The sequence below is a fragment of the Streptomyces megasporus genome, assembly GCF_000718985.1.
Taxonomy (GTDB): Bacteria; Actinomycetota; Actinomycetes; order Streptomycetales; family Streptomycetaceae; genus Streptomyces; species Streptomyces megasporus.
The window spans coordinates 115,344-226,726 of the sequence record NZ_JODL01000012.1 but is presented as its reverse complement, the minus strand read 5'-3'; the positions used below and the strand labels follow the sequence as shown (position 1 = coordinate 226,726).

Below are 111,383 nucleotides of genomic sequence, written 5' to 3'. Positions count from 1 at the left end.
CGGCATACGAGATGTAGAGAGGTCTCGTGGGCTCGGAGATGTGTATAAGAGACAGACCCCCACAACCCCCACACCTGGACCGACCCCCTCGGCCTCGCACCCTGCGGGCCACAGTACGACTACATGAATGATCCAGGACCGGATAACTGGATTCCATCCGGACACTCCGTGACTCACGGAGAGACGGGCACGTTGATCGGGGAAGACGGCGCCAGCGTGAGAAACTTCCAAAATGTTCTCAACCGCGGGGAGCACGATGTGGTGGCTCATGGTTCCCGTGACGGTTTCCTCGCGCTGCCCGGAGGACCTGTGAACGGTGGTCAACTAGTCGATGCCGTCCTGAACAACCCTCATTACGACGGCGGGCCTCTTAGGCTTATGGTGTGCCATTCTGGAAGCTCTGGAATAGCTCAGCAGGTCGCCAATGAGCTCGGCGTAACAGTCCGGGCTCCGACAAATATGGTGGGAACGAACCCTGTCCTGGGCCGAGGACAGGATCCCATGATCGCCGACGGCGGATATTGGCGAATCTTCCTTCCAATAATACAGTGAGGTGCATTGTGCAATTTATTGGGTTCTTCAGGGAGATGTCTTACGGGGAGAAGCGAGCAGGGCATGAATCGCTTCTTGAAGCGGCGCAGATTCGGGGTGACTACGACACGAAGGGCATGACTGACTACCTTGTCTCGGGACACCCGATTCTTGACCTCATGGAAATCACCTTCGACCTGATCGGGAAGAAGTTCCAGTCACCCGGAGGGTCTTCTGTAATGACAGATGGCGAGTACGTATGGCGCGCCGACTTGGTAGAATACGTTCGACACTACCGCGTAAACCTTCCGGAAAATTTCGTTCAATGGGTAGAGGGTAACTCCTACGAGGTCCCTGATGTTACGCGACAGCGTCTTATTGATATATCCACCTCGGTGAGCGAATTTTTGGGATTTGGCATCGATCCCGGGGCCGCGCCGCGATGACCTTGAGAAATGGCTGCTGAGCCTTTCCAGCCTCATTCCAAGCTGATCGAATGGACAGCGAAGGCGGCTTGAGCGAGGGCGGTGACGCGGGTGGTGGAGCGTCGCAGTCTGCTTAGAAAACACCAGGTCATGGGGGTCGAGGACAGGTTCGATGAGGGCGCAGTTCTCACCTGGGACCGGTTGACAGCCTGCCAGCGGGCGGGAAAGTCCTCCCCCTCGGCCTCGGAAGAAGGATGCGGATGGTGGGCGGTGCCTTGGTGAGCCTTGTCAGATCAGCGCTTGATGCCTGGCATGGCGAGGGCGTCGAGGGCACCGTGCTCACAAGCTGCGCGGACATCCTGGATGGCCCGGACGGAGCGGGTGAGGCCCACAGCAGACGTCCGCCCCCGGGTCGGCAGGGATCTGCACGTTCATGCCTTGCTCCCGCGCTTGGGCACCACACCCATACTCACAGCCCGATTGGAAAGGCTCGCCCGCGCCGATGTTCCCAGCCTCCGGCTAGGGGACGCCCCAACCGATGGGCATCAGGGTGCCGCCCAACAAGACGAACGCTTCCCTCGACGCCCCAGGAACTGTTTGCGCGAGTGTTGGGTTCAAGTCGGCCAAGACGGCGACGGCTTCGATGATGTAGCGGTAGACGGCCGTCGTTTTGATGCCGAGCCCAGCCGCGAGCTGGGCGTAGGGCTACCCGTTGGGCAGGCGGGTCAGCGCGAGAAGGGCCTGACAGCCGACGGTCAGACGCCGCCACCGGTCAACAACGGCTCGGCAGTGCTCTCCCAGGCGAGCAGCGAGGAAGCGCAGAGTGGAGCCGGATACGTCCGGCCCGGAAGGATGGACAAGCACGGGAAGTCTCCGATGGATACGGTTCTCCTGATCAAAACCCCATCCACCAGGGACTTCCTCGCCTGTCACCCCAACCTCTCTGCCAGAGAGCCAGGTGATTGGAAGGGTCCGTGTCGACTCCGACAGGTTCGACGAGCTGATCAGGGAGCGTTTCGGCACCCCGATCCCGACAGCGCGAAGGCGCGGACGATGATCCGTGCCATGGGAACGGGGAAGATCCGGGGCAGGCGAGGCCGGTTTACAAAGCCCGAGGAAGACACTGGAAGCCCAACTGGGTATGGAGGTCAACTTGTCCGTCGTTCGCGTGGAGGACTCATTCGACAATCTTCCCTTCATCCGGGTTCCGTGAGCGCCATGAGCAGGTACTCGTACTGCAGAATCCTGGTCAAGGGGTTGAGGGCCGAAGACGTGCATCCCCTTGTGAGGGGCCTGTTCGAAGGCACCTTCGAGATGCACACGATGACCGTGGACGGTCTCGATGTGGAGGTCCGCCGGAACCCTGATCTCCAGGAGAGTGCGGAGTTCCCGGATGACTTCGTCCTGTGGCCCGTGCAGGTCGAGATCGAGCCGGTCACGCCTCGTGGGGAGGATTCGATGGTGGAAACGGTCACACGCATCCTCGAGGCTCTGTGGGAAGCGAAGGCGCAAGCTGTGGCAGCATGCGACTTCGAGGATGAATTGCCCTGGGATGGCGGTGTCCGACGGCTCGGGACCGCCGGGCCGACGTGGCCCTCGGCTTGAGGAAATCGGCGGACCCGCTGGACTTGGCGCACACCTACAGGTTCCAGGTGCGCACGGTGCCCGGCCGACCGGGGCAGGTCGGGCGGTTGCCTTTCGAGTACATGCCGTCCAGGTACGCAGCGTGACGTATGTACGAGGCCCGGTGAGACACCCGTCCGTACGTGGACGGGCCTTTTCTGATTCCGCGGTTCGCGCATGGCTCGGCAGGGATCAGAGCCCGGTGAACTCGGGTGCCCAGGCGAGTCGGATACCGAGACTCTCGGCAAGCACGGCCCATCGGGCGTCGATGGGCCGTTTCTCCAGCATCAGCACCGGATGTACGCGGCGGTCGGGATGCGCGGTCCGGATCTGGTGGGTGTAGTCGAGGACTTGGCCGATGCCCAGACGGATCTGCTGGTCCTCGCTCGCACCGCTCAGGCTCTTGACCTCGGCGATGAAGACCTCTGCGCCGCGCGACCAACCGGCGTCGAATCTCGGCGCGTTCCGGGCATACGTGCGCACGTCGATCCCCCTGCCACCCAGGTGCGCGATGAGCGCGCCCACCGTCGACTCGTGTGCCGCCGTGGCCTTGTCGAGGTGGCCGAGGTCCATGGTCAGGGCCTTGGGCGCGTGCCGGCCGATCCGCCGCACCCGGAGGGCCCCGCCGAGGATGTCGCCCCCGGTCTCGGGAGGCGCCACGGGGCGAACACGCCCTTGGCCGGTCCGCCGCAGTTCCAGGCAGGGGGCGGAGCGGCGGCGGAGGAGGTTCGAGAACCCGTCCCCGTCCACCACGCAGACGTGCCGTCCCCGGCTGCGCTCCTCCTCGGCGTCCACGAGGGTACTGCTGTAGGCCCGGCTGGGGTCGGTCACGACCTTGCCGGCGAGATCGCCGTACACCACGAGGGTCACGCCGCCGGAGAAGTCGGCTCTGTAGGTCGCGCCGAGACGTTCGGCCTTCTCGGCGCAACGCTTCCTGACCATCCACTTGCCGTCGACAAGAGCACGGCCCGTGAAGCAGATCGTTCGCCCCTTGAGGCTGTGGACCTTTCCGTCGCACCGACGGCCTGCCACGGTCACTCCTTCCGCTCAGGTCGGTTCCCGTCCGGGGACAGCCAGCCGATGTGGCGCAGGACGGGCACGATCCGGAAGTGGACGAAGGCGATCACCGGCGTCTCGTCGTCCTCAGCGGAGAAGAACAGGGCGTGCTGGAAAGCGACTTCGTCCTGTGGAGCGTTCAGGTCGACGTCGCGCGGGCCCGATCGGACGAACGCGGGACCCAGCGTGACTCCCTTGCGCGCGGTCAACTCCCGCAGGTGGCGCAGTCCCATCCAGCCCGCGAGGCCCGCCGTCGTGAGGGACTTCTTGATCCGTGGCCTCCCCCGCGCATCGACGTACGTGGGGTACAGCATGATGCGCAGTTCCGAACTCGGGAACCTCGCTATCCCGGAGCGCAGCCGGTTGTGCAGGTTGGAGAGGGGCGCGGGCATCTCGGGGACGACGGTGGGCTGGTAGAGCGTCAGGTCCCGCTCGCCGTTCTCCCAGCGGTTGTCGTGGATGGTCAGCGGAGGGTGTCCGGGAACCTTCAGCTTCCATTCCACGGGGTGGGTGGCGGAGGCTTCGCCCGAACAGGTCGTACCTTCCTTCCTCTTGCCCGCCTCCTTGCTCCGCTTCAGCTTGAGATCGTTTAACAGGCGCACGAGTGGCGCTCCTCTCCGAAGGACATGGCTCGCATTTCAGGCTTCATGTGCCGGTTCCATGGCCGCCGTGCGGGCAAACCCGCCCGGTGCCTCGCGGATCTCGTCCACGTCCGTGCCCTGTCAGGCCCCCTCGTCCACCGGCTCGTCCACCGGCACGGGGCCCGGGTGTGCGGAGATCCTGGGCATCGTCTCGTTGGGAGACCGGCGCAGAAGCTTGATGTTCCGGCCCTCCACCGCGGATGCCGAGGTCGCTCGCCGAGCGTTCCCGGGAGTTGGTCGTCGCTGGTGAGGGACGCTCCGACGTCCCACGCCGAGTTCGGTGCGTGCAAGTAGGGGTGGAGGCCGCGCAGGGCCGCGGCCGGGTGCGTCGCGTTGGCCTTGCCCGCGAGCGCGAGGGCGTCACGGCCGGTGCGCTTGCGTCCCGTTTCCATCGTGGCGAACGCGGTGCGGGCACACCGTGTGTGACGGTCAGGCCACCCCGATCCCGGCCTTGGCGTCCGCGTGGAAGGCCCTTGTGTCGTACGAGTCGGCCGCCCGGGACCCCCACGGGCACCGACAGGACGACGACCTGGTGCGGTAAACCCTGTATGCGAGCAACGACACCGGCCAGGTTCCAAGGAACACAAGGGCCTCTCCGTGGCAGGCGGCAGCGACCGAGGCCGAAGGGCGGGACCGCACAAGTGGAATATGTCGTGGTGAGTTGGGACGAGGAGGGTCGGGGGTTCTGGACGGATCCTCGTGACCATGTGCGCCGACTCGATACTTTGAAAGCGGATCTCCCCCCAGGGGCGAGGGAGTTCGCGAGCGATCCCTCGCACCACGACTTCCACGGCGAGCGCTGCGTGAAGGACCTGAGGCTCTCGAAGATGGAGCTGCCGGGGGCGGACTTCGGGGATTTGCGGATCGTTTTCTCCCCGAACCCTTGGAAGCACGCCACGGGGCTGGTGATCGAGTACTCGGGCGTGCGCCGTCTCGACATCTCCGAGGGCGGTTATCCGTGGGACCAGGACGAGGGGTACGGCACCGTGCTGCTCGACGAGATCCTGCCCTCCCGGACCGGCTGCTCCCACGAGATCGCGCTGAGCGTCTCCACGGTCAGGATCGAGTGCGCCGACCTCGTCGCGAGATGGGTCGAGCCCAAGGGGTGAGTCGGTGGTCTTTGATCCCGACCATCAGGGAACGCGAAAGCCCTCGGAGGGTGGTCTCACAATCCGAGAGGGTCCGTCGCTCCGTGTCCCACCGGTCGCCAGGCATGGCGGTCGGAGCCGTCGGACATGGGTCGGGTCGGAAGATCGGAGCCGGATCGTGCGACGGCCGTTCCGGTCCGGTCCGCGCCCGTTCCGGAGACGTCGACCGCCCCGTGCGTCCCTCCCCCGCCCCGGCACGCGAGGGGGCGGGAGGGACGCACGGGGTGCGGCGGGCCGGTGGTCAGGCCAGGCTGGCCACCAGCTCCGCCACCGACTTGCGGCGGCCCGTGTAGAACGGGACCTCCTCCCGCACGTGGAGGCGGGCCTTGGAAGCGCGCAGGTGACGCATGAGGTCGACGATGCGGTGCAGCTCGTCGGCCTCGAAGGCCAGCAGCCACTCGTAGTCGCCCAGCGCGAAGGAGGCCACGGTGTTGGCGCGCACGTCCGGGTAGCCGCGCGCCATCTGGCCGTGCTCGGCGAGCATGCCCCGGCGCTCCTCGTCGGGCAGGACGTACCACTCGTAGGAGCGCACGAACGGGTAGACGCACACGTAGGCGCGCGGCTCCTCGTCGGCCAGGAAGGCCGGGATGTGCGAGCGGTTGAACTCGGCGGGGCGGTGCAGCGCCATGTTGGACCACACCGGCTCCATGGCGCGGCCCAGCTTGGTGCGCCGGAAGAGGTTGTAGGCCTCCTGGAGGGCGTCGGCGGTCTCCGCGTGCCACCAGATCATCAGGTCGGCGTCGGCGCGGAGCCCGGAGACGTCGTAGGTGCCGCGCACGGTGACGTCCTTGGCGGCGAGCTGGTCGAACAGCTCCTGGACTTCGTCGGCGTGGCCGGCGCGGTCCTCGGGAAGCGCCTCGCGCAGGCGGAAGACCGACCAGAGGGTGTAGCGGATGACCTCGTTGAGGTCCTTGGCCTTCTTGCCCGCGTTGGGCGTCTTGCGGGGTTCAGCAGTCATACGGCCATTCTCACGCGCTCGGCCCGGCGCCGGGCGACCGGGTCCGGGTCCCGGAGGCCCGCAGCACCGTCTCGGCGGCGGCGCGTCCGCTCGCGACGCAGGCCGGGATGCCCACCCCGTCGTAGGCGGCCCCGCAGACCGCCAGGCCCGGGTGGACGGCGAGGTCGCGGCGGACGCGGGCCACCCGGTCCAGGTGGCCCACCGGGTACTGCGGCAGTCCGTTCTCCCACCGGGTGACCACGCGCGCCACCGGCCGCGCGGTGAGTCCGATCGCGGCCTTCAGGTCGCGCAGGGACAGCTCCACCAGATCGGCGTCGTCGCGTCGGAGCACCTCCTCCTCCCCGTACCGGCCCAGGGAGGTGCGCAGGACGAACAGGTCGGGGTCCTGGGCGGAGACCCAGGACCACTTGTTGGACGAGAAGGTGGACGCCTTGATGGCGTGCCCGTCCACGGGCGGGACGAGGAAGCCGCTGCCCTCCGGGGTCCGTGTGAGGTTCCGGCGGCGGAAGGCGAGGGTGACCAGGGCCATGGAGGCGTACTCGACGGCGTCCAGCTCGGCCGCGGCGGCCGGGACCTCGGTCTCCAGCAGCCGCGCGGCGACCGGCGCGGGCACGGCCAGCACCACCCCGTCCGCGTCCAGCGTCCGTCCGCCGGCGGTCACCGTCCACCCGCCCTGCTTGACGCGGCGCAGCCCGGTCGCGGAGACGCCGGTGAGGATCTCCGCCCCGGCCGCCCGGCAGGCGTCGGCGACGGCCCCGGGCAGCCGCCCGACACCGCCCTCGATGCCCATGAACACGGGCCCCTCCTGCCGCTGCGCCGCGGTCCGCTCCTGGATGGCGCGGACCCCGGCCAGCAGGGAGCGCTCCCGTCGGGCCGCCTCGTAGAGCTTGGGGACGGCGGCGCGCATCGAGATCCGGTAGGCGTCCCCCGCGTACACCCCGCCCAGCAGCGGTTCCACGAGCCGGTCCACGATCTCCCGGCCGAGCCGCGCGGCGACGTACTCGCCGACGGCGACGTCCTGCCCGACCCCGGTGCGCGGCAGTTCGGCGTCCTCGGCGGCGCGGGCGACGCCCTCGGGGGAGATCACCCCGCCCAGGGACGCCGGGTCGGCGGGCACGCCCATGACGTGGCCGGTGGGCATCGGGCGCAGCTCGCCGCGGGTCCACACCGACGCGGTCGCCGTCGCGGGCGGCTGGAGGGCGTCGCCGAGGCCGACCGCGCGGGCCAGGTCGACCGCCTCGGGGCGGCGGGCGAGCATCGACTCGGCGCCCAGGTCCACGTCGAGGTCCGCGATCCGGCCGGTACGCAGTTTGCCGCCGAGCCGGTCGGTGGATTCCAGGACGGTCACGCGCGCGCCGCCCCTGAGCAGGTGGTGGGCGGCGGCGAGCCCGGAGATGCCGCCGCCGATGACGATGACGTGCATGTCTCCACTCTCGCAGACCTCCCCCCGCCCGGCAGCGGTGGCCCGGCCGAGTCCGGACCGTGACCGCTTCGCGACCGGAACCCGGCAACCGGTTCACCGGGCCGTCCGTCCAACTGCCGACATTCGTAAACGTGTTGGGGGGCTCGATGTTCACACGCACCACACCGGCCGGTTCCTCCGGCCGACTCCGCCGACCGCGTCCGAGGCCGCTGGCCGCCGCCGTGCTGGCCGTCGCCGTGCTGGTCACCGGCTGCGGGGCGACGGGGGGCGGCAGCGAGGAGACGGCGAGTCTGTCCGATCAGGCGGTTCCCGAGCCGGCGCGGAAGGGTGCCGGGAGCGTCGAGGAGGGCGGCGGGCGCCAGGAGGCCGCCGCCGCCGACCGCGAGCCGGGCCGCACCGGCGAGGACCGGCCCGATCTCACCACCGGCCACATCGTCCGCACGGCGTCGCTGACCGTGACGGCGAAGGACGTGCCGGACGCGCTGGCGAAGGCCCGCGCCGCGGTGGAGTCCGCCGGCGGCTACGTCGCCGACGAGTCCACCGACCGGGACTCCGAGGGCCGTGAGCGCTCCCGGGTGAGGCTGCGGGTCCCGCCGCGGGAGTACGAGGACGTGCTCGACGAGTTGGCCGGGCTCGGGAAGCTGGTGGAGCGGAAGGTCTCGGCGAAGGACGTCACCGACGAGGTCGTGGACGTGGAGAGCCGCATCGAGACGCAGAGGGCCAGTGTGGCGCGGGTCCGGAAGCTGATGGACCAGGCGACCAGGCTGTCCGACGTGGTGACCCTGGAGTCCGAGCTGAGCACCCGGCAGGCCGACCTGGAGGCCCTCCAGGCGCGGCTGAAGTCCCTCGAGGAGCGCACCGGGATGGCGACGGTGACGCTGTCGCTCCACGAGCCGGACGGGGAGCCGGTCCGGGAGGGAGACGACGAGCCCTCCTTCGGTGACGCCCTGGCGGCCGGCTGGGACGCCTTCACCACGGCGCTCCGCTGGATCGTCGTCGTCATCGGCGCGGTGCTGCCCTTCGCCGGGGCCGCTCTGCTGGTGGCGCTGGTGTGGCGGCTGGTCCGCCGCCGGCTGCCGGGGGGACCGCGGCGGTCGTCGCGCGCCGTCCCCCCGGTTTTGCCGGTGACGGTTCCGCCACCGGTCGCCGCCGGGGCGTCCGCGCCCAAGGGCGCGGAGCCGGGTGACGGCGGCGGGACCGGCGGGTCGGCGGAGAGGGGCGACTAACGCGCGGTCTGCTCGTGCACGAACTCCACGAGGCGGGTGAGCGCGTCGGGGTCGGTGTCGGGCAGGACGCCGTGGCCGAGGTTGAAGATGTGGCCCGGGAGGTCCCGGGCCGCGTCCAGCACGCGCCGCGCCTGGGCCTCCACGGCCGGGCGCGGCGCGAAGAGCACCGCCGGGTCGAGGTTGCCCTGGACGGCCTTGTCCGGTCCGATGCGGCGGGCGGCCTCGTCCAGCGGCACCCGCCAGTCGGCGCCGACGACGTCCGCGCCCGCCTCGGACATCAGCCCCAGCAGTTCGCCGGTGCCCACGCCGAAGTGGATGCGGGGGACACCGTAGTCGGCGACCGCGTCGAAGACCTTGGTGGAGGCGGGCAGCACCGAGCGGCGGTAGTCGTCGGCGGCCAGGGCGCCGGCCCAGGAGTCGAAGAGCTGGACGGCGGAGGCGCCCGCCTCGATCTGCACCTTCAGGAAGGCGGTGGTGATCTCCGCGAGGCGGTCCAGCAGCTCGGTCCAGAGGTCCGGGGCGCCGTACATCATCGCCTTGGTGTGCTCGTGGTTGCGGGACGGTCCGCCCTCCACGAGGTAGCTGGCGAGGGTGAAGGGGGCTCCGGCGAAGCCGATCAGCGGGGTGGCGCCCAGTTCGTCGGTGAGCGTGCCCACGGCCTCGGTCACGTACGCCACGTCGTCCGGTTCCAGCGGACGCAGCCGCTTCAGGTCCTCGCGGGTGCGGAAGGGTCGGTCGACGACGGGGCCCACGCCCGGCTTGATGTCCAGGTCGATGCCGATGGCCTTGAGGGGGACCACGATGTCGCTGAAGTAGATCGCCGCGTCCACCTTGTGGCGGCGGACGGGCTGGAGGGTGATCTCGGTGACGAGATCGGGGCGCATGCAGGAGTCGAGCATCCCGATGCCCTCGCGCACCCTGCGGTACTCCGGCAGGGAGCGTCCGGCCTGCCGCATGAACCACACCGGGGTGTGCGGCACCGGCTCGCGGCGGCACGCCCGCAGGAAGGCGGAGTCGGCGACGGCGGCGCCGGGCCGGGCGGCCTCCGGGGTGTCGGAGGGGGAGGTCGGGACAGGAGTACGGTCGTCGGCGGTCACAATCAGAAGTCTCGCACGTGTCCCTCCCCGCCCGAGGCCCCCGTCCCGCCTACGCTGCCGCCCATGACAGCGGCGCGAGCACACCTGACGGACGGCGTGGGAGGTCCCGGCGGTGGGGAGGAGGCCCCGCGCCCCTTCCGGCAGGCCGTGGCGGCCCTGGAGGCGGTGCGGCCGCGGCCGGAGGTCCGGCTCGATCCGCTGCCGGCGCCCCGGCGGCTGGCGCCGTTCGCGTACGCCCTGGAGGCGTCGGTGGAGTCGGACGGCGAGGAGGTGGCCGACGGGCGGTTCGTGCTGCTGCACGACCCGGACGGCCAGGAGGCCTGGCGGGGCACGTTCCGGGTGGTGACCCTGGCCCGCGCCGAGCTGGAGCCGGAGATGGCTGCGGACCCGCTGCTGTCCGAGGTGACCTGGTCGTGGCTGACGGGCGCCCTCCAGGCTCGGGGGGTGGCGTACGCCGAGGCGGGTGGCACGGTGACGCGGGTGAGCTCGCACTCCTTCGGGGAGTTGGCCGGGCGCGCGCCGCGGGCGGAGCTCGAGATCCGTGCCTCGTGGACCCCGCGGGAGGGGGCGGCGGGCGCGGCGGCCGGGCACCTGGCCGCCTGGTGCGACCTGCTGTGCCAGTGCGCGGGGCTGCCGCCGGAGGGCGGGGAGGGCGGGTCGGTCGTACCACTGCCGCAGCGCCGTGGCCCGAAGCCACTCTGATGGTTCCCCGGATCGAGTTGGTGTCCGATTTGCCGGAATTATCACTCACTCATTCGTGATCATTCCCTAAAGCCGGACGCCGGAGCTGCCGAAGCTCTCTGTGACCCCATCACAGGGCTCATCCCGACTCCCCCCAAGTCGGCTTCCGTCCGCTCTCCACTCCCCAGGAGGCCCGGTGTCCGTTCTTCTTGAGCACCCCACAAGCCTGGTCGCCTACCGCCCGAACAAGCCGACGGCCATGGTCGTCGTCGCCGACCCCCGCGTCCGTTCCACCGTCACCCGCCACCTGTGGGCGCTCGGGGTCCGGGACGTGATCGAGGCGTCATCGATCGCGGAGGCCCGTCCCCGAGTCGCCAACCCACGTGACATCTGCGTGGCCGAGGTCCACCTGCCCGACGGCTCCGGCCTGACCCTGCTCTCCGAGACCCGCGCGGCGGGCTGGCCCAACGGCCTCGCCCTGTCCGCCGCCGACGACATCGGCGCCGTGCGCAACGCTCTCGCGGGCGGCGTCAAGGGCTACGTCGTCACCGGCACCCGCGGCGCCCCCGGCCACCCCGGCCACCACGGGCGTCCCGGCGCCACCCCCATCGGCGCCACCGCCGCCGCCCGCATGCACCGCCGCCCGCCGGGCGCTCCCGGCCAGCCCAGTGGCTACCGCGAGCTGTCCGGCCGGGAGATCGAGGTGCTGCGGCTGGTGGCGGAGGGCCAGTCGAACAAGGCGATCGGCGTCTCGATGGGCCTGTCCGCCCTGACCGTCAAGAGCCACCTCGCCCGGATCGCGCGCAAGCTGGGCACCGGCGACCGCGCGGGCATGGTCGCGGTCGCCCTGCGCACCGGCATCATCCACTGACCGTCCACCGACCGCTCGCCGGCCGTCCGCCCAGCGGGGCAGGCGGTCCCGGCGCCCTCGGTCCGGGCCGTACCGGCCCGGACCTCCCAGCCCCCGTCCCCTCACACATCCCCTCACGACGCGGCCGGACCCATCGGGTCCGGCCGCGCGGTGCCCGTCGACGTGACGTTCCGTCGGCGGGCACTGCGCATTGCGTGCACACCGATACCCTTGTGGCGTGACCGACGCCCAAGAGACCTCCATAAGCAACACGGCTCAGCCTCCCTCGCCGGAGACGGGCCCGGCGCCGGTCCCCCTGCTGGAACCACGCGAGGGCATCCCGCCCGTGACCGCCACGCCCGAGGCCCTCGCCGAGGTCGTGGACGCCTTCGCCACGGGTCGCGGCCCCATCGCGGTCGACGCCGAGCGGGCGTCCGGATACCGCTACGGGCAGCGCGCCTACCTCGTCCAGTTGCGCCGCGAGGGCGCGGGGACCGCCCTGATCGACCCGGTCGGCTGCCCGAACCTGACCGTCCTCGGCGAGGCGATCGAGGACGCCGAGTGGGTGCTGCACGCCGCCACCCAGGACCTCCCCTGCCTCCGTGAGACGGGCATGCGGCCGAAGCGGCTGTTCGACACCGAGCTGGCCGGCAGGCTCGCGGGCTTCGCCCGGGTGGGCCTCGGCGCGATGGTCGAGAACGTCCTGGGCTACTCGCTGGAGAAGGGCCACTCCGCGGTGGACTGGTCCACCCGTCCGCTGCCCGAGCCCTGGCTGCGGTACGCGGCGCTGGACGTGGAGCTGCTGATCGACCTGCGCGACGCCTTGGAGGAGGAGCTGGAGCGCCAGGGCAAGCTGGGCTGGGCCCACCAGGAGTTCGCCGCCATCGTCGCGGCCCCGCCGCCCGCGCCCCGCAAGGACCCCTGGCGCCGTACGTCGGGCATGCACAAGGTCCGCAGGCGGCGTCAGCTCGCGGTGGTGCGGGAGCTGTGGACGGCCCGCGACCGGGTGGCCCGGCGGCGCGACGTCTCGCCGGGCAAGGTGCTCACCGACGCCGCCATCGTGGAGGCGGCGCTGGCCATGCCCGCCACCGTGCAGGCGCTGGCCGCGCTGCCGGGGTACGGGCACCGGATGGGACGCAGGCAGCTCGAACAGTGGTACGCGGCGATCCAGCACGCCCGCGCCCTGCCGGAGAGCGAGCTGCCGCCGCCCGCCCTGGCCCCGAGCGGCCCTCCGCCGCCCCGTGCCTGGGCCGACAAGGACCCGGTCGCCGCCGCCCGGCTCACCGCGGCGCGCGCCGCGGTGACCGCGCGTGCGGAGGAGCTGAACCTTCCCCAGGAGAACCTGCTCGCCCCCGACACGGTGCGGCGGCTGTGCTGGGAGCCGCCGGGCGAGGTCTCCGAGCCCGCCGTCGCGGACGCGCTGCGCGCGCACGGTGCGCGGGAGTGGCAGATCGAGCAGACGGTGGCGCCGCTGACGGTCGCCCTGTCGGTGGACACGCCGGTGGACACGCCGGTCGAGTAGCCGTCTCGCCTCGCCGCCTCGACCCCGGCTCCCCCGACTCCCCCGGCGCCGCGGCAGGGTCCGGAGCACGGAAGGAGCGGTTCCCCGTGACGCGACCGTGACGTGGCGTTTCCCCGGACCCGGCTTCCGCCCGTGAGGCGATGACACGTAGAGTGATCGTCCACCGACAACCCAGGGGGATGCAGGATGTCCTATCCGAACCAGCCGTACCCGCCGCACCAGCAGCAGCCGAACCCCTCCAACGTGCTCAGCATCGTCGGAATCGTGCTCGGCTGCGTGGCGTTCCTGTTCTGCCCGCCGCTCTTCGGCATCGCGGGCATCATCTGCGGCGCGATCGCGAAGTCCAAGGGCGAGCGGCTCGCCACGGCCGCTCTCGGAGTCTCCATCGCGGGCCTGGTCGGTGGGATGATCCTCGGTTTCGTCCTGTTCCAGGGCATGTCCGGCATCTGACGGAGGCGCGCCGCCTTCCGGACTCTCTCCGCCCCCGGGTGGGGGGCCTCGTGTGACATGTGCCCCTCCCCCGGGGGCTCCCCTTGCGCTCCATCAGTTACCGGCCGGTAGCATTGATGGTGGGAAGGACGCCGTGTTCGGCGACCGCTGCTTCCCCGGGGGACGCACCCCCGGACCCCTGGCCGCATCTGGAGGAGAGCCAACGTGCCTCGTACCGCTAGGGACGTCGTCTTCGTCGACGGCGTTCGCACCCCGTTCGGCAAGGCGGGCCCGAAGGGCATCTACCACGAGACCCGCGCCGACGACCTGGTCGTCAAGTGCATCCGTGAGCTGCTTCGCCGCAACCCGAGCCTGCCCCCGGAGCGCATCGACGAGGTCGCCATCGCCGCGACGACCCAGATCGGCGACCAGGGCCTCACTCTCGGCCGCACCGCGGGCATCCTGGCCGGACTGCCGAACACGGTGCCCGGCTACTCCATCGACCGCATGTGCGCCGGCGCCATGACCGCCGTGACCACCACCTCCGGATCGATCGCCTTCGGCGCGTACGACGTCGTCGTCGCGGGCGGTGTCGAGCACATGGGCCGTCACCCGATGGGCGAGGGCGTGGACCCCAACCCGCGCTTCGTCTCCGAGAAGCTGGTCGACCAGTCCGCCCTGTTCATGGGCATGACGGCGGAGAACATCCACGACCGCTTCCCGCGGCTGACCAAGGAGCGCGCCGACGAGTACGCGGTGCGCAGCCAGGAGAAGGCCGCCAAGGCGTACGCCGACGGCAAGATCCAGGCCGACCTGGTGCCGGTCGCCGTCCGCCGCACCACCGAAGAGGGCGGGGAGACCGGCTGGGGCCTGGCCACGGCCGACGAGCCGATGCGCCCGGGCACCACCCTGGAGCAGCTCGCCGGGCTGAAGACCCCCTTCCGCACCCACGGTCGGGTCACCGCCGGCAACGCCGCGGGCCTCAACGACGGTGCCACCGCCTCCCTGCTCGCCGCCGAGGACGTGGCGCGGGAGCTGGAGCTGCCGGTCAAGATGCGCCTGGTCTCCTACGCCTTCGCCGGTGTGGAGCCGGAGGTCATGGGCATCGGCCCGATCCCCTCCACCGAGAAGGCACTGGCCAAGGCCGGCCTGTCGATCGGCGACATCGGCCTGTTCGAGATCAACGAGGCGTTCGCCGTCCAGGTGCTGTCCTTCCTGGACCACTACGGCATCGCCGACGACGACCCGCGCGTCAACCAGTACGGCGGCGCCATCGCGTTCGGCCACCCGCTGGCCTCGTCGGGCGTCCGCCTGATGACGCAGCTCGCGCGGCAGTTCGAGGAGCAGCCGCACGTCCGCTACGGCCTGACCACCATGTGCGTCGGTTTCGGCATGGGCGGCACCGTGATCTGGGAGAACCCCCACTGGGAGGGCAAGTGAGCACCACCGCTGAACTTCTGAAGGGCGCCGCCGAGCTCTTCCCCGACGAGGTCGTCACCAGCGCGCACGTACGCCACCTCGACCTCCCCCAGGGCGCCGGCCGGTTCGCGCTGATCACCCTGGACAACGGGTTCGACCACACCAAGCCCACCACTCTCGGCCCGCAGTCGCTGGTCAACCTGGACAAGGCGATCGACCAGGTCGAGGCCGAGGCCGCCAAGGGCGAGATCGTCGGCGTCGGCGTCACCGGCAAGCCGTTCGTCTTCGCCGTCGGCGCCGACCTCAAGGGCGTGGAGGTCATCAAGCGCCGCGAGGAGGCGCTGGCCATCGGCAAGGGCGGCCACGACATCTTCAAGCGGCTGTCGTCCCTGGCCGTGCCGACCTTCGCGTACTACAACGGCGCGGCGATGGGCGGCGGCGTCGAGATCGGTCTGCACTGCACCTACCGCACCGTCTCGCGGGCCATCCCCGCCTTCTCCCTGCCCGAGGTCTTCCTCGGCCTGGTCCCCGGCTGGGGCGGCTGCACCCTGCTGCCGAACCTGATCGGCGCCGACCGCGCGATCTCGGTGATCATCGAGAACTCCCTCAACCAGAACAAGCAGCTCAAGGGCGCGCAGGTCCACGAACTGGGCATCGCCGACGCCCTCTTCGACGGCGCCGACTTCCTGGAGCAGTCCCTGATCTGGACCGCCTCGGTGCTCCGCGGCGAGATCGAGATCGACCGTCCGGACGTCGACCGCGGCGAGGCCTGGGACCAGGCCGTCGCCCGCGGACGCGGCATCGCCGACTCCAAGGTGCACGGGGCGGCCCCGGCCGCGTACCGCGCGCTGGACATCATCGCGGCGGCCAAGAACGGCGACCTGCGTCAGGGCTTCGCGGCCGAGGACGAGGCGCTGGCCGACCTGATCATGAGCGACGAGCTGCGCAGCGGCCTGTACGCCTTCAACCTGGTGAACAAGCGCGCCAAGCGGCCCGTCGGCGCCCCCGACAAGTCGCTGGCCCGCCCGGTCACCAAGGTCGGCGTCGTCGGCGCGGGCCTGATGGCCTCGCAACTGGCGCTGCTGTTCGTCCGCCGTCTGGAGGTGCCGGTCGTCCTGACCGACATCGACCAGGAGCGGATCGACAAGGGCGTCGCCTACGTCCACGAGGAGATCGACAAGCTCCTGCTCAAGGGCCGGGTCAACCAGGACAAGGCCAACCGTCTCAAGGCCCTGGTCACCGGCGCGCTGGACAAGGCCGAGGCCTTCTCGGACGCCGACTTCGTGATCGAGGCCGTCTTCGAGGAGATGGGCGTCAAGCAGCAGGTGTTCGCCGAGGTCGAGGCGGTCGTGCCCGAGCACGCCATCCTCGCCACCAACACCTCCTCGCTGTCGGTCACCGAGATGGCGAGCAAGCTCAAGCACCCCGAGCGGGTCGTGGGCTTCCACTTCTTCAACCCGGTCGCCATCCTGCCGCTGCTGGAGATCGTCCGCGCCGAGCAGACCGACGACGCCTCGCTGGCGACGGCCTTCGCGGTCGCCAAGTCGCTGAAGAAGACGGCCGTTCTGGTCAAGGACGCCCCGGCGTTCGTCGTCAACCGCATCCTCACCCGCTTCCTGGGCGAGGTGCTGCGCTCCATCGACGAGGGCACCCCCGTCGACGTCGCCGACCGCGCGCTGGCCCCGCTCGGCCTGCCCATGTCGCCGATCGTGCTGCTGGAGCTGGTCGGCCCGGCGGTCGCCCACCACGTGGCGGGCACCCTCAACGCCGCGTTCCCCGACCGCTTCGGCGTCTCGGAGAACCTCGGCCGCATCGTCGAGGCGGGCAAGCGCACCCTGTACGTGTACGACTCCGGCAAGCCGGAGCTGGACCCGGAGGTCGCCGCCCTCTTCGAGACCGGCGACACCGTCCTGACGGAGGAGCAGGTCCGCGAGCGCGCCCTGAACGCGATCGCCGAGGAGATCCGCCTGATGCTCGACGAGGGCGTGGTGGCCGAGGCGCAGGACGTCGACCTGTGCCTGATCACCGGTGCCGGCTGGCCCTTCCACCTGGGCGGCATCACGCCGTACCTGGACCGCGAGGGCGTCTCCGAGCGCGTCACCGGCAAGCGGTTCCTCCAGCCGGGCGTCGCGAGCGTCCCGCGCTGACCGCACCCCGCTTCCGAGGGCGCCCGCCCGCACACGGGTGTGCGGGCGGGCGCCCTCGCACCGTGCGGGCATGACACCCTGGGGCCATGCGTGAGCGCACTCTCCTGGTCGTGGACGCCGCCAACGTCGTCGGCTCGGTGCCCGACGGGTGGTGGCGGGACCGGCACGGCGCGGCCGAACGGCTGCGGGACCGGCTCGCGGCCCGCGCGGAGCGCGGGGACGGGGGCGGCGGGGAGGAGATCGTCCTGGTGGTGGAGGGCGCGGCGCGCGCGGTGACCTCCGTGCCCGGCGTACGGGTGGTGGCCGCCCCGGGCGACGGGGACGACAGGATCGTGGAGCTGGTGGCGGCCGAGGGGCCGGGGCGGCGCTGCGTGGTGGTCACCGCCGACCGGGAGCTGCGCGCGCGGGTGACGGAGCTGGGCGCCGAGGTGGTCGGGCCCCGCTCCGTCCGCTGAGCCCGCCCCGGCCCCTCACCCCTCGGGTCGCAGGACGTACACCACCGCGCCGTCCACCCGCTCCGCCTGCTCGTAGTGCGCCGCGAGGACGGAGCGCAGGACCGGCATCCGGGACGGGCCGTAGGGCTTGCCGCGCGAGTCGTCGATGATCACCTTCGGCGGGTCCCCGGTCAGTTCGGCGTGGAAGATCCGCTCGCTCCCCTCGACGCCGTACCGCGGGCCCACGCGCGTCCCGTCCCGTCCGCCGCTGTAGTTGGTGAGCAGCCCGGCGGTGAGGTAGCGGCTGGCCGGGGCGCGGTCGGCGAACCAGTAGCCCTCCGGGTGCATGCCCCAGATCAGCACCTTCTCGTCCGGCGCGGCGTGTTCCCGCGCGGCGGCGGCCACCCGCCGGGCGTGCTCCAGCTCGCTGTCGTCCGCCACGGCCGTCCAGCCCAGGAACACCGAGCACGACAGCGCGCAGCACAGCGCCGAGGTGCGCAGCCGGTTGGCGGGCAGCAGGCGCAGGGCGCCGGTGGCCAGCAGGACCAGCGGCGGCAGGAGCTGGAGGTAGTAGTGCCCGAAGAAGTGGAAGCCGACGAGCACGGCGATCGCGGACGCCGCCGACCAGACCCACACATCGGCCGTCAGGACGCGGCGCCGCTCCGGCGGCCGGCTCCGCAACACCGTCACCAGCGGCACCAGCAGTCCGACGCACCCCGCGGCGACGACGGCGGTGTTGCCCAGGGCCCGGCCGAGCACGTGCAGCTCGGAACCGGTGAGGGAGGCGTACGAACCGGAGCCGGTGACCGTCCAGAACAGGAAGCCCCTCCAGCCCGTGGCCAGCGCCACCGCCACGACGGGCGCCGCGACGCCGGCGGCGAGCCGGGCGGACGCCGCCCGCCGCTCCCGGCCGCGCGGCACCGAACGCCGCAGCAGGTACGCCACGGGCAGCAGCACGGCGCCACCCGTCTGCTTCACCAGGAAGGCCCCGGCGACCGCGAGCCCGGCCGCCCCCCAACGGCGGCGGTCGGCGCACCACACGGCGGCGGCCGTGAACGGCAGCGTGAAGATCTCGAAATTGGCCGCCTGGGCGTCCTCGGGGGCGAGGCAGACCGACACCGGCACGTAGAGCAGCCCGGCCGTCCAGCCGGCCCGTTCGCCCCAGCGGCGGCGGGCGATGGAGGCCAACAGGGCGGCCGTCGCCGCCACCGCCACCACGGCGGCGGCCCTCAGCGGCCACAGCGACTCGTCGCCGAAGACGGCGAACGCCCCCTGGTACAGCCAGGGCAGCAGCGGCGGCTTGCGGTCCACGACGGTGTCGTAGAGCACGCCGCCGTCCGCGAGCATCCGTGCCTGGGTGGCGAGGAAGCCCTCGTCGGGGTTCCACACCGGGCGCAGGAAGGACGGGACGCGGGTGAGCGCGGCCAGCGCCAGGAGCACCGGCAGCAGGACCGGCCAGAACGGCCGCGGACGCTCGGCGGACCGGCCCGGCAGCGGAGGACGGGCGCCGACTCCGTTCGGGTGACGGAAGCGGGACTTCGGCCCCCGGACGGCCGTCCGCGCCGGCTCCCGCCCCGTGGCGCGCGGCGGCTCGGCGGCTGTGGACATGGGCGCGACCTGTCCGTCGGTCCGCCCGGCCCCGGCGGGGCCGGGCGGACCGACGGTGTCAGTCGAGGCCGGCCTCCGCGGTGCGCCCGGCACCGCTCGCACCGGCGTAGCGGCCGTCGAGTTTGGCGACGAGCCCGGTGACCTGACGGGCGATGTCCGGGGCCGTCAGGCCGATCTCGGCGAGCACCTCGTTCCGGGAGGCGTGGTCCAGGAACCTCGGCGGGATGCCGAAGTCGCGCAGCGGCACGTCCACGCCCGCGTCGCGCAGTGCCTGCGCGATCGCCGAACCGACGCCGCCCACGCGGATGTTGTCCTCCACGGTGACGACGACGCGGTGCCGGTCGGCCAGCGACGGCAGCGCCTCGTCGACCGGCTTGACCCAGCGCGGGTCCACCACGGTGGTGGAGATGCCCTGCTTGTCGAGGAGGTCGGCGACCTCCAGGCACATCGGGGCCAGCGCGCCGACGGAGACCAGCAGCACGTCGGGCCGCTCGCCGTCCTCCAGTGCCGGCTCGCGGAGCACGTCCATGCCGCCGACCGTGCCGACCGCCGCCACCGCCGGCCCGACCGCGCCCTTGGAGAAGCGGACGACGGTCGGGGCGTCGTCGACGTCGACCGCCTCGCGGAGTTGGGCGCGCAGTTGGTCGGCGTCGCGCGGCGCGGCGATCCGCAGGCCGGGGACGACCTGGAGGATCGACATGTCCCACATGCCGTTGTGGGAGGCGCCGTCGGTGCCGGTGACGCCGGCCCGGTCCAGGACGAAGGTCACCCCGCACTTGTGCAGGGCGACGTCCATCAGCACCTGGTCGAAGGCCCGGTTGAGGAAGGTGGCGTAGACGGCGAAGACCGGGTGGAGCCCGCCGGTGGCGAGCCCGGCCGCCGAGACGGCGCCGTGCTGCTCGGCGATGCCCACGTCGTAGACGCGGTCGGGGAAGGTGTCGGCGAACTTCTGCAAACCCACCGGCTGGAGCATCGCGGCGGTGATGGCGACGATGTCGGGGCGCTCGTGGCCGAGCTTGACCATCTCCTCCCCGAAGACCGAGGTCCAGTCCAGGCCGGCGGCCGACACCGGCAGGCCCGTGTCGGGGTGGATGACGCCGACGGCGTGGAAGCGGTCGGCCTCGTCCTGGACGGCCGGCTGGTAGCCGCGCCCCTTCTCCGTCAGGCAGTGGACGATCACCGGGCCGTTGAAGCGCTTGGCGCGGGCCAGGGCGGACTCCAGGGCCGCTATGTCGTGACCGTCGATGGGGCCGACGTACTTCAGCCCCAGGTCCTCGAACATGCCCTGCGGGGCGATGACGTCCTTGATGCCCTTCTTGGCGCCGTGCAGGGTCTCGTACAGCGGCCTGCCGACGACCGGGGTGCGGTTGAGGATGTCCTTGCTGCGGGCGAGGAAGCGCTCGTAGCCGTCGGTGGTGCGCAACGTGGCCAGGTGGTTGGCCAGACCGCCGATGGTGGGGGCGTAGGAGCGCTCGTTGTCGTTGACCACGATCACCAGGGGGCGGTCCTTGGCCGCGGCGATGTTGTTCAGCGCCTCCCAGGCCATGCCCCCGGTCAGGGCGCCGTCGCCGATGACCGCGACGACGTGGTCCTTCACTCCCCTCACCTGATTGGCCTTGGCCAGGCCGTCGGCCCAGCCCAGCACCGTCGAGGCGTGGCTGTTCTCGATGACGTCGTGCTCGGACTCGGCCCGCGAGGGGTAGCCGGAGAGGCCCCCTTTGGCGCGGAGCCCGGAGAAGTCCTGCCGCCCGGTGAGCAGCTTGTGCACGTAGCTCTGGTGTCCGGTGTCGAAGAGGACCTTGTCCCGAGGCGAGTCGAAGACCCTGTGCAGGGCGATGGTCAGCTCGACCACGCCCAGGTTGGGCCCCAGGTGGCCGCCTGTCTTCGAGACCGCGTCCACGAGGAAGGTCCGGATCTCCCGAGCGAGCTGATCGAGCTGTTCGGGGGCGAGCCGGTCGAGATCTCGCGGTCCCGTGATGCGGGTCAGCAGAGCCACCCGTGCCTCCTTGCTGGTCGAGCCGTACGGGCCTGTGCCGATCCGATGAGTCTAATGTTCCCCTCGCGGCGGCGTACGGCGGCCGGCGCGTTCCCCGCCCCGCGCGGCCCCCGGCGGCTCCCACACGTCCGGTGCCGGGCTCCCCGCGGGGGGAACCCGGCACCGGACGGGACGGTGAGGGCGCGAGGCCGGTGCGTCAGCCGCGGCCCGCGGACCGTTGGGTGCGGCGGGAGACCGAGTCGATGACGACCGCGGCCAGCAGCACGGCACCCGTGATCATGTACTGGACCGCGGCGGCGATGCCCAGCAGGGCCATGCCGTTGGCGATCGAGCCGATGACCAGCATGCCGAGCAGGGCGGACCACACGTTGCCGCGGCCACCGAAGAGGCTGGTGCCGCCGATGACCGCCGCGGCGATGGCCTCCATCAGCAGGTTGCCGGTGCCGGCGCCCTGGTTGGCGGCCAGGATGCGGGAGGCGATCATCAGTCCGCCGAAGGCGGCCATGGTGCCCGCGATGGAGAACACCGAGATGCGGACGAGTTCGACGTTGATGCCGGCTCGGCGCGCCGCCTCGGTGTTGCCGCCCAGCGCGAAGACCTTGCGGCCGTAGGAGGTGCGCCGCAGCAGGAAGTCCAGCGCCACCAGCACGACCAGGAAGATCAGCAGCGCCAGCGGCATGCCCTTGTACTGGTTGAGCATGTGGGCGGCGCCGAAGGCGAGCACGGCCAGCAGCGCGGTGCGGACCACGATCTCGCTCACCGGGCGGGAGGGGATGCCCCCCGCCGCCCGGCGCCGGGCGCCGAGGAACTGGACGACGAAGAAGACGCCCACCGCGACCGCCGCGGTGCCGTAGGCGACGGCGATCTCGGCGAAGTAGTGGTTGGAGAGGGTGCCGACCAGGCTGTCGTCCCGCAGGTTGATGGTGCCGGTGGTGCCGAGCACCTTCAGCATCAGGCCGTTCCAGGCGAGCAGGCCGGCGAGGGTGACGACGAAGGCGGGGACGCCGATCTTCGCGAAGAAGAAACCGTGGAGGGCTCCGACCACCGCGCCGGTGAGCAGGGCCGCGAGGACCGCCACCCACTCGGTCACGCCGTTGTTGACGGCGAGCACGGCGAAGATGGCCGAGGCCAGACCGCTGACCGAGCCGACCGACAGGTCGATCTCGCCGAGCAGCAGCACGAAGACGATGCCGACGGATATCAGTCCGGTGCCGACGATGTAGACCGACAGGTTGGACAGGTTCTCCGCCGAGAGGAAGGCCGAGTCCATCGACTGGAAGATGGCCCAGATGATGATCAGGCCGACGACGACCGGGACGGAGCCCAGCTCGCCGGAGCGCATCTTCCGCTTGAAGTCGGTCCAGTAGCCGGTGAGGCCCTCCTCGCGCACCAGCAGCCGCGGGTCGACGGCGACGGTGGCGCCCTTGGCCGGGGCGGCGTCGGCCGGGGCCTTTGGGGTCTTGGAAAGGTTGGTCTCGGTCACGACTGGCTCCCCGCGGTACGCGCCTTGCGGCGGGTCACGGCGTTGTCCGTGGCGCCGGTGATGGCGGAGATGATCTCTTCCTGCGATGTGCTCCCGACGTCGAAGACGCCGTTGTTGCGGCCGAGTCGGAGCACCGCCACCTTGTCGGCGACCGCCTTGACGTCCGCCATGTTGTGGCTGATGAGGATGACGGCGAGGCCGCGCTCGCGCAGCCGTTCAACCAGATCGAGCACCTGGGCGGTCTGCTCGACGCCGAGGGCGGCGGTGGGCTCGTCGAGGATGACGAGCTTGGGCTCGCCCAGCATCGAGCGGGCGATCGCGACGGTCTGCCGCTGACCGCCGGAGAGCGAGGCGATGGGGATGCGGACGCTGGGGATGCGGATCGACAGGGTGTCGAGCAGCTCCCGGGCGCGGCGCTCCATCTCGATCTCGTCGAGCACGCCGGCGCGCATGATCTCGCGACCGAGGAACAGGTTGCCGACGACATCGAGGTTGTCGCACAGGGCGAGGTCCTGGTACACGGTCGCGATGCCCAACTCCTGGGCGTCGTGCGGCCGGTTGACCTCGACGGACCTGCCCTGCCACTCGAAGACGCCCTCGTCCGCCGGGCTGACGCCGGCGATCGTCTTGACGAGGGTGGACTTTCCGGCGCCGTTGTCGCCCACGAGGGCGACGACCTCGCCGGCGTGGACCTCCAGGTCGACATCGGTGAGCGCCTGAACGGCACCGAAGCGCTTGGAGATTCCGCGCAACGCCAGTACAGGCGTAGCGGACACGTGAACCAACTCCTAGAAGAGCACGAGGGGGTGACCGGCCGGTGCCCGCGCCTCCGGCGGGGTGGGAGGGGGCGCGGGCACCGGCGGGGCCGGGGGGACGGACCGGACCGCTTACTTCAGGCCGGCCTTCTCACACGCCTTCTCGTACTCGGGCGTGCAGATCTCCTCCACCGTGTAGAGACCGTCCTTGACGACGGTGTCCTTGAGGTTGTCCACGGTCACCGCGATCGGCTCGATCAGGGTCGCGGGAACGTCCTTGGCGGTGGCGCTGTCGACGGTGGTCTCCGTCTTGGGGTCCTCGCCGCGGGCGAGGGCCACGGCCATCTCGGCGGCGGCGTGGGCCTCGGGCTTGAACGGCTTGTAGACCGTCATGAACTGCTCACCGGAGACGATGCGCTGAACACCCGCCAGCTCGGCGTCCTGACCGGTGACCGGCGGCAGCGGGTCGACGCCGGCGCTCTTGAGCGCGGTGATGATGCCGCCCGCCATGCCGTCGTTGGCGGAGTAGACGCCGACGATGTTCTTCTTGCCCAGAGAGGCGATGGCGCCGCTCATGTTCTTGTTGGCCTCTTCGGGCTTCCAGCCGGTGGTGTCGTAGGACTTGCCCACCTTGACGTTGCCGTCGAGGACGGACTTGGCGCCCTTCTTGAACTGGGCGGCGTTGGGGTCGGTCGGCGACCCGTTCATCATGACGATCTGGCCGTCCTTGGCCTTGTCGCCGAGCTTCTCCAGCAGGGCCTCGCCCTGGACCTGGCCGACCTTCTCGTTGTCGAAGGAGGTGTAGGCGGAGATCGGCCCCTCGGCGAGACGGTCGTAGGCGACGACGGGGATGCCCGCGTCGGCGGCCTTCTTGACCGAACCCGCGATGGACTTGGCGTCCACCGCGTCCAGGATGATCGCGTCGACCTTCTTGGTGACCATCGAGTTCATCTGCTGCTGCTGGGTCGACGCGTCTTCCTTGGCGTTGACGTAGCTGACCTTGCAGTCGGGGCACAGCTCCTTGATCTTCGCTTCGATCAGGGGCTTGTCGAAGTTCTCGTAGCGGGCCGTCTGGTCCTCCGGCAGCAGCAGGCCGATGGTCAGCGGGCCGTCCTTCTTCTTCTCGCCGCCGCCCGAGCCGTTGCCGTCTCCGGCCTCCTTCGCGCTGCCACAGGCGGCGAGCGAGACGGCCATGGCGGTCGCGGCCATGGCCACAGCGGCACGGCGCAGTTGCGTGTTCATCCAAGAACCTCCCTGACGAGGCCGCGTCACTGCGGCCGAGGTGGCAGGAAGTCAACTCGGAGTGACCACTGCCGTCAAGAAGTAAATACTTAACGAGAATGCAACGATGCCTTGCGTGAACAAAGTGAACGCAGAGTGGCAGTGAGAGCGCTCTCGGGCCCATTCTGGCGGCTTCCATGCCCAGTCCGACGCCTGTTTCTTCGGACAGGCGTCTCGGATAGGCGTCGGCCGTTCACCGTCACCGTCCCCGCGGGGACGGTGACGGTGAACGGCCGACGAGGCGGAGGGAACCCGGGGAGAGGACTCAGGCCCCCGCGGACGCGGCGACCGCGGGTACGGTGCCCACACCGTTCAGCGAGCCGTCCAACAGCGTCGAATCGCCCATCTCGCTCAGCACCAGCGCCAGCGCGCCCAGCACCTCCGCGCGTCCGCCGAGGGCCCCGGGGACCGCCGTCAACTGCCTGGCCGCGCTGGGGATGGCGTATCGGGAGACGGAGTCGCGGATCGGGTCGAGCACCAGCTCGCCGGCCTCGGCGAGATCGCCGCCGAGCACCACCCTGCTGGGGTTGAGCAGGTTGCAGAGGTTGGCGACGCCGCTGCCCACGTGCCGCCCGATGTCGGCGACCACCCGACGGCAGCCCGGGTCGCCCGCGCGGGCGAGCCGCACCATCTCGGTCATGGTCAGCTCGGGACCGTGGCTGGGGCGCAGCAGGGGCAGGACGTAGGGGGCCGCGGTGAACGTCTCCAGGCAGCCCCGGTTGCCGCAGCGGCACACCGGGCCGGACTCGTCCAGGGTGATGTGGCCGATCTCCCCCGCCGTGCCACCGGGACCGCGGTAGATCTGCCCGTTGATCACCAGCCCCGCGCCCACACCGCTGGCGACCTTGATGTACGCCAGGTCCCGCGCGCCGCGTCCGCTGCCCCACACCAGCTCTCCGAGGGCGCCGAGGTTGGCGTCGTTGTCGACGTGGACCTGGACGCCGAGCCGCGCGGCCATCTCCTCGCGCGGGTTGGCCCCGGCCCAGCCCGGCAGGATGGCGGTCGAGCCCAGCGCCCCGGTCTCGACGTCGATCGGGCCGGGGACGCCCAGGCCCATCCCGATGACCTTCTCGCGGCCGAAGCCGGTCGAGGCGATCAGCCGCTCGACGAGCTGTTCGGCCCGGTCGAAGCCCTGGGAGGCGGAGACGTCCACGTCGAACGGCTCGGCCTCCTCGGCCAGCACCTGGTGGGCCAGGTTGCCGACGGCCACCCGCAGGTGCGAGTGACCGAAGTCGACGCCGACGACGATCCCGGCGTCGCCGGAGAGCGAGACGCTGCGGGCCCGGCGACCGCCGGCGGAGGTCGGGGTGACCTCGACCGTGCCGTTGTCCCTCAGCTCTCGGACGATGTTGGAGACCGTGGCGGCCGACAGTCCGGTGGTCCGGGCGATCTCCGCCTGGGTGAGCGAGCCCGCCATGCGCACGGCCCGTACCACCCGTTCCAGATTGGCCCGGTGCAGCGAGGACTGCGACCCCGGAGTCTCCACGACTCATCCACTCCCGCCTCGACGGGAGGCTCGACCACCCACCCGTCGGTCGCACCGCGCCAACGGGGTGCGACTTGTCTCCAACACGTGAACTCTAAGAACAGCCCGAAGCGTTATCTCCCGTCAAGACCTTGAGCGGGGTGAACACTGGGAAACCGATCATTCCACGGAGAGTCACCGCCTGGACGGCGCGAGGCGGCCACCGGGCGTCCGGTGGCCGCCTCGCGCGGGCGAAGTGCGGATGAACGGAGCGAAGGAGCCGTAAAACCCGAGGGCGGAACGATTCCCCGCCCGGTGCCGCCGGCATACGGAGACCCCGATGCCCTCGGGGTGCCGAGGACATCGGGGCTCCCGAGTCTCTCGGGGTCCCCGGGGTGAGTCTCCGGGGTGGGCCTCCGGGGTCCGGGGTGCCTGTGGTCTTCGGGTCTCCGTGGCTCCTCGGGGCGTTACTTCAACGCCCCGGCCGTCAGACCGGCCTGCACCTGTCGCTGGAAGACGACGTAGACGACCAGGATGGGCAGCACGGCCAGCGTGAGCCCCGCGAACAGACCGCCCCAGTTGCCGCGGTAGCCCGTCTGGGCGGCGAGGTTGGCCAGGCCCTGGGTGAGGACGTAGCGGTCGGCGTCCCCGACGTGCACCACCTGGGGGATCAGGTACTGGTTCCACTGCCCCAGGAAGTTGAAGATCCCCACGCTTATCAGGCCGGGCTTGGCCATCGGCAGCATGACCTGGAAGAAGATCCGGCTCTGCGAGGCGCCGTCGATCTCCGCCGCCTCCGTGATCGACGTGGGCAGGGTGCGGAAGAAGGCCGACATGAAGAAGACGGTGAACGGCAGCGAGTAGGCGATGTAGACCAGGATCAGGCCGTGGTAGGTGTCCAGCAGCGCGAAGTTCTCCATCACGAAGAACAGCGGCACCAGGGCGACGATGATCGGGAACGCCATCCCGCCGACGAACAGGAAGTAGACCACCCGGTTGCCGGGGAAGTCGTAGCGGGCCAGGACGTAGGCCACCATCGAGCCCAGCAGCATGGTGCCGATCACCGAGCCGCCCACCACGATCGCCGAGTTGATCGTGTACTGGCCGATGTTCGCCTCGTTCCAGGCGAAGGACCAGTTCTCCCAGTGCAGCCTCGTCGGCAGCGACCAGGGGTCCTCCAGGATGGCGCCGGAGGACTTGAAGGAGTTCATCACCGCCCACAGCAGGGGCCCGAGGGCCATCACGGCCCACAGGACCAGGAAGGCGTGCGAGAAGACGTTGAGGGTGCGGCCCCCGCCGTCTCCCCCGGCACGCCCGCCGTTCCCGCCGGGCGTGCCGGGAGCGGCCGGGCCGGTCGTGCCCTTGGTGAGGGCCGCGGCGGTCTTCTCGGGGTCTCCCGGGCGGAGGGAGGGAGACGGTTCGGCAGTGGTCATGGCTGGTTCTCCCGCTGGCCTGTCAGAACTCGATCCGGTCCTTGCTCCGCCCGAACGCCATCGCCGCCACGGAGAAGATCATGGTGACGATCAGCAGGGCCACGGCGACGGCGGTCGCGTAGCCCGCCTGGCCGTCCATGAACGCCTTGTTGTAGAGGTAGAGCGGCGCGACGATGGTCGAGTAGTCGGGACCACCCGGGCCCACCGTGAGGATGTGCACCACGGCGAAGGCGTCGAGCGCCATGATCCCCATGTACACCCAGCCGGTCTGCACGGTGTCGCGCATCAGCGGCAGCGTGACGCGGAAGAACGTGGTCACCCGGTTGGCGCCGTCCAGCAGTGCCGCCTCGTAGATCTCCTTGGGGATCGAGCCCATGGCGGCGGAGAAGAGCACCACGTAGAAGCCGACGTTCGCCCACACCATCACGATCACGACGCACCAGAAGGCCATCTGCGGGTCGCCCAGCCAGGTCTCGCTGAGCCACTCCCGCTGCCAGTCCTCCAGTCCGAGGGCCGTGAAGATGCCGTTGAGCAGGCCGCCCGCCGGGTTGAAGATGTACTTCCACAGCACCACGACGATCGCGATCGACAGGGCCTGCGGGAAGAAGTAGACGATCTTGTAGAAGTGCGAGCCGCGGACCCCGGAGACCGCCTCGCCCTTCCTGTGCCGGCCGCCGACGTTGAGCATGAAGGCGAAGAACAGGCCCAGGCCCAGGGTGATGACCGGCAGGACCAACAGCAGCAGGACGTTGTGCCACAGCGCCTTGTGGAAGATGTCGTCTTCCATCAGGCGCTCGAAGTTGTCCAGGCCGACGAAGGCGAAGTCGCTGCTGAGGCCCGTCCAGTCGGTCAGCGAGTAGTAGAACGTCTGGAAGAAGGGCGACACGACCAGGACGCCGTAGAGCACCAGCGGCACCACGAGGAATCCCGCGATGAACCGGTACTTCAGGTAGGTCCGGTAGTGCGGGGAGGCACGGAACCCGTCCCTCTTGTCTCCGTTCCCCGTCGGTGGTGCCGGCTCCTTGGTGGCCTCGGCCACCGTACGGCTGTCACTGGCCATGCCGCCTACGTCCCATCTCCGTGTCCCCGGTTGTCCCGGTGTGGCTCTCCGACCGACTCTCGGGCGGCCCTCAGGCGTGCTTGTACTTCTTGACGGAGTCGTCCTTCGCCGTCTTGTCCGCGTACTCCTGACACTTCTTCATGGCCTCGGCCGGCTTCACCCGGCCGGCCATCAGTTCGGCGAGGACCGAGCCGATCTGCTCCTTGTGGAGGGTCTGGTACCAGTCGAAGATCCTCGGGTTGAGGACGTTCTCGCCGGCGTCCTTGAGCACCTGACTGGACGAGGCGAGGCCCGGGGACATGTCCATGCCGTCGGTGGCGTCGGCCACGCAGGTGAGGGACTTCACCAGCCTGGCGAAGTTCCGCGCGGACTCCTTGCTCAGCAGGATGCGGAGCAGTTCCATGCCGCCGGCGGGGTTCTTGGCCTGCGCGGGCACGATGAACGGCTCGCCCGCCTGCGCCCACAGGGTGCCGAAGGGCATCTTGTCGGATTCGTCCAGCCCGGTGACCGCGCCGCAGGCCATGTCGAAGTCCGCGGGCGTGGTGTCGGCGGCCTCGTTCTCCACCCAGGAGCCGTTGGGGATGAAGATGCACTTGCCCTTGGTCCACTGGGTCTGGGACTGGATGTGGTCCAGACCGGGGGTGCCCCGCAGGATGTAACCCTTGGCGGACAGCTCGTAGTAGGCCTCGAAGGCGCTCTTGACCGCGTCCTGCTTCCAGGCGTTCGGCTCCAGGTTGTCGATGTTCTTCAGGACGTCCGGGCCACCGATCTTCCCGATGAACGGGTAGAGGGTGAAGGGGATGTAGTACGGGTGCTGGCCGGCGTAGGTCCAGCCCGCGATGCCCTTCTTCTTGGCCTTGGCGCACAGGGCGAGCATCTCGTCCCAGGTCTTGGGGTACTCCCAGTCGTTGTCCTGAAGGAGCTTCTTGGAGTACCACTGGCCGTAGACGGTGTAGGCGTAGTTCAGGCGCCAGACCTTCTCGTCGCCGTACTGGCCCATCTCGATGGTGCCCGGCAGGAGGGTGTCGCGGACCTTGGTGTTCGGGTCGTCGATGGAGGGCGCGTCCAGCAGGGGGCTCAACTCGGCGAGCTGGTCCTTGGCGATCAGGGTGGCCGCGTCCATCTGCTCGGCGCCGGAGTTGTCGATGAGGTCCGGCGGGGTGCCGCCGACCATCCTGGGCTGGAGCACCGACCGGATCTTCTGGGTGGCGGTCAGCTTGACCTTGCCGTAGCTCTCCTCGTAGATCTTCGCGGCGTCCTTGCCGTACTGGGTGCCGAAGCCGCCGTCGAAGATGACGAAGTCCAGGGGGGCGTCCTTGTTGACGCCCAGGGGGTTGTCCTTGGTCTTCTCGCCCTTGGCGACCTTGTCGTCGCCGCCGCCGTCGCCACCAGCGGCGCAGGCGGAGAGCAGGCTCATGGCGGGGACGGCGACCAGGCCCGCCGCGCCGGCCCTCTTGATCAGATCACGACGGTTGACATCGGTGGGTCCCATGCTCAAGTCCTCGCCTTCTCCAGGACTCAGGCGGTGTGCCGGGGTCTCCGGGCACCGCTGGTGAGTTGAAGCTGAGTTGTACGGGATGTGCGCCGGGTCCGTGTAGAGCCGTACGGGACCTCCCCGATGCCCACTCACCCCCGGATCCGCAGCCATCTGATATGACCGCTTGGACGCCGACAGGTATAGTCCACTCCCCTTCCCAGGGGCAAGATCGGTGCATGTTCGGGCGTCAGTCTTTCCCGAGTTGAGACCTGCGGGAAACGCGACGGAGCCGCACCTCCCACCAAGGGAGGTACGGCTCCGTCCCACCGGTCGGACGCGGCCTCACCGGCCGCGTCCGACCTCTCGATTCACTTGCGGAGCAGCGAGCGCAGCACGTACTGCATGATGCCGCCGTTGCGGTAGTAGTCCGCCTCGCCGGGGGTGTCGATCCGGACGGTGGCGTCGAACTCCACGCCGGTGTCGGTGGTCACCTTCACCGTCTCCGGGATGCCGCCCTCGTTGAGCGCGGTGATGCCGCTGATGGAGAAGGCCTCCTCACCCGTCAGGCCGAGGGAGTCCGCCGACTGGCCCTCCGGGAACTGCAGCGGCAGCACGCCCATGCCGATCAGGTTCGAGCGGTGGATGCGCTCGTAGCTCTCGGCGATGACGGCCTTGACGCCCAGCAGCGCGGTGCCCTTGGCCGCCCAGTCGCGCGAGGAGCCGGAACCGTACTCCTTGCCCGCCAGGACGACCAGCGGGATACCGGCGGCCTGGTAGTTCCGGGAGGCGTCGTAGATGAAGGAGACCGGCCCGCCCTCCTGGGTGAAGTCGCGGGTGTAGCCGCCCTCGGTGCCCGGCGCGATCTGGTTGCGCAGGCGGATGTTGGCGAAGGTGCCGCGGATCATGACCTCGTGGTTGCCGCGACGCGAGCCGTAGCTGTTGAAGTCACGACGCTCGACGCCGTGCTCGGTGAGGTACCGGCCCGCCGGGGTGTCGGCCTTGATGGCGCCGGCCGGGGAGATGTGGTCGGTGGTGACCGAGTCGCCCAGCTTGGCCAGCACCCGGGCGCCGGAGATGTCCTCGACCGGCTCCGGGTCCATGCCCATGCCCTCGAAGTACGGGGGCTTGCGGACGTAGGTGGACTCCGGGTCCCACTCGAAGGTGTCGCCGGTGGGCACCGACAGCGCCTGCCACTGGGCGTCTCCGGCGAAGACGTCGGAGTAGCTGCTGCCGAACATCTCCTGGCCGATGGTGGAGGCGACGACCTCCTCGATCTCCGACTCGGCCGGCCAGATGTCCCGCAGGTAGACCGGGTTGCCCTCGGAGTCGGTGGCCAGCGGCTCGGTGGTGATGTCGATGTCCATCGAACCGGCGATGGCGTAGGCCACGACCAGCGGCGGGGACGCCAGGTAGTTCATCTTGACGTCGGGGTTGATGCGGCCCTCGAAGTTGCGGTTGCCCGAGAGCACGGAGACCACCGCGAGGTCGTTGTCGTTGACCGCCTGGGAGACCTCCTCCGGCAGCGGGCCGGAGTTGCCGATGCAGGTGGTGCAGCCGTAACCGACCAGGTTGAAGCCCAGCTTGTCCAGGTACGGGGTGAGGCCGGCGCGGTCGTAGTAGTCCATGACGACCTTGGAGCCGGGGGCCAGGGTGGTCTTCACCCACGGCTTGCGGGTCAGGCCCCGCTCGACGGCCTTCTTGGCCAGCAGCGCGGCACCCACCATCACGTAGGGGTTGGAGGTGTTGGTGCAGGAGGTGATGGCCGCGATGGCCACCGCGCCGTGGTCGAGCTCGTAGGTCGAGCCGTCGGCGGCGGTCACCCTGACGGGCTTGCTCGGGCGTCCGTCGGCCGAGGACGCGGCGGAGTGGTGCGGGGCGCCGGCGCCGTTGTCGTCGTGGCCGTAGGCGGGGGCGTCACTGGCCGGGAACGACAGGGCGCTGGCCTGGTCCACCGGGGAGCCGGCCCCGACCGGCAGCTCCTGCTGCGGCACGCCCGGCTTGCGGTCGTCGCCGCCGGTCACGCCGGCCTTGATGTAGTTCGGCAGGTCGGCGCGGAACTGCTGCTTGGCCTCGGACAGGGCGATGCGGTCCTGCGGGCGCTTGGGGCCGGCGATCGAGGGGACGACCGTGGAGAGGTCCAGCTCCAGGTGCTCGGAGAAGTCCGGCTCGGCGGCCGGGTCCAGCCACAGGCCCTGCTCCTTGGCGTACGCCTCGACCAGGGCGAGCTGCTGCTCGGTGCGGCCGGTGAGCTTCAGGTAGTTGATGGTCTCGGCATCGATCGGGAAGATCGCGGCGGTCGAGCCGAACTCCGGCGACATGTTGCCGATGGTGGCGCGGTTGGCCAGCGGCACCGCGGAGACACCCTCGCCGTAGAACTCCACGAACTTGCCGACGACCCCGTGCTCGCGCAGCATCTCGGTGATGGTCAGCACCAGGTCGGTGGCGGTGGTGCCGGTGGGCAGCTCGCCGGTCAGCTTGAAGCCGACCACCCGCGGGATGAGCATCGACACGGGCTGGCCCAGCATCGCGGCCTCGGCCTCGATGCCGCCGACGCCCCAGCCGAGGACGCCCAGGCCGTTGACCATGGTGGTGTGGGAGTCGGTGCCCACCAGGGTGTCGGGGTAGGCCTTGCCGTCACGGACCATGACCACGCGGGCCAGGTGCTCGATGTTCACCTGGTGGACGATGCCGGTGCCGGGCGGGACGACCTTGAACTCGTCGAAGGCGGTCTGGCCCCAGCGCAGGAACTGGTAGCGCTCCTTGTTGCGGCCGTACTCCAGCTCCACGTTGCGCTTGAACGCGTCCGGGGCACCGAAGACGTCGGCGATCACCGAGTGGTCGATGACCAGCTCGGCGGGCGCCAGCGGGTTGATGCGGGACGGGTCGCCGCCCAGCTCCTTCACGGCCTCGCGCATGGTGGCCAGGTCCACCACGCAGGGCACGCCGGTGAAGTCCTGCATGATCACGCGGGCCGGCGTGAACTGGATCTCCTGGCTGGGCTGCGCGCCGGCGTCCCAGTTGCCCAGCGCGCGGATGTGGTCGGCGGTGATGTTCGCGCCGTCCTCGGTCCGGAGCAGGTTCTCCAGCAGCACCTTCAGGCTGTAGGGCAGGCGGGCGGAGCCCTCGACCTTGTCCAGCCTGAAGATCTCGTACGACTCGTCGCCCACCTGCAGCGTGCTGCGGGCGTCGAAGCTGTTCGCCGACACGACAGTCTCCTTCAGTACATGAGTTCGCGCGTACCACCGCGATCCTGCCGCCCCGGACCCCGGCCTCTTCGCTGAGGTTCACCTAACTTGGGTGTGCCTCGGCGGCGACGTCGGCGGACGCGGCGGCGGTGCGTCTCTCGGCAGATATCTCGATGTCGAGATAACTCTAGTACATCGCCGCTCCACGGTCATGCTCCGCCCCCGACTTCGGGTACCCGCGCTCCGCGCCCCAACCGGCCTTCCGACCCCGGGCCCGGAGGAACCCGAAGGAACCCGGATGAACCCGAAGGGCGCGGCCCCGACGACAAGGGGCGGAGCGAGCCGCGAGAGAGTGGTGACAGGCGGCGAGAGAGGCGACAGACGGCGAGAGAGCAGTGACGGGCGGCCCGGCATGGCCGGAAAGCGACCCTCGCCTCGCGCGTACGCGACAAAGGGGTGAAAATAAGAGGAAATGAGGGACACGCCCCACGCCCCGGATGTTGACATCTCACATCTGAGATAACATCACCCCCATGACCGACGACTACCTCGTGCGCATCGGCAAGCTCATCCGTGACGCCCGTCAACATCGGGGCTGGACCCAGAGCCAATTGGCGGACGCTCTGGCCACCAGCCAGAGCGCGGTCAACCGCATCGAACGCGGCAACCAAAACATCAGCCTTGAGATGATCGCCCGTATCGGTGAAGCCCTGGACAGTGAGATCGTCTCACTCGGCTACTCCGGTCCGATGCACCTGCGGGTCGTCGGAGGGCGGCAACTGTCGGGCGCGATCGACGTCAAGACCAGCAAGAACGCCTGCGTCGCCCTGCTCTGCGCCTCCCTGCTGAATTCCGGCCGCACCCTGCTGCGCCGGGTCGCCCGCATCGAAGAGGTCTACCGCATCCTGGAGGTGCTGAACTCCATCGGAGTGCGCACCCGCTGGATCAACGACGGCTCCGACCTGGAGATCGTGCCGCCCGCCGAGCTGGACCTGGACGCCATCGACGCCGAGGCCGCCCGCCGCACCCGCAGCATCATCATGTTCCTCGGCCCGCTGCTCCACCGGATGGACCACTTCCGCATCCCCTACGCGGGCGGCTGCGACCTGGGCACCCGCACCGTGCAGCCGCACATGAGCGCGCTGCGGCACTTCGGCCTGGAGGTCACCGCCACCGAGGGCATGTACCACTCCGTGGTGGACCGCTCCGTCCGACCCACCCGGCCCATCGTGCTGACCGAACGCGGGGACACCGTCACCGAGAACGCCCTGCTGGCCGCCGCCCGACACGACGGCACCACCGTCATCCGCAACGCCTCGCCCAACTACATGGTCCAGGACCTGTGCTTCTTCCTGGAGCAGCTCGGCGTCCGGATCGAGGGCGTGGGCACCACGACCCTGACCGTGCACGGTGTCCCCCACATCGACCGGGACGTGGACTACTCCCCCTCCGAGGACCCGGTCGAGGCGATGAGCCTGCTGGCCGCCGCGGTCGTCACCGAGTCGGAGCTGACGATCCGCCGGGTGCCGATCGAGTTCCTGGAGATCGAGCTGGCCGTCCTGGAGGAGATGGGCCTGGACCACGACCGCGGCCCGGAGTACCCCGCCGACAACGGCCGCACCCGACTGGCCGACCTCACCGTGCGCCCCTCCAAACTGGAGGCGCCGATCGACAAGATCCACCCGATGCCGTTCCCGGGCATCAACATCGACAACGTGCCCTTCTTCGCGGCCATCGCCGCCAGCGCCCAGGGCAAGACGCTGATCCACGACTGGGTCTACGACAACCGCGCCATCTACCTGACCGACCTCAACCGTCTCGGTGGACGCCTCCAACTCCTGGACCCCCACCGCGTGCTGGTCGAGGGCCCCACCCGCTGGCGCGCCGCCGAGATGATGTGCCCGCCCGCGCTGCGCCCGGCCGTCGTCGTCCTGCTGGCGATGATGGCCGCCGAGGGCACCTCCGTGCTGCGCAACGTCTACGTCATCAACCGCGGCTACGAGGACCTGGCCGAACGCCTCAACTCGGTCGGCGCCCAGATCGAGACGTTCCGCGACATCTGACGCGCGGTCAACCAGTGGTGAACCGCGCCGCCGTCCTCCCGCCCGTCCCCCGCGCGTTTCGCCGGGGGACGGGCGGGGCGACCCTCGGTCAGCCGAGCTTCTTCGCCTGGGCGTCGATGACGGCGGTCGGGAGGTCGAAGTCCTCGCCGCTGCCGGCGGAGGCGAGGTTGTAGGAGGAGAAGACGGCCAGCGTGCCGCCCTGCCGCACCACGGCCAGCTTGAACGGCACCGGATCGCCCTCGTGCTCGGCCGTCAGCGTCCAGGCGTGGGCCTCCTCGCCGCCGGTGACCTTCTCCGCCTTGACGCCGGTCACCTTCTGCTCATCGCCCTTGATGCCCCCGTTGAACCCACCGGAGCAGGCGTCGGCGGCGGCACGCAGGTCTGCCACGGCCTTCTCCGCGCCGTCGCCCTCGTAAGAGGAGAGGCTGACGGCCGTCGCCGTCAGATCGAAGGCGCCCTTGATCGCCTCCTCGAAGTTCTCGAAGTCCTCGTCGGTGAGCTCGCCGTCGTTCTGCGAGCCGTCCTCCTCCGGCTTCTCCGGCTCCTGGACGACCTTGCGCAGGACGGTCGCCGCCGGGTCGCCGGGCGCCACGCCCAACTGCGCGTGCACGAGGGGCTCGCACTCCTTCTTGTCGACGGAGACGTCCTTCGCGGAGACGGTGTCCTCCGGGCCGGCCTTCTCGACCGTGTGCCCCTCGACGTCCCCGTCGGCGAGCGCGAGCTTCTCCAGCTCGGCGGAGGTCATCGCCTTGGCCGCGGGCTCGGCGGAGGCCGACTTCTCGGCCTTGGCCTTGTCCTCGTCCTTGCCGCCGGACTCCGATCCGCCGCAGGCGGTGGCCAGCAGGGCCAGGCAGGCCGCGGACGCGGCGAGGGCGGTACGACGTGCTGCGGTGGATCGCATGGCGTGTTCTCTCTGTTCCAGTGGCGGGCCCAACACCCCTCATGGAGGGGGAACTTCGGTGCTCGGCCCGCCACGCGTCCTCGTGGTCCGCCAACTGTAGGAGCGCGTCCCGTCCCTGCGATCGCGGAATGCGCGTCAGGCTTTGATCGTGACCATGGTGTGATCACTCCGGAGCTGTTCGGTGAAGCACTCCGACCGTCCGTCGGCGCCGACCGGGAGCCCCCGGCGGCCAGACCCCGCGTCCGGGTCGTTTCGGCGAATGTTTCGGTGAACACCGAAACGCTCTCGCCGCATGATGGACGCCATGGACCTCCCCGCCCCCGCCCGCCCCACGCGACGCCCCGAGCACGCGGGTTCGCGGCTCGCCCAACTGGCCGGACTGCTCGCCGACGAGACCCGTGCGCGGTTCTGCCTGGCCCTGCTGGACGGGCGGGCCTGGACGGCGGGCGAACTGGCCCGACTGGCGGGCGTCGCCCCCGCCACGGCCAGTGGGCACCTGGACAAGCTGGTGGGCGGGGGCCTGCTGACCGAGGAACGGCAGGGCAGGCACCGCTACGTGCGACTGGCCGATTCCGCGTCCGCGCAGTTGGTCGAGGAGTTGGCCGCGCACGCCGGTCCGCCGCCCGCCCCGCGCTCCCTGCGGGGGTCGTCCGCGAACACGGCGATGGCACGGGCCCGCACCTGCTACGACCATCTGGCCGGACGGCTGGGAGTGGTGATCACCGACGCCCTGCTGGAGCGGGGGCTGCTCCAGCAGGACACCGGGTTCGCGGTGACCGAGGACGGGCTGCGCTGGTTCGACGCGCTCGGCGTCGACCTCACGGCCCGACCGCGCGGTCGCCGGCCACCGGCCCGCGCCTGCCTGGACTGGACCGAACGCCGTCCGCACCTGGCCGGGGTGGCCGGGGCCGCGCTGTGCCGCCACGCCCTGGACGCCGGCTGGTGCGAACGAATCGGCAGCCGACGGGCGTTGCGCGTCACCGACACCGGTCGGCGCGCGCTGCTCGACCTGCTGGGCATCACGGACGCCGACCTCACCGGCGAATCCGTGGAGGCACCGGCATGACCCCGACACGGCCGCCACGGGGGACGGAACCCGGCCGGCCCCCGGACGCACGGGCGAACGGGTCCGCGCCCGACCGTTTCCTTCACGCCATCCCCGGACCCGTACGGCGTCTTCGTCGCACACCGCACGCCACCACGAGATTTCCGGTCGCCCTCCACGGAATTACCGCTCACCCTCACGCGAGCGTCGGATGGCGTCGGAGCATGTCAGCGCAAATCACCGATGCGCAGGCGAGAATTTCCGCACGTGCACCGGAATGACCGATTCGCCTCTCCTCCGGGATGGATTCCGTCACTAGTTTTCCTGTGCCAGACCGGATTCCTGTCCATCGGAAGGGACCATGATGAGGCGTTTCCGCCGCTCCACCGCCGCCGCGGCAGTCGTCACGGCTCTGATCACCGGAGCCACCACCCTGTCGATGTCCACCGCCTCCGCGGCTCCCGCCGGGAAGGCCGCCGCCCCCGCGGAGAAGGTCGGGGCCCTCGCCTACTACTGCGGCTACCACGGCGCCGTCACCCCGCCCACCATCTCCCAGGGCAGCACGGGCAACGCCGTGCGCGAGGCCCAGTGTCTGCTGAGGTTCTGGGGCTTCAGCGTGGGCTCCAGCGGCATCGACGGCGTCTTCGGCTCGGCCACCAGGGCGGCCGTCGTCGACTTCCAGCGCACCTGCCGGATCACCGCCGACGGCGTCGTCGGCCCGGTGACCTGGAACCGGCTGCGCAACGGCTGCTGATCCTTCACGCCCGGCGAGCGGTGCGGCCCCGGAGGCTCCGGGGCCGCACCCGTGCGCTCCCGGTCGGAGCCGAGGAGAACGGGACGTGCCCCGGCCGCACGGCCTCCTCTGATCACCGCGCCCTCCCGTCCGTGAACGGGAGTCTTTCCACGCGGGTGAAACGCTGGTGATCACGTTCCGGCGTTCCTTCTCTTCCGGTGAATTGGAAAGGACAGCCTCCCCGGATCCCACCTTTTCGTTTCGAAAAGCCGACCGATTTTCGGTTTCGCGTCACAGAAAACCGGACGGCAATGCTTCTTTCGCCGCTTTCTCGCCGCCGTTCTCCGGAATTTTAAATTCCGTCCCGAGCGGATTGGAAAGGCCCCCCTCGGCGGTCCGGGCACCGAGCGACCGACCGAACCGGCCGAACCGGGTCAGGCCCCCGCGAGGGTGGCGACCATGACCGCCTTGATGGTGTGCATGCGGTTCTCGGCCTCGTCGAAGACGACCGAGTGCTCCGACTCGAACACCTCGTCCGTCACCTCCAGCGACTCCAGCCCGTACCGCCGGTGGATCTCCCGGCCGACGGCCGTGCCCAGGTCGTGGAAGGCGGGCAGGCAGTGCAGGAACCGCACGTCCGGGTTGCCGGTCGCACGCAGGACGTCCATCGTGACGGCGTACGGGCGCAGCAGCTCGATGCGCTCCTCCCACACCTCCTCGGGCTCGCCCATCGACACCCACACGTCGGTGGCGACGAAGTCCGCGCCGGGGACGCCCTCCTCCACCTTCTCGGTGAGGGTGACGCGGGCGCCGGTGCGCTCGGCCAGGGAACGGGCCTGGGCGATCACGCCCTCCTCGGGCCACAGGCTCCTGGGCGCGGCGATGCGGACGTCCATGCCGAGCAGGGCGCCGGTGACGAGGTAGGAGTTGCCCATGTTGTTGCGGGCGTCACCCAGGTAGGCGTAGGCGATCTCGGTGAGGGGCCTGTCGCTGTGCTCGGTCATGGTGAGCACGTCGGCGAGCATCTGGGTGGGGTGCCACTCGTCGGTGAGCCCGTTGTAGACGGGGACGCCCGCGTGGGCGGCCAGTTCCTCGACGACCTCCTGGCCGCTGCCCCGGTACTCGATGGCGTCGTACATCCGCCCCAGCACCCGGGCGGTGTCCTTCACCGACTCCTTGTGGCCGATCTGGGAGCCGGACGGGTCGAGGTAGGTGGTGTGGGCGCCCTGGTGGGCGGCGGCGACCTCGAAGGCGCAGCGGGTGCGGGTGGAGGTCTTCTCGAAGATCAGCGCGATGTTCCTCCCGCGCAGCCGCTGCTCCTCGGCGCCCGCCCTGCGGGCCGCCTTCAGCTCGGCGGCCAGATCGACCAGCCGGCGGAACTCCTCGGGGGTGAAGTCCAGCTCCTTGAGGAAGTGGCGGCCCGTGAGATCGATCGCCATGGGGGCTCCTAGAGGACGGTCGGGTACGGCGAGAGAAACGGAAGTCTATACGAAAACTCGCATCACTATGCAGGCGGGGTGTCGCGCCCCCGCCGACGCCCCGTACCGTCCCCGCCGTGCCGCCCCGCCACACCGACCTACACCGCGTCGCGCTCGATCGGGCAGCTCATACAGCGCGGCCCGCCCCTGCCCCGCCCCAGCTCGCTGCCGGGGACGGTGATGACCTCGATCCCGTGCCTGCGCAGGTGGGTGTTGGTGGTGACGTTGCGCTCGTAGGCGATGACGACGCCCGGCTCGACGGCCAGCACGTTGCAGCCGTCGTCCCACTGCTCCCGCTCGGCGGCGTGCACGTCCTGGGTGGCGGTGAGGACGCGGATGCCGTCCAGGCCGAGCGCGGCGGCGATGGCGCGGTGCATGTGCTCGGGCGGGTGGTCGGTGACCTTCAGCTCCGCCTCCGACGCGCCCGGCTCGATGGTGTAGGAGCGCAGCATGCCCAGTCCCGCGTACTGGGTGAAGGTGTCGCCGTCGACCATGGTCATCACCGTGTCCAGGTGCATGAGGGCACGGCGCTTGGGCATGTCCAGCGCCACGATCGTCCGGGCCGAGCCCGCCGAGAACAGGCCGCGGGCGAGCGTCTCCACCGCCTGCGGGGTGGTGCGTTCGCTCATCCCGATCAGCACCGCGCCGTTGCCGATCACCAGCACGTCCCCGCCCTCGATGGTGGAGGGGTGAATGCTCTGCCCCTCGGACCAGAAGCGGAAGCCGTGCTCGGGGGAGGTGAAGAGGGGGTGGTGACGGTAGATGGCCTCGAAGTGGACGGTCTCGCGCCGGCGGGCGGGCCAGCGCATGGCGTTGACGGCCACCCCGTCGTAGATCCAGGCGGAGGTGTCGCGGGTGAACAGGTGGTTGGGCAGCGGCGTGACCAGGAAGTCGTCCAGGTCCATCACGTGGAAGTGGACGGAGACCGGCTCCGGGTACCGCTCCAGGTACTCCCGCTTGGTCATGCCGCCCACCAGCGCCTCGGCCAGCTCGCTCCCGGGCATCTCGTCGAAGACGGCGCGCAGGTGGTCGGCGGCCAGCGGCCCGTACTCCTTCTCGTGGAAGGTCCGGTCCAGGACGAACGCGCGGGCGGCGGGGATCTCCAGGGACTCCGCCAGCAGGTCGCCGAAGAAGTGGACCTCCACGCCGCGGTCGCGCAGCACGTCGGCGAAGCCGTCGTGCTCCTGGCGCGCCCGCCGCACCCACAGCACGTCGTCGAAGAGCAGGTCGTCCCGGTTGGACGGGGTGAGCCGTTTCAGCTCCAGGTCGGGGCGGTGCAGGATGACTCGGCGCAGCCGCCCGGTCTCGGAATCGACGTGGAATCCCATGTCAGCATCCTCACCACGTCGCCGCTGGATACACCCTCGCCCGCCGTCGGGGGCGCCGGGCCGTGCCCGGCGTCCCCGACGCCCTTGCCGTCCGCGGTGTCACAGCCGGGGGTCGACCGGTTCCGACTCCAGCGCCAGGACGGCGAAGACGGCCTCGTGGACACGCCACAGCGGCTCCCCGTCGGCCAGCCGGTCCAGCGCCTCCAGGCCGAGCGCGTACTCGCGCAGGGCGAGCGAGCGCTTGTGACCCAGGTGGCGCACCCGCAGCCGCCGCAGGTTCTCCTCGCGCGTGTACTCCGGACCGTAGACGATCCGCAGGTACTCGCGGCCCCGGCACTTCACACCCGGCTGGACCAGCCGTCCGTCCGCGCCGCGCACCAGCGCGTCCAGCGGCTTGACGACCATGCCCTCGCCCCCGGCCTCCGTCATCTCCAGCCACCAGTCGGTGCCGGCCGCGACGGACGCCTCGTCGCCGGTGTCCACGATCAGACGCCCGGTGCGTCGCAGCAGGCCGGTGGGGTCGGCCTCGACCAGCCGGTCCAGCCAGGCGAGCTGGGTGTCGTGGGGGACGGTGGCCAGACTCCGGCCGCGCACCGCCAGGATCTGGAACGGCGCGAGCTCGACGCCGTCGAGCCCGTCCACGGGCCGGCAGTACCGGCCGTACGCCTCGACGAACGCCGCCGCGTCCGCCGCGCGCTCCCGCTGCCGCGCCGGCAGCCCGCCCATCTCCACGCCTCGGGCCGCCGCCGCCTCCAGTGCGGCCAGCGCGCCGGGGAAGACGGCCCCGGCGGCGGCGCCGACCGCGGCGTACTGCCTGCGCAGCAGGCCGGTCGACTTCAGCGACCAGGGCAGCAGCTCGGCGTCGAGCAGCAGCCAGTCGGTGTCCAGCTCCTTCCACAGTCCGCTCGCGTCCGCGGCGGCGCGGACGCGGGCGAGGAGCTGCTCGGTGACGGCCCGCTCGGCGAAGAACGGCCGCCCGGTGCGGGTGTGGAGCGCGCCCGTCTCCCCGTTCGCGGCGCCGAACCGCTCGGTGGCCGCGCCGGCGTCGCGACAGACCAGGGCGACGGCGCGGGAGCCCATGTGCTTCTCCTGGCAGATCACCTTCTCCACCCCGGCCGCGCGGTACTCGGCGAACGCCTCGGCCGGGTGTTCGAGGTACCCGTCGAGCCGCGAGGTGGCGCAGGGCGCCATCGTCGGCGGCAGGTAGGGCAGCAGCCTGGGGTCGATCGCGAAGCGGCTCATCACCTCCAGCGCGGCGGCGGCGTTCTCCTCGCGCACGGCGACGCGGCCCGCGTGGCGGGTCTCCACCACCCGGCGGCCGTGCACGTCGGCCAGGGCGAGCGGGCGTCCCTCGTGACCCCCCGGCGCGTCGGTGGCCGGCGGCCTCGCCGGCTCGTACCAGACCCGCTCGGCGGGGACGTCGACCAGTTCGCGCTCGGGCCAGCGCAGGGCGGTCAGGGCGCCGCCGAAGACGCAGCCGGTGTCCAGGCAGATGGTGTTGTTCAGCCAGGTCGCGCGCGGGGTGGGGGTGTGGCCGTAGACCACGGCCGCCCGGCCCCGGTAGTCCTCCGCCCACGGGTAACGCACCGGCAGGCCGAACTCGTCGGTCTCGCCCGTGGTGTCGCCGTACAGCGCGTGCGAGCGGACCCGGCCGGAGGTGCGGCCGTGGTACTTCTCGGGCAGCCCGGCGTGGCAGACGACCAGCGCGCCGCCGTCGAGCACGTAGTGGCTGACGAGGGAGTCGACGAACGCGGCCACCCGCGCGGGGAACTCCGGGTCGGCGGCGGACTCCTTCTCCACCTGCTCGATGGTCTCGGCCAGTCCGTGGGTGCGCTGGACGGCGCGCCCCTTGAGGTACCGGCCGAGCTTGTTCTCGTGGTTGCCGGGGACGCACAGGGCGTGCCCGGCGGCGACCATGCCCATCACCAGCCGCAGCACTCCGGGGCTGTCCGGTCCGCGGTCGACGAGGTCCCCGACGAAGACGGCGGTGCGGCCGTCCGGGTGAGCGGCGTCCACCGCGCGACCGGCCGCGTCGCGCTCGACGGTGTAGCCGAGCCTTTCCAGCAAGGTCTCCAGTTCGGCGCGGCAGCCGTGGACGTCGCCGACGATGTCGAACGGGCCGGTCAGGTGGCGCAGGTCGTTGTAGCGCCGCTCCAGCTCGATCCGGGCGGCCTCCACCTCCTCGACCCCGCGCAGGACGTGCACCTTGCGGAACCCCTCGCGTTCCAGGGAGCGCAGGGAGCGGCGCATCTCGCGCCGCTGGCGCGGGATGACGTGCGCGGGCATGTCCGCGCGGTCGGGGCGGGCGGCGTTGCGCTCGGCGCAGACGCGCTCGGGCACGTCGAGGACGATCGCCACGGGCAGCACGTCGTGTTCGCGGGCCAGCCTCACCAAGTGGCGGCGGGCCTCGGTCTGGACGTTGGTGGCGTCGACGACGGTCAGGCGTCCGGCGGCCAGCCGCTTGCCGACGATGTGGTGCAGGAGATCGAAGGCGTCGGGGGTGGCGCTCTGGTCGTTCTCGTCGTCGGCGACCAGGCCCCGGCAGAAGTCGGAGGAGACGACCTGGGTGGGCTTGAAGTGGCGGCGGGCGAAGGTGGACTTGCCCGCTCCGGTGGTGCCGATCAGCACGACGAGGGACAGGTCGGGCACGGCGAGCGCCTTGGCGGGGGCCGGGGCGGCGGTCGTCACGCGGCCACCTCCTTCACGGTGGGTTCCGGAGTGTCGCCCGGGGTGCCGTCCGGGGTGCGGGCGAGGGTGAACAGGGCGAGTTGGGTGGGCGGACCGACCTCGGGGTCGTCGTCCCCGACGGGCCGGAACTCCACGGCGTAGCCGTACCGTTCGGCGACCCCGTGCGCCCAGGCGCGGAACTCCTCGCGCGTCCACTCGAAGCGGTGGTCGTGGTGGCGGACGTGGCCCGCGGGCAGGCTCTCCCAGCGCACGTTGTACTCGGCGTTGGGCGTGGTGACGACCACCGTCCTCGGCCGGGCCGCGCCGAAGACCGCGTACTCGGCCGCCGGCAGCCGCGGCGGGTCGATGTGCTCGATCACCTCGCCGAGCACCGCCGCGTCGTAGCCGGACAGCCGGGGGTCGGTGTACGTCAGGGAGCCCTGGACGAGGGTGACGCGGGCCGCCTGCCGCTCGGACATCCGCTCCGGGCGGAGCCTCCGGCCGGCCGCGTGCAGCGCCCGCATCGAGACGTCCACGCCCACCACCTCGGTGAACCGTGCCTCCTTGAGCATCGCCTGGACCAACTGCCCCTGCCCGCAGCCCAGGTCGAGCACGCGGGCGGCGCCCGCCTCGCGCAGCGCGGCGAGGATCGCCTCCCGGCGCAAGGCCGCCGGCGGAGTGGGACGCTCCTCGGTGTCGGCGTCCTCGTCGACGGCGTTGTCCAACTCCTCGACCGCGGTGTCGTCCGCCTCGGCGAGCCGGGCGAGTTCCAGGCGTTCCAGGGCGTCGCGGGTGAGGCGGTGACGGCGTGCCAGGTAGCGGGTGGTGATCAGCGTCTGCTCGGGGTGGTGCTCCAGCCAGCCCTCGCCGGCGCGCAGCAGCTTGTCCACCTCGTCGGGGGCGACCCAGTAGTGCTTGGCGTCGTCCAGCACCGGCAGCAGGACGTACAGGTGGCGCAGCGCGTCGGCCAATCGCGCCTCGCCGTCGAGGACCAGGCGCACGTAACGGGAGTCGCCCCAGTCGGGGAAGCGGACGTCCAGCGGCACCGGCTCGGCCTCCACCGTCCAGCCCAGCGGTTCGAAGAGCCGCCGCACCAGGTCGGCGCCGCCGCGGGCGGGCAGCGCGGGCACCTCGATCCGCAACGGCAGCGTCCGCTCGACCAGTTCGGGGCGGGCCCGGCACCGGCCCTTGAGGGCGCTGGAGAACACGGCGCCCAGGGCCACGGCGAGCAGCGAGGAGGCCGCGTAGGGGCGGTCGTTGACGTACTGGGCCAACGCGGAGTGGGGTGCTCCGCCGCGGCCCTTGCCCCGGCCGCGACGGACCAGCGCGACGGGGTCGATCTCCAGCAGCAGCGCCACGGTGCAGCGGTCCTGCCCCGCCTCGGGGTAGAAGACGTGCGCGGTGCCGTGGGAGGTGGAGAACTCCTGGGCCTTCTCGGGGTGCTTGTGCAGCAGGTGCCCGAGGTCGGTGGCGGGCCGCCCGGCGTCGCCGGTGGTGGTCAGCGTCAGGAACACCTGCACGAGTATGTCCCGGTGGGGGCGGTGTGCCCACCGGTTTTACGTCGCCTCCGCCGCCAGCGCCCTCGCCAGTTCGGTGATCTCTCCGGGGCCGACCCGGCAGCAGCCGCCGATCAGGCGGGCGCCGCCGCGCAGCCACCGTCGGGCGTCGGCCGGTTCGAAGAGCGTCTCCCCCTCCCAGGTGCCGCGTCGGGTGTTCCACTTCTCGCCGCTGTTGGGGTAGACGACCACGGGCCTGCCGGTGGTCCGGGCCGCCAGGGTGACGGCCTCGTCGGCGTCGCGCGGGTCGCAGCAGTTGACGCCGACCGCGATCACCTGGTCGTTTCCGGCGGCGACGGCGAAGGCGTCGCGCAGCGGCTGCCCGGCGCGGGTGCGGCCGGCGGCGACGGTGTACGACAGCCACACCGGCACCCCGCAGCCGGCCGCCGCCCGCAGCAGCGCCTCGGCCTCGTCGACGTCCGGCACCGTCTCCAGCGCCAGGACGTCCGGTTCGGCCGCCGCCAGGGCCTCGATCCGGGGACGGTGGAAGCGCTCCAGTTCGGAGACGCTCAGCCCGTACCGGCCGCGGTACTCGCTGCCGTCGGCGAGCACCGCTCCGTAGGGGCCGACCGAGGCGGCCACCCACACCGGCTCCTCCGGCACGCCGGCCGCCGCCGCGCGGGCCAGGCGCACGCTGCGGCGCAGCAGGGCGTCGGTCTCCGCTCGGCTCAGTCCGCGCCGGGCGAAGCCGGGGTGGGATGCCTGGTAGCTGCCGGTGATGAGCACCCGTGCCCCCGCCCGCAGGTAGGCGGTGTGGGCCGCCTCGATCCGCGCGGGATCGTCGACGAGCAGCCGTGCCGACCAGAGTTCGTCGGACAGGTCGCAGCCCTGCGCCTGGAGTTGGTTGGACAGGCCGCCGTCGAGGACGAGCGGGCCGCGCGCGAGGGCGTCGGCGAGCGGGGGCGGGTGCGGGGTGCCCATGCCGGCCTCGTGGTGTCCTAGGAGAGTCGGCTCTGCACCTGGGAGGAGATCAGCTCCAGGTGGTCGAGGTCGTCCAGGTCCAGGATCTGCAGGTAGATCCGGGAGGAGCCGATCTCGGCGTAGCGGCCGATCTTGTCGACGACCTCGGCCGGGGAGCCGGCCAAGCCGTTCTCCTTCAGTTCCTCCACCTCACGTCCGATGGCCGCGGCGCGACGGGCCACCTCGGCGTCGTTCCGGCCGACGCAGACGACCAGGGCGTTGGAGTAGATCAGGTCGTCGGCGGAGCGTCCGTTGGCCTCGGCGGCCTCCCGCACCCGGCCGAACTGCCGCTCGCTGTCCTCGAGGGAGGCGAAGGGGATGTTGAACTCGTCGGCGAAGCGCGCGGCCAGGGCCGGGGTGCGCTTGGCGCCGTGGCCGCCGATGAGCACCGGCACCTTCTCCTGGACGGGCTTGGGCAGCGCGGGGGAGTCGGTCAGCCGGTAGTGGGCGCCCTCGTAGTCGAACGTCTTGCCGGGCTCGGTTCCCCACAGCCCGGTGATGATCTCCAACTGCTCCTCCAGGCGCGCGAACTTCTCCTTGGGGAAGGGGATGCCGTACGCCGTGTGCTCGGCCTCGAACCAGCCCGCGCCCAGGCCCAGCTCGACGCGCCCGCCGGACATGGCGTCCACCTGCGCCACCTGGATGGCCAGGATGCCGGGCAGTCGGAAGGTGGCCGAGGTCATCAGGGTGCCGAGCCGGATGCGGCTGGTCTCACGGGCCAGCCCGGCCAGCGTCGTCCAGGCGTCGGTGGGTCCGGGCATCGGGTCGCCGTCGCCCATCCGCAGGTAGTGGTCGGAGCGGAAGAAGGCGTCGAAGCCGAGGTCCTCGGTGGCCTTGGCGACCTTGAGCAGGGTGTCGTAGGAGGCGCCCTGCTGGGGTTCGGTGAAGATTCGCAGATCCATGGTCTCTATCCTGCACCGTCGCCTCCGTTCTCCCCGCATCGCGGGCCGGCCGCGGGGCCGGACCGGCCCCCGCGCCCGGGGGCGCGCGGCCCCGGTGCGCGGGGGCCGGGGGCGGACGGCGGCCTGTCGGCGAGCCGTCTGAGGATCTCCGCCACCCGGTCACCGCACTCGTCGGCGGCGTCGATGCCCTCGACGCACCGCCAGTAGAGCGCCTCGTCCTCCGCCTCGATCGCCGCTCGCACCAGCGCTCCCCCGGCCTCGTCCAGCAGCCCGCCGAGGTCGTGGAGGGCGGCGAGCAGGTCGCCGACCTCCGTCATGCGGTCGGCGCGCGCCCCCTCGGCCCGCTGCTCCGGGCCGCGCAGCGAACCGCGGGCGCGGCCGCTCGCCTCGCGCAGGCCCCCGGCCTGGGCCCGCACCTCCGGCGGGCCGCTCGCGGCCAGGTGGATTCCTACCGCCTCCGCGAGGGCCTGCGCCTGCCACGCCTCGGTAACGATGTCAGGGGCTTCCGTACTGTGCGCGAGCGCCTGTCGCGTGTCCTCAATGAGTGGTACCGCATCCATCCACCTTTTCCCTCCGTGACCGTCAACTACCCAGAGTGATACCCATGTCTCCGTCTGGCTAGAGGTTTCGGGAAAACTGTGGAGAAAATCGACACGGTGGAGAACTTCCTCACTCCATAGAGTGACGATTGGTCCGTCCCCGCCCCTCGGTGGGACCGTCCGTCTCACCGGTCCCTCCACCCGTCCCCGGCACCGGGAAACGTCGCTCGTTGCGGTCGATCTTCGCGGCCAGCGCCGCCTGCGCGTTGATCCCCAACACCTCGCAGAACTGCAGCAGGTAGGCGAGGACGTCGGCGACCTCGTCCTCCACCCGGGCCGCCGCGGCCGGGTCGGCCATCACCCGCGCCGACTCCTCCGGCGTCGACCACTGGAAGATCTCGACCAGTTCCGATGCCTCCACGCTCAGCGCCATCGCCAGGTTCTTCGGGGTGTGGTACGGCTCCCAGTGCCGTGCCGCGGCGAACTCGGCCAACCTGCGCTGGAGTTCTCCCATCCGCCCCTCGGGCCGTCCGTCCCGGCGCGCGCCGTCGTCCCCTGTCTCGCTCATGCGCCCAGGTCTACCAGGCACGCCCCGGGTGCCCGCGCGGCGTCGGCAGCGTCGTGCACCGTCCCCAGCAGCCGGATGTGGCCGCGTTCGCACATCCGCGCCGCCAGCCCCACCAACTCCCGCCGCTGCCGCCCGTCCAGGGCGCGGTCGAGGCCGTCGGCCAGCACCGTCAGCGCCTGGTGCGCCTCGGGCACCTCCCGCACCTGGTCGACCTGGAGCACTCCGGGGCCGGTCAGCAGCACCAGCGCGAGCGCCAGGTAGCGCAGTTCTCCGTCCCCGAGCCGGTCCACCGGGGTGGGCTCCAGTCCGTCGCCGCGCTCGACCAGCGCGGCGACCAGGTCCGTGCGCCTCCCCTCGGCCCGGAGTTCGGTGACCAGTTCGGCGACCGGCCCGGCCAGCCCCGCGCGCACCGCCTCCACCAGCACCCCGTACCGGGTGCGGCACTCCCCGCGGGTGCGGCGCAGCACCGCCGCGAGGTTGTCGCAGCCGCCCCGCAGCAGGCCGTCCACGGCGGCCACCGGTTCGCGCATGGTCTCCGGACGCGGGTCGCAGGCGAAGGACGACCGCAGCGCCACGACGACCTGTTCGGCCGCCGCCAGCACCCGCCGCTGCTCCTCGGTGGCGCCCGCCACCCGCAGGGGCAGCAGCGCCGTCCCCAGCCGGTCGTCCGGCAGCGCGGCCCGCGCCATTCGATCCGTGCCCGCGGTGTGCCACTGTGCCTGGACCACGCGCCGCGCCGGGTCGCGCAGCGCCGTGGACAGCAGCGTCCGGCCGTCCGCTCCGGTCAGCCGCTCGCCCGCGACGCGCAGGTCGGGCTCGGTCTGGACGGCGAGGTCGAGCCGGACGGGTCCGGCGGGCCCGTCCACCGTGCATCCGAGCCGGAAGCCTCGCCTGCCCTGCTCGTCCCGGGGCGCGCCGCGCGGCACGTATGCCGACGGCCCGCCGCGCGTCCCGCCGAAGACCTCGCCCAGGCTCTCGCCGCCGCCGAGTCTGGCCAGCGCCTCGTACGCCTCCAGCACCGTGGACTTCCCGCTGCCGCTGCCTCCGGTGACCAGCGTCAACGGCCCCAGGGGGACGCGGAGTCCGCGGTGTCGGCGGAAGGCGGACAACCGCAATTCGGTGACGGCGGGCCGCTGCCCGGCCCCGTTCTCGACCATGGCCGGACCGTACCGGCGGCCCGGGAGCCGAATCGTTACGGCTGTCCGACGTTCCTACGATCAGGGGACGGTTCCCCCGGACTTCCGATCACGGTCCCCGTCCCGGTCGCCTGGAGGGGGGGTGTGGGGCAGCGACCGGGACGGGGGGCGGCGGGACGGCGACCGCCACGTCCCCCACGATGGCGGCGATGACGCTGCGCCACAAGCGGTCACACACCGCCACCGCCCCGCTGTACGGATTCGGGGTTTCGGTGTACGTGTTCGTGTGACCGCTCCGGTCCGGCCGTGCCGGCGCGTTGGGGTTCCGCGCTCCGGAAAGCGCGGGCCCCGCCCTTCCCCCTTGTGCGGCATTCCGTCAACGGAGATCGTTGTCCTGCACCTGACATGCAGATCGGGTTCTCCGGTCCCGCCAGGGACCTCGGAGCCCGGTTCCCGACGGACATCCGGAACGGAGAAGCACGGTGAAACGGAGAAGCACGGCGAACAGGACGAGAGCGGTCCTGCGCAGGATCGCCGCGGTGGCGAGCGCGACACTGGCGGTCGTGGGCGTCTCACTGGCCGGAGCGGCCCCGGCCTCGGCCTCGAGCCACTACTACGAACTCCCGTACCCGGCCGGCGAGGCCTACCAGGTCACCCAGGGCCCGGAGGGCACGTACTCGCACTACGGTCCGTACAACGAGTACGCCTGGGACTTCGGGCTCCCGGCGAACTACGAGGTCTCCGCCGCACAGGGAGGCACGGTCCTCGTCTCGGACTGGTCCCCGTACTGGCAGAACGGCATCGAGGTGATCATCCGGCACTCGAACGGTCAGTGCACCCACTACGCGCACCTCAACCGGGCGATCTACAACACCGGTGACTGGGTCCCACAGGGCCGGGTCATCGGCTGGTCCGGCAGCACGGGGGCGTCCACCGCACCCCACCTGCACTTCCAGGTGATCGACTGCAACACCCGCGTGGGCATCCCCGCCACGCTCCAGGGCTGGACGCCCCCCACCGGCTCCTGGCCGGTGAGCGTCAACCACTACGCCTGACCTCCGGCGCGTTCCCGCCGCATCGGCGCGACGCACCGACGGGGTGCCGCCGCACCCCGTTCCCGCCCACGGGCGAGAGCTTCCTCGTCCGCGCCGTGACCCATCCGGTCGGCGAGGTGGGCATCCGACAGTTCCCGGACATCGGCACCGGCCTGCCGACCTCCGACACCATCCTGCGCGACGCGGTCCGGCCCCTGCGCCGCGACCGTCCCGCCCGCGCAGCCCCGAGCGGATCGCCGGGTTCTTCGACGGCCTGGAACTGCTCGAACCCGGCCCGGTTCCCAGCACGCCGTGGCGGCCCCGTTCACGACGAGAGCCCTGCCGCACGGGCGTTCGCGCGGCAGGGCTCGGTCGTCAAGACCACCGGTCAGGCCGTGGCGGGTGCCGGGCCGACCAGTTGCTCCAGGACGTCCTCCATGGTGACGAAGCCGAGCAGTGCGTCCTCGTCGCCGGTGACGGCGGCCAGGTGGGTGCCGGCGGCGCGCATGGTGGTGAGGACGTCGTCCATCGGGGTGTCGGCCCGGACCCGGACGACCCTGCGCAGCGCCTCGGGCGGGAACGGCTTGTCCCGGTGGACGACGCCGAGGGCGTCCTTGACGTGCAGGTAGCCCAGCACCGTCCCGCCCGGCCCGGTGACCGGCAGCCGGGAGTAGCCGGCCGTGGTGGCGGTGCGTTCCAACTCGTCGGGGGTGACCGTGTGGCCGACGGTGTGCATCCGGTGCAGGGGCACCAGGACCTCGCCCACCGGTCGGCGGCCCAGCTCCAGGGCGTCGCGCAGCCGCTGGTGGCCGCCGGGCTCGATCAGTCCGGCCCGGCCCGCGTCCTCGGCCATGCGGGCGAGTTCCTCGTCGGTGAAGACGGAGGTGACCTCGTCCTTGGGCTCCACCCGCAGCAGGCGCAGCAGGGCGTTGGCGAAGGCGTTGATGCCGAAGATCGCCGGCCGCAGGGCCCGGGTGAGGGTCACCAGCGGCGGCCCCAGCAGCAGCGCCGTGCGGGCCGGGGCGGCCAGCGCGATGTTCTTCGGCACCATCTCGCCGACGAGCATGTGCAGGTAGGTCGCCAGGGCCAGCGCGATGACGAAGGCGATGGGGTGCACCAGCGCGTCGGGGACGCCGATCGCCGCGAAGGGCGGCTCCAGCAGGTGCGCGATCGCCGGTTCGGCCACCGCGCCCAGGACCAGCGAGGAGACGGTGATGCCGAGCTGGGCGGTGGCCATCAGGGCGGAGAGGTGCTCCAGGCCCCACAGCACCGTGCGGGCGCGTTTGACGCCCTTCTCGGCGTGCGGCTCGATCTGGCTGCGGCGCACGGAGATCATCGCGAACTCGGCGCCCACGAAGAAGGCGTTGGTGAACAGCGTCAGAACGCCGATGATCAGTTGGACCCAGGTCATCGGGCGCCTTCCTCCACCAGTTCACGGCTCGGAGCGGGGGCGGTGATCCGCACCCGGTCCGCGCGGTGGTGGTCGACGTCCAGGACGCGCAGCTCCCAGCCGTCGACCTCGACGGCGTCGCCGGGGGCGGGGATGCGTTCCAGCAGGGTGGCGACCAGTCCGGCGGCGGTCTCGTAGGGGCCGTCGGGGGCGGTCAGGCCGATTCCCGCCAGCTCGTCCAGACGGACGCCGCCGTCGGCCTCCCAGCACTCCCGGCCGTCGGAGGTCGGGCCCACGGGGCTCAGCGCGGGTTCCTCCTGGGGGTCGTGTTCGTCGCGGACCTCGCCGACGACCTCCTCGACGATGTCCTCGACGGAGGCGACACCGGCGGTGCCGCCGTACTCGTCGACGACGACCGCTATGGTGCGGCGGCTGCGCAGCCGCTCCAGCAGGCGGTCGACGGGCAGCGTCTCGGGCACCAGCAGCGGTTCGGTGAGCAGCTCGGTGACGGGGGTCCGGGAGCGGGCGGCGGCCTCCAGGGCGAGGACGTCGCGGATGTGGACGGTGCCGATCACCTCGTCCAGGGTGTCCCGGTAGACGGGGAAGACGGACAGTCCGGTGGCCAGCGTCAGGTTGGCGGCGTCGGCGGCGGTGGCGTGCGCCTCCAGCGCCTTGACGTCCACGCGCGGGGTCATCACGTTCTCGGCGGTCAGCTCGCTCAGGTGGAGGGTGCGCACGAACAGTTCGGCGGAGTCCTCCTCGATCACGCCCTCCCTGGCCGAGCGCCTGGCCAGGGAGACCAGCTCGTCCGGGGTGCGGGCCGAGGCGAGTTCCTCGGCGGGCTCCAGGCCGAGGCGGCGCACCAGGTGGTTGGCGGTGGTGTTCAGGTGGCGGATCAGGGGCCGGAAGGCGGCGGTGAAACCGCGCTGGGGCCCGGCGACGACCTTGGCCACCGTCAGGGGGCTGGAGATCGCCCAGTTCTTGGGCACCAGCTCGCCGAGCACCATCAGCACCACCGTGGAGACGGTGACGCCCAGCACGGTGGCGATCGGGGAGACCGCTCCGGCGGGCAGCCCGGCGGCCAGGAGCGGCCCGCGCAGCAGCGCGGCCAGGGAGGGCTCGGCGAGCATGCCGATCACCAGGGAGGTCACCGTGATGCCCAGTTGGGCGCCGGAGAGCTGGAAGGTCAGTTGCCTGACGGCCTTCAGCGCGCTGTCGGCTCCGCGCTCCCCGTCACGCGCGGCCCGCTCCAGTTCTCCCCTCTCGACCGTGGTCAGGGAGAACTCCGCCGCGACGAAGATCGCGCATCCCAGGACGAGCGCGAGGGCGACCAGGAGGAGCAGGACTTCGATCACCGTGCCACCTCCGCTCGCTCACCGGTTCCGGAGCGGCCGCGGGTGGCACGGCTGGTACTAGGGGGTTCGCCCATGGCGGGTGTGTTTGCCCTTTCTCGACTGATGGTCGGGATGTCCGAAGAGTACCGGCACCCCCAGCCATAGTAAAGGCCGAGCAAAACACCATCGGGAGCCGATTCGGCACGCTCTGTCACCGCCGCTTTTCGGTCTTCTCCCGGGCACGGAAGCACCGGCGGACGGTGGCCGTGGACCCGTCCTGGTCACCGGGGGTGGGTGGCCGAGCCCGCCCGGCGTGCGGCCGGGTGGAGGTGGGGCTCGGGTGACCAGGACGGGAGCAGGTGGGTCCGCCGCGCGCGCGGCGGCGGCGAGACGTCGATCACCGGGGCGACGACGCCGACGGGCCAGGCCCGCAGCGCGTAACTCCCGGTGTGGTCGGAGACGGTGAGGTGAAACGGCAACCCCTCGGCGAGCCGATCGGACGCGGCCCGCTGCCGCTCCTCGTCCTCGCACCACCGCCGCAACTCCGTCGGCGCGTCGGACAGCCCCTCCGGCACGCGGCCGAGCGTGCCGGCCGGTGCCCAACGCACCCCCGGGTCGGGATCGAGCCCGTCGGCGACACGGCGGGCCTGTTCCCGCAGCCAGCGCAGCGCGAGGCGGCGGTTGGGTGCCGTGAGGCGCCCGAGCGACACGGCGACCGTGGTGCCGTTCACCGGCCCCTCCGCGACGACCTCGGCCCGGTAGGAACGGGCCGTGTCCCTCTTCTCGCCCCCCGGGTCCCTCCACTCCGGGCGGGCCGTCCTCCGCACCGGGGTGAGCGCGGCGGGAGGTCCCGCCTCCCACGAGAGGCGGTGTCGCACGGGGCCCGTGAGACGGATGGTGCGGGCGGTGAGGCGGAGGTCGTTCGTCACGTCCCCCACGGTGACATCGGTAGCGCAGCGTGACAAGCGGTGACGCACCGCGAACATCTGTTGTACGAGTGGCGCGTCACCCCGCACCCTCCGGTACGCGACCGTACGCGGCGGGGGTCCCGCCGCGCGGCGGGACCCCCGGACGCCCACGGAAGCCGGGCGACCCGGACGGCGACTCGGCCGTCACCCTCGGTCACCCGCTCAGCTCCGGCTTGCCGAACAGCACGGCGTACCCGGAGGGCAGTTGGCTGAGGATCTGGTTGAACTCGCCGCCGGAGATCGCCTCGCTCATGGGGGCCAGCACGGCGCTGGCGTCCCACTCGGCCGTCCTGGGTCGGGCGCCGGTCCGCTCGCCCACCCGGCGGCAGAACTCCTCCACGCCGAACGTCTCGGGCTGGTCGACCCGGTTCTCCTGGAGGACGTCGCTCAGGTGGCCCGGCAGTTGCGCGGCCAGGTCCTCGACCTCTCCCGGGGTGATCCTGGACGCGAACACCGACAGCACCGCGTCGGTGATCTCCTCCGCCTCCTTCTGACTCTTGTACTCCCCGAGGTCACGGACTCGGGCGAGGAACTCGTCGTACCTCATCGGTGGCCTTCCTTCCCAACCGAGGGGTGTCACTCGGGCGGCTTCCGGGTCCCCCGTATCCCCGCCGTGAATCACCCGCCCGGTCCGCGTCCGGCCGGCGGTGGCCGCGGAGGCGCCGGCGGTCGTGGCGGTGGGCACGGTCGTCGGCGCGCCGGTCGCCGGGAGTGAACGCCCGTGCCCTCGCGCGTCGGTCCTCGTTGGCCCCCTGCGAGGAGGCCCCGGCGGCCGGGCGCGGGGCCGCGGAACCCGAGGAGCCGCGAGCATGGTCGACACCACGCCGGTGCGGGGGGCGGACCTGCCGCCCGGTCCCCGACTGCCGTACGCCGTCCAGGGGTTGCGCATGTTGTACGCGCCCGAGGCGTTCGCCGGGGCCTGTCGGCGGCGCTACGGGGAGACCTACACCCTGGGGGTGCCGCGGCGGCCGGTCACCGTGTGGAGTTCGGACCCGGCCCTGGCCCGGCTGGTGACCAGGCTGCCGGACGAGGTCTCCACGGCGACCGAGTGGAACGCGGCGGCGGACTTCCTGTGGGGTCCGCGCTCGCCCTTCGTCATCGAGGGCGAGGAGCACCGGCGGACCCGCCGGCTGGTGATGCCGGTGCTGCGCGGCCCTCGCGTGCTCGCCCGCCGCGCGGAGATCGACGAGGCCGTGCGGCGGACGGTGGCGGGCTGGAGCCGGGAGCGCCCCGTCCGGCTGTTGGAGGAGATGCGGGCCCTGGTGCTGGAGTTGATCGTGGACTCCGTCTTCGGCGCCGGTTCCGGCACCGGCTCCGGCGCCGACCCGCTCGCGTCGCGGGTCGCCCGTCTCACCGAGACACTGCGCAGGATCACCCTCGGCTCGCTGCTGCTGCCGTGGACCCGGCACGTCCCCGGCAGCGCGTACGGGCGGGTGCTGCGCGCCCGGCGCGAGCTGGCCGACTGTCTGCACGCCGCGTCCCTGGCCCGGGCCGAGGAGGGCGGCGGGCCGGGTCTGTTGGGCGATCTGACGCGGGCCCGCGCGGACGGACGGCTCGCCGAGGACGCCCTCACCGACCAGTTGATCGCCTTCCTGCTGGGCGGCTACGCGACCACCGCGACGGCGCTCGCCTCCACCTTCGACCTGCTGCTGCACCATCCCGCGGCGCTGGAGCGGGCCGAGCGCGAGGCCGTCTCCGGCGGGGAGGGCGGGGCCGGGAGGGGGCCGTGGCTGGAGGCCGTCGTCCTGGAGAGCCTGCGGCTGAGCCCGCCCGCGTGGGTCTTCGGGCGGGCGCTGCGCCGGCCGGTGGAGTTCGACCGGTGGCGGCTGCCGGCCGGGGCGTGGGTGGCCTTCGACGTGCTCGCGATGCACCGCCGGGCGGACGCCCTCGCCGGCCTGGGCGCCGATCCGGGCGCCTTCCGTCCCGAGCGGCACCTGGCGCGGTCGTCGGACGGCAGGCGGCGCACCGGCGCGGTGCCGTCCTGGCACGTCTTCGGCGGCGGCGCGCGGGTGTGCCCGGGGGCGTCCTTCGCGCCCTTCGTGGTGCGGACCGTGCTCGCCTCGGTGTTGGCGCGGGTGCGGCTGCGGCCGGTGCGGGACCGGCCGGGGACCCTGGTGCGCGAGTCGACGCTGCTGGTGGTGCGGGACGGGGTGCCCGTCACCGTGTCGGACCGCTGAGCGCCTCCCGCACCGGCCGGGCGTGCGCGGCCAGTTCCCGACCGAAGGCGTCGGCCAGCGACCGGACCCGGCCGGGAAGGGTGTGGCCGACCACGCTCAGGGTGTACGTGCCCGCGCAGTCCGTCAGCGCGAAGCCGACCGTTCCCGGCGCCTGCACGGGCGGCAGGGGGATCACCCGCTCCAGCGGTCTGCCGCCCAACGCCCAGGAGCCGCGCGGCCACCGGAAGGCCATGCAGGCCACGGGGGCCTGCCCGGGAGCCCCGGCCCGCGCGGCGAGCAGGCGCAGCGCCCAGGGGCCCAGCCGCGCGGCGGCGTCGACGACGCGCGCGGTCGGGTCCGCGCCCCGCAGCGGGCCGTGGTCGGCCAGCAGCCCCCGGCAGGCCGCCAGGCGCTCGGCCGGATCGCCGGAGTCCACCGGGAGCGGCACCCGCACCACCGAGACGACGTTGCCGAGCGTCCCCTCGTCCTCCGGGGCGCGCAGGTCCACGGGGAACACCCCGTACAGCGGGCGGGGGGCTCCGGGCCACCTCTCCGGCGCGCCGTGGACGGCGCGCAGCGCGCCCGTGGCCGCCGCCAGGAGCACCTCGTTGAGGGTCGCCCCCAGCCCCGGCAGGGCCCGGCGGGCGGCCCGCACCGCGTCCGCGTCCACCTCCGTCCAGGCCAACTCCGGCCGGGGCGGCGCCCCTTCGGGCAGAGGGAGCGCCCGGCCGGAGCCCAGCGGGACGCGGGGTCGGGCGGACGGCCGCGCGTGGTCCGGGTGGGCGGCCCGGAGGGCGCGCACGGCCCGCACGCCTCCGCCGGTCCTGCCGCCGCGCCCGAGGCCGCCGTCGAGGAGCCGGCTCAGCAGAAGTTCCAGGGAGCGTCCGTCCAAAAGGGCGTGATGGGCCGTCAGCACCAGGGCGAACCGTCCCTCCCCAGCCCGCCGTACCAGGCGCAGCCGCCAGGGCGGCAGCCCGTCGGGCAGGGGGTGGGCGACGAGTCGGTCGAGCAGGTCGGCGAACTCCGCCTCTCCGCTTGTGTGTTCACCGGCGTCGCCGGTGGGGACGACCTGACGGCCGGGGTCGAAGCGCTCCAGCGGCAGCCAGCGATGCGGGCGCGGCCAGGCGGACTCCTTCGGCCGTGCCAGCACCCGGCACAGTCGGGGCAGGCCGCCCCACCGCTCGACGACCCGGTCGCGCACCTCGTCCACGCGCGGCGGTTCGCCGACGAACAGCGCCGCCGCCCCGATGGTCTCGGGAACTCCGCGCATGGCGCACAGCAGTTCGTCGACGGGCGACAGCGCGATTCCGTCCCTCATGTCCTCCACCCGCTTCCTCGCACGCTCACACAGACCATTCGGAATTTCTCCCGAAAAGCACACGAGTCGCGCGTTCCAGACATTCTCCGATTTCTGTGTGAGTATTCTGCCGATCCGGTCGACGAGAAGAGAGAACCCATGGCCCCTCCGGTCCTGGCCGGCACCGCGCTCGACCCGGTACGCCGCTGGCTGCTCACCACCGACCAGCGTGGTCTCGCGGACGTCTACGACGAACTGCGCGCCGCCGGGCCGCTGGTGCCCACCGCCTGGGGCTCCCTGCTCGTCACGGGCCGGCGGGACTGCGCCCGGGTGCTCACCGACCGGACCTGGCTGACGATCGGCGCCCGGTGGCGCGACCGGAACTGCCCCGGCTGGCGGCGCAGTCCGAGCACCGTCGCGCTGTGCCGCAGCGCCCTGCAGACGGACCCGCCGCTCCACGCCCACAAGCGGCACCTGCTGACACGGGTGGTCGCCCCACGGCTCCTGCCCCACCTGGACACGGTGGTGGCACGGCAGGTCGACGCTCATCTGCGCGCCCTGGACGACCGGTTGAGGCGCGAGGGGACGGTCGACGTGGTGGAGGCGGTGTGCCGGCCGTTGCCCACCGCCGTCCTGACCGAGCTGCTGGACCTGCCGCCCGTCGACCTCGACTGGCTCCGCACCGCCGCCCACGACTACTCCCGCACGGCGGAACTGGTGCGCACACCCACCCTGGTGCGTCGGGCGGACGCCGCGGCGGTGGCCCTCACCGACCGGCTGGGCGCGCTGATCGACCGCCGGCGGCGAGAGTCCCCGCTCCCGCGCTGGTGCGAACCGGCCCCGCAGGACGCGTTGGACGTCCTCCTCACCCTGTTCGGCGCGGGCGTGGTGACCACCTCCGCCCTGCTGGGCAGCGTCTGCCTGGCGCTGGTGGAGAACCCCGCGACGGCCGCGCGGATCGACGGCGACCCCCGTCTCGCCGACCGGTTCGTCGACGAGGTGCTGCGCTGGGACCCGCCCGCCCGCGTGGTGACCCGCGTCGCCGCCGCCCCCGCCGAACTGGCCGGAACCGTCCTGCCCGCGGGCCGGGTGGTGCACGTGCTCCTCGGCGCGGCGCACCGCGACCCGGAGGCGTTCGACGACCCCCACGCGTTCGACCCGTGGCGTCCGTCCGAGCGGACGCTCGCCTTCGGCGCGGGGGCGCACTACTGCGTGGGCGCGGCCGTGGGCCGGGCCCAGGCCGTGGCGCTGGCGCGCGGCCTCGCCCGGCGCCTTCGGGGCCTGCGGCTCGCCGCCCCGCCCCGGAGGCGGACCGGCCCGAACTTCGCCGACCTCGACCACCTGCCCGTCACCGCCGGGCTCGCCGCGGCTCGCACCGCACGCCCGCCACGCGCCCGCACGGAACGGCACGGAACGTGAACGTCCCGCGGGCCCACGCCCGCGCGCACCGGAACACCACACGCAGAGAACCGACGACACCTCTCCCGGGGGACACCATGGCGGACGTCTTCGACACGAAACGGTCGGCGGTCCAGCGCGCGCTGGCCGACCACCCGGCCCGGCCCTACTACCGCCCGCTCTCGGCCCGGGGCGCGGAGGTGGAGATCGACGGCCGCACGGTGGTCATGGCCGGTTGCAACGACTACCTGGGTCTGTCGACCGACCCCCGGGTGACGGAGGCCGCCGCCCGGGCCCTGCGCCGCTTCGGCGCCTCCTGCTCGGGCTCGCGCGTGCTCAACGGCACGCTCACCCTCCACGAGGAACTGGAGGGACGGCTGGCCGCGTTCGTCGGCGGCGAGGCGGCCCTGGTGACCACCACCGGCTTCCAGGCCAACCTCGCGCTCGCGGCCCTCCTCGACGAGGGCGACATCGTCTTCGCCGACATGTCCAACCACGCCTCGCTGGTGGACGCCGTCCGGCTGAGCGCCGCGCACCACCGCCGGTACCGCCACTCCGACCTCGCCCACCTCGACCGGCTGCTGGCCGCCTCCGACCCGGTGGCCGGCCGGGTGATCGTCACCGACGGCTTGTTCTCCATGGAGGGCGACCTGTGCCGGCTCCCCGGGATCGTGGCGCTGGCCCGGCGCCACGGCGCCCGCCTGGTGGTGGACGGCGCCCACGACATCGGACTGCTGGGGCCCGAAGGACGCGGCGTGGTCGAGCACTTCGGGCTGACGGGCGAGGTCGACCTGGTCACCGGGACGCTGTCGAAGTGCTTCGGCTCGGTCGGCGGGATGCTCGTCGGCCCCGCCTCCGTCGTCGAACACCTGCGGTACAACGCCCGTTCGGTGCTCTTCTCGGCCGCGATGCCACCGGCCTCGGCCGCCGCCGCCCTGGCCGCGCTCGACATCGTCGAGCGCGAACCCGACCACCGGCGGCGGGTGTTCGGCCACGCCCGACGGCTGCTGGAGGGCCTGCGGGAGCTGGGGTACGACACCGGGGCCTCCACCACCCCGATCGTCCCCGTCCACATGGGCGACACGGCCAGGTGCCTGCGCGCCTGGCAGGAGCTGTTGGACGCGGGGGTGTTCACCAACGCCGTGGTGGAACCGGCCGTGGCCAGGAACCGGGCGCTGATCCGGGTGACCCCCCAGGCCGTCCACACCGACGCGCACATCACCCGCGTCCTGGACGCCTTCGCCGAGGTGGCGCGCCGGCTGGGCCCCGTCCCCGCCGACCCGACCGCCCCGGGGCCCCGCCGACCGGTGGGGGTGCCGGCATGACCCTCGCCGCGACCACCGCGGCCGCCACCGGGAGCACCACCACCGGACGCACAGCCGCCGGGACCACCGGCGGTGTCACCGTCCGCCCGGTGCGGGGCCGCGCGGACACCACCGCCTTCGTCACCCTGCCCCGCGCCCTGTACCGCGGCGACCCGCACTGGGTGGCGCCGCTGGAACGGGACCAGCGGGCCCTGCTCGACCGGCGGCGCAACCCCTTCTTCGACGTCGGCGCGGCCGAGTTCTTCCTGGCCCGCCGGGGACGGCGGGTGGTGGGGCGGATCGCCACCGCCGTGGACTGCCGCCTCCAGGCCCGCCACGACGCGCACTGCGGCCTGTTCGGGCTCTTCGAGTGCGCCGACGATCCCGACGCGGCCGGCGCGCTGTTCGACACGGCCGCCGCCTGGCTGCGCGAACGCGGCCTGCGCACGATGCTCGGCCCGATGGGCTTCTCCACCAACGACGAGTGCGGGGTGCTGGTGGAGGGCTTCGACGGCCCGCCCAGCGTGATGATGCCGTACAACCCCGCCCACTACCCCGCTCTCTACGCCGCCTGCGGCCTCGTCAAGGCCAAGGACCTGCTGTCCTGGCGGGTCCCGATGCCGCCCGACGGCGAACCGCCCACGATCATCGCCCGCGCCGCCCAGTGGGCCACCGGCTCCCCGGACGTGCGGGTGCGCCCCATGGACCCGGCCCGCGCGGACGCCGACCTGGCCGCCGTGCGGGACGTCTACACCGACGCCTGGGCCGGGAACTACGCCTCCGTCCCCATGACCGACCGCGAGTTCGCCCACACCCTGCGCAGGCTGCGTCCGTTGATCCGGCCCGAACTGCTGTGGTTCGCCGAGGTGCGCGGCGAACCCGTCGCCTTCACCCTCTGGCTGCCCGACGCCAACCAGGCGCTGCGCGCCGCCCGCGGCCGGCTCACCACCCTCGGCGTGCCCGTCGGCCTGCTCCGGATCGCCCGCGCCGCCCGGCGCGTCGACCGGACCCGTGCGATCATCACCGGCATCAAGGAGGCCCACCGCTCGCGCGGACTGGGCGCGGCGCTGATCACCGAGGCCCAGCGGGCCGCGTTCCGTCTCGGCTACACCGAGAGCGAGCTGTCCTGGCTGCTGGAGGACAACCGGGACGCCAACCGCTACGCCGAGGCCTTCGGCGGCGTCCTCTTCCGCCGCCACCGCCTCTACCGGCGCGACCTCCACCCTCGATCCGACCCCCGATCCGATCCCCGGCCCGTGACCGTGACCCCCTCGCCCATGGCCGCCGCCGTGCCGGAGGCCCGCCGGTGAGGTACCTCGTCACCGGCGCGACCGGGTTCGTCGGCCGCCGGCTGGTCCGCCGGCTGCTGCTGGACGGGCACACCGTCACCGCGCTGGTCCGCGACCCCGCACGGGCCGAACTGCCGCCCTCCGTAACTGTGTTGACGGCCGACCTGGCCGACGGTCGCGGTCTGCTCCGGGCCGTCGCCGAGGCCGGCGCCGACCGCGTGATCCACCTGGCCGGCACCGTCAAGGCCACCCGCCCGGCCGGCTACGCCCCGGTCAACGCCGACGGCACCCGCCGGCTGTGCGAGGCCCTGGCCGGCCTGCCCGCCCCGCCGCGCCTGGTGTACTGCTCCTCCCTGGCCGCCGCCGGACCGTCCCGCCCCGGCCGGCCGCGCCGCGAGACGGACCCGCCGGAGCCGGTGTCGGCGTACGGACGCGGCAAACTCGCCGGCGAGCTGGCCCTGCGCGCGGTGGCCGACCGGGTGCCGGGGACGGTGCTCCGCCCGCCGATCGTCCACGGGCCCGGCGACACCGAGTTCCTGCCCGCCCTGCTGGCCATGGTCCGCCGCGGTGTGCTGCCCGTCTGCGGGACCGGTCCGCGCCTGTACTCGCTGATCCACGTCGACGACCTGTGCCGCGCCCTGGTCGCCGCGGCCGAACGCGGCGCCACCGTCGAGCACCGGGCGTCCGCGCGCGGCGTCTACCACGTCGGCGACGGCGTCGAACACCACTACCAGGACCTGGCGGCGGACGTGGCGGCCCTGGTCGGCCGCCGTCCGCCCCGGACCGTCCCGGTGCCCCGCACGGTGGCGATGGCCACGGCCTGGGGGGCGGAACTGGCGGCGCGGGCCCGGGGCAGGCCGTCGATGTTCGCCCGGGACAAGATCCGCGAGGCGCGGTTCCCGGCCTGGACGTGCGGCCACGACCGGGCCGCCCGCGATCTCGGTTTCGTCCCCGAGACCGTCTGGCCCGCCGGCCTCGCCGACGCCCTCCGCCCCACCGCGCCGCCCGTCCCACCGCCCGTCCCACCGTCCGCTCCGACGGCCGTGTGACCCGCGCCGCCGTGTGATCCCGCACGGCCCACGCCGGGCCGCCTCAGACGGCCCGGAAGACCACCGAGACGTTGTGGCCGCCGAACCCGAAGGAGTTGCTGACCGCGGCGGCGATCCGCTGCTCCCGCGCCGTCTTGGTCACCAGGTCGATGTCGAACCGCGCGGCGGGCGCGTCGACGTTGGCCGTCGGCGGGACGATCGACCGTTCGACGCCGAGCACCGTCAACACCGCCTCCACCGCGCCCGCCGCGCCCAGCGAGTGCCCCAAAGCACCCTTGGCCGACGTCACGCTCGGACCGTGTCCGAACACCCTGCCGATCATGCTCGCCTCGGCCGCGTCGCCCAACGGGGTGGAGGTGGCATGGGCGTTGACGTGGTCGACATCCCTCGCCTCCAGCCCCGCGTCCGCCAGCGCGGCGAGCACCGCCCGCTCGGCGACCGCCCCCTCGGGGTGCGGCGCGGTGGGGTGCAGCGCGTCGGTGCTCGCACCGCACCCGGCCAGCAGGGCCCGGGGACGCACGCCCCGCGCCCGCGCGTGTTCCGCCCGCTCCAGCACCAGGACGGCCGCGGCCTCGGCCATCACGAACCCGTCACTGTCCTCGGCGAACGGACGCGAGGCCGTCTCCGGTTCGTCCCTCCGCCGCGACAGCGCCCCGGCCTGGTGGAACCCGGCCACCACCAGCGGCGTGATCGCGGCCTCCGTGCCGCCCGCCAGGACGATGTCGCACACCCCGGCCAGCAGCCAGTCGCGGGCGATGGCCAGCGCGCTGGCCCCCGAGGCGCAGGCGGTGGAGGCGGACAGGCTCGGCCCCCGGGCGGCGAGGGCGAGCGCCACCTCCCCGGCCGCCATGTTCGGCAGCAGCATCGGGATGACCGCCGACGACACCGCCTCGGCCCCCTCCCGCCGCATCCGAGCGAACTCCGTCTCCCAGGTGCCCGCGCCGCCCAGACCACAGCCGAGGACCACCCCGACGCGCGGCGCGTCCCACTCCCGCGGGTCCAGCCCCGCGTCCCGCACCGCCTCGTCGGCCGCCGTCAACGCCAACTGCGTGAAGCGGTCCTGACGCCACAACTGCCGGCGGCGCGCACGGTCGGCGACGGTGAACTCGGGGACACGGCAACTGAAGTCGACGGCCAACCCCGCCAACTCCCCGTCACGGCACGCCATGGAGTCACCGGCGCGGACGCGGCGCCAGGTCTCCTCGACCCCCACCCCGGCCGGGGTGATCGCCCCCAGACCCGTCACCGCGACATCCGGGCGGCTCACCGCGGCGCCACCGCGGCGTCGGCCGCCCACGCCGCCTCGATCGCGGTGGCGATCTCACCCAGCGTCGTGTCCAGGGTGACCTGCTCCTCACCGAACGGAACACCGGTCCGGTCCCGCAGCGTGAGGGCGAACTCGACCCGCCCGAGCGAGTCCAGGTCCACGTCCTCCAACGTGGCCTCCGGTGCCAACTCGTCCTCGGTGAACTGGAACTTGCCCACCAGAATGTCCACAACGACGCCGTACGCCCTGCCCATCGGGTCTCCTCGCGCGATCGAATCCGACCGGCCACGGCCGGTCCCTGCCGCCCCCATCCTTGTGTCTCGGCCACGGGAGGAAGGGAACCACCGACGCCATTTCACCCATTTGAAGCAGAGTTCGCGAAAGAGACGCCGGTGGACGCCGGTGGGAACGAAGAGCGCGGTGCCCCTGGCGAGGACGGCTCGGGGACGGCTCGGGGACGGCTCGGTCGCCACGGGAGCGTCGGCGACCGAGCGAGTCGGGGAGAATCGGGGCGCGGGGAAATCGCATGGGCGGGAGGGGCCTTGCTGACGCTCAGAGGGGTGAGCCGCGTCTTCGGCGAACGCCGTGCGCTGCGATCGGTGGATCTGGAGGTGGCCGCCGGCGAACGCGTCGCGCTGCTGGGCCCCAACGGCTCGGGGAAGTCGACCCTGCTGCGGATCGCCTGCGGCCGGGACCGGCCCACCGCCGGCACGGTCGAGTTCCACGGCGCACCGATGACCGAGGACGACCCTCGGGTGCGCGCCCGGGTGGCGGTCGTCGGCGACGCCCTGAGCTGCTATCCCGACCTGACCGTCCGTCAACACCTCGAACTGGTCGCGGTCGCGCACGCCGTGCCCGATCCGGCCGGCCGGATCGACCGGCTCCTGCGCGACCACCGGCTCTCCGACCACGCCGACACCCTGCCCTCCGGGCTCTCCTCCGGCCAGCTCCAACAGATGCTGCTGGCCGCCGCGTTGCTGCGCCCGCGCGACCTGCTCGTCCTCGACGAACCGGAGCAACGGCTCGACCCCTCGGCGCGCCGCCGCCTCGCCGAACTGCTGCGCGCCGAGGGCGAGACGGGAACGGCGGTGTTGTTCGCCACCCACGACCACGCGCTGGCCCGCGCCGCGGCGCACCGCGTGCTCGTCCTGGCCGACGGCTCCCCGATCGCGGACGGCCCCCCGCACGAGGTGACGACGCACGAGGCGACGGCGGAGACCGGCGGGTGAGCCGCACGGCGCCGACCCCCGACACGTCCACGCCCCCGCGCCCGACGGACACCCCGGACCGGACCGCCGATACCCTGGCCTGGCTACGGGCCCGACGCGGCACCGGCCGCGCCCGCCGCTTCGCCTACGCCGCGTACGTGACGCTGGTCCTGCTGGTCGGCTGGTACGGCCTGTTCGCCGCCGGACTCCTCTACGAGCTCCGCCATGCGACGCCCCTCGCGAAGCAGGCCGAAGCGATCGCCCGGACCCTGCCCTCCGCCGCGGTCACCGTCGCCCTGGCGGGCCTGGCCCTCACCGCGTGGGACGCCCTGTGGCGCGGTCCGGTGACACCGCCGCGCCCCGACGTCGACTGGCTCACCGCGCTGCCGGTGCGACGCGGACCGGTCCTGCTGCCCTGGTTCGCGCTCTCCGCCGGGATCTGGACGCTCGCCGCGCTGCTGGTGGGCTTCGCCGGAGTGCTGCTGCTCGCGGCGGCCGGGCTCGGCGGGATCGGCCGGCCGGCCCTCGCCGTCCTGCCGCCGGCGGCCTGCCTGGCCCTCCTCGCCGTGACCGGCGCGGCCCTCGTCCAACGCTCCCCGACGGTCGCCGACCGACTCCGCCGCCTCTCCCCGCTCCTGGCCGGCGCGGTGCTGCTGAGCGCCGCGCAGACGGTGGCCGCCGCGTACGGGCACCGCCTGCCGGCGGTGGAGACGGCGGTGCTGTGGTCCGGCCCGTGGGGCTGGGCCGTCCAGCCCGTCCTCGCCGCGACCGGCCGGCCCCTGCCGCTGTGGCCGGTGGCCGCGGCCCTCCTCGCCGTCTGCACGGCCGTCGCCCTCGCGTCCTGCGGGAGGATCGTGGCGGACGTGCCCGCCGCCGTCCTGCGCTCCCGGGCCCGGACGGTCGGCGGGGTGCTGGCCGCGCTCTGGGCGGTCGACCCGCGCTCGATCCGGCTGTCGATGGCGGCCGGACCGGAGGGCCGACGCCGGGGACGCCTCGGACGGTGGGCCGCCCGACTGCGCCCACCGCGCTCGCCGGGCCCGTTGGTCGCCTGGCGCGACACGGTCGCCCTGCTGATGGCGCCCGGACGCCCCGCCCTGTCGGTGCTGCTGCTCCTCCTGGCGGGCGCGGTGCTGCGGGCCGGCGGCGGGGCTGTGTCCCTCGCGTCTCTCGCGTCCCTCGCGTCTTTCGCGTCCCTCGCGCCCGTCGTGGCCGCCGCGCTCGGCTACGTCGCCGCCGCCGTGCTGCTGGAACCCGCCCGACTGGACGCCGACGATCCCCGGCGCACGGCGTGGTCGCCCCGCCCCTACGCGCGCGTCGCCCTGGACCACGCGCTCGTGCCGACGATCCTCCTCACCACCGTCGGCTGCCTGCTCACCGTGCCGTTCGCCCCCGCCACGGGCCCGCTGCTCGCCCTGGCGGCGGGCCCGGTGCTGGTCGCCACCGGCCTGGTGAGCGCGTACCGCGCCCCGGTGCCCGCCTGGCTGATGTTCAGCGGTCCCGCCCTCGCCGGCGCCGGCCCGCTGCTGAGCGTCCTGTGGCACGCCTCCGGCCCGACCACCGGCGTCCTGGGACTCGCCCTGCTGCTCGGCGCGCCGTACGGGTGGGCGGTGCGCGTCGCCGCCTGCTGGCTGCTGGCCCTGTCGATGCTGTGGTGGGCATGGGCTCGCGCCCGCGCCCACGTACGGTGACACGGCGGGGAACCTCACCGGGCCGTGTCAACACCCCGTCGTTTCCGGGCCGTTCGAGCACGGAATGCTCCCCTCCCGCGCTACCGTGCTGCGATGAGCGACAACGGCGACCCCGACGACGCGGCGCTGCTCGCGTGCCTCGACACCTCTCCCGAACGGTCCGACGCCTGGGAGCGACTGTCGGCCGTGGCCGACGAGTTCGCCGCGCGTCCCCACGACGAGGACGACGTCCGCTGGAAGCCGCCCATGCGGCGGGAGGACGGTGTGCTGACGTTCGGCTACCCGATCTACGGCGAGCGGGTGGAGCGGGCCTGCCACGCGCTGTCCGAGGTCGGCGCCGTCACCCCCGCCTACCACTGGACGGACCGCCGTCCGCCCGACGTGCCCGACGACGGGACGCCGCTCTCCCCCGCCGACGCGATCCGCCTGGCCACCACCATCGTGCGCGGCGAACGCTTCGGCGACGGCCACATCGCCCAAGCCGTCGAACGCGGCACCCTCCAGGCGATCCTCGCCTCCCTCGCCGCCTGGCGCCGGGAGCGGTAGCCCGCGCTCTCGGACGGCGTTCCGGTCGACGTCGAAGGGGCCGGAAAGCGTCTGCCGAACCCCGGCTTCCAGCAACACAGTCGTGCCATGGCCTTCCAACGAATCGCGACGACGGCAGCGGCCACGGGCCTCCTCGTGCTCGGCGGCCCGGCCGTGACGACCGGCACCGCCGCCCCCGGGGCCACGACGACGTGCACCACCTCGATCACCGTCGCCAAGGACGGTATGACCACGCAGGTGCCCGCGGCGTCCCTGGTCGTCGGGAGGGCGATCGACTGCCGCATGGAACCGTCGGAGAGGACCGGCGTCGACGCGCTGCGGGCGCTGCACACTTCCCTGAACGCCTGCAACGACGCGAACCTGGGGCCGTTCGACGGCATCTTCGGCATCCGCTACCGGGAAGCGCTCGGAACCGTCCGCGCGAACGCCGGCCTCTCCCCCGTCGGGGTCTACGACCCGGACACCCGCGACGCCATGTACTGGCGGTTCACGGGCGACGCGGGCACCGCCTGCCTCCGCCTGTAACCGGACGGCGGACGTTCTCACCGTTCCGCGTCCGAGCGAACCTGGAGCGGGCGGGCCTCATGGCCACACTGTGAATACAAACTGCTTGGCACACTTTTTATGGGGCGGTCGCCGAGAACGACCAGAACGGCCCGGACGGCACCGTGGGTCGCCTCGGTGAGCCCGCGTCTTCGCCGCCGTCGGCCGGCACGTGAGCGAAGCGGTCGACCTCCTCGCCGAGCGCGCCCCCGGCCTTGCACGAAGCCCTGCGCGAGCCGCCGCCGGAAGGGTTCGTCATCCCCGACGACATCCTGACCGTCACCGACCGGGGCGCCTCCCGGCCGAAGGTCGGGGGACATCGCGGCGGACGAGCCGCACTACTCGATGGAGCACCGCCGTCACGGGATGAACGTGCAGGTCGTGGCCGCCCTGGATGGAGCACCGCATGAGGCATCCCCTGCTCGCGGAGCTTGGGGAAAGGGCTCTTGCGAGCTTTGCCCGGCCGCACGCACGACGTGCCCTCCCCCAGCCCGCGCACACGGGAGGGGGCGACGGGTCTCTGGGCCGGCGACGCGCGCACGCGAGCAAAGCCGCATGCGGCGCTGTCAGCACACCGTCCTCGTCGGCAAACTCCGAACCGAACAGATCGAAGTGGCGCTTGATCTCGGCGCGGGTCTCGGGCGTCTGGCTCCGCACCATCCGCCCGCTGAACGCCACTCCACTCGCAGGGCCGCTCCACCACTCGTCAGCGTCCGCGCGATGATCCCAACGCAAGGTCTCACACACCGCCCCGCGCAGCCCCGTCATACCCGTCAGCCCAGCCGGACCGCTCTCGTCACGGGGGAAATCACCGTCAGGAGCCGGTCTGTGAGCAGATGCGGTGGACGCACCGCACCCGCTGCTTCAATCGCGCGGCCGATCAACGTCTGCCCCGGAGCCGGCGCACCGCCCATATCGTCAACGCACCCCGGCCGTCGGGCCTCACAGTCCGACGCAGCTCGGCCAGGGCGGCTCCGCATCAACGGCCGTCTGTCGCATCCCGGGCACACGCGGCAGCAGCGACCGCCCCGGGCCCAGTCCCCCCATCCGGCACCCGGACACCGGGACCCACCTCGGCGACATCGAGCAACTGCGGCGCCGGGTGGGCGGACAGCCCGGCAAGGCTTCCGGCATAAGCGGCACCCTGGTCGGCCCGCCCGGATCAGCCGCTCACTCCTGTCGAATGTCGTCGTCATCACCAGCACCCTCCTCGACCTCATCCGGGGCCGATGCGTCGTCCCGGCCCCACCGCATCCGCTGACCAACGTGGACGGCTCGGCCCGTGAAACAGAATGCACCGTGGAATCGTTGACTCTGTCAACACTCTCACCTGTATGATGGTGAGCGTCTCGCATGCTGCAACAGCCGTGCGAGACGGCCCTGGGTGACTACGATGAGGGCCGGCGCTGAAGCATCTCGGCGCCTGGTTGGGGGGGTTATGCGCGCCGACGAGGTGCGGCCGGGGATACGTCTGTCCGGCCCGGCCTCGGGTGCGGCCACGGTCGTGGCCGTCACGCCGATCGGTGATGCCTTGCAGGTCGCACTCCGCGACGACGCCGGACATCTGTCGGAGCAGGTCCTCTTCCCCGAGGACATCGCCGCGCTGCGCTCCGAGGCCCCGACGTCCCGGTGGTCGTTCGACGCCGATCCAGGGCGGTTCCGCTTGGCCGCGGAGGCGCTGCGCATGCGGCACGCGGGGCTGTCGGACCCGATGACGGCGGTGGAGACCAGCGACATCGACCCGCTGCCCCATCAGATTCGCGCCGTCTACGGCACCCTGCTGGCCCAGCCGGGCTCCCTGCGCTTCCTCCTCGCGGACGACCCGGGCGCCGGCAAGACGATCATGGCCGGCCTGTACCTCAAGGAACTGCTGTTACGCGGGGACGTGCAGCGCTGCCTGATCGTCGCCCCCGGCGGACTGGTCGAACAGTGGCAGACGGAACTGGCGGAGAAGTTCGGGATCGAGATGACGATCCTGACCCGCGACCTGGCGGAGGCCGATCGCGACGGCGACCCGTTCCGGCACAACCCGATGCTGATCGCGCGCATGGACCAACTGGCCCGCAACGAGGAGTGGCGTGCCCTCCTCGCCGACACCGAGTGGGACCTCGTCGTCGTGGACGAGGCCCATCGCATGAGCGCCTCCTGGTACGGCAACGAGCTCAAGCGCACCCGCCGTTACGAACTGGGCCAGTTGCTGGGTGGCATCACCCGGCACTTCCTGCTGATGACCGCGACTCCGCACTCGGGGTCGGAGGCCAACTTCCACACCTTCCTCGCCCTGCTGGACCCCGACCGGTTCGACGGCCAGTACCGCCGGGGCGTGCACTCCACCGACACCACCGGGCTGATGCGCCGGATGGTCAAGGAGGACCTGCTCACCTTCGAGGGCAAGCCGCTGTTCCCCGAGCGGGTGGCCGAAACGGTCGAATACACCCTCTCCCCCCTGGAAACGCGCTTGTACGAGGAGGTCACCGAGTACGTGCGCACGGAGATGAACCGGGCCGAGCAGGCCGACGGCAAGCGACGCACCGTCGGCTTCGCCCTCACGGTTCTCCAGCGGCGCCTGGCGTCCAGCCCCGAGGCGATCCACCAGTCGATCCGCCGCCGCGCCGCCCGCCTGCGCACCTACCGCGAGCACATACTCGCCGGCGCGCTCACGCCCGCGCCCGAGACCCTGGCGTTAGACCCGGACGTCCTCGACTCCGACGAGCTGGCCGCAGCCGAGCTCGAACAGTTGGAGGACGAGGTCCTGGACGCCGCCACCGCCGCGCGCACCGCGGCCGAGCTGGACGCCGAACTCGCGGCCCTGGCACGTCTGGAGCGGATCGCCGAGCAGGTCCGCGCCTCGGGCGAGGACCGCAAGTGGCAGGAGCTGCGCTCCCTGGTCCTCAAGGCCCGCGAGGACGGCCTGGCCGGCGCCCGCCGCGCCCCGCACAAGCTCATCGTCTTCACCGAGCACCGCGACACCCTCGACTATCTCGCCGACCGGATCACCACGCTGCTGGGCGAGGGCCCGGACGCGGTGGTCACCATCCACGGCGGCACCGCACGGCAGGCGCGCCGGGAGGCCGCCACGCGGTTCACCAACGACCCGCGCTGCCACGTCCTCATCGCCACCGACGCCGCCGGTGAGGGTCTGAACCTCCAGGCCGCGCACCTGATGGTCAATTACGACCTGCCGTGGAACCCCAACCGGATCGAGCAGCGCTTCGGCCGCATCCACCGCATCGGCCAGCGCGAGGTCTGTCGGCTGTGGAACCTCGTGGCCTCCCAGACGAGGGAGGGTCAGGTCTTCCAGCGCCTGCTGACCAAGATCGAGGAGCAGCGCCGCGCCTACGGCGGCAAGGTCTTCGACGTCCTGGGGGAGAACGCCTTCGCGGACGAGCCGCTGCGCGACCTGTTGATGCGCGCCATCCGCTACGGCGAGCGGCCCGAGGTCCGCGCCCAACTGGATCGGGTCATCGACAAGTCCGTGGCCGACGGCCTGCGGGAGCTGATCGAGGAACGCGCCCTGGCCACCCCGGAGATCGGCACGGACGAACTGGCCGAGCTGCGGCGGCAGATGGACGAGGCCCGCGCCCGGCGCATGCAGCCCCACTTCGTGCAGGCTTTCGTCCTGGAGTCCCTGCGCGCCCTGGGCGGGCGGGTGTCCAGACGGGAGAAGGACCGGTTCGAGCTGACCCATGTGCCCGCCGCCCTGCGCGAGGGCCGGCGCACGGTCAGCCCGCGCTACGCGCGCATCACCTTCGAGCCCTCCGCCACCGTGGTGCCCGGCCGCCCGGACGCCGAACTCATCGCGCCTGGACACCCGTTGATGGACGCGATCACCACCGAGATCCTGAACAGGTACGGCGACACCCTCACCCACGGAGCCACCCTCCTGGACCGGACCGCCACCACGCCCCGGCTCGTGATCGCGTTGTTGGAGGAACTCACCGACGGACGCGGCAACGCGATCAGCAAGCGGTTCGAGTACGTCTCCGTCCTGCCCGACGGGACGGCACAGCCGGCGGGCCCCGCCCCGTACCTCGATCTGGCCTTACCCTCGGATCTGAGCCCCGAGCAGCGCACCGCGCTGACCGAGGCCGCCGGCTCCGAGCTGTCCTCGGCATGGCCGGCCGGCGGGGTGGAGAAGACCGCCCAGACCTGGGCGGTCCGATACGGCCTGCCCCGGCACCGCGCGGACGTCATGGCACGGGTGACCCCGGCTGTCGAGCGGACCCGCAAGCTCGTGCGCCAGCGCCTGATGGCCCAGATGAACTACTGGGACAGCGAGGCGATCAAGCTCGCCGAGGCGCAGACCGCCGGCAAGAAGGTCCGCGTCTCGCCGGCCACCGCCCGTGAGCGCGCCCGCTCCCTGGAGGCCCGGCTGGAGCGGCGGCTGGCCGACCTCGACCTCGAAGCCCAGGTCAACGTGCGCCCACCGCAGATCATCAGCGCCGCACTCGTCCTGCCCGCCACGGTCCTCCCGGCCGCTGGCGGCGAGCAGCCGGCAGATGGCGGCTTCGCCCTGGACACCACCGTCACCGAACGCCGGGCCGTCGACGCGGTCCTGGCGGCGGAACGTCGGCTCGGCCGGGTGCCCGAGGAGATGGCGCACTCCAACAAGGGCTTCGACATCCAGTCCCGCAAGCCCGACGGCCACCTGGTCTTCATCGAGGTCAAGGGCCGGGTCGTGGGCGCGGACAGCTTCACCATCACCACCAGCGAAGTCGGCTACGCCAAGAACGCCGAGCCCGACTACCGGCTCGCCCTCGTCGCCGTCGACCCCGACACCCCCGACGGGTCCAACGACCAGGTCCGCTACGTGCTCAACCCGTTCGCGGATCTCGTCCTGGACAAGTACGTCGACGACCTGCGCCGCAGATGGCAGCCCGAATGGGACCGAGGCGTCGAACCCCTCTGAGCCACCAGCCCCACGCACTTCGCGTCCGCTCGAACGCCTCCCCCACAGCGTGGATCGAGCATTTCGGAATCCAGATAGAGCAGGTGAACGCCACGATGCAGCCCGGAATATCCTCAGGGTCCGTCCCTCGACGCAAGCTCATAGAGGTCTCGCTCCCGCTGGAGGACATCAACGCCGAGGCCGCCCGCGAGAAGTCGATCCGCCACGGGCACCCCTCCACGCTGCACCTGTGGTGGGCCCGCCGCCCCCTGGCTGCGGCCCGCGCGGTGCTGTTCGCTCAGCTCGTGGACGACCCGTCTTCGCACCCTGAACTGTTCCCCACGGAGGAGGAGCAGAAGAAGGAGCGCGAGCGGCTGCACAACATCATCCGTCGCTTGGTGAAGTGGAAGAACATCAGCGACGAGGGCCTGTACCGCGAGGCCCACGAGGAGATCCTCAAGAGCACAGGAGGGAACCCGCCGGCGATCCTGGACCCGTTCGCGGGTGGCGGCACGATCCCGCTGGAGGCGCAGCGCCTGGGCCTGGATGCTCACGCCAGCGACCTCAACCCGGTGCCCGTGCTGATCAACAAGGCTCTCATCGAGATTCCACCGAAGTTCGCAGGGCAACCGCCCGTTTTCCCAGGTGCTGCGCCCCCTGAAACGGAGGGGCTCTGGCCGCGCGCAACAGGCCTAGCAGAGGACGTGCGCCGCTATGGCGCCTGGATGCGCGACCGCGCCCAGGAACGCATCGGACATCTGTATCCCAAGGCGCAAGTTCCTGTGCTGGGCGCCGACGGCAAACCCACCGGGAAGACCACTGAAGCCACCGTCATTGCGTGGATTTGGGCCCGGACAGTAACCTGCCCGAACCCAGCTTGCGGCATCCGCATGCCGCTGGTGCGTTCCTGGTGGCTCGGCAAGAAGAAGGGAAAGGAGGCGTACGTTGTCCCGAGCTTGGTTGAGGACGCGACCGCGCCTGGCGGGCGGAGCGTGAAATTTAATATCAGGCATGATTCAAGGCAGGCACCGACTGCTAATGAAGACGGCACGGTGGGACGCAAGGGGGCTCACTGCATCGCGTGCGGGACAACAGTAGAGCTCAAGTACATCCGCGCTGAGGGTCGCGCCAAGCGCATGTACGCCCAACTCATGACAGTTGTAGCCGAGGGAGACCGCCGACGTGTCTATCTTGAGCCGACCGACAAGCACATTGCAGTAGCGGGCCTACCCACCCCTGACAGCATTCCCAGCGGCGAAATTTTCAACTGGCCAGGGCGAATCAATGTCTACACATACGGCTTGACCGAGTGGGCGGAGCTGTTCACGAATCGACAACTCACCGCGTTGACCACGTTCAGCAACCTTGTTGGCGAAGTTCGCGAGCATGTACTCGCCGATGCACTTGCCGCAGGCCTCCCCCATGGTGAGCGCCTGGCCAGCGGAGGTAACAGCGCAGAGGCATACGCAGACGCCGTCGCAACTTATATTGCATTTGCAATCAGTCGCACCACTAACAAAATGTCTTCGATTAACTCCTGGGACAGCAGCCCCAAGATGGAAGCGGTTCGTGGGCTATTCGCCCGCCAGGCGATACCTATGGCTTGGGATTTCGCAGAAGCCAACCCATTCGGAGGCTCCTCAGGAGACTTCCTTGAAGACCTTACATGGGTAAGCAGATCTCTTGACAAGGTCCCTGCTCGGGGGAGCGGATCAGTCAAGCAAGAAGACGCCGCAGCACGCGGATACGAAGGGCTCCTTATCTCAACCGATCCACCGTACTACGACAACATTGCTTACTCGGACGTGTCCGACTACTTCTACGTCTGGCTGCGCCGATCTCTTCGCGAAATCCACCCTGACCTCTTCGGGACCATGCTTGTTCCCAAAGCGGAGGAATTGGTCGCCAACCCTTACCGCCACGGCGGAAAAGAGCAGGCCGAGAAATTCTTTGAGGAGGGGTTCGAGCGAATTTTCGCGCACGCGCGCCAGTCAGCATCCTCGGAATACCCTATCGCTGTCTTCTACGCTTTCAAGCAAGCGGAACTCGAGAAGGATGGCGTGGCTTCCACAGGATGGTCAACATTCCTGGAGGGAATGGTTCGCCATGGATGGAGTGTCACCGCTACATGGCCAGTTCGTTCCGAACTATCCAACCGCATGATCGCGTCTGGAACCAATGCTCTCGCTTCCTCCATCGTATTGGCACTACGGCCACGCAAAGCTACCGCCCCACCCACAGATCGCGCCGGGTTCCTGGCTGAGCTGCACACGGAACTGGAGGAGGCGCTGCCTCGTATCCGTGATGGTGCGATCGCCCCGGCGGACCTGCGGCAGACGATCCTTGGTCCGGGCATGGCCGTGTTCTCTCGCTACTCCCGCGTGCTGGAGGACGACGGCTCCACGATGTCGGTGAAGACCGCGTTGGCGCTGATCAATCAGACGTTCGACGCCCTGCAGAACGAGCATGACGCCGAACTGGACGCCGACACCCGGTTCTGCCTGGACTGGTTCCGCTCCTACGGCTGGGACACCCGCCCCTACGGCGACGCCGAGTCCCTGGCTGTGCCGCTCGGCCTGTCGGTGCAGGGGATCGCCCGTGGCGGGATCCTCGCCTCCGGTGGCAACAAGGTCGCGCTGATCAAGCCGCAGGACCTCGACCCCACCTGGAACCCGGCCCACGACGACCGGCTGTCGCTGTGGGAGGTCACCTGCCACCTGGCCCGCGTGTACGCGACTGAAGGACGCGAAAAGGCCGCGAGGCTCATGGCCGGGGTGAGGGGAAAGGTGAACCTGGATGAGGTCAACCGCCTGGCCACCCGTCTCTACGAGCTGATGGAGCCTCAGGACGCCTCGACCGCAGGTCTGTTCAACGGCCTGGGCGGTGCGTGGGCTGATATCTCCGCGACCTCCACCACGATCCGCCCGGCTGCTGTGGCCGAAACACTCTTCGAGGGGGACTACTGATGGCGCTGACGAACAACGAGAAGGTGCTGCGCGGCTTCGACCAACTGCTGGAAGGCATGCGCCCGTGGGTCGACATGCGCATGTCCGCCCAGACGCCGCCCGGCAGGGACTGGGTCGAGCTGATAGCCGCCGAGGACTCGGTCAAGTTCGGCACCTCCAAGACCTACTCGCGGGACGACGTGCGGTTCCTGCTCCGCGTGGTCACCGAGAAGTGGAAGGTCTTCGAGAAGGATCTCTCCCGCCCCCAGTCGGCGCTCGCCTCCGAGCTGCGCGAGACGGCGAACGCGGTCCACCACGGGCAGAAGTTCTCCTCGGACGACACCTACCGCGCGCTGGACACGATCGAGCGTCTGCTGACGGTGATCGGGGCCGGGGACGAGGCCGAAGCGGTCGCGAAGATGCGCATGGAGCACCAGCGCGAGGTCTTCGAGAAGCAGACCCGCAACCGCCTGGCCCGCGCGCAGGCGGTCAAGGTCGCCGGTGTCCAGGCCGGTACCGCGATCAAGCCGTGGCGTGAGGTCATCACACCGCACGCCGACGTGATCCGAGGCCAGTTCTCGGCCGCGGAGTTCGCTGCCGACCTGCACGCGGTCGCCAACGGCCACGCCACGGCGCCCGAGTACCTCGACCCGCGTGAGTTCTTCTCCCGCACCTACCTGACCAGTGGCCTGTCCGACCTGCTGACCCGCGCGCTCAAGCGCCTGTCCGGGGACGCCGGAGCGAGCCCGGTGGTGAACCTGCAGACCCAGTTCGGCGGCGGCAAGACCCACTCGATGCTGGCGCTGTACCACCTGTTCTCCGAGGGCCTGACCACCAACACCCTGCCCCAGGCCGTGCAGGACGTCGTGCACGCCTCTCTGCCCGCGCCCCAAGACGACCCGCTGAGGTCCCTGGACGTCAAGCGGATCACCCTGGTGGGCACGAAGCTCTCCCCGAGCCAGCCGATCCTCAAGGACGACGGCACCGAAGTGTGCACGCTATGGGGCGAGTTGGCCTGGCAACTCGGCGGACGCGCGGCATACAACCGCGTCGCGAAGGCCGATGAGACCGGCACCGATCCCGGAGACGCACTGGACGCCGTCGTGCGCGACACCGTCGCCGGCGGCAAGAGCGTGCTGATCCTGATCGACGAGTGGGTGGCCTACGCCCGCCAGCTCGTGGGCCGCGAGAACCTGCCCGGCGGGACGTTCGCCGCCCAGCACACCTTCGCCCAGCACCTGACGGAGATGGCCAAGTCCATCCCGGGCGTCATGCTCGTGGTCTCCATCCCCGCCTCCGACTCCCTGGACAACGGCGGCGCCGGCTCGGCGCTCGAAGTGGGCGGCCCCAACGGTCATGTCGCCCTGGAGACTCTTCAGCAGGTCATCGGCCGCAACGCCGACGACTGGCGGCCGGCCAACAACATCGAGTCCTTCGAGATCGTGCGCCGGCGCCTGTTCGAGGAGCCCGACGCCGTCGCGCTGGCGGACATCGCCGCGGTGGCCAAGCAGTACGTGAAGTACTACCAGGACAACACCGGGTTCTTCCCCCGCGAGACGACCACCGGCGAGTACGAGCAGCGCATCCGGGCGGCCTACCCGATCCACCCCGAGCTGTTCGACCGGCTCTACGAGGACTGGTCGGCGCTGCCGAAGTTCCAGCGCACCCGAGGCGTGCTGCGCCTGATGAGCGTGGTCATCAACGCGCTGTGGGCCGCCGGCGACACCGCCCCGCTCATCACCCCCGGCGCGGTGCCCGTCCACGACACCCAGGTGTTCAGCGAGATCACCAAGTATCTGGACGACAACTGGAAGCCGGTGGTGGACAAGGACGTCGACGGCGAGGGCTCCACCCCCGTGCAGATCGACCGCGACCGTCCCTCGTTCGGCCAACGCGCCCTCACCAGGCGTATCGCCCGGTCGGTCTTCATCGCGACCGTTCCGACGCTGCGCTCGGCGCACAAGGGCGTGGAGATCCAGCGGCTGCGCCTGGGTGCCGCGGTGCCCGGCGACGTCATCAACCACATCGGTGATGCCCGAGCCCTGCTGGGCCAGCGCGCCACGTACTTCTACGAGGACGGCGACCGCTCCTGGTACGACCTGGCCGCCTCGGTCTCCCGGGTGGCCGCCGACCGCGCCGCCGGCTACGGCGAGGCCGACGTGCACGCGACGATCGTCGCTCGGCTCAAGACCGCGGAGAGGGCGTCCAAGGCGTCCTTCGGCGCCGTCCACGCCGCACCTCCGGACACCGGGGACGTGCCCGACACCGAGGTGCTCAAGCTCGTGGTGCTGCACCCGAAGTTCACCTGGGGCAAGGACGCCTCCACGGCCACGACCTTCGCCGAGCGCCTGTTGCTGGAGGCCGGCAGCGGGCAGCGGCAGCGTCGCAACATGCTGGTCATGGTCGCCGCCGACCGCGACACCTACCCCGAGCTCGAAGGAGTGGTGCGCGAGTACCGGGCCTGGCAGTCCATAGCCGACGAGGCCGAGGAGCTCGAACTCAGCCCGCAGCAGCGCAGGCAGGCCACCACCCGCGCCCGCCAGTTGGACGCGGCCGTCGACGACCGCGTCCGCGCCGCCTTCACCGCGGCACTGGTCCCGACCGAGGTGCCCGGCCAGAAACCGACCATCTCCTTCGCCCGAATCCCCAAGGACGGCGGTTCCCTCGCCGAGCGCGTCACCTCGGCGCTCAAGGCCAAGGGCTGGATCACCCCCACGCTCGGGACCGCGCTCGTCCGCATGGCTCTCGACGGCCCCCTGGCCAACGCCTGGAACAAGGGCCATGTGCGCTTCGGGGACCTGTGGTCCTGGTACACCCAGTACCCCTACCTCAAGCGTCTGCCCAACCGGCAGGTGCTCGAACAGGCCGTGCTCGGCGCCGCCGAAGTCCTCCTGTGGCAGCAGGACGCCTTCGCCCTCGCCGACGGCTACGACGAGGTCACCGGCGAGTACCGGAACCTGTGGATCCACGGCGACAAGCCCGAGCCCGCTCTCGTCACCGACGAAACGCTCCTGGTCCAGCCGGCACGAGCGGCCGAACAGCGTGCCCGTGCCACCGACAGCCGGCCGTCCGAACCTGTCACGCCGGCGGCGGGCGGCAACGTCGGAGAAGCCGGAGGAGTGAACATTCCGCACCCCAGGTCCGGCTCCGACTCCGGCTCTGGCTCCGTCACTCCTCCCCCGGGGCCCGGTCCTCAGCCGCCGCAGCCGCCGGCCAAGGCGGTCGTGCACAGGTTCTGGGGCGTCAAGACCCTCAACCCCAACCGCCCCGCCGCCGACTTCGCCGACATCCAGCAGGAAGTCCTCGCCCATCTTGAGGCGGCCGACGGCGTCCGGCTCGAAGTCCGCATCGAGATCACCGCGACCACCGACGAAGGATTCACCGAACAGCAGGTGCGCACCGTCCGGGAGAACGCCACCCAGCTCAGGTTCGAGGACAGCGGTTTCGAAGAGAACTGAGTTCGGTAAGGGGCTACGTGCTGCGAACCGGTGTGGGGAGGCCCATGGGCCTCCCCACACCGGCACTACTCGGGTCAGTCCCGGTTACTCCCCCGCCACGTACCGCACGAACCGGCTCCAGCCGTCGCAGCCGACCGCGAAGGCCGGGCGGGTCACGTCCTTGGAGTCCCGCACGTGGACGGCCTGCTCGGTGACGGCGACCTCCACGCAACTATCGCCCTGCGCGCTGCTGTAGCTGGACTTGAACCAGACGAGGTCAGTCGTTCTGCTCATAGCGCTCCTCGCATCCGCTCCAGCAGGCCCACGGACTCCTTCGGGGGGAGGGCCTGCGAACGCAGTCTCGCATAGCGCATATGCAGTTTGCTGACCTCTTTCGGGTCAGCGATCAAGCGACCGCTCTCCTGCCCCTCCGAGTACCCGCGCCAGCGTCCGTCCGGGGTCTCCAACAGTTGGATTGGTCCAGCCAGACACGCGTGGTCCTCGGTGCAGGCAGGCATGACCTGGAGCGTCACGTTCCTGGCTTTGACGGCTTCAAGAACATGGTCAAACAGACCACGGGTGACCTCAACTCCGCCGATACGGCGCATGAAAACGGCTTCGTCAACGATGAAGTCGAAGGCCGTATTGGGCCTCTCGTAGAGCAACCGCTGTCGGTCCAGCCGCGCCCGCACGGTGGCTTCCAGGGCGTCGTCCGTCAGCGGAGGGATGTCGTTCTCACAGAGGGCGCGGATGTACCCCTCCGACTGCAACAGTCCCGGCACCAGCCTGCACTCGTACGTGCACAGGCTCACCGCCACCCGCTCCAGGCGCGCCCAGCGGCGGAACCAGGCCGCCAGCCCCGGTTCGCCGCGTGTCAGGTGCTTGGCGGCCCTCCGGAGGGCGCCGGTGTTGCCCAGGGCCTCCTCGGCCAGTTCCACGAACGACTCGTCGGGCATCCGGCGGCCCAACTCCACCGATTCCACGGTGTGTTTGGAGTACCGGACCCGCTGCCCGAGGTCCGCGCGGCTGAGTCCGGCGTGCTCGCGCAGGGCCTGGACGACGGCCCCGAAGGTGCGCAGGCTGTCCGACGCGTCGGGCTCCCGTCCAACGTCCACGCCCTCGGTGGCACAGGCGTCGTCAACGGTCATGGGCGGCCCCTCCCGGTGCTGTGCTGTGCGCGGTCTCCCCCGCGGCCGAACCCACCCAGCGTGACCGAAAGACCTGCGTACCGTCCACTCAGAGTGCCCGTACTCTGACTCTCCGTACGGACTCCGCCGGCCGGCCGGGCCTGCTCGGTCCGGGGCCGGAAAGGGTTCACTCCCCGTCAGGAGCCGGGACGGTTCTCACCCTTTCCGGACCTCGTCCCGCGGTGGTTCGGACGAGGGCACCGGGGAATCCGGGGGCTCCGGGGGCTTCGCAAGGCCCCTCAGGTGCGGTGTGAGCAGGAGGAGCAAGCCGATCAGGGCCTCTCCGCACGCGGCCACCACGATGACCGTCGCTATGCCTCCGGCGGACACGCCCGCTTCCGCCACGGTGCCGAGGGGCGAGCCCCCGCCGGTGAACGCACTGTCCGCGAGGAATCCGCCGAGGACGACGGCCAGCGGATACAGCCCCTGGCCGAGCAGTCGTCTCGCTCCGAAGACGCTCCCCTGCACGTCCTGCGGGATGCGTTCCTGCCATATGGCGGTCAACGGCGCGTTCGTCATCTGGGCGGTGCAGTTCCGGACCACCGCGGAGACCGCCCACAGGATGGGGAAAACGCTGAGCACAAGGCTCATCCGGCCGAGAACGGCCCCGGCGACGATCGCGGCGCAGATCACGATCCGCCGGTCGATCCTGTCACCGACGGCGAGGATGAGCGAGGAGCCGACGATCAGGCCCACGGATCCCGCCGTGTTGAACAGGGCGAGGTTCCAGGAGGCCGATTCGGCGGCCGACGAGGAGATGACGTAGGCGGTCACCGACGCCATGCCCAGACCGTTGCAGAAGTTGATCCCCGCGAAGGACAACTGGACGAACCTGAGCCTGGCGTCGGCGAATATGACGCGCAGTCCCGCGGCGGCTCCGGCGAACGGCCGGAAGGGCCGCTTCGGACGTGTGGCCGGATCCTCCCAGCGCACTGTTCTCGCAGCCACGGCGCTGACGAGGAACGTCACGGCGTCGACGACGAAGACCAGAGCGGGAGACGCCACCGAATAGACGGCCGCACCCATCAGCGGGCCGGCGACGACAGGCAGGTTCTCCAGGAGGGACGTCAGGCCGTTCACCCGGGTCAGATTCGTCTCGGAACGAATCTGGCGAACGGATGCGGACAGTGTCACCGAAAGACAGGCTCCCAGTGCTCCGGTGACGAAGACGAGACCGATGACGAGCGGCAGCCTGGAGCCGACTCCCAGGGTGGTGGTCCACGCGAGCAGCAGGGCCGCGACGGCGAGCGCGATGTCGCAGGAGATGATCACGGTGCGCCGGGGGAAGTGGTCGGCCAGCGCACCGGCGAAGGGGGCGAGATATATGGAGCCGAACATTCCGGCAGCCGTCACCAGGGCGAGGGCAAGGGCGTCCTTGGTCACCGAGTAAACGGTCAGGGAGAGCGCGAAGGACGCCGCGCTGGATCCCAGCAGTGAGACGAGCTGTCCGCCCCAGAGGATCGCGAAGACGCGATTGCCCCGCTCTCCCCGGTAACCGCTGCCGTGCTTGGTCTCGGTCATTTCGAAATGGTTCCCGGAATGCTCTCCGTCTGGATTACCGTCCTCATGACCTCAGTTCGTGTCTCCGCCGCCTCGATGAGTCTTCCGACCAACAGTGCACCCTCGCTGGTGAAGTAGTCGATGTGTTCCGAGAGGGCGTCGCACAGGCTCTTGAGGGCACCGATGGAGTCGGTGGTCGCATTGATGACGGTCTTGCGCTCCTCCGCGTCCAGGGTGGGGTCGACGAGTTCGCAGTAGCGCCAGTGGAGCAGGTGGCAGTAAACCGACGCGGCGTGCAGCACTCGGTCGAGCTCCCAGGCGCGGTTGCGTTTCTCGCCGGCGGATTGCCGCCAGTAGATGGGTATCTTGGGGCTTCGCGCGGAGTCGTACTCCGGCACCAGGATGTCATGCGCCAGCAACTGGTAGTTGACCGCCTGGTGCACCGCCTCGTGATAGAGGTTCTCGGCAGCCATGCGCACGGAGTCGACCGGGTGGATACTCAGGGGCGGAATGTGCACGAAGACCCTGGGGGAGAAGAACACGCACAACGGGAAGTCGGGAAGGGAGCACGAGGTGATCAGGCCTTTCCGTGTCCCGCTCCGCTCCGTCTCGGCCAGCGCGAAGGTGGTGACGTACGTCGAGACGAGATCCATGGCCCAGGGACGGGTCGCTATCAGGTCGAGCGCCGCCGCTATCCCCGCCCTGACATCGTCGTCCGGCCATACGACGCGGTGGCCGGCGAGACCCACGGCGCTGTCCAGGCGCCCTGCTCCGTCCCGGGGGCCGAGCCACCAGAAGACGTGCCCTCCCGCGGTGAACGGCTCCGTCCGGCCGGCGCCGACGGTGCTCTTCGGAGGCTGCTTCAGCAGGAGATCGTGGAGTACGAGCGGAAGGTCGCCGGCGCTCTCCGGGATGGCGGCTCCCCCTCCCAGCCCGCGGGCGACGCCGAGCCGGTCCTTGGGGGTCCCCTCCCGCAGGAAGACGGGGGAGCGGCCGACCGGAGCGTGCGCCACCTGCCCTGACGCCCTCCCCGACGCAGGGCCCGAAGTGCGTACGATCCCTGTCACTGCCAGCTCCGGGGGGAGACGCCGACGTCGGCCGCCCGGTAGTCACCGAGCTTCTCGAGTTTCTCGATGGGGCGCATGTCGCCCGGGACGAGCTCGTCGAGGCGGGACACGAGCCACTCGAGTTTCTCCGGGTAGGAGAGGTCGGGATCGGGAACGAGCTCGTCGAGGCGGCGCCGCAGTTCCACGAGTTTGGACCGGGCGTTCCGGCGGTGCGCCGTGACGAGCAGTGACTTCGGTACGACGCGTGCGAGTCTCTCAAGGCGCTCGTTGGGACTCAGGGAAGGATCGGGCAGCAGGTTGATGAGGCGGGTCGAGAGGTCGATGAGTTCTCGGGCGACCTCTTCGAAGGGCTCGTCGTACTCGATTCTGTAGTCCTCGTCCCGGAAGACCTTCCTGCGGTCCGTGTCCGCTTCCGGCATGAGGGGGTTGTAGACGACGTTGATGTGGACTGGCCCAATACTCATGACGCTCCCGTTGGAGAAGGCCCCCGGGTCAGGAGAGCCTTCGCCCTCGTGAATGGTTTCCGGTTCGCTTTCCGGCGGGACCGGAGTGAGGAGGAGTTTCCCGCGGCGCAAGGTTCGTGCTTCTCCGGCGGCGGCCGGGGTTCCCGGGTGAACTGCCGCACCGGGTACGCGGGCGCCCTGCCGGCTCCGTTCCGGAATCTCCGCGAGAAGGCATCGGGCTGTGCCGACGCCCTTTCGGGCGCCGGCACAGCCCGACGGCATCACTGGACGTCCGGAACCGTGTGGTCCAGGCGACGAGTGAACCGCTGGACGTCGTTGACGTCGCTCTCGACGGAAACGGTCTCGACGGCCTCGACGGAAGGCTTCTCCTCGACCCGGTCGAGGTTGGCGAACTCGCTGTTCGGCATATCGGTTCCTCCTTCGACTTCCTGGAATGAAAACCTTTCCGGGGCGAACGGGGGTGGTGCCACGTACATATTCGGCCGCCCGCTGCCCGGGGACGATACACGAGGAAGGTTGGCCGAAAAAAGAGGATGCACAGAAAAAGAGTGCCCGAAATAAGCCCATTGCGTTTTTCTCAGCGAAATGACCACTGCGGCGGCGAGGTACGAGCGGGGCGGACGGAAGGGCCCGGCCGCGGACAGGCGTGAAGCTTCTGATAGGAAGGTTTCCTCCCGCAAGATCGTCTGCTGCGACACCGGGCGCTCCACCTCGTTTGTCGATTGAAACCAAAACGCGCGGTTTCCTTCCGGTAAGCCGCTGACCTGTTGAATCATCGCCAAAAAAGCAGGCAATCTCGCTGTTCCGGCTCAATATGCCGCCATGTTTGACACCCCGCGCCCGCCGGCGATCTTTCTCGCCGGCTCCTGGCCGTCCACCGCCGGAAGACCGGCCCCCACGCGGATCGGGGGCGCCGGGCAGGGAACGGGTCAGGAAGGGCGGTACGCGATCACCGGCAGCGTGTCGGCGGCGCGCGGCCCCTCGGCCGTCGCGAGCAGGTGGAGAACACCGGCCGTCCGCTCGGCTTGAGAGCGGCGGGCGCGGTGGCGACCGAGCCCGTGGTGTAGAGCGGTTGGGGCCGTACTCGGCGACCTCGTCACCCGCCGCGCGTCCGGCCGGCAGTCCGGCCTCGGCAAGCAGGAAGGCTCCCGTGCACACCGAGACCACACGCTCGGCCTTGGGCGCCGGCTCGCCGATCCGCCGTACCACGGCCGGATCGGGATCAATCGCGCCTCGGCCGCCGGGCACCAGGAGGGTGTGGGCCGGTTCGACGTGGGCGAGGTCGTCGTCGGGCAGCAAGCGCAGCCCGCTGGACGTCCGCACCGGCCCGCCGCCGAGTCCGGCGGTCGTGATCCGGTACGTGCCCGGCCGTCCCGTCACGGCGTCCGCTCCCGCGAACACCTCCAGGGGCCCCTGTCACGTCCAGGCTCTGCACTCCTTCACGGAGGACGATCAGCACGCCGTGGGGTTCCATGCCGTTCAGCCTGGCAGTCGGCCGACATGGCAGCAATGACGGGTTTCCCGCCTTTCCCGCCATGAGCGGGACCGCTGCGGGCGGGCGGCAGCCGGCCGCTCGGCCGGGCCGTTCACCGGCGTGTCCGGCAGCGTGCCGCGGCAGCCTGGACGGGCGCCGGGGCGAGACGGGGGCGGGGATGGACGGGGAATGGGCGTGGCGGTTCGCCGAACTGCTCCGGCAGGGCAGCGCGCTGTCCGCGTTCGTCGCGGCGCGCGCCGATGACGAGGAGCGTGCGCGGGAGGCCGGGGAGTTTGGGGGCGCAGGTGATCGCCGCCGGACCCGCGCACGCGTGAGGACGCCTTCCACCTCTACGGACGCGCCACGATGGCCCCGAGGGAACTGCGGAGGACGCGTGAGGAGCCCGGGCACCGAGGAACGCCCCGGGTGCGGGACGGGGCGGCGGGTGTCCGTCAGGTCGTGGGCCGCTCACGCCAAGTGGCCAGGACGCCTCGGACCGCGTCGCTCACCTTCTCCTGCCCGGCGCGGTCGGCCCACATGTACGCGTCGTGCTCGGTGAGCGTGACGGCCCGGCCTGCGGTGGCGGCGGTGAAGGTGAACTGCCGGGTGAGCCTGCCGCTCCCGGAGCGGTAGTCGAAGTGGCCGAGATAGGCGCCGACGGCGGTGACCTCCAGGCCGGTCTCCTCCGCCACCTCGCGGCACAGCGCCTCGGTGAGCGTCTCGCCGTCGTCCACACCGCCGCTGGGCAACTCCCACAGGCCACCGAGATGGTCGTCGGCGGGGCGGCGCAGCAGCAGGACGCGGCCCTCCGCGTCGGTGACGACGGCTCCGACCACGTGTCTGGCGATGCCGTCGGCGGCGGCGGTTCGGAGGAGATCGTCCAGCAGGGCGGTGTCGACGGGGGCGTTCATCGGATCAGGGGTCCTTGTGGTCGGTGGTGGACGGGGCTGGTGAGGGTGCGGTGCCGGGCCGGGGTCGCCGTCCCGGCTCCGGGCCCGGTGGAAGGTCTCGGGGACGGCGCGGTCGCGCTCGGCGCGGGTGTGGCCGTGGTGGTGCCGGAGGTCCGGGGTGGTCACCCGGCCCATCCTCGCGGACGCGGCCCTGAACCGGCCTGCGATTCGCAGGCTTCGCCACCGAGCCGGCGGGGCGACCGCCCGGCGTCTCCGTACGCTGACACGTGGTACGGGGCTCACCGCCGGCGGACGCCCTCGCGCACCCGCCACCGTGGTCGCATGCACCTGGCAACACCTCAAGAGACCAGCAGCGTCCGCACGTTCGCCCAGCGGTTGTCCTCCACCCGTCGCGGGGCCCGGCTCGCCCGGCTGCTCGCCGCCGGGCAGCTCCGCGCCTGGCCCTTGTCGCCCTCCGTGGCCGAGCGCGCCGAGCAGGTCGTGGCGGAGTTGGCCGCGAACGCCGCGCTGCACGGGCGTGTGCGGGGTCGCGACTTCCGGATCTCCCTCACGCTCAACGGCGTGACGAGCGTCCTCCTGGTCGAGGTCACGGACACCCGTGGCGACAAGACGCCCGAGCCCGGCCCGGCGCCGGGCCCGGACGAGGAGTCCGGTCGCGGGCTGCTCCTGGTGGACGCGCTCGCCGACCGCTGGGGCACGGACCCGTACCCGCCCCACGGCAAGACGGTGTGGGCGGAGTTCGATCCCCCGTCTCGGCACCCGTGACGGCTTCCGTCCGTGCCCGGGCCGGTCCACTGGGCTCCGGGGCCGATCCGGGTGGCGGGAACTCGCCGGGGGGACGCGGACACCACGAGGACGACCGGCACGTTCCGCGCTCCTCCTGGTCGTCGATCAGGTCAACCGGTCGACTTGGCGGGATTCTCCGGTGAGGCGTCCTCCACCCTGGAGGATCGCAACAGGTTGGTGCGGCCACCCCGGTCCGGTGATGACTTCGCGTTGGTGGGCGCGGCGATACCCCACGCGGGTCCGTCTCGCCCGCGCCGCCGCGGGGGTCTCATACGTCGACGGGCCGGGGTTCGCTCTTGTGCCCGGCCTGCGTCTCGGGCACCGCGCGCGGGATGAGGAGGAACGAGAGAGTCATCGTCACGGTGGCCGCCACGGGCACCCAGGTGATGTCCGAGACGCCGATGACGGCGCCGCCGAGAGCCCCCGCCACCCCGGTGCCGAGGTAGAGGCCGCAGATGTTCAGCGCGAGGGCGGTCATCGCCGCCTGGGGCCCCGCCGCGCCCATGATGCTTCCCTGGACGGGCGGGTTGAGACCCCAGGCGAACACGGCCCAGAAGGCGATGACGGCGCCCAGCGCGACCGGGTTGCCGATGCCGCTGAACACCAGGGCCGCGGCCAGTGCCAGCGCGAGGACGTGTCCGCCGACGACCAGACGCAGGCTGCGCCGCGGCCCCAGCGCGTCGGCCGCGCGGCCGGCCAGCACGGCGCCGAACAGACCCGCGATGCCGACGATGAGGAGCATCACCGACAGCAGCCCGTAGGAGCCGCCGGCGACCTCCGCCGTGTAGGCCCCGAGGTAGGTGTAGAACATCAGGCCGCCGCTCGCCGCCAGGAAGGTGACCGTCACCAGGCGCAGTACGGCCGTGTTCCGCAGTGGGCCGAGCCGCTCCCGCAGCGGTGCGGGCTCGCTGCCGGCGATGCGCGGTGCCGTGGCCAGAAGCCCGAGCGCGGCGACCGCTCCCACCCCGGCGATCAGCCAGAACGTCGCCCGCCAACCGAAGGCTCCACCGAGCCACGACCCGAGCGGCACCCCGGTGAAGAGCGCCGCCGTCATTCCCGCCGTGACGACGCCGAGGTAGCGCCCCCGCATGCCCTCCGGGGCGCCCATGGCCGTCGTGGTGAAGGCGGCCGAGGTCACGACGGCCGCGGACAGGGCGGCGAGGACACGGGCCGCCATCAGCGGCCAGTATCCCGGCGCGACCGCGGCGGCCACATTGGCCGGCACGAAGACCAGCAACCCCAGAACCATCACGGTGCGCTTGGGGAAGCGCTCGAACACGACGGCCAGGGTCGGGGCCCCGAGCGCGTAGACGACCGCGAACACCGTCACCAATTGCCCGGCGGCCGAGATGCCGACGTCCAAGTCGGCGGCGATCGTCTTGAGCACGCCGGCGATGACGAACTCGTCCGTGGCCGTGACCAACAGGGTCAGGAACAGGACGAGAAGCCAACCGGGAAGGCTTCTTCTCATGGTGGACGAACCTCCGTCACACGCGCCGGAGCACCCACCGGGGCAGGAGGTTCGCCCTCCGCTCAGGGGGCGCGCGTTCGTGGCAATCGAGAATCGGGCATCGGGCGGCATCGGGCTTCCGGTCCGTACCGCGGCATCACGCACGTGCAGGACGCTAGGTGGTGACACCGGTGTCAAGGTCAAGCCCGCCCTCGGGAAGGCCGGCCGCGCGGGAGGGGCCGAGCCGGGTTCCTCACCCGGAAACGTGTCCGGGACTCACCGACATGCCGTTCGGCGGCCTCCGCCGGGTGATGGGGGTTCCCGAAGCCGTCCGGTCGCTCACGCCCTCCGCGCGTTGTCGAGCAGCTCCTGGAGTTCGTCGGCTCCGGACCGGGTGCGCAACATGGCGATGCGGCGGACCAGTTCCTCACGGTGCCGTCGCAGCAGCGCCGCCTTCTCGTCGATGACGGCCAGCCGCTCCTCGTACATCGCGATCGCGTGGTCGGCGTCGGAGCAGGACATGAAGTCGGCCATCTCCATGGAGAGACAGGGCTCGACGTGCAGGATGTCCTCGACGGTCAGCCCGGACCGCAGCAACTCCCTCACGTTGAGGACCCTGTTGACGGCGGTCTCGTCGTACTCCCGCCATCCTTTGTCGGTCCGGTGAGCCCGAAGAAGCCCCTTCTGCTCGTAGTAGCGGATGGACCGGCGGCTCACGCCGGTTCGCTCGGACAACTCCCCGATCCGCACGGCTTCCCCTTTCGCGGCGAGTTCATGGGTCGTCAGCGCCGCTCATGTTCCGGTGCGCGGCACGCGAGGGACAACCTCGACAGTGCGCACAGGGCACTTCCCGGCCACCGCGCCGGGCGGTCACGCGGGCCGCACCGCCGAGGCCCACGGGCCTGTGGGCCCGGATCGTCCCGGGGCGCCCCCACGCCCCACGCTCCCACAGCCGGCGCCATACCGTGGACGGGCCCTATACCGTCCCCGGGTCCGGTGTCCGCGCCCGGAGCCGGAACTCCAGGCCCGTCACCGCCTCCCTCGCCGCTTTCACGACCTCCTCCAGCGTGCCGCCCCGAGCGGCCATCGAGGCGAACCGGATGGCCGAGCAGCCCCGCCCGCCGCCGTCGGCGGGCCGTGCCCGTATGCCGGGCAGCTCCTTCTCCCCCAGCGTCTGCCGCGTCGCGCAATCGCCGATGTCGTCTCCTGTCGCCTCCAGCGTCAGCGTCGGGATCATGCCGCCGCCCATCCGGACACGTGTCTCGATCAGCCGCGGGCCACCGGGGGCAGGGCGACCTCCGAGTGCGTCGGGCCGAACTCCACTCCCAGGACGTCCAGCACCGACGTCACACACGTCCCGATCCCCGACACCGCGTCAGCCGAGGAGACGCACCGGGCTGCCGGCCAGATAGGCCTCGATGTTCTCGACGGTCTGCCCGTAGTACGTGCGGTAGTTGCGCTGGGAGACATAGCCCAGGTGCGGCGTCGCGAGGAGCCGGGGCGCGGTGCGCATCGGGTGGTCCGCGGGCAGCGGCTCGATGTCGAAGACATCGATGCCCGCTCCGGCGATTCGCCCCTCGTGCAGCGCCGCGAGCAGGGCGTCCTGGTCGACGATGGCCGAGCGGGAGGTGTTGATCAGGTACGCGGTGGGCTTGAGCAGGGCCAGCTCGGGGGCCCCGAGCAGGCCGCGGGTCCGATCGCCGAGCACGAGGTGGACCGAGACGAAGTCGCTCTCGCGCAGCAGCTCCTCCTTGGACGGAGCCAGGTGGACGCCGACCTCGTCCGCGCGTTCCTTGGTGAGGTTCTCGCTCCAGGCCACCACCTCCATGCCGAAGGCGAGGCCCACCTGGGCGACCCGGCTGCCGATCTTGCCGAGGCCGAGCAGTCCCAGCCGCCTGCCGTGCAGGTCGGCACCGACGGTGGACTGCCAGGGGCCTGCGGAGCGCAGGGCGTTGTTCTCGGTGACGATGCCCCGGGCGAGGCCGAGCAGCAGGGCCCAGGTCAATTCGACCGGCGGGGTGGGGGAGCTCTTGGTGCCGCAGACCGTCACGCCGTTGCGTTCGGCGGCCTCGTAGTCGATGACCGAGTTCCGCATGCCGGACGCGACGAGCAGCTTCAGGCGGGGCAACCGGTCCAACAGGGACGCGCGGAAGGGGACACGCTCCCGCAGGGTCACCGCGATGTCGAAGTCGGCGAGCGCGGCGGCCAGTTCGTCCTCGGTGGCGAAGTGCTCGGTGAAGCTGACGACCTCCACCCGGTCCTGGACGGGGCTCCAGTCGGCGACGCTGGTGGCGATGTTCTGGAAGTCGTCGAGCACGGCGCATCGAAGCCGCATATCAGTCATCTCCATGGATTCCGTGGCTTGCGGGGGATTCGTGAGTCCCGTGTGCGGGGACGGCGCCGATGCCGGGCGCCAGGGGCAGGGTAAGGGCACCGCGGTCGATGCGTACGCCGGTGAACGGGTCGCCGAGCAGGCCCACCGGCCCGTCCGAGTCGAGGCGGTCGGCGAGGCGGGGGTGGGCGAACGTCCGGGAGATCGACCGTTCGATCTTCCACCGGCGCCGTCCGAGGTGTTCGGGACGGCGATTCCGGCGGCTCGACGCGTTCGGCGGCGGGCATGCCGTGGTGGGGCCAGACGCCTCGCCCCCTCCGAAGACGGGCCGGGCCGCGGCGACGGCACCGGAGACGAGAGGAACCCCGGCCGCCGCACGGCCGGGGTTCCTCGGGGGCGGTGGGTGTCGGCCGGCGGGTGAGGTCACCCACGCCGCGAACCGCTCGTCCACATGCCCGGTGACCGCGCCGCGGCACGGTCACCGGGAATCGGGGTTCGGGCATCGGGAATCGGGAAGGTCAGCGCTGCAGCGTGAGGACACCCGGCCACCACGGCAGTCGGTCGTAGTCGCCGCCCGCGCCGGGGGACTTGCCCTGGTGGAGGAACCGCAGGTTGCAGGGGTCGATGGTCATGGCCTGGTCGGGGTTGTCGCGGACCAGGTCACCGTGGCTGATGTCGTTGGTCCGGGTGGCGCCGCTGTTGGCCTTGCCCGCGAAGGGGTTGCTCTCGCTTGTGGCCTGCGGGGTCCACGAACCGCTCAGGCCGGAGGCCGTGAAGGAGCGGAAGTAGCGCCCGTTCGCGCCCATCGCCTCGACGATCATGGGGTACTGGTTCCGGCTCTTGACCTTGTAGACCTGTACGCCCTCGAACAGGTTGGCCTTCGTGTCGCTCATGATCGTCGTGTACGACGCACCGAAGTTGCCCGGGAAGTTCCCGATCGGCATGCTCGCCCGGTGGATCTTGCCGTTGTCACCGGCGAAGAACAGGGAAGAACAGGTGGATGTTCCGGTCGTCGACGATCAGGGTCTGGTCGATCGGGCCGGTGTCGGCTCTGTCGGAGCCGGAGACGCTCCCGGTGGACAGCGACTGCGGGGAGGACCAGCCGTTGGGGTTGGTGGGGTCGCTCGACGTGCGGCAGATGAAGGGCCACGCACCCCACTGGTACGCCGGCACCCAGATGTTCTTGGGCGCGAAGCAGAACAGCGTGGGCGCCACCGCGGCCTGGTTCATCCCGATCTGGCCGGCCGACGCCATGTCCGACCGGTTCGTGAAGGGACTGGACATCATCGAGCCGTACGACGATCCCGACGCGCTCGTCGCGCAGACCAGGTGCTTGCCGTTGTGCTTCACGACGGTGAAGTCCTTCACCGCGTCCCAGCCGTGCGCCGGCTACGCCGGCACCCCCGTCGACGTCCACTGCTGGTTGGTCCCGCCCCAGCGGTCGTAAAACTGCAGGTGTGCCGTTGTCCTGGCCGGCTCCCAACACATCGAGACACCGGTTCGAACCAACACCGCGTAAGGCGCCACTGGTGGCCGCCTGAGCCGAGGGGGCGACGAGCATCGCCTTGCGACTCGGTGTTCGGGTGCGACCCGGAGATGCCCTGCTGTGCGATGGAACGACTCCGATTCGTTCGCGGTATCGAACAATGGCCGAAGTGTCGAGCACCTGAATGACAAGGAGCCGGTGGACGGCGTCAACGCCCTTCGCATGTGCCGCCGCCGACACCGAAACACCTCGTGGAACCCGCGAGGGAAACGGCGCGCGCCACACCGTCAAGCGGCTGGCCCGTACCGCCGTTTGCCGTCGGACGCGCAGGGCGGCGGGACCGCCCACACGTGCGACCACGCTGGGTACCGTCGCGACCGTGCCGCCCCCACTCCCCACGACACCTCGGCCCCGTACGTCTCGCCCTACGCCCGCATGGAGACGGGCGCCTGCCGCCTGCTCGGAGCCGTCGAGTCGGCCGAGACGAGACGGGCCTGTTCGACGGTGCCGGAGAGCAGACGACCGAGGAGGAGCCGAGCGTCATACGAGCGTCGGGCTCCTGGGCGATGCCCTAGCGCCGTCGCCGACACGAGGGCTGCTCCGCCTGCGAAACCGCGGGTCGGGCCGCTCCCACAGTCGAAGCGGCCGTCCCACACGACGGATGACCGAAAAACAGGTCGAGCGCGGTCCCCGGCTCGACGAACCCGCGGGTCAGGAACCCTTCTCCGCCGGCTTGAGGATGGCGACGCACTCCACGTGGTGGGTCATCGGGAACAGGTCGAAGGCGCGCATGAAGTGCGGGACGTAGCCCTCCGCGGCGAAGTAGGCCAGGTCGCGGGCGAGGGCCGCCGGGTCGCAGGCGACGTAGGCGATGCGGCGCGGGCCGAGCGCGGCGATCTGCCGCACCGTCTTCCGTCCGGCGCCGGAGCGGGGCGGGTCCAGGACGACAATGTCGGCCTCGGTGATGCCGGTGCGCGGCAGGACCTTCTCCACCGTGCCGCGCTCGACGCGGACCCGGTCGAGGTCGGCGAGGTTGTGGCGGGCGTCCTCCACGGCGCGCTTGGACGCCTCGATGCCGAGCACCGCCCCCTTGGGCCCGACTCGGTCGGCCAGCGCGCCGGCGAAGAGCCCGGCGCCGCAGTACAGGTCGAGCGCCGTGTCGCCCTTGTGCGGGGTGAGGCCGGTCATCACGGCCTCCACCAGCAGGTCGGCGGCCTTGGGGTGGACCTGCCAGAAACCGCCCGCGCTGATCCGCCAGGTGCGCTCGGCGGCTCGTTCGCGGACGTAGGGGCGACCGTGGACGCGGTGGACGCCGCGCTCCCCGTTCCGGCCGCGGGGCTCCTCCACCCGCGCCACCGACACCGGACGGTCCAGTTCCACCAGGGGCAGCCGTCCGTCGGGACGGGGGGTGATCAGGACCTGGCGGTCGCCGGAACCGGTGGCGGCGACGGCCTCGACGGCGGCGGTCTGCGGCCAGGTGCGCTTCTCGATGCCCAGTTCGCTCACGCCGGGCGCGGCGATCAGGCAGCGGTCGATGGGCTGGATCTCGTGGGAGCGGTGGCGGCGCAGTCCGACCCGCCCGTCGTCGTCGACGGCGTACTGCACGCGCGTGCGCCAGGCGGGCACCTCCCCCTTGGGCACCTTGTCGCCGGGGGCGGGTTCGACGGTGCCGTCCCAGCCGACGTCCTCCGCCGTCAGCCCGGCCAGCCGTTGGAGTTGTTCGGCGATGACGGACGCCTTCAGCCGGCGCTGGGCGCCGGGCGCGGCGTGCTGCCAGTCGCAGCCGCCGCAGCGGCCCGGTCCGGCGAAGGGACAGGGGGCCTCGACGCGGTCCTTGGACGCCTCCAGGACCTCCACGGCGTCGGCGCGCAGGAAGCGGGAGCCCTCGTGGCCCTCGGTCACCCTCGCCACGACCCGCTCTCCGGGCAGGGCGTGACGGACGAACAGGACCCGCCCCTCCTCGGTGCGGGCGACGCAGTGGCCGCCGTGCGCGACGGGGCCGATCTCGACCTCGTACTCCCGGCCCACCAGCGACGCGGGCGCGGCGGCCTCGTCGGCGCTGTCGGTGCCGGACTGCGCGGCGGGGGGCGTGGCGGGGGATGTTGCGGGGGACATGGGGAGTCGCTCCAGGAAGTGGTGTGCGCCAAGGACGGCGGTCGTCCAGCCTACCGCTCGTGCGCGGTGGGCCCGCCGCCTACGGTTCGTGCCGGTCGTCCGGGCCGACCGGGCCGCGCCGCACCGCGCCGGGTGCGCTCCACTCCGCCCGCCTGCGGGCCCGCAGGCGGGCGCGTTCGGAGGACTCCAGTTGGTAGGGCACGGAGGTCACCATCACGCCGGGGGTGAACAGCAGCCGCCCCTTGAGGCGCAGGGCGCTCTGGTTGTGCAGTAGCTGCTCGTACCAGTGGCCGACGACGTACTCGGGGATGTAGACGCTGATCACGGCGCGCGGGCTGCGGCGTCGCAGGCTCTTGACGTACTCCACGACGGGCCGGGTGACCTCGCGGTAGGGGGAGTCGAGGGTCTTGAGGGGGACGTCGATGCCGCGCCGGCTCCACTCCTCGCGCAGGGCGCGGGTCTCCTCGGGGTCGACGTTGACGCTGAGGGCCTCCAGGACGTCGGAGCGCACCAGCTTGGCGTAGGCGATGGCTCGCAGCGTCGGCTTGTGGATCTTGGAGACGAGGACGATGGAGTGCACTCGCGAGGGGCGGGTCATCTCGTCGCGGCTCTCCTCCACCGGCAGCGCCAGTTCCTCGGCCACCCGGTCGTAGTGCCGTCGGATGCCGGTCATCAGCGCGTAGAAGAAGACCATGCCGATGAGGGCGACCCAGGCGCCGTGGGTGAACTTGGTCACCAGCACCACGACCAGGACCAGTCCGGTGAAGAAGGCGCCGAAGGCGTTGATGGCGCGCGAGCGCGCCATCCGGCGGCGGGCGGCGAGGGCGGTCTCCTCGTCCAGCAGGCGGTTCCAGTGCCGGACCATGCCGATCTGGCTGAGGGTGAAGGAGACGAAGACGCCGACGATGTAGAGCTGGATCAGCCGGGTGGGGTCCGCGTCGTAGGCGTGGACCAGGGCGCCCGCGGCGACGGCGAGCAGCACGATGCCGTTGGAGAACGCCAGCCGGTCGCCGCGGGTGTGGAGCTGGCGTGGCATGAGGCGGTCCTGGGCGAGGATCGAGCCGAGGACGGGGAAGCCGTTGTAGGCGGTGTTGGCCGCCAGGAACAGCACCAGCGCGGTGGCCGCGGCCAGCAGCAGGAAGGGCACCGAGCCGTCGCCGAAGACGGCCGCGGAGACCTGGGCGATGACCGGGTCCTGGTGGTAGCCGGGGCCGGCGGGTTCGCCGTCGATGAGGATGTCCTTGGCCGGGTTCTCGGACATCTTCACGTTCGTGGCCAGGGCCAGGGCGATGATGCCGCAGAACATGGTGACGGCCAGGCCGCCCATGAGGGCCAGGGTGGTGGCGGCGTTGCGGCTCTTGGGGCGGCGGAAGGCGGGGACGCCGTTGCTGATGGCCTCGACGCCGGTGAGGGCCGCGCAGCCGGAGGAGAAGGCGCGCAGCAGCAGGAACAGCAGCGCGAACCCGGTCAGGTCGCCCTGTTCGGCGAGGATCTCGTAGTCGGCGCTGGGCGCCCTCATGTGGTCGCCCAGGACGAACCAGCGGAAGGCCCCCCAGCCGATCGTGATCAGGACGCCGGCGACGAAGACGTAGGTGGGGATGGCGAAGATCGTGCCGGACTCGCGCACCCCGCGCAGGTTCATCACGGTCAGCAGCGCGATGATCGCCAGGGCCACCCCGACCTTGTTCTCGGCGACGAACGGGACGGCCGAACCGAGGTTGTCCACGCCCGCGGCGACCGACACGGCCACGGTCAGCACGTAGTCCACGAGCAGGGCGCCGGCGACCGCGCGTCCGGCGCGGGGCCCCAGGTTGACGGTGACGACCTCGTAGTCGCCGCCGCCGGAGGGGTAGGCGTGGACGTTCTGCCGGTAGGACGCCACCACCGTGAACAGGAGCACGACGATGGCGAGCGTGATCCACGGACCGTAGTGGTAGGCGGAGAGTCCGGCGATGGAGAGGACCATCAGGACCTCGCCCGGGGCGTAGGCGACCGACGACAGGGGGTCGGAGGCGAAGACCGGCAGGGCGATGCGCTTGGGCAGGAGTGTTTCGGTGAGCCGGTCGCTCCGCAGCGCACTGCCGATCAGGATCCGTTTGGACACATCGGTCAGCTTGGACACGCAGGGGATCGTATGCCGTGTCCCGCCGCGCGGACCAACCCCGCCGGCGGTCCCCGGGCGGGCGACCACGGGTCGCCGCCGCGCGGTTGCGAGGCGTGCCCGAGGAGCCAAGCATGGCCGTATGGGCGAGCACGAGGGCGGCATCACAGCGGGCGAGCCGGGCGGCCGGTCGACTCGCTGCCTGGTCACCGGGGCGACCGGCTACCTGGGCGGACGGCTGGTGCCGGAGCTGTTGGCGGCCGGGTACGCGGTGCGCTGTCTGGCCCGCGTCCCGGGCAGGCTGCGCGACCACCCCTGGGCCGGGGAGGTGGAGGTCGTCCGCGGCGACGTGACCGACGCCGCGTCGGTGGGCGCGGCGCTGGAGGGCGTCGACGTCGCCTACTACCTGGTGCACTCCCTGGGGAGCGGCCCCGGTTTCGAGGAGACCGACCGGAGGGCGGCGCGGATCTTCGGCGAGCGGGCGCGGGCGGCGGGGGTGCGGCGGATCGTCTACCTCGGTGGGCTGGTTCCGCGCGGGATTCCCGAACGGGAGCTCTCGCCGCACCTGCGCTCCCGGTCCGAGGTGGGGCGTCTGCTGTTGGAGTCCGGGGTGCCGACGGCCGTGCTGCGGGCTGCGGTGGTGATCGGTTCGGGCTCGGCGTCGTTCGAGATCCTGCGCTATCTGACCGAGCGGCTTCCGGTGATGGTCACCCCGAGTTGGGTGCGCACCCGCCTCCAGCCGATCGCCGTCCGCGATGTGCTGCGCTACCTGGTCGGCTGCGCCTCCCTGCCGCCGGACGTGAACCGGACCTTCGACATCGGCGGCCCGGACGTCCTGTCGTACCAGGAGATGATGCGGCTCCACGCGGCGGTGGCGGGGCTCCGTCGGCGCGTCATCCTGCCGGTGCCGGTGCTCTCCCCCGGTCTGTCCAGCCACTGGATCGGGCTGGTCACCCCGGTTCCCGCGGCGCTCGCCCGGCCGCTGGCGGAGTCGCTGCGGCACGAGGTGGTGTGCACCGAGCACGACATCGCGCGGTACGTGCCGGATCCGCCGGAGGGCCTGCTGGGGCTCGCCGAGGCGCTGCGTCTGGCCCTGGAGCGGGTGCGGGAGGCGCGGGTGGCCACCCGCTGGTCCTCCGCCTCCGTGCCGGGCGCTCCCAGCGATCCGCTTCCCACGGACCCGGGCTGGGCGGGCGGCAGCCTCTACGTCGACCGCCGGGAGCGGGTGGTCGCCGCCTCGCCCGAGGCGCTGTGGCGTGTGGTGGAGGGCATCGGCGGCGAGAACGGCTGGTACTCCTTCCCCCTGGCCTGGGCCGCGCGGGGTTGGCTGGACCGGCTGGTCGGCGGGGTGGGCCTGGCCCGGGGGCGGCGGGACGCGGAGCGGCTGCGGGTGGGCGAGGCGCTGGACTTCTGGCGGGTGGAGGAGATCGAGCCGGGACGGCTGCTGCGGCTGCGGGCGGAGATGCGGCTGCCCGGCCTGGCGTGGCTGGAGCTGGCGGTCCACCGCGACCGGTCGGGGCGGACGGTCTACCGGCAGCGCGCGCTGTTCCACCCGCGCGGCCTGGCCGGGCACGCGTACTGGTGGAGCGTGGCGCCGTTCCACGCCGTGGTGTTCGGCGGGATGGCGCGCAACATCGCCGCCGCGGCGGCGGCCGAGGCCGCCGGGACGGGAGTGGCGGCGGCCGATTCCGGGAAGACGGGCACCCCCCGCGCCGGGGGGAGCCGGTGGCGCGCGTTCAGGGCCGGGGCGGGTCCTCGTCGGACCGGCGCGACTCGGCCAATTCCTCGTTCATGGCGGCCAGGAAACGCACCACGGCGCGGAGTTCGGCGTCGCTGAAGCGCCGGCGGACGGCGTCGGTGGCCCGAGCGAGGGGACGGAAGTACTCGCGGGCCACCTCCCGGCCCCGAGGGGCGTAGTGGAGGTGGACGATCCTGCGGTCGGCCGAATCCCGGGTGCGTCGGATGTGGCCCGCCCGCTCCAGCCTGTCCAGGCACGCGGTGACCGCGCCGGAGGTGAGTTGGAGCCGTTCGCGCAGCATGCCGGGGGTGACGGGCCCGTCCTCCTCGCCGTCCAGGATCTCCACCAGGGCCTGCACGTCGGTGGGGTGGAGCCCCTGTGACTGGGCGAAGTCGTGTGCCATCCGGCTGAACTCGCCGTTCATGCGGCGCAGCAGCACGGCGAACGCCTGGAGGCTGGTGGGGTCGTCCGATTCGCTCACTCCCCCACGATATACAGTCTTGATCGCAAACATTCTCAATGACAAAGATTCCTGCCTCACGGGGCGGGCACGCACTCTTCAGCTCAGGGGAGTCCATGAAATCCACACCGAGCCTCCTGCGGTGGCTGATCCCCGCGGCGCTGATCGTCGTCTGGCTGGCGGTCGGGGGCGCTTTCGGTCCGTACGCGGGGAAGATCAGCGAGGTCGCCGTCAACGACCAGGCCTCCTTCCTCCCGGAGAGCGCCGAGTCGACGCGGGTGATCGACGAGCAGAAGGCCTTCCAGACCTCCGAGGCCGTCCCCGCCATCGTCGTCTGGGAGGCCGAGGACGGGACGCTCGACGCGCGGCAGCGCGAACAGGCCGGCCGCGTCCTGGCCGAGCTGGCCGACGCCCCCGGCGTGGAGGGCCGCCCCTCCCCCGCGCTGCCGTCCGAGGACGGCGAGGCGCTCCAGGGGGTGGTCCGACTCTCCCCCGACCTCGACGACGAGTTCCCCGAGGTCGTCGACTCCCTCCGCGAGGCCGCGGGGAAGGTCGAGGGCACCACCGCCCACGTCGCCGGCCCGGCCGCCACCCAGGCCGACCTCTCCGAGGCGTTCGCCGGAATCGACGGCCTGCTGCTGGCCGTCGCGCTGACCGTGGTGCTGCTGATCCTGCTGCTGGTCTACCGCAGCGTGCTGCTGCCGTTGGCCATCATCCTCGGCTCCGTCTTCGCCCTCTCCCTGGCCTGCGCGGTCGTCTACTTCCTGGCCAGGGAGGACGTGGTGCGGGTGGACGGCCAGGTGCAGGGCATCCTGTTCATCCTGGTCATCGGCGCCGCCACCGACTACGGGCTGCTGCTGTCCGCCCGCTTCCGCGAGGAGCTCGCCGTGCGCGGCGACCGCATGGCCGCCGGACGCGCCGCGCTCCGCCGCTCCCTGGGGGCGATCACCGCGAGCGGCGCCACCGTCGCCCTGGCCCTGCTCGCCCTGCTCCTGAGCGACCTGAGCAACAACCAGGCCCTGGGTCCCGTGGGCGCCATCGGCATCGTCTGCGCGATGCTCGCCGCCCTGACCTTCCTGCCCGCCGTGCTCGTCGTGCTCGGCCGCGCCGCGTACTGGCCGGCCCGTCCCACCCCGCCCGCCGATCCGGCCGAACCGGAGGCCGCGACCGGGGTGTGGGGCAAGGTCGCCTCCCTGGTGGACCGCTCCCCGCGCCGGGTGTGGGCGGTGTCGCTGGTGTGCCTGGCCGTCGCCGCCGCGTTCTTCCCGACGCTCTCCTCCAGGAGCGTGCCGCTGAGCGAGATCTTCGTCGGCGAGGCGCAGTCCGTCACCGCCCAGGAGAAGCTGACCGAGCACTTCCCCGGCGGCTCCGGCAACCCCGCGGTGATCATCGCGAACGCCGACCGCGTGGCGGAGGTCACCGCCGCCGCCCGGGGCACCGAGGGCGTGGCCGCCGCCGCGCCGGTCACCTCCTCCGGACGGCCGGGCGTGGGCGAACCGCTGGTCGTCGACGGCCGGGTGAGCGTCCAGGCGACCCTGTCGGGCGCGAGCGACTCCGAGGGCGCCCTGCGGACCGTGGAGCGGCTGCGGGAGTCGGTGCACGCGGTGGACGGCGCGGACGCCCTGGTCGGCGGCTACACCGCCCAGCAGCTCGACACCCAGGACACCGCGCGGGAGGACCGCGCGCTCATCATCCCCGTCGTCCTGGTCGTCATCCTGCTGATCCTGATGGGGCTGCTGCGCTCGTTGGTGCTGCCGGTCCTCCTGGTGGCGACCGTGGCCCTGAACTTCCTGGCCACCCTCGGCATCGCCGCTCTGGTCTTCGAGCACCTGCTCGGCTTCAGCGGGACGGACCCCTCCATCCCGCTCTACGGCTTCGTGTTCCTGGTGGCGCTGGGCGTGGACTACAACATCTTCCTGATGACCCGCGTCCGCGAGGAGTCGCTGCGCCACGGAACCCGGTTGGGCGTGCTCAAGGGGCTGACCGCCACGGGCGGGGTGATCACCTCGGCCGGGGTGGTGCTGGCCGCCACCTTCGCCGCGCTGGTGGTGATCCCGCTCTCCTTCATGGTGCAGATCGCCTTCATCGTCGCCTTCGGCGTCCTGCTGGACACCATCGTCGTCCGCTCCCTGCTGGTGCCCGCCCTCACCCGGGACATCGGTCCCGCCGTGTGGTGGCCGAGCGCGCTGTGGCGCCGCCGCGACACGGCCCGGGGAGACCATGAGGGGGCCCGCCCCGCGGACGCCGGGTAGCGTTACGGCCGGACAACGCCTCCAGTGGGTGCCCCGACGGGGCGGGAAGGACGACGCACGATGCCGGCCAGGGTCGTCACGGCAGGGGAAGGCACGGGGTAACGGCCTTATGCACATCGTCATCATGGGGTGCGGGCGCGTGGGCGCCGCGCTCGCTCGGACCTTGGAGCAGCGGGGTCACACGGTCGCCGTCATCGACCGGGACCCGGCGGCCTTCCGCCGGCTGGGCTCCGCCTTCGGCGGGCGCCGCGTGGAGGGGTTCGGCTTCGACCGGGACGTCCTCCGCGAGGCGGGGATAGAGGAGGCCGGTGCGTTCGCCGCCGTCAGCAGCGGCGACAACTCCAACATCATCGCGGCCCGGGTGGCGCGCGAGATGTTCGGCGTGGAGAACGTGGCGGCCCGCATCTACGACCCCCGCCGCGCCGAGGTCTACCAGCGTCTGGGCATCCCCACCGTCGCCACGGTCCGCTGGACGGCCGACCAGATGCTGCGGCGTCTGCTGCCGTCCGGCGCCGAGCCGTTGTGGCTGGATCCCACCGGCGGCGTCCAACTCGCCGAGGTGCGCGCCTCCACCGCCTGGGTCGGGCACCGGGTCAGCCGGCTCCAGCAGGAGACGGGCACCCGGGTCGCCTTCATCACCCGGCTGGGAGAGGCGATGCTGCCCACCTCCGACACGGTGATCCAGGAAGGGGACCTGGTCCACGTGATGATGCGCTGCGATCAGGTCGGCGCCGTGGAGGCGGCGTTCTCCAGGGGGCCGGAAGGAGAGAGGCGATGAGGGTGGCGATCGCCGGGGCCGGGGCGGTGGGCCGTTCCATCGCCGCGGAACTGTTGGAGAACGGTCACGAGGTGCTGCTCATCGACAAGTCGCCCTCGGCGATCGCGGTGGATCAGGTACCGCGGGCCGAGTGGCTGCTGGCCGACGCCTGCGAGATCACCTCGCTGGACGAGGCGGCGCTCCAGCGCTGCAACGTCGTGATCGCCGCGACGGGCGACGACAAGGTCAACCTCGTGGTCTCGCTGCTCGGCAAGACCGAGTACGGCGTGCCGCGGGTCGTGGCCCGGGTGAACAACCCCAGGAACGAGTGGCTGTTCAACGAGTCCTGGGGCGTCGACGTGGCCGTCTCGACCCCGCGACTGATGTCCGCGCTGGTGGAGGAGGCCGTCAGCGTCGGCGATCTGGTCCGGCTGCTGCGGTTCAGCCAGGGCGACGCCAACCTGGTCGAGCTGACCCTGCCCCCGGAGGCGGCGCTGGCCGGGACGCGGGTGGGCGACGTGCGGTGGCCCGAGGACACCGCGCTGGTGACGATAATCCGCGGCAGCCGGGTGCTGACCCCCACTCCGGAGGACTCCCTGGAGGAGGGTGACGAGCTGCTGTTCGTCGCCGCGCAGGATCGTGAGCGGCAGCTCGAGGAACTGCTGTCGGCGCGGCGCGAGCCGGAGCGCCCGCGCCGCGTGGACGACCAGGAGGAGCCGGACGAGTTCTAGGGACTCGCCCTCACTTGACCGCCCCGGTCGGCCGGGGCGGTCAGGAGTCCGTCCGCGCCTCGTCCGTCCGGTGCTCGGCTTGGAGCCGCTCGCGGGCGCGTTCCCGCTCCGCGGCCTCCTCCGCCTCCATTTCGGCGATCACGTCGATCGGCGGCGGGGCCTTGGCCAGGAAGACGTAGGTCAGGTAGACGCACAGCAGCAGCGGCGGGATGCCGAGCGCCACCTTCACCCAGCCGAGCTGGGTGACGTCGCCCCAGAAGTAGATGGGGAAGAGGATCGCCGACTTCCCCAGCAGGACCAGGCCCCAGGCCCAGGTGGCCTTGGTGTACGCCTTCAACCGGCCGGGGTTGCGGGTGCGCCAGGAGAGGTTCTCGCGCATGAGCGGCCCGAGCAGCACCCCGATCAGCGGGAAGCGCAGCATCGCCGAGAGACAGTAGGCGACCGCCAGGCCCAGGGTGTAGAGCATGCCCGGCAGGTAGAAGTTCTTGGCGTCGCCCGACATCATCGCGAAGACCGCGCCGATGGCGACCCCGAAGACACCGCTGAAGGCGTGTTTGAGGGTCTCGCGCCGCACCAGGCGGACCAGGGCGAGCAGGACGCTCAGGCCCAGGGCGGCGTAGGCCGCGAGGTGCATGTCCCGCTTGATCGTGTAGATCAGCACGAAGACCAGTCCGGGCACGGTGGTGTCCACCATGCCCCGCGCGCCTCCGAATGCCTCCAGCAGGGCCTTGTCCGTCACCGTCGGGCCGGACTCGTCGGCCCCGGCCCCGGACTCGTCCGGGTCGGCGGCCGGCTTGTCGAGAGAGGTCACCCGCTACTCCTGTTCGCTGTCCTGTCCGATGGGGCGCAGCTCGTACCTGGGGTTGAACAGCACCGGGCGACCGTGGTTCATCGCGATCCGCCCGGAGGCGATCAGCCTGCGGCCCGGCTCTATGCCCGCGATGGAGCGCCGGCCCAGCCACACCAGGTCCAGGGGTGCGGACCCGTCGAACAGTTCCGCTTCCAGTGCGGGCACTCCGGCCCGAGGGCGCTGCGTCACCGTGCGCAGCGTACCGGCCACCTTGACGATCTGCCGGTCGCCGCAGTCGCGGATGCGGGTGCAGCCGCTGTCCTCGCTGTCCTGCCGCAGCTCGGCGGAGAGCAGGTCCTCCTGCGAGGACGACAGCCGGCCGAGCAGGCGCCGCAGCCGGCCGCCCTGCTTCTCGAGTCGGGTAACGCCACTCATGCGGCCAGCGTACCCGCGCCCCTCACCGGGGGTACCTCCGTCGGCGACCCGGAGGCCGGATGTGTCGAGGGTCGCTTCAGGGCAGGGTGGGAACCGGTCGGAGTTCCGGCCCCGCCTCCCTCAACCGTCCGTCCCTCAGCTCCAGGACGCGGTCGGCGCGGGAGAGCAGCCAGGGGTCGTGGGTGGCGACCAGGGCGGTGCCCTCCTGGCGGCGCACCAGGCTGTACAGCAGTTCCAGGACGGGGGCGCCGCACTCGGGGTCGAGCTGCGCGGTGGGTTCGTCGGCGACCAGCAGCGCGGGGCGATTGACCAGCGCGCGGGCGAGGGCCACGCGCTGCCGCTGGCCGCCGTCCAGCTCGTCGGGGCGTCGGGCGGCCCGGTCGGCGAGGCCGACCTCGGACAGCATCAGGGAGACCCGCTCGTCGCGTTCGGGCGGCGGCACGTGACGCAGGCGCAGCGGTACGCCGACGTTCTCGGCGGCGGTGAGGACGGGCAGCAGTCCCGAGGAGGGGAAGACGAAGCCGATGCGGTCGCGGCGCAGCCTGAGCCGTTCCTGTTCGCCCATGCCGTCCAGCCGTGTCCCGTCGACGGTGATCCGCCCGGAGACGGGGGTGTCGAGTCCGCCGACGAGGCCGAGGAGGGTCGTCCGGCCGGCGCCGGGGCGCCCGATGACCGCGACGAACTCCCCCCGCCGGACGGTAAGCGACACACCGCGCAGAACGTGGGTGACGGTGGGTTCCCGAGTGTAGGAGTGGTGCAGATCCTCGACCTCGACCTCGACCACGACGCTCATACGGCCTCCCCCTTCCGGCTGCCCGGACGGTGTCGAGCCTAGCGTCCCGTCCACCGCCGCCGTCGGCGAACGGGCTTTCGCTAGCCGTCGTCCTCCCAGGTGACGACGGCGAGCATGTACCCCGTCTCGGTCTTCTCCTTCAGGTGGACGAAGGCGGTCCGCCCCTCGCTCGTCCGCACGCAGAAGGAGGAGCCGACCCCTCTGATCTCGCGGGCCGAGCCCGGCACGGCGAACCGGGCCAGGTGGTCGTCGCACTCCGCTCGGGTCGGCGCGCGATCGTCCTCCCACTCCGCCGTGGTGCCCATGGTCCCGATCCCGGTCATCGCCAGGGCGAAGTGGTACAGGTCCGTGCCGCCGAACGTGAGAGAGTCCAGATCTTCCGAGGCCCCCGGTGGATCGGAGTCGAGGTCGATCTCGCCGGCGATCAGCACGTCCCCCGAGAACCTGACCGTCCCGGGCGTCGCCCGGGGCTTCCTCCCGATGTCGTCCTCGGGTTCGAGCCCGCCGGACGGGTTCTCCGCCTCGGGCTCCCGGGCACCGTCGTTCTCGTCGCCTCCGTGCCACAGGTCGTTGCGGCCGTTGCCGTTCCCACAGATGGAGGAGCCCTCGCAGGTCGTGGTGGAACAGCCGGTCGCCGCGGCCAGGCAGAGCGCGACCGCGAAGACGGCGGTCACGGTGGACGAGACCCTCGTCCTCATCGCTCCGGTCATGCTCCGGGCCCCGTCACTCACCGGATTCCGGCGCGTTCACCGTGTTGTCGTGGTTGCCGTCGCCGCAGACCGCCCCGTTGCGGCAGTCGTTGTCGCTTCCCCCGATGGTCTGCTGGACGGTGAAGATCCCGACGATCGCCAGCGCCACCGTTCCGACGACCCCGACGACGTACATCCATAACTTCCGGCGGTCTGCTCCACTCATGGGCACGGCGTCCCCCCACTTCCCCATGGACCCCTTCGAAGTGGACTCATGGTGACACACCGCACGTTCCGACGTCAGCGGATCGACGACGGGGGATCGCGGGCGGCGAGGCCCTGCCGGCCGCCTCGGCGGCAGGGCTCTCGTCGAGCCGGGTCAGCGGACCTCGGTGATCTCCGGGCCGCGCTGGAGCTTGTCGATGCCCCCGGCGAAACGGGAGCCCGCCTCGGCCGGCTCCTGCTGGATGCCGTCGGGCACCATCTGGGCGTCGCTGGGCAGTCGCAGGACGATCGGGTCGCGGGGGGCCATCGGGCCGTCGCCGCGCACCACCACCGTGTCGCGGAAGATCTGCTCCAACAACCCGGCGGCCTGCGGCTGCACCGCGCCCTGGCCGGAGATGACACCGCGCAGGAACCAGCGGGGACCGTCCACGCCGACGAAGCGCACGACCTGCATGCCGCTCTTGCCGTCCGGGAGCTGGACCGGCACCTGGGCGCGCAGCTCCCAGCCCAGCGGACCCTCGACCTCGTCGACGATTCCGCCCTGCTTGGTGATGCCGGCGCCGATCTCCTCGCGCACCTCGTCCCAGATGCCCTCGCGCTTGGGGGCGGCGAACGCCTGGAGCTGGATGGCGCTGTCCTTCAGCACGATCGTCGCGGCGACGATGGCGTCGCCGGCGACCTCCACCCGCAGTTCCATGCCCTGCACCCCGGGCACGAACAGGCCGCCCAGGTCGACGCGGCCCTCGCCGGGCGCGTGCAGCTCGCTCACGTCCCAGGGGCCGTCCGGCCGGGGCGCCGGCGGCAGCTTCACCCGAGACGCCGCGGCGGACTCGTCCGACGCGGCGGCGCTCTCGTCGGATCGTTCCGTCTCGAACTCGTCCGAGGCGCCCTCGGGCTCTACCTTCTTCTTGCGACGACGTCCGAACACGTCACTGTCCCTTCAAGTCCGCGGCCTCGTCGGCCGCGACCGCAGCGTAATGGTTGTGCTGTGCAGCGTGGTCCTGTACGGCGTGGCCCTGTGCGGCGTGGCCGCCCGTGGAGCCGAAGCCCCCCGCCGCTCGTGCCGAGTCCGGCAGTTCCTCCACCTCGTGGAAACGCACCTTCTCGACCTGCTGGACGACGAGCTGGGCGATGCGGTCGAACCGCTCGAACCGCACGCTCTCGCGTGGATCCAGGTTGGCCACGATCACCCTGATCTCCCCACGGTACCCGGCATCGATGGTTCCGGGGGCATTCACGAGACAGACCCCGCAGCGAGCGGCCAGACCCGATCGTGGATGCACGAAGGCGGCGTACCCCTCGGGCAGGGCGATGGAAACCCCCGTGGGCAGCACGGCCCGCTCTCCGGGGGCCAGGTCGGCGGCCTCGGTGGTCACCAGATCGCAGCCCGCGTCGCCGGGGTGGGCGTAGGAGGGGATCGGCACCTCGGGGTCGAGGCGGCGGATCAGCACCTCCAGGGGCGGACGGCTCACGGGTTCACCTCGAAGGCCCGGGCGCGCCGGACGGTGTCGGGGTCGGCCATGGCGGCCTCGATCTCGTCCTTGCGGCCGTTCGCCACGAAGTGTTCGACCTTCACCTCGATGAAGAGCGCGTCGGCGCGGACCGCGACGGGGCCCTCGGGGCCGCCGACGCGGCCGGTGGCGGTGCAGTAGATCTTCCGTCCGTGGCGGGCGACGGCCCGTGCCTCCAGGTGCAGCACGCAGTCCACGGGCACGGGCCGCAGGAAGTCGGTCTCCAGCCGCCCGGTGACCGAGATGACGTGCATCAACCAGTTGAGGGAGCCCAGGATCTCGTCCATCGCGGTGGCCAGCAGCCCGCCGTGGGCGAGACCGGGCGCTCCCTGGTGCTCGGGGCGGACGGTGAACTCCGCGGTGGCGCTGACGCCCTCGCCCGCCCGTACCCGCAGGTGCAGTCCGTGCGGCTGCTCGGCGCCACAGCCGAAGCACTGGGCGTAGTGTGCCCCCAGCGGTTCGCCGGGCGCGGGGGCGTCGGGGTGACGCACCGGGGCCTCGGCGTCCTCCGGCGGCGTCAGGGAAGTCTTGGTGTCGCTCACGGATGTCGACCTTACCGTCGGGTCAGGGACCCGGTCCCGGGCGTGCCAAGCTGGAGCCATGCTTTCTCCCGGCGTGCTGTACGACGAGCGGCTGACCGCGCCCCGTTCCTGGTGGGCGATCACCGCCTTGGTGGGGGTCTCCGTGGGTCTGACCCTGTTCCCCTTCGGTTTCCTGGCCTTCCTGGGCGGCCTGGCGGCGGGTACGGCGCTGGCCGCCGCGGCGGTCAGTTCCTACGGTTCGGCCCGCGTCCGCGTGCTCGCGGACTCCCTGGTGGCGGGGAACGCCCGCGTCCCGATGTCGGCGCTGGGCGAGGTGCACGTCCTGGACGCCGAGGAGGCGCGCGCCTGGCGCACCCACCGCGCCGATCCCCGCGCGTACATGCTGCTGCGCGGCTATGTCCCCACGGCCGTCCGCGTGGAGGTCTCCGATCCCGACGACCCCACTCCGTACCTCTACCTGTCGACCCGCCGGCCGCGGGCCCTGGCCGACGCCCTGGAGAAGGCCCGCGCGTGAGGCGACCGCCCGGCGCGGCCGGATGACCGCGGTGGTCCGGGCCGCGCGGGCGCGCGGGGGACGGAGCCGGGAGGCGGAGGGAGGTCGCGCTCCGTCAGTCGCCGCCCTCGAGCGCGTGGCGCTCTCCGTCGGGCGTGCCCTCCGCCGGAAGGGCGTCCCAGGGCACTCGCCGCTCGCGCAGGTCGCGACGGACCCGCTCCGCGAGCTTCCCGGTGTCGCGTCGGTTCATCCACGCTCCCACGACCGCGCCGATCATGAACGGCGTGAGGTTGGGGAGGTTGCGCATGGTGCGCCTGAGGAGGCTCTGGCGGAGCGTGCGCCTCATGTGACTGCCGAAGGCTCCGTTGAACGAAGCGGGTTTGGACAGGTCCACGCCGCGTTCCTCGGCCCACTCGGCGAGGTACGCGGCCGCCCGCTCCCGGGCGTTGCCGGGCGGGCGCAGGCCGTAGACCTCGTGCAGCTCGGCGATGAGCTTGAGTTCCACGGCGGCCACCCCGACGACCTCGGCGGCCAGCTCGGCGGGCATCGCCGGTGGCACCGGCAGCATCGCCGAGGCGCCCACTCCGGCGCCGACGGTGGCGGTGCCCTTCATGGCACCGGATATGAGTCTGTCGGCCATCTCCTCGGGCCCGAGGCCCGGGAACTGCCGACGGAGTGTGGCCAGGTCGCGGACGGGGATCCTGGGCGCGATGTCGATGATCCGGTCGGCCACCACGCCCAGGAACGCCCTGACCGTGCCGCGTCCGCGCGGTCCTCGCTCGTGTCTGTCGCGTGTCCGTGCCCTTCCCAGGCGCCGCAGCCCCCGAGCGCGGGTGGCTGCGGGCACGGGTGCGGACACGGATGCGGGTACGGGTGCGAGCGGGGCCGTGTGGTCCCGCTCGCCGTCACGTGCGTCGTCGACCGCCATCAGCCGGCGCTCCGGCTCAGGCCGCGCAGTCGCGGCAGATGGGGTGGCCGTTCTTCTCCGCCGCGAGCTGCGAGCGGTGGTGGACCAGGAAGCAGCTCATGCAGGTGAACTCGTCGGCCTGACGAGGCAGCACCCGCACGGACAGCTCCTCGTTGGAGAGGTCCGCGCCCGGCAGCTCCAGGCCCTCCGCCTGCTCGAACTCGTCGACGTCGACGGTCGAGGCGGCCTTGTCGTTCCGGCGGGCCTTCAGTTCCTCGATGCTGTCCTCGTTGACGTCGTCGTCGGTCTTGCGTGGAGTGTCGTAGTCGGTTGCCATGTTGTTCTCCCCCTCTGGGTGTCTGTGGTGTCTCCAGCGCACGTAACGCGCGAGAGGCCGGACTTGTGCCCGACTCGAGGCGCAGATTTTGCCTCACATCAAGCCCTGTTACTCAATCGACACCCAACCGCGCCCCTGATGGGGTGATGGGGCTGGCCGCCGACCAGGGCCGGAAACGGCCCTAAAGGTGCGCTTCACGCGTACCGTCCCCCCTCCTTTCCACGATCACGACCTGCGAAAACATGGATTTTCCGGCATTTTTCGCCAGGCCTTCGATCGGAGTCGATGTGTGACCAAAAAATCGTGTGTGTGATCGATCACAACGGTCGAACGAAGCGGACATATTCCACATATCCCCCGCATCTCCCCGGCTGTCCGCCGTCTCCTCCTCCCCTCCCTGGAAGGGCCTTCCAGGGAGGTCCGGACCGTCTCCGGGTGGCCGGCGGGCGCACGGGCGGACGGACCGGCGCGTGGACGGACGGGCAAGCGGTCAGGTGGACACCCGGCCGGGCGGCAAGCCCTCAGACGGGCAGGGTGACCCGCACCAGCAGCCCCCCGTCCTCCCGCGGCCTGGCGAGCACCATCCCGCCGTGGGCGCGCACCACGGACCGCACGATCGACAGTCCCAGGCCCACGCCCTTGTCGCTGCCGGTGCGCTCGGTCCGCAGCCGTCGGAAGGGTTCGAAGAGGTTGTCGACCTCGTACGCCGGGACCATCGGCCCGGTGTTCTCCACCTCCAGCACCGCCTGCCCCGGCCGGGCCCGGGTCTCCACCGAGACCCATCCGTCCTCCGGGAGGTTGTAGCGCACGGCGTTCTGCACCAGGTTGAGCGCGACGCGCTCCAGCAGCACCCCGTTGCCCTGTACGTACACGGGGCGGCGCACGCCGCGCAACTCCACGCCCGCGGTCCTGGCCTCGCCCCGCGCCTGGTCCACGGCCTGGGAGGCGACCTCGGCCAGATCCACGGGCTTGCGGTCGACGATCTCGTTCTCGCTGCGGGCGAGCAGCAGCAGCCCCTCCACGAGCTGTTCGCTGCGCTCGTTGGTGGCCAGCAGGGTCTTGCCGAGCTGGACCAGTTCGGGCGAGGCGTCGGGGTCGGAGAGCTGGACCTCCAACAGAGTGCGGTTGATCGCCAGCGGAGTGCGCAGCTCGTGCGAGGCGTTGGCGACGAACCGCCGCTGGGCGGTGAACGCCCGGTCCAGCCGGTCCAGCATCCGGTCGAAGGTGTCGGCCAACTCCTTCAGCTCGTCGTCCGGCCCGTCCAGCTCGATCCGGCGGTGCAGGTCGGAGCCGGCGACCTGCTGCGCGGTGCGCGTGATGCGCTCCAGCGGCGAGAGCACCCGCCCCGCCATCACGTAGCCGAAGGCGAAGGCGGCCACCGCCAGGCCCAGCAGCGCCAGCAGGGAACGCTGGAGCAGGACGTCCAGCGCTATCTGCCGCTGACGCTCCATGCACTGCTGGACGGCCGCGGTCAGCTCCGACGTCGTCAGGCCCCCGCCGTCCGCCCGGGCGGGCAGACGGCAGACGGCGTCGGTGGTCTGGTCCCGTACGCCGATGATCTGGAAGGGCAGGTGGCTGCCGTCCTTCAGCGCCTGGGCCGCCAACAGGTAGATGATCGTCAGCAGCACCATCCCGGCGATGAGGAACATCCCGCCGTACAGCAGGGTGAGCCGTATCCGGATGGTGGGCCGCAGCCAGGGGTGGGGGTTCCGCGGCTGGAAAGGGTCCCAGGTGGGCTTGGGCGGCGCGGAGGGGGGCGGGGGCGGGGTACCGGGCGTCCCGGATGCGCTGGTCGTCATGGAGGGCTCGAATTCAGATGCGGTATCCGGAACCGGGCACGGTGACGATCACCGGCGGCTCGCCGAGCTTGCGGCGCAGGGTCATCACGGTGACCCGCACGACGTTGGTGAACGGATCGGCGTTCTCGTCCCAGGCCTTCTCCAAGAGCTGCTCCGCCGAGACCACCGTCCCCTCGCTGCGCATGAGCACCTCCAGCACCGCGAACTCCTTGGGCGCCAGTTGTATCTGGCGGCCGTCGCGGAACACCTCGCGGCGGTTGGGGTCCAGCCGGATCCCGGCGCGCTCCAGCACCGGCGGCAGGGGCGCGGTCGCGCGGCGGCCGAGCGCCCGCACCCGGGCGACCAGCTCCGTGAAGGCGAAGGGCTTGGGCAGGTAGTCGTCCGCGCCCAGCTCCAGGCCCGCCACGCGGTCGCTGACGTCGCCGGACGCGGTGAGCATCAGCACCCGGGTGGACAGGCCCAGCTCGACGATCCTGCGACAGACGTCGTCGCCGTGGACCAACGGCAGGTCGCGGTCGAGAACCACCACGTCGTAGTCGTTGACCTCGACCCGCTCCGAGGCCGCGGCCCCGTCGTAGACCACGTCGACGGCCATGGCCTCCCGACGCAGTCCGGTGGCCACGGCGTCGGCCAGTAGCTGCTCGTCCTCGACGACGAGTACGCGCACGGGGTGTCCTTCCTGGATCATGGCGGGACGACTGTGAGGCCGGTCACTCTCCCGACCGTCAAAGTCGGCGGAACACTCCCCATCCTGCCTCCGACGTCGATAAACGGGCCGTAAGCGACTCCCGCCGCAGTCGTTCACCCAATTTTCGTCCCGGATTGAGGTTTCTCTGAGATTTGAGGTGGGGAGGACGACAGCACACCCGCGATCACGCCCTGTAGACGGCAGGTCACGACCTCCTTCCCCGCGGCTTCCGCAGCAGCCGGAGGGACCCGTCGGTCGACCGTTCCGGGGACCGCACCGTGATCGTCCCACCCTCGGCACACCCCCGTGCCAATGACCACGACGAGGGGGCGCACCATGGACGCGTTCACCGCAGGCATTCTGCAGCGCATACGGAACACCGAGTCCGACCTG

92 protein-coding genes and 4 pseudogenes (1 of these 96 only partly in view) are annotated in these 111,383 nt (G+C 71.6%); 35 read left to right on the top strand and 61 right to left on the bottom strand.

Features of this window, described 5'->3' with window-relative positions; translation table 11 throughout:
• The first annotated feature begins 548 nt into the window (after window positions 1-548).
• A complete protein-coding gene (locus IF47_RS30695; RefSeq protein ID WP_157839961.1) occupies window positions 549-977 on the top strand; it encodes a hypothetical protein in 429 nt (142 codons plus the stop codon).
• Window positions 978-1,009: 32 nt separating this feature from the next.
• Here the strand turns inward: IF47_RS30695 and IF47_RS31055 are convergent.
• A pseudogene (locus IF47_RS31055) lies at window positions 1,010-1,820 on the bottom strand (IS5/IS1182 family transposase).
• A 354-nt stretch (window positions 1,821-2,174) separates the two neighbouring features.
• On the opposite strand from IF47_RS31055, the gene IF47_RS28715 reads away from it, so the two are divergent.
• Window positions 2,175-2,561 carry a hypothetical protein gene (locus tag IF47_RS28715; protein ID WP_157839960.1) on the top strand — a complete coding sequence of 129 codons (387 nt, stop codon included), beginning with the start codon at window positions 2,175-2,177 and terminating at the stop codon, window positions 2,559-2,561.
• A gap of 210 nt (window positions 2,562-2,771) precedes the next feature.
• Here IF47_RS28715 and IF47_RS0113040 read toward each other — a convergent pair whose 3' ends face one another.
• A complete protein-coding gene (locus IF47_RS0113040) occupies window positions 2,772-3,611 on the bottom strand; it encodes a BRCT domain-containing protein (protein WP_245641101.1) in 840 nt (279 codons plus the stop codon).
• Window positions 3,612-3,613: 2 nt separating this feature from the next.
• The gene (locus tag IF47_RS0113030; protein WP_245641100.1) at window positions 3,614-4,237 is read right to left on the bottom strand and encodes a hypothetical protein; all 624 of its coding nucleotides are present in this window, start codon (window positions 4,235-4,237) and stop codon (window positions 3,614-3,616) included.
• 764 nt (window positions 4,238-5,001) lie between these two features.
• Here IF47_RS0113030 and IF47_RS0113015 point away from each other — a divergent pair.
• Window positions 5,002-5,385, top strand: coding sequence for a hypothetical protein (locus IF47_RS0113015; RefSeq protein ID WP_211257201.1), 384 nt, complete (start codon window positions 5,002-5,004; stop codon window positions 5,383-5,385).
• A 280-nt stretch (window positions 5,386-5,665) separates the two neighbouring features.
• Here IF47_RS0113015 and hemQ read toward each other — a convergent pair whose 3' ends face one another.
• Window positions 5,666-6,382, bottom strand: coding sequence for a hydrogen peroxide-dependent heme synthase (gene hemQ / locus IF47_RS0113010; protein WP_031508891.1), 717 nt, complete (start codon window positions 6,380-6,382; stop codon window positions 5,666-5,668).
• Between the two features lie 10 nt (window positions 6,383-6,392).
• On the bottom strand, window positions 6,393-7,805 hold the full coding sequence (gene hemG, locus IF47_RS0113005) for a protoporphyrinogen oxidase (RefSeq protein ID WP_037732482.1): 1,413 nt from the start codon (window positions 7,803-7,805) through the stop codon (window positions 6,393-6,395).
• Between the two features lie 146 nt (window positions 7,806-7,951).
• Here hemG and IF47_RS0113000 point away from each other — a divergent pair, with 146 nt between their 5' ends.
• Window positions 7,952-9,031 (top strand): DUF4349 domain-containing protein, encoded by a 1,080-nt coding sequence (locus IF47_RS0113000; RefSeq protein WP_078591789.1) that lies wholly within the window; start codon window positions 7,952-7,954, stop codon window positions 9,029-9,031.
• On the opposite strand, the gene hemE is transcribed toward IF47_RS0113000, so the two are convergent.
• Window positions 9,028-10,035 (bottom strand): uroporphyrinogen decarboxylase, encoded by a 1,008-nt coding sequence (gene hemE, locus IF47_RS0112995; protein WP_051717569.1) that lies wholly within the window; start codon window positions 10,033-10,035, stop codon window positions 9,028-9,030. The two genes, IF47_RS0113000 and hemE, sit on opposite strands and share 4 nt — an antisense overlap.
• A 156-nt stretch (window positions 10,036-10,191) precedes the next feature.
• On the opposite strand from hemE, the gene IF47_RS0112990 reads away from it, so the two are divergent.
• The 7 genes from IF47_RS0112990 to IF47_RS0112960 all read left to right on the top strand — a co-directional run bounded on the left by IF47_RS0112990 (window position 10,192) and on the right by IF47_RS0112960 (window position 17,631).
• Entirely contained in the window at window positions 10,192-10,830 is a 639-nt protein-coding gene (locus IF47_RS0112990; protein ID WP_031508887.1) for a DUF3000 domain-containing protein, read from the top strand.
• Window positions 10,831-11,005: 175 nt separating this feature from the next.
• On the top strand, window positions 11,006-11,680 hold the full coding sequence (locus tag IF47_RS0112985; RefSeq protein ID WP_031508886.1) for a helix-turn-helix transcriptional regulator: 675 nt from the start codon (window positions 11,006-11,008) through the stop codon (window positions 11,678-11,680).
• Window positions 11,681-11,897: 217 nt separating this feature from the next.
• On the top strand, window positions 11,898-13,181 hold the full coding sequence (locus IF47_RS0112980; RefSeq protein WP_031508885.1) for an HRDC domain-containing protein: 1,284 nt from the start codon (window positions 11,898-11,900) through the stop codon (window positions 13,179-13,181).
• A 186-nt stretch (window positions 13,182-13,367) separates the two neighbouring features.
• Complete coding sequence (locus IF47_RS0112975; protein WP_031508884.1) at window positions 13,368-13,631, top strand: hypothetical protein; 264 nt, start codon at window positions 13,368-13,370, stop codon at window positions 13,629-13,631.
• A 204-nt stretch (window positions 13,632-13,835) separates the two neighbouring features.
• The gene (locus IF47_RS0112970) at window positions 13,836-15,050 is read left to right on the top strand and encodes a thiolase family protein (RefSeq protein WP_031508883.1); all 1,215 of its coding nucleotides are present in this window, start codon (window positions 13,836-13,838) and stop codon (window positions 15,048-15,050) included.
• Entirely contained in the window at window positions 15,047-17,176 is a 2,130-nt protein-coding gene (locus tag IF47_RS0112965) for a 3-hydroxyacyl-CoA dehydrogenase NAD-binding domain-containing protein (protein ID WP_031508882.1), read from the top strand. Before IF47_RS0112970 ends, IF47_RS0112965 begins: the two co-directional genes overlap by 4 nt.
• 86 nt (window positions 17,177-17,262) lie before the next feature.
• Window positions 17,263-17,631, top strand: a complete 369-nt coding sequence (locus IF47_RS0112960; RefSeq protein ID WP_031508881.1) for a PIN domain-containing protein — start codon at window positions 17,263-17,265, stop codon at window positions 17,629-17,631.
• Between the two features lie 15 nt (window positions 17,632-17,646).
• Here the strand turns inward: IF47_RS0112960 and IF47_RS0112955 are convergent, their stop codons facing one another.
• The 10 genes from IF47_RS0112955 to IF47_RS0112910 all read right to left on the bottom strand — a co-directional run bounded on the left by IF47_RS0112955 (window position 17,647) and on the right by IF47_RS0112910 (window position 33,374).
• Window positions 17,647-19,218 carry a glycosyltransferase family 39 protein gene (locus IF47_RS0112955; protein ID WP_078591792.1) on the bottom strand — a complete coding sequence of 524 codons (1,572 nt, stop codon included), beginning with the start codon at window positions 19,216-19,218 and terminating at the stop codon, window positions 17,647-17,649.
• A 58-nt stretch (window positions 19,219-19,276) separates the two neighbouring features.
• The gene (gene dxs, locus IF47_RS0112950) at window positions 19,277-21,214 is read right to left on the bottom strand and encodes a 1-deoxy-D-xylulose-5-phosphate synthase (RefSeq protein WP_031508879.1); all 1,938 of its coding nucleotides are present in this window, start codon (window positions 21,212-21,214) and stop codon (window positions 19,277-19,279) included.
• Between the two features lie 196 nt (window positions 21,215-21,410).
• The gene (locus tag IF47_RS0112945; protein ID WP_031508878.1) at window positions 21,411-22,697 is read right to left on the bottom strand and encodes a sugar ABC transporter permease; all 1,287 of its coding nucleotides are present in this window, start codon (window positions 22,695-22,697) and stop codon (window positions 21,411-21,413) included.
• Window positions 22,694-23,482: an ATP-binding cassette domain-containing protein gene (locus tag IF47_RS0112940; RefSeq protein WP_078591788.1), complete on the bottom strand. Its 789-nt coding sequence runs from the start codon at window positions 23,480-23,482 to the stop codon at window positions 22,694-22,696. The genes IF47_RS0112945 and IF47_RS0112940 overlap by 4 nt, the downstream gene beginning before the upstream one ends.
• A 102-nt stretch (window positions 23,483-23,584) precedes the next feature.
• Complete coding sequence (locus IF47_RS0112935; RefSeq protein WP_031508876.1) at window positions 23,585-24,694, bottom strand: ABC transporter substrate-binding protein; 1,110 nt, start codon at window positions 24,692-24,694, stop codon at window positions 23,585-23,587.
• 304 nt (window positions 24,695-24,998) lie between these two features.
• Complete coding sequence (locus IF47_RS0112930; protein ID WP_031508875.1) at window positions 24,999-26,219, bottom strand: ROK family transcriptional regulator; 1,221 nt, start codon at window positions 26,217-26,219, stop codon at window positions 24,999-25,001.
• Window positions 26,220-26,665: 446 nt separating this feature from the next.
• On the bottom strand, window positions 26,666-27,631 hold the full coding sequence (locus IF47_RS0112925; protein WP_078591787.1) for a carbohydrate ABC transporter permease: 966 nt from the start codon (window positions 27,629-27,631) through the stop codon (window positions 26,666-26,668).
• Window positions 27,632-27,653: 22 nt separating this feature from the next.
• Window positions 27,654-28,691: a carbohydrate ABC transporter permease gene (locus IF47_RS0112920; protein WP_078591786.1), complete on the bottom strand. Its 1,038-nt coding sequence runs from the start codon at window positions 28,689-28,691 to the stop codon at window positions 27,654-27,656.
• Between the two features lie 70 nt (window positions 28,692-28,761).
• A complete protein-coding gene (ngcE, locus tag IF47_RS0112915; protein WP_031508872.1) occupies window positions 28,762-30,183 on the bottom strand; it encodes an N-acetylglucosamine/diacetylchitobiose ABC transporter substrate-binding protein in 1,422 nt (473 codons plus the stop codon).
• Window positions 30,184-30,536: 353 nt separating this feature from the next.
• A complete protein-coding gene (locus tag IF47_RS0112910) occupies window positions 30,537-33,374 on the bottom strand; it encodes an aconitate hydratase (protein ID WP_031508871.1) in 2,838 nt (945 codons plus the stop codon).
• A 512-nt stretch (window positions 33,375-33,886) separates the two neighbouring features.
• Between IF47_RS0112910 and IF47_RS0112905 the strand changes: the two genes are divergently transcribed.
• Entirely contained in the window at window positions 33,887-35,416 is a 1,530-nt protein-coding gene (locus IF47_RS0112905) for a helix-turn-helix domain-containing protein (protein ID WP_031508870.1), read from the top strand.
• Window positions 35,417-35,504: 88 nt separating this feature from the next.
• Here IF47_RS0112905 and IF47_RS0112900 read toward each other — a convergent pair whose 3' ends face one another.
• Complete coding sequence (locus IF47_RS0112900) at window positions 35,505-36,317, bottom strand: hypothetical protein (RefSeq protein WP_031508869.1); 813 nt, start codon at window positions 36,315-36,317, stop codon at window positions 35,505-35,507.
• 304 nt (window positions 36,318-36,621) lie between these two features.
• On the opposite strand from IF47_RS0112900, the gene IF47_RS0112895 reads away from it, so the two are divergent.
• Together IF47_RS0112895 and IF47_RS0112890 are read left to right on the top strand one after the other, a co-directional pair.
• Entirely contained in the window at window positions 36,622-37,383 is a 762-nt protein-coding gene (locus IF47_RS0112895) for an ArsR/SmtB family transcription factor (RefSeq protein WP_031508868.1), read from the top strand.
• A 340-nt stretch (window positions 37,384-37,723) separates the two neighbouring features.
• A complete protein-coding gene (locus IF47_RS0112890) occupies window positions 37,724-38,116 on the top strand; it encodes a peptidoglycan-binding domain-containing protein (RefSeq protein WP_245641099.1) in 393 nt (130 codons plus the stop codon).
• A 413-nt stretch (window positions 38,117-38,529) separates the two neighbouring features.
• Here IF47_RS0112890 and argF read toward each other — a convergent pair whose 3' ends face one another.
• From argF to IF47_RS0112845, 9 genes are all read right to left on the bottom strand, one after another.
• Entirely contained in the window at window positions 38,530-39,534 is a 1,005-nt protein-coding gene (argF, locus tag IF47_RS0112885) for an ornithine carbamoyltransferase (RefSeq protein ID WP_031508866.1), read from the bottom strand.
• Window positions 39,535-39,671: 137 nt separating this feature from the next.
• Window positions 39,672-40,901: an arginine deiminase gene (locus IF47_RS0112880; RefSeq protein WP_031508865.1), complete on the bottom strand. Its 1,230-nt coding sequence runs from the start codon at window positions 40,899-40,901 to the stop codon at window positions 39,672-39,674.
• A gap of 99 nt (window positions 40,902-41,000) precedes the next feature.
• The gene (locus tag IF47_RS0112875; RefSeq protein WP_031508864.1) at window positions 41,001-43,589 is read right to left on the bottom strand and encodes a polynucleotide kinase-phosphatase; all 2,589 of its coding nucleotides are present in this window, start codon (window positions 43,587-43,589) and stop codon (window positions 41,001-41,003) included.
• A complete protein-coding gene (locus IF47_RS0112870; RefSeq protein WP_031508863.1) occupies window positions 43,586-45,082 on the bottom strand; it encodes a 3' terminal RNA ribose 2'-O-methyltransferase Hen1 in 1,497 nt (498 codons plus the stop codon). Before IF47_RS0112870 ends, IF47_RS0112875 begins: the two co-directional genes overlap by 4 nt.
• A gap of 42 nt (window positions 45,083-45,124) precedes the next feature.
• Window positions 45,125-46,045, bottom strand: coding sequence for a homocysteine S-methyltransferase (mmuM, locus tag IF47_RS0112865; protein WP_031508862.1), 921 nt, complete (start codon window positions 46,043-46,045; stop codon window positions 45,125-45,127).
• A 17-nt stretch (window positions 46,046-46,062) separates the two neighbouring features.
• On the bottom strand, window positions 46,063-46,986 hold the full coding sequence (locus tag IF47_RS0112860) for an LLM class F420-dependent oxidoreductase (RefSeq protein ID WP_031508861.1): 924 nt from the start codon (window positions 46,984-46,986) through the stop codon (window positions 46,063-46,065).
• 5 nt (window positions 46,987-46,991) lie between these two features.
• Window positions 46,992-47,546, bottom strand: a complete 555-nt coding sequence (locus IF47_RS0112855) for a DUF6099 family protein (RefSeq protein WP_078591785.1) — start codon at window positions 47,544-47,546, stop codon at window positions 46,992-46,994.
• Between the two features lie 109 nt (window positions 47,547-47,655).
• Window positions 47,656-48,039, bottom strand: coding sequence for a nucleotide pyrophosphohydrolase (locus tag IF47_RS0112850; protein ID WP_031508859.1), 384 nt, complete (start codon window positions 48,037-48,039; stop codon window positions 47,656-47,658).
• A gap of 50 nt (window positions 48,040-48,089) precedes the next feature.
• Window positions 48,090-49,250: an AAA family ATPase gene (locus IF47_RS0112845; protein ID WP_031508858.1), complete on the bottom strand. Its 1,161-nt coding sequence runs from the start codon at window positions 49,248-49,250 to the stop codon at window positions 48,090-48,092.
• 518 nt (window positions 49,251-49,768) lie between these two features.
• Between IF47_RS0112845 and IF47_RS0112835 the strand changes: the two genes are divergently transcribed.
• Window positions 49,769-50,284, top strand: a complete 516-nt coding sequence (locus IF47_RS0112835; protein WP_281179468.1) for a M23 family metallopeptidase — start codon at window positions 49,769-49,771, stop codon at window positions 50,282-50,284.
• A 77-nt stretch (window positions 50,285-50,361) separates the two neighbouring features.
• Window positions 50,362-50,451 (top strand): annotated as a pseudogene (locus IF47_RS32135) (SAM-dependent methyltransferase); the annotation flags it as partial.
• A 200-nt stretch (window positions 50,452-50,651) separates the two neighbouring features.
• Here IF47_RS32135 and IF47_RS0112830 read toward each other — a convergent pair.
• The 4 genes from IF47_RS0112830 to IF47_RS0112815 all read right to left on the bottom strand — a co-directional run bounded on the left by IF47_RS0112830 (window position 50,652) and on the right by IF47_RS0112815 (window position 54,502).
• A complete protein-coding gene (locus IF47_RS0112830; protein WP_031508856.1) occupies window positions 50,652-51,674 on the bottom strand; it encodes a hemolysin family protein in 1,023 nt (340 codons plus the stop codon).
• Complete coding sequence (locus IF47_RS0112825; protein ID WP_031508855.1) at window positions 51,671-53,008, bottom strand: hemolysin family protein; 1,338 nt, start codon at window positions 53,006-53,008, stop codon at window positions 51,671-51,673. Before IF47_RS0112825 ends, IF47_RS0112830 begins: the two co-directional genes overlap by 4 nt.
• Window positions 53,009-53,268: 260 nt before the next feature.
• Window positions 53,269-53,916, bottom strand: a complete 648-nt coding sequence (locus IF47_RS30175) for a hypothetical protein (protein WP_157839959.1) — start codon at window positions 53,914-53,916, stop codon at window positions 53,269-53,271.
• Between the two features lie 193 nt (window positions 53,917-54,109).
• On the bottom strand, window positions 54,110-54,502 hold the full coding sequence (locus IF47_RS0112815; protein WP_031508853.1) for a DUF2267 domain-containing protein: 393 nt from the start codon (window positions 54,500-54,502) through the stop codon (window positions 54,110-54,112).
• Window positions 54,503-54,764: 262 nt separating this feature from the next.
• Between IF47_RS0112815 and IF47_RS0112810 the strand changes: the two genes are divergently transcribed.
• Window positions 54,765-56,132 carry a cytochrome P450 gene (locus tag IF47_RS0112810; protein ID WP_031508852.1) on the top strand — a complete coding sequence of 456 codons (1,368 nt, stop codon included), beginning with the start codon at window positions 54,765-54,767 and terminating at the stop codon, window positions 56,130-56,132.
• On the opposite strand, the gene IF47_RS30690 is transcribed toward IF47_RS0112810, so the two are convergent.
• The gene (locus IF47_RS30690) at window positions 56,113-57,429 is read right to left on the bottom strand and encodes a wax ester/triacylglycerol synthase domain-containing protein (protein WP_169745212.1); all 1,317 of its coding nucleotides are present in this window, start codon (window positions 57,427-57,429) and stop codon (window positions 56,113-56,115) included. The genes IF47_RS0112810 and IF47_RS30690 overlap by 20 nt on opposite strands.
• A 138-nt stretch (window positions 57,430-57,567) precedes the next feature.
• Between IF47_RS30690 and IF47_RS30685 the strand changes: the two genes are divergently transcribed.
• The 4 genes from IF47_RS30685 to IF47_RS0112785 all read left to right on the top strand — a co-directional run bounded on the left by IF47_RS30685 (window position 57,568) and on the right by IF47_RS0112785 (window position 62,448).
• The gene (locus IF47_RS30685) at window positions 57,568-58,827 is read left to right on the top strand and encodes a cytochrome P450 (protein ID WP_031508850.1); all 1,260 of its coding nucleotides are present in this window, start codon (window positions 57,568-57,570) and stop codon (window positions 58,825-58,827) included.
• Between the two features lie 77 nt (window positions 58,828-58,904).
• On the top strand, window positions 58,905-60,131 hold the full coding sequence (locus IF47_RS0112795; protein ID WP_051717546.1) for an aminotransferase class I/II-fold pyridoxal phosphate-dependent enzyme: 1,227 nt from the start codon (window positions 58,905-58,907) through the stop codon (window positions 60,129-60,131).
• Window positions 60,128-61,420, top strand: coding sequence for a GNAT family N-acetyltransferase (locus IF47_RS0112790; protein ID WP_078591781.1), 1,293 nt, complete (start codon window positions 60,128-60,130; stop codon window positions 61,418-61,420). The genes IF47_RS0112795 and IF47_RS0112790 overlap by 4 nt, the downstream gene beginning before the upstream one ends.
• Entirely contained in the window at window positions 61,417-62,448 is a 1,032-nt protein-coding gene (locus IF47_RS0112785; RefSeq protein ID WP_078591780.1) for an NAD-dependent epimerase/dehydratase family protein, read from the top strand. Before IF47_RS0112790 ends, IF47_RS0112785 begins: the two co-directional genes overlap by 4 nt.
• 43 nt (window positions 62,449-62,491) lie before the next feature.
• Here the strand turns inward: IF47_RS0112785 and IF47_RS0112780 are convergent, their stop codons facing one another.
• Window positions 62,492-63,715: a beta-ketoacyl-[acyl-carrier-protein] synthase family protein gene (locus IF47_RS0112780; RefSeq protein WP_031508846.1), complete on the bottom strand. Its 1,224-nt coding sequence runs from the start codon at window positions 63,713-63,715 to the stop codon at window positions 62,492-62,494.
• Window positions 63,712-63,969 carry an acyl carrier protein gene (locus IF47_RS0112775; protein WP_031508845.1) on the bottom strand — a complete coding sequence of 86 codons (258 nt, stop codon included), beginning with the start codon at window positions 63,967-63,969 and terminating at the stop codon, window positions 63,712-63,714. Before IF47_RS0112775 ends, IF47_RS0112780 begins: the two co-directional genes overlap by 4 nt.
• Window positions 63,970-64,257: 288 nt before the next feature.
• Between IF47_RS0112775 and IF47_RS0112770 the strand changes: the two genes are divergently transcribed.
• From IF47_RS0112770 to IF47_RS0112740, 7 genes are all read left to right on the top strand, one after another.
• Window positions 64,258-64,944 (top strand): ABC transporter ATP-binding protein, encoded by a 687-nt coding sequence (locus IF47_RS0112770; protein ID WP_031508844.1) that lies wholly within the window; start codon window positions 64,258-64,260, stop codon window positions 64,942-64,944.
• Window positions 64,941-66,611: a hypothetical protein gene (locus IF47_RS0112765; RefSeq protein WP_051717545.1), complete on the top strand. Its 1,671-nt coding sequence runs from the start codon at window positions 64,941-64,943 to the stop codon at window positions 66,609-66,611. Before IF47_RS0112770 ends, IF47_RS0112765 begins: the two co-directional genes overlap by 4 nt.
• Before the next feature lie 93 nt (window positions 66,612-66,704).
• On the top strand, window positions 66,705-67,157 hold the full coding sequence (locus IF47_RS0112760) for a DUF6508 domain-containing protein (protein WP_031508842.1): 453 nt from the start codon (window positions 66,705-66,707) through the stop codon (window positions 67,155-67,157).
• Between the two features lie 87 nt (window positions 67,158-67,244).
• Entirely contained in the window at window positions 67,245-67,682 is a 438-nt protein-coding gene (locus IF47_RS0112755; RefSeq protein ID WP_157839958.1) for a hypothetical protein, read from the top strand.
• A gap of 1,549 nt (window positions 67,683-69,231) precedes the next feature.
• A complete protein-coding gene (locus tag IF47_RS0112750; RefSeq protein WP_245641098.1) occupies window positions 69,232-72,609 on the top strand; it encodes a helicase-related protein in 3,378 nt (1,125 codons plus the stop codon).
• 95 nt (window positions 72,610-72,704) lie between these two features.
• Window positions 72,705-75,554: a DUF1156 domain-containing protein gene (locus tag IF47_RS0112745; RefSeq protein WP_037732481.1), complete on the top strand. Its 2,850-nt coding sequence runs from the start codon at window positions 72,705-72,707 to the stop codon at window positions 75,552-75,554.
• Window positions 75,554-78,991: a Swt1 family HEPN domain-containing protein gene (locus IF47_RS0112740; RefSeq protein ID WP_031508838.1), complete on the top strand. Its 3,438-nt coding sequence runs from the start codon at window positions 75,554-75,556 to the stop codon at window positions 78,989-78,991. The genes IF47_RS0112745 and IF47_RS0112740 overlap by 1 nt, the downstream gene beginning before the upstream one ends.
• A gap of 84 nt (window positions 78,992-79,075) precedes the next feature.
• On the opposite strand, the gene IF47_RS0112735 is transcribed toward IF47_RS0112740, so the two are convergent.
• From IF47_RS0112735 to IF47_RS0112705, 8 genes and pseudogenes are all read right to left on the bottom strand, one after another.
• Window positions 79,076-79,264 carry a DUF397 domain-containing protein gene (locus tag IF47_RS0112735; RefSeq protein ID WP_031508837.1) on the bottom strand — a complete coding sequence of 63 codons (189 nt, stop codon included), beginning with the start codon at window positions 79,262-79,264 and terminating at the stop codon, window positions 79,076-79,078.
• A complete protein-coding gene (locus IF47_RS0112730) occupies window positions 79,261-80,118 on the bottom strand; it encodes a helix-turn-helix domain-containing protein (RefSeq protein WP_031508836.1) in 858 nt (285 codons plus the stop codon). Before IF47_RS0112730 ends, IF47_RS0112735 begins: the two co-directional genes overlap by 4 nt.
• 195 nt (window positions 80,119-80,313) lie before the next feature.
• Window positions 80,314-81,678, bottom strand: coding sequence for an MFS transporter (locus IF47_RS0112725; RefSeq protein ID WP_051717544.1), 1,365 nt, complete (start codon window positions 81,676-81,678; stop codon window positions 80,314-80,316).
• Complete coding sequence (locus IF47_RS0112720) at window positions 81,675-82,670, bottom strand: hypothetical protein (protein WP_031508834.1); 996 nt, start codon at window positions 82,668-82,670, stop codon at window positions 81,675-81,677. Before IF47_RS0112720 ends, IF47_RS0112725 begins: the two co-directional genes overlap by 4 nt.
• A gap of 50 nt (window positions 82,671-82,720) precedes the next feature.
• Window positions 82,721-83,299, bottom strand: coding sequence for a hypothetical protein (locus IF47_RS0112715; RefSeq protein ID WP_211257204.1), 579 nt, complete (start codon window positions 83,297-83,299; stop codon window positions 82,721-82,723).
• A gap of 149 nt (window positions 83,300-83,448) precedes the next feature.
• The gene (locus IF47_RS31050; protein WP_169745211.1) at window positions 83,449-83,595 is read right to left on the bottom strand and encodes a hypothetical protein; all 147 of its coding nucleotides are present in this window, start codon (window positions 83,593-83,595) and stop codon (window positions 83,449-83,451) included.
• Window positions 83,596-84,289: 694 nt separating this feature from the next.
• A pseudogene (locus IF47_RS29400) lies at window positions 84,290-84,662 on the bottom strand (DJ-1/PfpI family protein); the annotation flags it as partial.
• 452 nt (window positions 84,663-85,114) lie between these two features.
• Window positions 85,115-85,738: an NUDIX domain-containing protein gene (locus tag IF47_RS0112705; protein WP_342667255.1), complete on the bottom strand. Its 624-nt coding sequence runs from the start codon at window positions 85,736-85,738 to the stop codon at window positions 85,115-85,117.
• A 156-nt stretch (window positions 85,739-85,894) separates the two neighbouring features.
• On the opposite strand from IF47_RS0112705, the gene IF47_RS0112700 reads away from it, so the two are divergent.
• A complete protein-coding gene (locus IF47_RS0112700; protein ID WP_031508831.1) occupies window positions 85,895-86,338 on the top strand; it encodes an ATP-binding protein in 444 nt (147 codons plus the stop codon).
• Window positions 86,339-86,627: 289 nt separating this feature from the next.
• Here the strand turns inward: IF47_RS0112700 and IF47_RS0112695 are convergent, their stop codons facing one another.
• From IF47_RS0112695 to IF47_RS0112660, 7 genes and pseudogenes are all read right to left on the bottom strand, one after another.
• Window positions 86,628-87,830, bottom strand: coding sequence for an MFS transporter (locus tag IF47_RS0112695; protein ID WP_031508830.1), 1,203 nt, complete (start codon window positions 87,828-87,830; stop codon window positions 86,628-86,630).
• Between the two features lie 318 nt (window positions 87,831-88,148).
• Window positions 88,149-88,544, bottom strand: coding sequence for a MerR family transcriptional regulator (locus IF47_RS0112690; RefSeq protein WP_245641097.1), 396 nt, complete (start codon window positions 88,542-88,544; stop codon window positions 88,149-88,151).
• A 241-nt stretch (window positions 88,545-88,785) separates the two neighbouring features.
• Window positions 88,786-89,046: a hypothetical protein gene (locus IF47_RS0112685; RefSeq protein ID WP_157839957.1), complete on the bottom strand. Its 261-nt coding sequence runs from the start codon at window positions 89,044-89,046 to the stop codon at window positions 88,786-88,788.
• 138 nt (window positions 89,047-89,184) lie between these two features.
• Complete coding sequence (locus IF47_RS0112675; RefSeq protein ID WP_031508827.1) at window positions 89,185-90,144, bottom strand: D-2-hydroxyacid dehydrogenase family protein; 960 nt, start codon at window positions 90,142-90,144, stop codon at window positions 89,185-89,187.
• 515 nt (window positions 90,145-90,659) lie between these two features.
• Window positions 90,660-91,768, bottom strand: a pseudogene (locus tag IF47_RS27750) (non-reducing end alpha-L-arabinofuranosidase family hydrolase).
• Between the two features lie 570 nt (window positions 91,769-92,338).
• Window positions 92,339-93,742, bottom strand: coding sequence for a class I SAM-dependent RNA methyltransferase (locus tag IF47_RS0112665; protein WP_051717543.1), 1,404 nt, complete (start codon window positions 93,740-93,742; stop codon window positions 92,339-92,341).
• Window positions 93,743-93,821: 79 nt separating this feature from the next.
• The gene (locus IF47_RS0112660; protein WP_031508825.1) at window positions 93,822-95,864 is read right to left on the bottom strand and encodes an APC family permease; all 2,043 of its coding nucleotides are present in this window, start codon (window positions 95,862-95,864) and stop codon (window positions 93,822-93,824) included.
• Window positions 95,865-95,985: 121 nt separating this feature from the next.
• On the opposite strand from IF47_RS0112660, the gene IF47_RS0112655 reads away from it, so the two are divergent.
• Window positions 95,986-97,680, top strand: a complete 1,695-nt coding sequence (locus IF47_RS0112655; protein ID WP_078591776.1) for an SDR family oxidoreductase — start codon at window positions 95,986-95,988, stop codon at window positions 97,678-97,680.
• On the opposite strand, the gene IF47_RS0112650 is transcribed toward IF47_RS0112655, so the two are convergent.
• The gene (locus IF47_RS0112650; protein WP_051717542.1) at window positions 97,580-98,095 is read right to left on the bottom strand and encodes a MarR family winged helix-turn-helix transcriptional regulator; all 516 of its coding nucleotides are present in this window, start codon (window positions 98,093-98,095) and stop codon (window positions 97,580-97,582) included. The two genes, IF47_RS0112655 and IF47_RS0112650, sit on opposite strands and share 101 nt — an antisense overlap.
• Before the next feature lie 62 nt (window positions 98,096-98,157).
• On the opposite strand from IF47_RS0112650, the gene IF47_RS0112645 reads away from it, so the two are divergent.
• The 3 genes from IF47_RS0112645 to IF47_RS0112635 all read left to right on the top strand — a co-directional run bounded on the left by IF47_RS0112645 (window position 98,158) and on the right by IF47_RS0112635 (window position 101,781).
• Window positions 98,158-100,293, top strand: coding sequence for an MMPL family transporter (locus tag IF47_RS0112645; RefSeq protein WP_031508822.1), 2,136 nt, complete (start codon window positions 98,158-98,160; stop codon window positions 100,291-100,293).
• A 109-nt stretch (window positions 100,294-100,402) separates the two neighbouring features.
• The gene (locus IF47_RS0112640) at window positions 100,403-101,071 is read left to right on the top strand and encodes a potassium channel family protein (RefSeq protein ID WP_031508821.1); all 669 of its coding nucleotides are present in this window, start codon (window positions 100,403-100,405) and stop codon (window positions 101,069-101,071) included.
• Window positions 101,068-101,781, top strand: a complete 714-nt coding sequence (locus tag IF47_RS0112635) for a potassium channel family protein (RefSeq protein WP_051717540.1) — start codon at window positions 101,068-101,070, stop codon at window positions 101,779-101,781. The genes IF47_RS0112640 and IF47_RS0112635 overlap by 4 nt, the downstream gene beginning before the upstream one ends.
• 40 nt (window positions 101,782-101,821) lie before the next feature.
• Here IF47_RS0112635 and IF47_RS0112630 read toward each other — a convergent pair whose 3' ends face one another.
• From IF47_RS0112630 to IF47_RS0112595, 8 genes are all read right to left on the bottom strand, one after another.
• Complete coding sequence (locus tag IF47_RS0112630) at window positions 101,822-102,592, bottom strand: DUF3159 domain-containing protein (protein WP_051717537.1); 771 nt, start codon at window positions 102,590-102,592, stop codon at window positions 101,822-101,824.
• Window positions 102,593-102,595: 3 nt separating this feature from the next.
• Window positions 102,596-103,006, bottom strand: coding sequence for an OB-fold nucleic acid binding domain-containing protein (locus IF47_RS0112625; protein ID WP_031508818.1), 411 nt, complete (start codon window positions 103,004-103,006; stop codon window positions 102,596-102,598).
• Window positions 103,007-103,082: 76 nt separating this feature from the next.
• Window positions 103,083-103,799 carry an ABC transporter ATP-binding protein gene (locus tag IF47_RS0112620; RefSeq protein ID WP_051717535.1) on the bottom strand — a complete coding sequence of 239 codons (717 nt, stop codon included), beginning with the start codon at window positions 103,797-103,799 and terminating at the stop codon, window positions 103,083-103,085.
• An 80-nt stretch (window positions 103,800-103,879) separates the two neighbouring features.
• Window positions 103,880-104,497 (bottom strand): hypothetical protein, encoded by a 618-nt coding sequence (locus IF47_RS0112615; RefSeq protein WP_031508816.1) that lies wholly within the window; start codon window positions 104,495-104,497, stop codon window positions 103,880-103,882.
• Window positions 104,498-104,522: 25 nt separating this feature from the next.
• Window positions 104,523-104,714 (bottom strand): hypothetical protein, encoded by a 192-nt coding sequence (locus tag IF47_RS30680; RefSeq protein ID WP_157839956.1) that lies wholly within the window; start codon window positions 104,712-104,714, stop codon window positions 104,523-104,525.
• A 153-nt stretch (window positions 104,715-104,867) separates the two neighbouring features.
• Window positions 104,868-105,641: a DUF3710 domain-containing protein gene (locus IF47_RS0112605; protein ID WP_031508815.1), complete on the bottom strand. Its 774-nt coding sequence runs from the start codon at window positions 105,639-105,641 to the stop codon at window positions 104,868-104,870.
• A 1-nt stretch (window position 105,642) separates the two neighbouring features.
• Window positions 105,643-106,185 carry a dUTP diphosphatase gene (gene dut, locus IF47_RS0112600; RefSeq protein ID WP_031508814.1) on the bottom strand — a complete coding sequence of 181 codons (543 nt, stop codon included), beginning with the start codon at window positions 106,183-106,185 and terminating at the stop codon, window positions 105,643-105,645.
• Window positions 106,182-106,766: a PaaI family thioesterase gene (locus tag IF47_RS0112595; protein ID WP_031508813.1), complete on the bottom strand. Its 585-nt coding sequence runs from the start codon at window positions 106,764-106,766 to the stop codon at window positions 106,182-106,184. The genes dut and IF47_RS0112595 overlap by 4 nt, the downstream gene beginning before the upstream one ends.
• A gap of 58 nt (window positions 106,767-106,824) precedes the next feature.
• Between IF47_RS0112595 and IF47_RS0112590 the strand changes: the two genes are divergently transcribed.
• Window positions 106,825-107,280, top strand: coding sequence for a DUF3093 domain-containing protein (locus tag IF47_RS0112590; RefSeq protein ID WP_031508812.1), 456 nt, complete (start codon window positions 106,825-106,827; stop codon window positions 107,278-107,280).
• Between the two features lie 94 nt (window positions 107,281-107,374).
• Here the strand turns inward: IF47_RS0112590 and IF47_RS27745 are convergent, their stop codons facing one another.
• The 4 genes from IF47_RS27745 to IF47_RS0112570 form a co-directional block, all read right to left on the bottom strand.
• Window positions 107,375-108,187, bottom strand: a complete 813-nt coding sequence (locus tag IF47_RS27745) for a hypothetical protein (RefSeq protein ID WP_245641096.1) — start codon at window positions 108,185-108,187, stop codon at window positions 107,375-107,377.
• 16 nt (window positions 108,188-108,203) lie between these two features.
• Window positions 108,204-108,503, bottom strand: coding sequence for a DUF4193 domain-containing protein (locus IF47_RS0112580; protein WP_031508810.1), 300 nt, complete (start codon window positions 108,501-108,503; stop codon window positions 108,204-108,206).
• 521 nt (window positions 108,504-109,024) lie between these two features.
• Window positions 109,025-110,302 (bottom strand): sensor histidine kinase, encoded by a 1,278-nt coding sequence (locus IF47_RS0112575; RefSeq protein WP_031508809.1) that lies wholly within the window; start codon window positions 110,300-110,302, stop codon window positions 109,025-109,027.
• Window positions 110,303-110,315: 13 nt separating this feature from the next.
• Window positions 110,316-110,969: a response regulator transcription factor gene (locus IF47_RS0112570; protein ID WP_031508808.1), complete on the bottom strand. Its 654-nt coding sequence runs from the start codon at window positions 110,967-110,969 to the stop codon at window positions 110,316-110,318.
• Window positions 110,970-111,326: 357 nt separating this feature from the next.
• Between IF47_RS0112570 and IF47_RS0112565 the strand changes: the two genes are divergently transcribed.
• Window positions 111,327-111,383, top strand: partial view of a hypothetical protein gene (locus tag IF47_RS0112565; RefSeq protein ID WP_031508807.1) — the start only. It continues 123 nt past the right edge of the window; 57 of the gene's 180 nt are visible here — the first part of the coding sequence; the start codon lies at window positions 111,327-111,329; its stop codon lies beyond the right edge, outside the window.

What these genes read in the sequence shown, in the direction of transcription:
- IF47_RS0112695 (WP_031508830.1), bottom strand. Translation starts at nt 87,830, where the DNA reads ATGAGAAGAAGCCTTCCCGGTTGGCTTCTCGTCCTGTTCCTGACCCTG.
- IF47_RS0112895 (WP_031508868.1), top strand. Translation starts at nt 36,622, where the DNA reads ATGGACCTCCCCGCCCCCGCCCGCCCCACGCGACGCCCCGAGCACGCG.
- ngcE (WP_031508872.1), bottom strand. Translation starts at nt 30,183, where the DNA reads ATGGGACCCACCGATGTCAACCGTCGTGATCTGATCAAGAGGGCCGGC.
- IF47_RS0112650 (WP_051717542.1), bottom strand. Translation starts at nt 98,095, where the DNA reads ATGTTTGCGATCAAGACTGTATATCGTGGGGGAGTGAGCGAATCGGAC.
- IF47_RS0112850 (WP_031508859.1), bottom strand. Translation starts at nt 48,039, where the DNA reads ATGGGAGAACTCCAGCGCAGGTTGGCCGAGTTCGCCGCGGCACGGCAC.
- IF47_RS0112860 (WP_031508861.1), bottom strand. Translation starts at nt 46,986, where the DNA reads ATGGATCTGCGAATCTTCACCGAACCCCAGCAGGGCGCCTCCTACGAC.
- IF47_RS0112700 (WP_031508831.1), top strand. Translation starts at nt 85,895, where the DNA reads ATGCACCTGGCAACACCTCAAGAGACCAGCAGCGTCCGCACGTTCGCC.
- IF47_RS0112790 (WP_078591781.1), top strand. Translation starts at nt 60,128, where the DNA reads ATGACCCTCGCCGCGACCACCGCGGCCGCCACCGGGAGCACCACCACC.
- IF47_RS0112975 (WP_031508884.1), top strand. Translation starts at nt 13,368, where the DNA reads ATGTCCTATCCGAACCAGCCGTACCCGCCGCACCAGCAGCAGCCGAAC.
- IF47_RS0112615 (WP_031508816.1), bottom strand. Translation starts at nt 104,497, where the DNA reads ATGAGGACGAGGGTCTCGTCCACCGTGACCGCCGTCTTCGCGGTCGCG.
- IF47_RS0112845 (WP_031508858.1), bottom strand. Translation starts at nt 49,250, where the DNA reads ATGGTCGAGAACGGGGCCGGGCAGCGGCCCGCCGTCACCGAATTGCGG.
- IF47_RS28715 (WP_157839960.1), top strand. Translation starts at nt 2,175, where the DNA reads ATGAGCAGGTACTCGTACTGCAGAATCCTGGTCAAGGGGTTGAGGGCC.
- IF47_RS0112580 (WP_031508810.1), bottom strand. Translation starts at nt 108,503, where the DNA reads ATGGCAACCGACTACGACACTCCACGCAAGACCGACGACGACGTCAAC.
- IF47_RS0112730 (WP_031508836.1), bottom strand. Translation starts at nt 80,118, where the DNA reads ATGACCGTTGACGACGCCTGTGCCACCGAGGGCGTGGACGTTGGACGG.
- IF47_RS0112990 (WP_031508887.1), top strand. Translation starts at nt 10,192, where the DNA reads ATGACAGCGGCGCGAGCACACCTGACGGACGGCGTGGGAGGTCCCGGC.
- hemQ (WP_031508891.1), bottom strand. Translation starts at nt 6,382, where the DNA reads ATGACTGCTGAACCCCGCAAGACGCCCAACGCGGGCAAGAAGGCCAAG.
- IF47_RS0112760 (WP_031508842.1), top strand. Translation starts at nt 66,705, where the DNA reads ATGAGCGACAACGGCGACCCCGACGACGCGGCGCTGCTCGCGTGCCTC.
- IF47_RS27745 (WP_245641096.1), bottom strand. Translation starts at nt 108,187, where the DNA reads ATGGCGGTCGACGACGCACGTGACGGCGAGCGGGACCACACGGCCCCG.
- IF47_RS0112920 (WP_078591786.1), bottom strand. Translation starts at nt 28,691, where the DNA reads ATGGCCAGTGACAGCCGTACGGTGGCCGAGGCCACCAAGGAGCCGGCA.
- IF47_RS0113000 (WP_078591789.1), top strand. Translation starts at nt 7,952, where the DNA reads ATGTTCACACGCACCACACCGGCCGGTTCCTCCGGCCGACTCCGCCGA.
- IF47_RS0112645 (WP_031508822.1), top strand. Translation starts at nt 98,158, where the DNA reads ATGAAATCCACACCGAGCCTCCTGCGGTGGCTGATCCCCGCGGCGCTG.
- IF47_RS0112890 (WP_245641099.1), top strand. Translation starts at nt 37,724, where the DNA reads ATGATGAGGCGTTTCCGCCGCTCCACCGCCGCCGCGGCAGTCGTCACG.
- IF47_RS0112575 (WP_031508809.1), bottom strand. Translation starts at nt 110,302, where the DNA reads ATGACGACCAGCGCATCCGGGACGCCCGGTACCCCGCCCCCGCCCCCC.
- IF47_RS0112925 (WP_078591787.1), bottom strand. Translation starts at nt 27,631, where the DNA reads ATGACCACTGCCGAACCGTCTCCCTCCCTCCGCCCGGGAGACCCCGAG.
- IF47_RS0112795 (WP_051717546.1), top strand. Translation starts at nt 58,905, where the DNA reads ATGGCGGACGTCTTCGACACGAAACGGTCGGCGGTCCAGCGCGCGCTG.
- IF47_RS0112815 (WP_031508853.1), bottom strand. Translation starts at nt 54,502, where the DNA reads ATGAGGTACGACGAGTTCCTCGCCCGAGTCCGTGACCTCGGGGAGTAC.
- IF47_RS30690 (WP_169745212.1), bottom strand. Translation starts at nt 57,429, where the DNA reads ATGAGGGACGGAATCGCGCTGTCGCCCGTCGACGAACTGCTGTGCGCC.
- IF47_RS0112620 (WP_051717535.1), bottom strand. Translation starts at nt 103,799, where the DNA reads ATGAGCGTCGTGGTCGAGGTCGAGGTCGAGGATCTGCACCACTCCTAC.
- IF47_RS0112625 (WP_031508818.1), bottom strand. Translation starts at nt 103,006, where the DNA reads ATGAGTGGCGTTACCCGACTCGAGAAGCAGGGCGGCCGGCTGCGGCGC.
- IF47_RS0112640 (WP_031508821.1), top strand. Translation starts at nt 100,403, where the DNA reads ATGCACATCGTCATCATGGGGTGCGGGCGCGTGGGCGCCGCGCTCGCT.
- IF47_RS0112725 (WP_051717544.1), bottom strand. Translation starts at nt 81,678, where the DNA reads ATGACCGAGACCAAGCACGGCAGCGGTTACCGGGGAGAGCGGGGCAAT.
- IF47_RS0112735 (WP_031508837.1), bottom strand. Translation starts at nt 79,264, where the DNA reads ATGAGCAGAACGACTGACCTCGTCTGGTTCAAGTCCAGCTACAGCAGC.
- IF47_RS0112590 (WP_031508812.1), top strand. Translation starts at nt 106,825, where the DNA reads ATGCTTTCTCCCGGCGTGCTGTACGACGAGCGGCTGACCGCGCCCCGT.
- hemG (WP_037732482.1), bottom strand. Translation starts at nt 7,805, where the DNA reads ATGCACGTCATCGTCATCGGCGGCGGCATCTCCGGGCTCGCCGCCGCC.
- IF47_RS0112960 (WP_031508881.1), top strand. Translation starts at nt 17,263, where the DNA reads ATGCGTGAGCGCACTCTCCTGGTCGTGGACGCCGCCAACGTCGTCGGC.
- IF47_RS31050 (WP_169745211.1), bottom strand. Translation starts at nt 83,595, where the DNA reads ATGCCGAACAGCGAGTTCGCCAACCTCGACCGGGTCGAGGAGAAGCCT.
- IF47_RS0112635 (WP_051717540.1), top strand. Translation starts at nt 101,068, where the DNA reads ATGAGGGTGGCGATCGCCGGGGCCGGGGCGGTGGGCCGTTCCATCGCC.
- IF47_RS0112900 (WP_031508869.1), bottom strand. Translation starts at nt 36,317, where the DNA reads ATGCGATCCACCGCAGCACGTCGTACCGCCCTCGCCGCGTCCGCGGCC.
- IF47_RS0112905 (WP_031508870.1), top strand. Translation starts at nt 33,887, where the DNA reads ATGACCGACGACTACCTCGTGCGCATCGGCAAGCTCATCCGTGACGCC.
- IF47_RS0112880 (WP_031508865.1), bottom strand. Translation starts at nt 40,901, where the DNA reads ATGGGATTCCACGTCGATTCCGAGACCGGGCGGCTGCGCCGAGTCATC.
- IF47_RS30680 (WP_157839956.1), bottom strand. Translation starts at nt 104,714, where the DNA reads ATGAGTGGAGCAGACCGCCGGAAGTTATGGATGTACGTCGTCGGGGTC.
- IF47_RS0112740 (WP_031508838.1), top strand. Translation starts at nt 75,554, where the DNA reads ATGGCGCTGACGAACAACGAGAAGGTGCTGCGCGGCTTCGACCAACTG.
- mmuM (WP_031508862.1), bottom strand. Translation starts at nt 46,045, where the DNA reads ATGGGCACCCCGCACCCGCCCCCGCTCGCCGACGCCCTCGCGCGCGGC.
- IF47_RS0112775 (WP_031508845.1), bottom strand. Translation starts at nt 63,969, where the DNA reads ATGGGCAGGGCGTACGGCGTCGTTGTGGACATTCTGGTGGGCAAGTTC.
- IF47_RS0112655 (WP_078591776.1), top strand. Translation starts at nt 95,986, where the DNA reads ATGGGCGAGCACGAGGGCGGCATCACAGCGGGCGAGCCGGGCGGCCGG.
- IF47_RS0112810 (WP_031508852.1), top strand. Translation starts at nt 54,765, where the DNA reads ATGGTCGACACCACGCCGGTGCGGGGGGCGGACCTGCCGCCCGGTCCC.
- IF47_RS0112675 (WP_031508827.1), bottom strand. Translation starts at nt 90,144, where the DNA reads ATGCGGCTTCGATGCGCCGTGCTCGACGACTTCCAGAACATCGCCACC.
- IF47_RS30685 (WP_031508850.1), top strand. Translation starts at nt 57,568, where the DNA reads ATGGCCCCTCCGGTCCTGGCCGGCACCGCGCTCGACCCGGTACGCCGC.
- IF47_RS0112935 (WP_031508876.1), bottom strand. Translation starts at nt 24,694, where the DNA reads ATGAACACGCAACTGCGCCGTGCCGCTGTGGCCATGGCCGCGACCGCC.
- IF47_RS0112830 (WP_031508856.1), bottom strand. Translation starts at nt 51,674, where the DNA reads ATGACCTGGGTCCAACTGATCATCGGCGTTCTGACGCTGTTCACCAAC.
- IF47_RS0112955 (WP_078591792.1), bottom strand. Translation starts at nt 19,218, where the DNA reads ATGTCCACAGCCGCCGAGCCGCCGCGCGCCACGGGGCGGGAGCCGGCG.
- IF47_RS0112755 (WP_157839958.1), top strand. Translation starts at nt 67,245, where the DNA reads ATGGCCTTCCAACGAATCGCGACGACGGCAGCGGCCACGGGCCTCCTC.
- IF47_RS0112665 (WP_051717543.1), bottom strand. Translation starts at nt 93,742, where the DNA reads ATGTCCCCCGCAACATCCCCCGCCACGCCCCCCGCCGCGCAGTCCGGC.
- argF (WP_031508866.1), bottom strand. Translation starts at nt 39,534, where the DNA reads ATGGCGATCGATCTCACGGGCCGCCACTTCCTCAAGGAGCTGGACTTC.
- IF47_RS0112685 (WP_157839957.1), bottom strand. Translation starts at nt 89,046, where the DNA reads ATGATCCCGACGCTGACGCTGGAGGCGACAGGAGACGACATCGGCGAT.
- IF47_RS0112855 (WP_078591785.1), bottom strand. Translation starts at nt 47,546, where the DNA reads ATGGATGCGGTACCACTCATTGAGGACACGCGACAGGCGCTCGCGCAC.
- IF47_RS0112745 (WP_037732481.1), top strand. Translation starts at nt 72,705, where the DNA reads ATGCAGCCCGGAATATCCTCAGGGTCCGTCCCTCGACGCAAGCTCATA.